The organism is Cellulomonas marina (genome assembly GCF_900111925.1).
Taxonomy (GTDB): Bacteria; Actinomycetota; Actinomycetes; order Actinomycetales; family Cellulomonadaceae; genus Cellulomonas; species Cellulomonas marina.
Genome location: NZ_FOKA01000002.1, coordinates 170,216 through 285,558 on the forward strand (window position 1 = coordinate 170,216; position 115,343 = coordinate 285,558).

Genomic DNA, 115,343 nt, shown 5'->3' on the forward strand with positions numbered 1-115,343 from the left:
GGTCACCGCCGCCCGCGCGGACGCGACGTGCGACGACTTCGCCGATTTGCTCGCGCACCTCGCGCAGGTGCACCCGTCCCGGTACGGCGCCCTGCTGGACGGCGTCGGGCTCGTCGGGCTGACCGGGGTCGCGCCGGTGGAGCGGCAGGACGTGGCGCTGCGCCTCGTCGTGCTCGTCGATCGGCTCTACGACCGCGACGTCCCCGTGGTCCTGGCCGGCCGGGGGACGTCCGAGCTGTTCAGCGCGGAGATGCTGCGCGGCGGCTACCGCAAGAAGTACTACCGGGCGCTGTCCCGCCTCGGCGCCCTCGCCGGCGACGGCGCGGCGCTCGTCGCCGGCCCGGGCCCGACGCCCTGACGCCTCAGGGGTTGAGGTAGCTCACGTGCCCGTCCTTCACGGACCCGGGCCCGGGCTCCGGCTCCACCTCGACGGGCGTGTCCTGGTGCAGGTTCGGCTCCCGCTCCGGCGGGTCGGCGAGGCCGTCCGTCGCGGACGCGTGCTGCGGCGGGCGGGAGTCGCTGGTGTCCTCGCTCACGGGGACCTCCTCGGGTCTCGGGTCGGACCGGACCACGCCGTGCGGCCCGCCCCCACGCTAGGACGCCCCCGCCGAGGCCGCACCGTGGCAGGTGCAGGCCTGACGAGGGCGTCCTCAGGAGTCCGCGCTTCCGCGCTCAGGCGAGCACGGCCACGGACGACGGGCCCAGGCGCACGGTGCCGTCCTCGGCCACGGACGCCTGGCCGAACGACGCCTGCACCGACAGCGAGCCGGTGCCGGCGAGCGGCACGTCGACCGCCGCGTCCCCCAGGTTCACGGCCACCCGGGCGATGCCGCGGTGCAGCACCAGCCAGCCCCGGAAGGGCCCGCCGGCCGCGTCCTGGGCGCCCTCGTCGTCGCCGCCCCAGCGCAGGTCGGTCGCCGACCTGTCGCCGGAGCCGAGGTCGTCGACCTCGCGGCGCAGCTGCGTGAGCCGGCGGTACCAGGCGAGCAGCGCCGCGTGCGCGGGCTCCGTCGTCTCGTCCCAGGTCAGCTTGCTCGCCTCGAGCGTCGACGGGTCCTGCGGGTCCGGCACCTCGACGTCACCGCCGTAGATCTCCGCCCAGCCGTGCTCGCCGAACTCCGAGCGCCGGCCCTTGCGGATGGCCTCCGCCAGCTCAGGTTCCGGGTGGTCCGTGAAGAACTGGAACCGGCCGCGGGTGCCCCACTCCTCGCCCTGGAAGAGCATCGGCGTGAAGGGGGAGAGCAGGACGAGGGCCGCCTCGGCGGCCAGCTGCCCGTCCGTGAGCCGCTCGGCGGGGCGGTCGCCGATCGCGCGGTTGCCGACCTGGTCGTGGTCGGAGGCGAACACGACGAACCGGTGGCCGTCCACCTCGGCCGGGACCGGCGCACCCCAGACCTCGCCGCGGAACGTCGACATCTCGCCGTCGTGCACGAAGACGCCGGTCATGGCCTTGCGCAGCGTCGCCGGCGCCCCGAAGTCGACGTAGTACCCGTGCCGCTCGCCCGTGAACAGGGCGTGCAGCGCGTGGTGCACGTCGTCGGCCCACTGCGCCGTCATGCCCCAGCCGCCCTCCGCGGTCGGGGTGACGCTCACCGGGTCGTTGAGGTCGACCTCGGCGATGAGCGACAGCGGCCGCCGCAGCTCCGCCCCCAGCGCGGCGGTCTCGTCGGACAGCTCCGCCAGCACGTGCCGGTCCGAGGTGTCGACGAGCGCGTGCACCGCGTCGAGGCGCAGCGCGTCGACGTGGAAGTCCCGGAACCAGCGGCCCGCGCTGTCCAGGATCCAGCGGCGCACCTCCTCGGAGCCCTCGGTGTCGAGGTTGATCGCCGCGCCCCACGGGGTGTGGTGCGCGTCGGTGAAGTACGGCCCGAACTCGCCCAGGTAGTTGCCCGACGGGCCCAGGTGGTTGTGCACCACGTCCAGGCAGACGGCCAGACCGGCGCCGTGCGCGGCGTCGACGAAGGCCTGCAGCCCGGCCGGGCCGCCGTACGCCTCGTGCACCGCGTACAGGGAGACCCCGTCGTAGCCCCACCCGTGCGCGCCGTTGAAGGCCGCGACGGGCATGAGCTCGACGACGTCGACGCCCAGGTCGACGAGGTGCTCCAGCCGCTCGGCCGCCGCGGCGAAGGTGCCCTGCGGCGTGAACGTGCCCACGTGCAGCTCGTAGACGACGCGTCCGCGCACGTCCCGGCCGAGCCACGCCCCGTCGTCCCACACGTGGCGCGAGGGGTCGAAGACGCGGCTGGGGCCGTGCACGCCCTCCGGCTGCCACGCCGAGCGCGGGTCCGGGCGGGGGTCGCCGCCGTCGAGCGAGAACGCGTAGTCCGTGCCGTGCGGCAGCGGGCCGTCGGCCTCCCACCAGCCGCCGTCGCGGGCGTGCATGGGCCCCGCGGGGTGACCGGGGCCGGCCGGCAGCACGAGGTCCACCCGCTGCGCCGCCGGCGCCCAGACGCGGGGCACGAACCCCGCCGTGTGCGGCGTCACCGTGGTCACGAGGCCTCCCGGACGAGCAGGGCCACCGGCAGCCGGTCCAGCAGCGGGGCGACGGGGACGACACCGCCGGTGACGGGCCGACCGGTGAGCACGTCCACCCAGTCCCCCTCCGGCAGCGCCACGGTGTGCTCGCCCCAGCCGCCGAGGCGGTCGACGGCGTGGGCGAGCCGCGTGGCCACGACGGCGACGCGCGGCTGCCCGTCGACCGTCCGGGCGTAGGTCAGCGTGTTGCCCGACGAGTGGGCCAGCGGCACGAAGCCCGCCCCGGGGCCGGTGAAGGCCTCGGACAGGTCGCGTCGCAGGCGCAGCGCCCGGCACGTGACGAGCAGCTTCTCGTCGGCGAGGTCCTTCGGACCGGCGCCCTCGTCGAGCCGCTCGAGGCGTGCGGCCAGCGCGTCGACGTCCACGGCGCGACGGTTGTCCGGGTCGACGAGCGCGATCGTCGGGACCTCCGTGCCCTGGTAGACGTCGGCGACGCCCGGCAGCGTGAGCTGCACGAGCTTGACCCCGAGCGTCGCGGCGCGCACGGCCGTGGCCGTCCGGGCGACCCACGCGTCCATCAGCTCGACGACGGCCGGGTCGACGACCGCGCGCTCGGCGAGCGAGAGCACCGCACCCTCGTAGGCCTCGTCCGGCGCGGTCCACGTCGTGCGGCTCTTGGCCTCGCGGATCGCCTTCGTCAGGTAGTCCGTCAGCCGGTCGGTGGCCAGCGGCCCCTCGGGCGTCCACGTGCCCGCCAGCGTCTGCCACAGCAGGTACTCCGTGCGGCCGTCGACGAGCGCCGACCGGTAGGAGGCCGTGGCGGTGCGCAGGTGCTCGACGAGCACCCACCACTCGGCGGGCAGCTCGGACAGGACGCCCATGCGCGAGCGCGTGTCCTCGCTGCGCTTCGTGTCGTGCGTCGACAGGGTCGTCATCGCCAGCGGGTGCAGCGCCTGCGCGGTCGACGCCCAGGACAGCAGCTCCGTCGGCGTGAACGCGAACCGCTCGGGCTCGCCCCCCACCTCGCAGAGCGCGACGAGGTGCGTCCAGCGGTAGAACGCCGTGTCCTCCACGCCCTTGGCCGTGACGGCGCCGCAGGTCTGCTGGAACCGCACGATGAGCTCGTCGCGGCGGGCGTCGCGCGTGCGGCCCGCGGACCCGACCTCGCGGCCCAGCAGCAGGTCGACGACGACGTCCATCGTCGCCTCGCGGTCGGCGGACAGCCGGCGCCGCGCGATGGCCGCCGCGGTCTCCATGACCTCGACCGACTCGCGGTGCGGCGTCTCGCCCGGGACCACGTAGGCGCGGTACCGGTCGAAGGCCACGAGCAGCTCGACGAGGCAGTCCTCCAGCGCGCGCCACGTGTGGTCGCGCAACCGGAGGTCGTCGGCGCAGATCGCGGCGGCCAGGGAGGTGAGGCGGTGCACCTCGGCGAACAGCGAGCCGTCGATGATCTCCCGCTTGGCCTCCTCCACCAGCGCGGGCAGCGCGTCGGAGGTGTCGCCGGTGATCCGGTGCAGCTGCGAGCCCAGGGGGGCTGCGCCGCCCGGGTCCACGAAGGTCTGCTGGATGCGCCACAGCGCGTCGTAGCCCGTGGTGCCGACGGTCTCCCAGTCGGCGGGCAGCTCCTCCTCGCCCGCCAGGATCTTCTCCACCGACACCCAGGCGCCGCCGCTGGCCTCCCGCAGCCGCGCGAGGTACCCCGTGGGGTCCGCGAGGCCGTCCGGGTGGTCGATGCGCAGGCCGTCGAGCGTCCCGTCCTCGAGGAGGTCCAGGACGAGGCGGTGGGTGGCGTCGAAGACGTCGGGGTCCTCGACCCGGATGGCGACGAGCGTGCCGACGTCGAAGAACCGCCGGTAGTTGAGCTCCTCGTCCGCCACCTTCCAGTACGCGAGCCGGTAGTGCTGGGACTCGAGCAGCTGCGCGAGGGGCAGCGCCTCCGTCCCGGCCCGGACCGGGAAGACGTGGTCGTGGTAGCGCAGCACGGGCTGCTCGCCCTCGCCGGGGACGTCCTCCGTGCCGAGCACGAGCTCACCGCGGGCCAGCACGGCGCCGATCCGGTCGCCCAGCACGGGCATGAGGACCGCCCCGTCACCGGCGGACCAGTCCACGTCGAACCAGTGCGAGAACGGCGACTCCGAGCCGTGCCGCAGCACGGACCAGAGCTGGCGGTTGTGCCACGCGGGGGTGGGCACGGCCATGTGGTTCGGGACGATGTCGAGGATCATCGACAGCCCGGCGCCGTGGGCGGCCTCGGACAGCCGGCGCAGCCCGTCGGCGCCGCCGAGCACGGGCGAGACCTCGTCGTGGTCGACGACGTCGTACCCGTGCGTCGAGCCCGGGGCCGCGGTGAGGATCGGCGAGAGGTACAGGTGCGTCACGCCGAGCGTGGCGTAGTACCCGACGCGGGCCGCGACGTCGTCGAACGTCAGGTCCGCGCCGAGCTGCAGGCGGTACGTGGAGACCGGCACCGGGCGGCCCGGCGCCACGAGGCGCCGGGCCGGGGTGGAGCGCTCGTCGCTCACGCCTGGGCGGCCTTCTTGCGGCGGCTGCGCGCGGGCTTGGTCGCCTGTGCCGCCTCCGTGGCCTGCTCGGCCACGGCCCCGATGCCTGACGCGGACGGCAGCTGGACCGTCGGCGGACGGGTCATGAGCACGAGCGAGCGACCCGTGAGCGACACGGTGTTGCCGGCGTCGACGCCCTGGCCCTGCTCGAGGTTGCTGTCCGTGTCCTCCAGGACGGTCCACCGCTCGCCGTACTCCGCGGGGGGGAGCGTGAACTCGACCTCGTCGGGGTTGGCGTTGAACAGCAGCAGGAAGCTGTCGTCCGTGATCTCCTGGCCGCGCCCGTCGGGCTCGGCGATCGCCTCCCCGTTGAGGAACACGGTCACCGACCGCGCGAGACCCTCGCTCCAGTCCTCGTCGGACATGTGCTCGCCGCTCGGCTTGAGCCAGGCGATGTCCTTCAGCTCGGACTCGCCCCCGTGCTCGGGCGCACCCGCGAAGAACCGGCGGCGGCGCAGCACGGGGTGCTTGCGCCGCAGCGCGACGATCCGCTGCGTGAACTCCAGCAGGTCGGTGTTGCCCGCGTCGAGGTCCCAGTCGACCCAGGAGATCTTGTCGTCCTGGCAGTAGACGTTGTTGTTCCCGTTCTGCGTGCGGCCGAGCTCGTCGCCGTGGGCGATCATCGGCACGCCCTGGGAGAGCAGCAGCGTGGCCAGGAAGTTCTTCCGCTGGCGGCCGCGCAGCGCGAGGATCCCGGGGTCGTCCGTCGGGCCCTCGGCGCCGCAGTTCCAGGAGCGGTTGTGGCTCTCGCCGTCGTTGTTGTCCTCGCCGTTGGCCTCGTTGTGCTTCTCGTTGTAGGAGACGAGGTCGTTCAGCGTGAAGCCGTCGTGCGCGATGACGAAGTTGACGCTCGCGATCGGCCGGCGGCCCGTGTGCTCGTACAGGTCGGACGAGCCCGACAGGCGCGAGGCGAACTCCCCGAGCGTCGAGGGCTCGCCGCGCCAGAAGTCGCGCATGGAGTCGCGGTACTTGCCGTTCCACTCCGACCACAGGGGCGGGAACCCGCCGACCTGGTAGCCGCCGTCGCCGAGGTCCCACGGCTCAGCGATGAGCTTCACCTGCGAGATCGCGGGGTCCTGCTGGACGATGTCGAAGAACGCCGACAGGCGGTCGACCTCGTGGAACTGGCGGGCCAGCGTCGCGGCCAGGTCGAAGCGGAACCCGTCCACGTGCATGTCGTTCACCCAGTACCGCAGCGAGTCCATGATGAGCTGCAGGACGTGCGGGGACCGCATGAGCAGCGAGTTGCCCGTGCCGGTCGTGTCGAAGTAGTGCGAGCGGTCCTCGTCGACGAGGCGGTAGTAGCTCGCGTTGTCGATGCCGCGCATGCTCAGCGTCGGGCCCATGTGGTTGCCCTCGGCGGTGTGGTTGTAGACGACGTCGAGGATGACCTCGATGTCCGCCTCGTGCAGGGCCTTGACCATGCTCTTGAACTCCTGCACCTGCTGGCCCTCGTGCCCGTAGGCGGCGTAGGCGTTGTGCGGCGCGAAGAACCCGATGGTGTTGTAGCCCCAGTAGTTCGACAGACCCTTCTCCTGCAGGTGGGGGTCGTTGACGAACTGGTGCACGGGCATGAGCTCGATGGCGGTGACGCCGAGGTTGCTCAGGTGCTCGATGATCGCGGGGTGCGCGAGGCCGGCGTACGTGCCGCGCAGCTCCTCCGGCACGGCGGGGTGCAGCTTCGTCAGGCCCTTGACGTGCGCCTCGTAGATGACCGACTCGTGGTACTCGTGCTGCGGCGGGCGGTCGTGGCCCCAGTCGAAGTAGGGGTTCACGACGACGGACATCATCGTGTGGCCGGCCGAGTCGTCGGTGTTGCGCTCCTCAGGGTTCCCGAACTGGTACGAGTACAGCGACGGGTCTCCGTCGATCTGGCCGCTGACCGCCTTGGCGTAGGGGTCGAGCAGGAGCTTCGTCGGGTCGCAGCGGTGCCCCTGCGCCGGGTCGTACGGGCCGTGGACGCGGAAGCCGTAGCGCTGACCGGGCTGCACGGAGGGCAGGAACCCGTGCCAGACGAAGCCGTCGACCTCCCGCAGGTCGACGCGCTCCTCGGTGCCGTCCGCGTGCAGGAGGCACAGCTCCACGCGCTCGGCGACGCTGGAGAAGAGGGCGAAGTTGGTGCCGCTGCCGTCGAAGGTGGCACCCAGCGGGTAGGGACGTCCGGGCCAGATCTGCATGCGGACACCTTGCCAGCGCGGGACCCAACCGGCGCGGGGAGCAGGGCACCACCGGCGGTGATGCACGACTCACCGGCGGACGACGTCCGTGCAAGCGCTTACCGAGGTCAGGCGGATGAGAACGGAGCCGCGCCCGGGCGACGGCTCCGCCCGTCAGTCGAGCGTGCGGGCGCAGGCGCGGCGGACGACCTCGTCGTCGCCCGCGCCCTCGGCGCGCCACCGGTGCTGCTCGGCGCTGCCCGTGCCGCGCGCCAGCAGGTCGGCCAGCCCGTCCTCGACGACCGCGAGGTCACCCGTCGCGCGCAGCGCAGGCCGCACGTGGTCCAGCAGACGCTCGAGGACCTCGGCCGCGGGTCGGGGGACCCCGCGCACGGGGCAGACGAGGTCGCCGGTCAGGCCGGCGTGGGCGGACTGCCAGGCGGCGGCCCGCAGGACCTCGGTCCGCACGGGCGGCGCGGCGGCCCGCCCGTCGTCGGCCACGGCGGTGTCCGCGAGGCCGCGGACCAGCGCCCCGAGCAGCGCGGCGTCCCGCGCGTCGAGGCAGACGTCGGCGACGCGCACCTCGACGGTGGGGTAGCGCGCCGAGAGCCGCGCGTCGAAGTAGAGCATCCCGGGGTCGAGGATCGTCCGGGTGGCGAGCAGCGCCTCGGTCACCTCGCGGTAGCCGGCGGCGTCGCCGAAGGCGCCCGTCGGGCCGGCGGTCGGCCAGCGGCCCCACACCTGCGAGCGGAACGAGGCGTACCCGGTGTCGCGGCCGCCGAACCACGGGCTGTTCGCGGACAACGCCAGCAGCACCGCGTTCCAGGGTCGCAGGTGGTCCAGGACGCGCACGCCCTCCTCGTCGTCGGCCACCCGCACGTGCACGTGGCAGCCGCACGTGAGCTGGTCCGCGGCGGTCTGCCCGAAGCGCGCCTCGATCTCCAGCGAGCGCGGCTCGGGCACGACGGTGGCGTGCACCTCCTGCGGCGCCGTGCCGAGGGCGACGACGTGGGCGCCCGCGCGCTGCGCGGCCGTCTCCGCCCGCAGCCGCCCCGCCCGGAGCTGCTCCAGCAGCTCACCGACCTCGGCGCACGGCGGCGTGGAGGTCTCGATCTGCTCCTGGGTGAACTCCTTCTCCAGGTCCCCGCCCGGGCCGGGGGAGTGCTCGGCACGCCCCTGCTCGGCCTCCCGGGCGTGCTCGAGGGCCAGGACCGCGCCGGCGACCGCCGTCGGTCGCCCGCCCGGCGTCACCAGCAGGTACTCCTCCTCGACGCCCATGGTCCGCACGCGGGGCAGTCTGCCGCCGGGGACGCCCTGGGCGCGAGCGGTGCGCGGTGCCCGCGCCCCGGCCGACCGGGTCAGCCGAGCGCGACGAGCTGCGTGACGTCGTCGTCGGGCAGGACGTCGACGACGGTGGTGACCGCGAGCTCCCCGAGGAGGGCCACCCCGTGGTGGACGGAGAGGAAGGCCGTGTCGGAGGCGTCGCGGCCGGTCGCGATCCGCACGAGGGTGCTCCGCGGCGCCAGCGTGGTGGCGTCGACGACGTGCCAGGCGCCGTCCACGAAGGCCTCGGCGACGGCGTGGAAGTCCATGGGGTCGAGCCCCGGCGCGTAGACGGCGACCAGCCGCGCCGGCACGTCGAGGGCGCGCAGCAGCGCGACGACGAGGTGCGCGTAGTCGCGGCACACGCCCTGGCGGGCCAGCAGCGTGCGCACCGCGCCGTCCGTCGGCAGGCTCGCGCCGGGGACGTACGCGAGCTGCGTCCCGACCCAGGAGCTCACCGCCGCCAGGAGGTCGGCGCCCGACAGCCCGCCGAAGTGCGCGCGGGCGGTCGGGCCCAGCGTGTCCGACTCGCAGTAGCGGCTGGGGCGCAGGTAGCGCAGGAGGTCCGCCCGCTCGACCGGGGCCGGCTCGGCGCGCCCCGTCACGCGGGCGGTGTAGTCGAGGCGCAGCTGCCCGACGGGCGCGTCCAGGACGTGCCACCGCGTGCCGTGCTCGACGACGAGCTCCTGCGGCTCGACGGGGTGCCCGTCCACGGTCAGGTCCCACGTCTCGTCGACCGTCAGCCCGGCACCGCGCGCGACGGCCAGCTCGAGGACGAGCGTGGCGGGCCGCTGCACGTCGAGGGTCAGGTGGGCGGTCACGTCGCGCTGCATGCGACCAGTCTCGTCGTCGCGGGCTGGGGCGGCCGGGCGGCGGGGTGTGACGTGCGTCAGAGCACGCGGGCCAGGAAGTCGCGCGTGCGCTGCTCGGTCGGGTCGACGAGCACCCGTTCCGGCGACCCGTGCTCGACGACGACGCCGTCGGCCATGAAGACCGCCTGGTCGGCGACCTCCCGGGCGAACCCCGTCTCGTGGGTGACGACGACCATCGTCATGCCGCTGGCCGCGAGGTCGCGCATGACGCCCAGCACCTCGCCGACGAGCTCGGGGTCCAGGGCGGACGTCGGCTCGTCGAACAGCATGAGCTCGGGGTCCATCGCCAGGGCGCGCGCGATCGCGACGCGCTGCTGCTGGCCCCCGGAGAGCTGGGCGGGGTAGTGGTCGGTGCGGTCGGACAGGCCGACGCGGCCCAGCAGCTCCAGCGCCCGCTCGCGCGCCTGCGCCTTCGGCCTGCCGAGCACCTGCACCTGCGCCTCGACGACGTTGCCCGCCGCGGTCATGTGCGGGAACAGGTTGAAGCGCTGGAAGACCATGCCGATGCGCGAGCGCTGCCGGGCGACGACCTTCGGGTGCAGCCGGAACAGGGTCGGCGTCCCGCGCCGCACGCCCTCGCGGTAGCCCATGAGCTCGCCGTCGACGCGGATGGCGCCGGCCTGGATCTCCTCGAGCTGGTTGATGCAGCGCAGCGCGGTGGACTTGCCCGAGCCCGACGGGCCGAGCACGACCGTGACCGTGCCGCGCGGCACCTCGAGGTCGATGCCGCGCAGCACGTGGGCGTGCCCGTACCACTTGTGCACGCCGGTCATGCGCACCATGGGCACGTCCGTGCCGGTGCCCGTACCCGTGGCCGTGCCCACGCCGGTCCCCGTGCTCACACGCCACCTCCGGCCGGGCGGCCCATGTCGTCGTTCGGCCCGGGCTCCGGCGTGGTGCCCGCGGCGTTGATGGCGCCCTGCCGCCCCCGTGCCGGGCGGTGGCTGTCGAACCCGCGGCCGTAGTACCGCTCGATCCGGGACTGCCCGACCATGAGCACGCTCGTGATCGCGAGGTACCAGATCGCGGCCACCAGCAGCAGCGGCACGGGCTGGAACGTGCGGTTGGCGATGGCGTTGGTCGCGAAGTTCAGGTCGAGGGTGAACGGCACGGCCAGGACCAGCGAGGTCGTCTTCAGCATGGAGATCGTCTCGTTGCCCGTGGGCGGCACGATGACGCGCATGGCCTGCGGCAGGACGATCCGGCGCAGGATCCGGCCCTCCTTCATGCCCAGGGCGCGCGCGGCCTCCGACTGGCCCGGGTCGACGCTCTGGAGGCCCGCGCGCACGATCTCCGCGAGGTACGCGGCCTCGTTGAGGGCCAGGCCGAGCAGCGCCGCCCGGGAGGCCGTCACCAGGTCCTGCGTGTCGAAGGAGACGAAGGACGGGCCGAACGGCACCCCGAGCGAGATCTGCCGGTACAGCACCGACAGCAGCCCCCAGAACACGAGCTGGGTGTAGATGGGGGTGCCGCGGAAGACCCAGATGTACGTCCAGGACACCCCGCGCATCACGGGGTTCTCCGAGCGGCGCATGATGGCGAGCAGCACCGCCAGCACCACGGCGATCGCCATCGACCCGACCGTCAGCCACAGGGTCCACCCGACGCCGCGCAGGACGTTGGGGTGGAACAGGTACTCGGCGACCGTCGGCCAGGCGAAGGCCGGGTTGGTCACCAGGCCGTGGACCACCATGGCGGCGAGCACCGCCACGACGGCCGCGGACACCCACCGGCCCGGGCGCCGGACCGGTACCGCGCGGATGCGCTCCGGCTCGGCCGACGCCCCGGCCGACGCCCCGGCCGACGCCCTGCCGGGCGCCCCGGGGGCGCCGGCGGGTGCCCGCGCGCCGTCGACCGCCATCGTCAGTCGACCGCGGGGTTCAGCTCGGCCGTCTCGACCGCGCCCGCGTCGTTGCCCCACGCGGCGAGGATCTCGCCGTAGGTGCCGTCGTCGATGAGCGACTGCAGCGCCGCCTGCACGGCCTCGGTCAGCTCCGCGTCGTCCTTGGCGACGACGACGCCCTGCGGGGCGGAGGCGAACACGTCGCCGAGCTGCTCGAGCTGGCCGCCGGTCTGCTCCACGGCGTAGGCGATGATCGGGGAGTCGGCCCACATGACGTCCGCACGGCCGCCGACCAGGGCCGTCGTCACGTCGCTCTGCGCCTCGAACCGCAGCGGCTCGACGGGGTTCCCGGCCGCCTCGCACTCGGGGATGAGGGTCGCCTCCATCTCCTCGTCCTCGACGGTGCCCGTCTGCACGCCGACGACGAGCCCGCACAGGTTATCCGGGTCCACCCCGTCGGGGTTGCCCGCCGGCACGGCGTACGCCTCGCCCGCCTCGAAGTAGCTGATCATGTTGACCTGCTCGAGGCGCTCGGCGGTGATGGTGAACGACGACATGCCCACGTCGTAGCGCGAGCCGATCGCCGGGATGATGCCGGTGAAGTCGGCGGGCTGGACGTCCGCCTCGAGGCCGAGCCGGGCGGCGACGGCGGTGATGAGGTCCACGTCGTAGCCGACGACCGTCGTGCCGTCCTCGTCGATGTACTCGGCCGGCGCGTAGGAGGCGTCCGTGCCGACGACGAGCGTGCCGGCCTCGGCGACGTCCGCGGGCAGCAGGGCCGCCAGCTCCTCGTCGGCCTCCACGCCCGAGACGTCGAGGCCCGTCGACGAGCCCGCGCCGGCGCCCGTGCCGGAGCCGGCGCTCCCGGACGCGGCCGGCTCGGCGGCCTCCTCACCGCTGCACCCGGCCAGGAGCAGCGAGGCCGCGAGGGCGGAGGCGAGGACGAGGGGAGCGGAGCGCACAGGTTCCTCCAGGGTCCGGCGGGGCACCGGGCGGTGGGGCCGGACCCGCGGCGGACCGGGGCCCGACGCGGTCGGGTCAGGGGCGTCGCCGGGCCCGGCCGACGCCGGAGGGGCACGCTAACGACCGGATGTTACGCGGGGGTGTCCCGGCCCGGGTGCGCGTCCCGTGGGCGCGGACGAGAGTGGTGTCACGCCGCCCGGTGCGGGCGCGCGCCCCACCCCGGAGGACCCATGCCGCCCATGAACCCCCTCGACCCGCGCGACGACGGGCAGCACCACGCCGACGGCCCGGCTGACGACCGCCCGGCGGAGGGCACGGCGGAGGGCACGGGGGAGGGCACGCCCGCCGGCGCCGAGGACGCGCGCGACGACGAGCGCCCCCTCGTCCGGCTCGCGGCCGCCCCCGGTCCCCGCGGCGTCGCGGTGGTCACGGGCGGCTCCGCCGGTCTCGGCCGTGCCATCGTGCGCCGCCTGGCCGACGAGGGGTGGGACGTGGCGGTCCTCGCCCGCGGCCGGGCAGGCCTGGCGGGTGCGGTGGAGGACGTGGCGGCCCGTGGCCGGCGCGCGCTGGCCGTGCCCACCGACGTGGCGGACCACGCCGCCGTGGACCGCGCCGCCGACGAGGTCGAGACCGTGCTCGGGCCCATCGGGCTGTGGGTCAACAACGCGATGACGGGCGTCTTCGGCACGTTCCTCGAGGTGGAGCCCGAGGACTACGAGCGCGCCACCGCGGTGACCTACCTCGGCTTCGTCAACGGCACGCGGGCCGCGCTGCGGCGGATGGTGCCGCGCGACGAGGGCGTCGTCGTGCAGGTCGGCAGCTCCTTGGCGTACCGGGGCATCCCCGCCCAGTCGGCCTACTGCGGCGCCAAGCACGCGATGGTCGGCATGACGGAGTCCGTCGTCGCGGAGCTGCTGGGCCAGGGCAGCCGGGTGCGCGTGTGCATGGTGCACATGCCGGCGCTCAACACCCCGCAGTTCTCGTGGCTGAAGAACCTGCTGCCGCAGCACGCCCAGCCCGTGCCGCCGATCTACCAGCCCGAGGTCGGGGCGGCCGCCGTGGCGCACGTCGCCCGGCACCCGCGCCGCTCCACCTGGGTCGGGGTGAGCACGGTCGGCACGATCCTCGGCAACCGCGTGGCCGCGCCGCTGCTCGACCGGTACCTCGCGCGGACCGGCATCTCGGGCCAGCAGGTCGACCTCCCGCCCACGGACCTCGGCCCGAACCTGTACGAGCCCGTGGGCGGTGACCTCGGCGCGCACGGGGAGTTCGACGACCGTGCCGCCACCAGCAGCCCCCAGCTGTGGGCCACGCAGCACCGGGGCGTGCTCGCAGGAGCCGGTGCCGCTGTCGCCGGGGCGGGTGCGCTCGCGCTCGCGCTCGCACGGCGGTGACGTCGCGCGGACGTCCGCCGGGGGGAGGCCTCACAGGGCCGCCCCCCGTCCTGTGCGGACCACGTGACTCGCCCGTCACCTGCGGCGTCGTCCGCCCGAAACACGGACTCCCTACCCTGGCGCCGTCCCGGGCCGCGATAGTGGTCCCGTCGGACCGGGCCGAGGAGGGGGAGGTCGCATGACGACGTTGCTCGGGCTGGAGCTCGCCGGCCGTCGCGTGCTCGTGGTGGGCGGCGGCCCCGTCGCCGCGCGCCGGGCCGAGGCGCTGCTCGCCGACGGCGCCGAGGTCCTCGTCGTCGCCCCGGAGCTGTGCGAGGCGCTGGCGCAGGTCGTGCGTGCCGGCCGCGTGACCTGGCGCGCCGAACGGGTGCGGCCGGAGCACCTCGACGACGCGTGGCTGGTGCACACCGCGACGGGCGTGCCCGCGGTCGACGAGGCGGTCGTCGCCTGGGCCGCCGAGCGCCGCACGTTCTGCGTCGACGCCGGGGGCGGCGACCGGCCGGCCGCCGGCACGGCCCGCACGCCCGCCACGGCACGCCGCGACGGCCTGCTCGTCGGCGTCGTCTCCACGGGCGGCGCCGACCCGCGGCGCTCCGTGGCCGTCCGCGACGCGCTGCTCGGGCACCTCGACACGGGCGCGGTGGACCTGCGCCGCCGCCGCGGCCCGCGCCCCGGGCAGGGCCGCGTCGTCCTCGTCGGCGGCGGGCCGGGGGATCCCGGCCTGCTGACCCGGGCCGGCCGTCGCGCGCTGGCGGAGGCGGACGTCGTCGTCACCGACCGGCTGGGCCCGGTCGCCGTGCTCGACGAGCTGCCGCCGGGCGTGGAGGTCGTCGACGTCGGCAAGCGGCCGGGGCACCACCCGGTGCCGCAGGCGGAGATCGGCCGGCTGCTCGTCGACCGCGCGCTCGCGGGCCACGTCGTCGTGCGGCTCAAGGGCGGCGACCCGTTCGTGTTCGGCCGCGGTGGCGAGGAAGTCGTGGCCTGCCGCGAGGCGGGCGTCCCGGTCGAGGTCGTCGCCGGTGTCAGCAGCGCGCTGGCCGCGCCGACCGCGGCGGGCATCCCGCTGACCCACCGGGGCACGGTCGGCGCGTTCCTGGTGATGAACGGCCACGACGGGTGGTCGGAGGCCGCGCTGACCGGGCTGCGCGAGGAGACGTGCACCGTCGTCGTGCTCATGGGCGTCGCGGTGCTGCCCGAGCTCGTGGCGGGGGCCCTGGCCGTGGGCGTGGCGCCGGACCTGCCCGTCGCCGTCGTCGAGAACGCCACCCTGCCGGGGCAGCGGGTGACGCGCTCGCGGCTCGACGCGGTCGTGGCGGCGGCGCAGGACGGGCGCGTGCACGCGCCGGCCGTCCTCGTCCTCGGGCGGGTCGCCGCGGACGGGCTCCTCGACGGGACCGTCGCCGCAGCCGGCGTCACGATCGCCTCGTGAGCGCCGTGACCACCGGGACCGCGAGCACGGATTCGGTCGCCCCGGCCCAGGGCGGCCCGGACCGCGTCGCCGACGACCCCGCGACGACGGCGGCCGACCGTGCGGCCATCGACCAGACCCTGGCGGGCTGCGTCGTGCTCGTCACGGCCGACCGCCGGGCGGGGGAGCTCGCGGCGGCGCTCGCCCGGCGTGGCGCGACGATCCGGCACGCGCCGGCGCTCGGGATGGTTCCCCACATCGACGACGCGGCCCTCGTCGCCGCGACGCGGGACCTCGTCGCCGACCCGCCGGACACCGTGGTCGTCACCACGGGCATCGGGTTCCGCGGGTGGGTCGAGGCCGCGGACGCCGTCGGCCTGGCCGAGGGGCTCGTCGCCACCCTGCGCGGGGCGCGGATCATCGCGCGCGGCCCGAAGGCGCGGGGCGCCATCCAGGCCGCCGGGCTCACCGCCGACTGGGTGGCCGAGTCCGAGACGAGCGCCGAGATCGCGGAGGTCCTGCTCGACGAGGGCGTGGCCGGCCGCGACATCGCCGTCCAGCACCACGGCGCCGGCGACGACGGGCTCGACGCCGCCTTCAGCGCGGCCGGCGCCCGGGTGCGGTCGCTCGTCGTGTACCGCTGGGGTCCGCCGCCGGACCCCGCGGTGGTCGCCACCTCGGTCCGCGCCACCGCGGCGGGGGAGATCGACGCGGTCGTCTTCACCTCCGCCCCGGCCACCGCGGCCTGGCTCGCGGCCGCCGACGCCGCGGGCGTCACGGACGGGATCCTGCGGCGCTCGGCCGAGGGGGGCCTCGTGCTGGCGGCGGTCGGGCCCGTGACGGCCAGGCCGCTGCTCGAGCACGGGGCGCAGCCCCTCGTGCCGGACCGCGGCCGGCTCGGCTCGCTCGTGCGCGCCGTCGTCACCCACTACGGCGGGCTGGAGGCGCTGCGGACCGTCGCCGGACCGCTGCACGTGCACCGCAACGCCGCCGTCCTCGACGGGCACGTGCTGCCCCTGACCCCCTCGGGCCTGGAGGTGCTGCGGCTGCTGGCCCGCGCCCGCGGACGCGTCGTCGCCCGGGAGGAGCTGCTGGCGGTGCTGCCCGGCGCCTCGACGGACGGCCACGCCCTCGACGTGGCCGTCGCCCGGCTGCGCGAGGCGACCGGGAGCCGCACCCTGATCCGCACGGTGGTCAAGCGCGGCTACCGGCTCGAGCTCGAGGAGACCCCGTGACGTCCCGCACCACCCCCGCCCCGCCCGTGCTCGTCGGGTGCTCGCACGGCACCGACGACGCGGAGGGGCGGCGCGCCATCGCCTCCGTCCTCGACGCGGTCCGCGTGGCGCGGCCGTACCTCGACGTGCGGGAGGCGTTCGTCGACGTGCAGACGCCCGAGGTCGCCGACGTGGTGACGGGTGCCCTGGCGGACGCCGACCGCGCTGTGGTGGTCCCGCTGCTGCTGTCCGTCGGGTTCCACACGGGCGTCGACATCGCGGGGGCCGTCGACCGGCCCGGCGCCGCGGCGGCGGCCCCGCTGGGGCCCGACGAGCGCCTCGTCGACGTGCTCGTCGACCGGCTGACCGGCGCCGGGCTCGGGCCCGACGACGCGGTCGTGCTCGCGGCGGCCGGCTCGAGCGTGCCGGCCGCGGCAGCGGCGGTGCAGGAGGTGCGGGCCGCGCTGGCCCGGCGGCTGGGGCGGGAGGTCGCCGTCGGCTACGGCGCCGGGGCCGAGCCGCGCGTCCCGGACGCCGTCGCGGCGGCGCGGGCCGACCTGGCGCCCGGCGGGCGGGTCGTCATCGCGTCCTACCTGCTGGCGCCCGGCTTCTTCCACGACCGCCTGCTGGCGGCCGGAGCCGACGTCGTCAGCGACCCGCTGGCACCGGACCCCCGTCTGGCGGCGGTCGTGCTCGACCGCTTCGACGCGGCGGCGACGGGTCTCGTCGGGCAGGTCGAGGCGAGCACGGCGGCGGCGGCAGCGGCGGCCGACCGGCGCCGGACCGGCCGGCGGCGACGGGCGCGCCGCGCGCTGGTCCCGCTCGTCGCCGGAGTGGCGGCCACGGCGGCGCTCGTCGGGATGGGGCGTCGCACGGAGGGCTGATCCGAACAGGGGCCGTCCGGGGGCAGATCCTGGGCCGATCGGGGGACCTCCGTCCCTCAAGAGAGGGCCTCCGGTGGCCGACGGTGAGGGCATGAGCACCACAGCCACCCCCGCCCTCGGCCGGACACTCGCTCGCGCGCTGGAGCAGACCCGCACCCGCGGTGACGCCGACGAGGAGCTCCCGCCCTTCTGGGACTGACCGCCCCACCGGCGCCGGCACCGGCACCAACACGGGCTGCCGGCGCCGCCGTCAGAAGCGGAACGGGATGGGGATGCCGCCGCAGCAGCACACGCCGCGCACGTCACCCGCCTGCAGCAGCCGGAAGGCCTGGGCGCACGCCGCGAACCGCACGACCGTCGGGACGACCGACCGGACGACGCCGCGACGGCGCACGTAGCCCTCGACGGCGCCCGAGCAGGAGTCCCCGCCGTGCGCGAGCCGGTGGGCGCAGGCCCCGTGCTTGCGCGGGGACAGGTGCCGGCGGTAGGCCTCGATGCCCCGGACGGTCAGGCGGGCGGCAGGTGTCATCCTCCGACGGTACGGGTCCCACCGCCCGGCGCCAGCGGGGGCGACGCCCGGCGCGGGGCGGGTGACCGCCCTAGCATCGCCGCGTGCTCGCAGCCCTCCTCCTCGCCGCCGCCTGCCCGACCGTCCCGGGACCCGGCGCGTGAGGCGGCTCGGTCCCGCGGACGGCACCCCGGAGGTCGTGGCCGTCCGGACGCTGAAGATGGGCGACCTGCTCGTCGCGGTGCCCGCCGTGCACGCCCTGCGACGGGCCTTCCCGGGGCACCGCCTCGTCCTGGCGGTGCCGGGGTGGTTGGAGGAGCTCGTCGACCTCGTCGGCGGCGTTGACGCGCTGCTGCCGGCGCGCGGGCTGGACGGGCCGCTCGACCTGCCGCCGGGGCGCGCGGACGTCGCCGTGAACCTGCACGGCGACGGCCCCGACAGCCGCGGCGTCGTGGCGGCCCTGGGCGCGCGCCGCACGCTCGGCCACCGGGGTCCGGGCACGGAGGACGGACCACCGTGGCGGCACGGCATCCACGAGCGGGAGCGCTGGGCGCGGCTGCTGCGGGGGCACGGCATCGACGCCGACGCCGCCGACCTGGGGCTGCTGCCCCCGACGGTCCCGTCGCCGCGGCCCGGGGCGACGGTCGTCCACGTGGGGGCGTTCCACGGTGCGCGGCAGTGGCCGGTCGAACGCTTCGCGGCGGTCGTGCGGGCGCTGCGCGCGCGGGGCGACGAGGTCGTGCTCACCGGCAGCGCCGCCGAGGCGCCCCGGGCCGGTGCGGTGGCCTCGGCCGCGGGGCTCGACGAGCGGCACGTCCTCGCGGGGGCTCTCGGGCTCGGCGCGCTCGCCGCCCTCGTGCACGACGCCGCCCTCGTCGTGACCGCCGACACCGGCGTGGCCCACCTGGCGTCGGCGTACGGCGTGCCGTCGGTCGTGCTGTTCGGTCCCGCCCCGCCGGAGGAGTGGGGGCCGCCCGCGGACGGGCCGCACGTCGTGCTGACGGACGCCCGGGTGCGCCGGGGGGAGACGTTCGCCGACGACCCGGATCCCGCGCTGCTGGCCGTCGGGGTCGAGGACGTCCTCGCCGCGGCCGACGCGCTGCGGGGCGTCCCGGCCCGTCGGCGCTACCCGGTCCTGCCCGCGGGGGTCGCGTGAGCGCCGGTCCCCTGCGGCTGCTGCTCCTCGCCGACACCCACGTCCCGCGCCGCGCCCGTGACCTGCCGGCGCAGGTCTGGGCTGCGGTCGACGCCGCCGACGTGGTCGTGCACGCGGGCGACTGGGTGGACGTCGCGCTGCTCGACGCGCTCGAGGAGCGGACGGCCGCCGGCGGCGCGCGCCTCGTCGGGGTGTGGGGCAACAACGACGGCCCGGCGCTGCGCGCGCGGCTGCCGGAGGTGGCCCGGGTCGACCTGGACGGGCTGGCGCTGGCCGTCGTGCACGAGACGGGTCCCGCCGCGGGCCGCGAGGCGCGCTGCGCGGCGGCGTACGAGGGCGCGGACGTGCTCGTCTTCGGCCACTCCCACATCCCGTGGGACTCGACGGCCGCGACGGGCCTGCGCCTGCTCAACCCCGGCTCGCCGACCGACCGCCGCCGGCAGCCCACCTGCACCTACGTCACGGCGTCGGTGACGGGCGGGCGCCTGGCCGACGTCGCGCTGCACCACCTCCCGCCGCGGGCGCACTGACGGGCGGTCGTCGCCCGGCGCGGGGGGTCAGCGCCGGGCCGTCACGAGCGCCAGTCCCCCGAGGGCGAGGACCGCGCCGAGCGCGGCCGCCGTGCTCGGCGGGCGGTCGCCGAGCAGCGCCGCGAGCACCGCGAGGGCCTGCGCCCCGACCTGCACGACGAGCAGCCGGCGCACGAGGCGCGCCAGGAGGAGCCGGTCCACCACCGCGCGCGCCGGGACCGCGGCGGCCGTGCGCAGCGCGACGAGCGCGACCGGCACGAGCAGGACCAGCGCGTGCAGGCGCGGCCCCTGCACGGGTCCGGCGAGCAGCACGCCGACCAGGACGCCGCCGAGCGCCACGCCGACGAGCAGCGCCGAGGGCCGCACCGCCACCGCGGCGCCGAGCAGCAGCCCGACCGCGAGGAGGCGCCCGCCGCCCGCGGGCACGAGCGCGACCGCCAGCGCGAGGGCGAGGCCGCCGGCGGCACGCAGGAGCCAGGCCGGCACGAGCCCCGGCACCTCGACCCGGACGGCGTCGTCCCGGCCCGCGCGTGCGTCCCGTCCCACGGTGGCGTGGCGGCCCGCCGCGCCGTCCCCGCTCACCACTTCATCCCCGAGCCGCCCGGCGCGGTCGCGGGGCTCACGCCCGCGCCCGGCCGCCCCGTCGCGCCGGGGCGGGGCCGCAGCCGCGTGAGCGCCGCCAGCCGCGCCGCGCGCGCACCCGCCGCGTCGGCAGCAGGACCGTCGACGGACCAGGCCACGAGCTCGACGCCCGTGCGGACGAGGGCGGCCAGGCGGTCCTCGCGCTCGAGCAGCACGAGGCGCAGCGCGGTGCGCACCGCGGTGCTCCGGGCGCGCGGGACGGGCAGCACGTCGACGGCCACGACGCGGTGCCCCGCGCGCCGCCAGCCGTGCGCGAGCCGGGCGGCCTCGTCGTCGAGGAACGTGGACAGGACGACGACGAGCGCGCCGGCGGGCACGTGCGGTGCGCGGCGCCGCGGGGCCGGACGGTCCTGGGGGGCCGCCGCGGCGAGCCGGCGGACGAGCCGCTGCAGGTGCCGGCGCCCGCCCCCGGCGGGCACGGGCCGGCCGTGCCGGCCCAGGTCCTCGAGCGCGACGCGGTCGCCCTGCTCGAGGTACCGGCGGGCGAGGGCCGCCCCGGCTGCGCGGGCGACGTCCAGGGAGGTGCGCACGTCGTCGGGCACCGGGAGGACGCCGGACCACGTCGCCGGGTCGGGGCCCACCTCGTCGCGCGAGTCCAGGACGAGGACGACCGAGGCCTCGGCCGTGGCCAGGCTGCGCCGCACGTGCAGCTCGTGCACGACGCCGCCCGTGGCCGCGCTGCGGCGGACGGTCGTGCGCCAGTCCACGCGCCGCAGCCGCTCGCCGGGCTGCCAGCGCGCGACGTCGAGGGGGTCGGTGCCGTGACCGGGGCGACGGTCGTCGTGCGGGCCCGTCGCGCCGCGCAGGCGCCACGGGAGGGGGGCGGCGGGCAGCAGCGCGACGGCGGGCAGGACGAGGACCGGCAGCGGCTGGCCCGCCACGGGCCCGGAGGCCACCGCACCCTCCGTCCCGAGGGCGAGGGCGTCGGCGGCGAGCAGGGGGTGCAGGCCCGTCCGGGCGGTACGGGCCCGGACGGGCACCTCCGTCCGCGCCGCGTCGAGGAGCAGGTGCCGTTCGCCCGGCCCCCGCAGCCGGACGTGCACCGCGTCGGTGCCCGCCGGGACGGCGAGCGCGAGGCGGGCGGGCACCTCCGCGCCCGCCGTCCCCTCGTGCCCCGCGGTGACCTGCGCACCGGGCGGGAGCGACGGTCGTCGGACGAGCAGCCCCCACGCGCCGTGCGCGAGCGGCGGGACGGCGAGCACGGCGAGCACGGCGAGGTCCGGGCGGCCGGCGAGCACGGCGACGAGCGCGGCGCCGACGCCGAGCGCGCTCGAGGTGCGGGCCCAGGTGGTCGAGCCCCAGGCCCCGGGCGACCCCCCGCGCGCCCCGGTCGCCGTGCTCACGTGGCGGCGCTCACGAGGCGGCGCGTGCGGACGGCGGCGTGGGGGTGGCGGCCAGGGCCGCGCGCACCACGACCTCGGGTGCCAGGCCCGAGGCCCAGGCCCCGGGAGCGAGCGTGAGGCGGTGCGCCAGCACGGGCACGGCCACGGCCTTGACGTCCTCCGGCAGCGTCACCGCGCGCCCGTCGAGGACGGCCCGCGCCCGGGCGACGAGGAGCAGCGCCTGGCACCCGCGCGGGGAGGCACCCACCTCCACGGCCTCGTGCCGCCGGGTCGCCGCCGCGAGGTCGACGCAGTAGCCCAGCACGTCGTCGTCGACGTCGACCGCCTCCACCCCCGCCTGCATCGCCAGGACCTGCGCCGGCGTCGTCACCGCCGCGACGTCCGCGCGCTCCTGCCGCCGGGCGGTCCGGCGGCGGAGCACCTCGACCTCGCCGTCGCGCTCCGGGTACCCCACCGCGAGCCGGACGAGGAAACGGTCGAGCTGCGCCTCCGGCAGCGGGTAGGTGCCCTCGTACTCGACGGGGTTGGCGGTCGCGACGACGTGGAAGGGCGCCGGCAGCGGGTACGACGTGCCCTCGACGGACACCTGCCGCTCCGCCATCGCCTCGAGGAGCGCCGACTGCGTGCGGGGCGCGGTGCGGTTGATCTCGTCGGCGAGCAGCAGACCGGTGAAGACCGGCCCGGGCCGGAACTCGAACCGCGTCTGCGCCGGGTCGTAGACCGAGGAGCCGGTGATGTCGGCCGGGAGGAGGTCCGGCGTGCACTGCAGGCGGGTGAAGCGCAGGCCCAGGGCGCCGGCGAGCGACCGGGCCGCCAGCGTCTTGCCGAGTCCGGGGACGTCCTCGAAGAGCACGTGCCCGCCGGCCAGCACGGCGGCGAGCGCCAGCCCGAGCGCGTCGTCCATGCCCACCGCGACCGTGCGCACGGCGTCGAGCACCCGCGCCCCGAGGCGGGCGACCTCGGCCACGGGCAGCGGCTCGGCCGGCGGGCTGGGGGTGGACGGCTCGGTCACGCGGTGCCTCCTCGGGCGACGGGCGGTGCGGTGGACGAGGCGGTGGACTTGGCGGTCGTCGGCCCACCGGGAGGGGCGCCCGCCGGGCGCAGCCGCTCGAGCGCGTCCAGCGCGGCGACGGCGGCGCCTGTGCGGGGAGGCGCAGCCGTGCCCAGGGTCGCGGCGACGGCCGGCCCGAGGGCGGCGACGACCGAAGCCGCGTCGTCCGGGTCCACGCCGACGGCCCGCAGCCGCACGTGTGCGGCGGCCTGCAGCCGGCGGTGGAACCCGAGGCCGACGTCGCCCCCGCGCGTGGTGAGGACCCACACGAGGTCGCCGACGTCCGTGCGCGCGCCGGGGACCGGCGGCGGCTCGGGCCGGGGCAGGACGGGGTCCGGGGGCGGGTCGGCCCGCACGACGAGGGCCGTCGCGACGAGGACCGCCAGGGCGAGCAGGCCGACGGTCGCCGTCCTGAGGCCGGCGGCCCACGTCAGGCCGGCCACCACGGCGGCGAGCAGCACGCCGCCCGCCGCGCGGTCCCGGCGCCACGGACGCCTCACGCCCGCACGCGCCAGTCGCGGGCGAGAGTCACCAGGCACGCACGGGCGAGGGCGACCTCGTCGGCGTCGAGGCGCGCCGCCGGACCGACGCCGTAGCGGGCCCGCTGGTAGAGCCGGAGCAGCGTGCGGACGGCGTCGGGCTCGGCGTCGGTGGCGGCGAGCACGGCGGCCGTGAGCTCGCTCGACGTCCAGGTCACCGCACGCGGGACGCCGCTCTCGGCGGCGGCCCTCTCGACCGCCAACCAGGCGGCGACGACGTCGTCGCCACCCGCGCCGGGCGCGTCCAGGCGAGCCAGCGCCGCGGTCGCGGCTCGGTGCAGGGCCGGCAGGTCGGGCACGAGCGTGTCGCCGCCGGCCCCGGCGTCCCCCGGCGCGAGGTCGCCGTCGGCGGCCGTACCGGTCTGCCCGCGCTCGCGGGCCTGCCGGCGGACGACGCGCACCACCCAGCGGGCCACGAGGACCGCGAGCACCGCGAGCGCGAGGACGGCCGCGACACGCAGGGCACCCGACGGGGCGTCGCCGGCGGTGGGTGCGCCGCTCTCGGCGCCGGGGACGGCGACCGGGGTGGGCAGCGGTGCGGGTGGGGGAGCGATCGGCGCGAACGCGTCGAGGCGCGCCGGGCCGGTGGTCCAGTCCGCGCCGGCCGCGGCCCCGACCACGACGAGGACCCCGGCGGCCACCAGCGTCAGCGCGACCACGGCGGCGCGGCGGGCCTCGCGGCGGTCGGGCGGCACGTCCCGACCGTACCCGCCGGTCAGCCCGTCGGACCGAACCGCTCCACGCGCACGGCGCCCTCGTCGACGCCGAGCTCCACCAGCAGCCGGCTCGCGGCGCCCGCGAACCCCGCCGACCCGCACACGAAGGCCGGCCCCGGCCCGACGAGGGTCCGCAGGTCGTCGGCGCCGAGCCGCCCGGCGGCCCGGCCTGCGGCGTCCTCCCGCGACAGGGCGACGAGCGCCCCGGCGGCGAGCAGCTCGTCGGCGTAGGGCAGGAGCGTCCGGGTGCGCGCGGCGACCGCCAGCCGGAGTCGCTCGCGCACCCCGAGGTCCTGCGCGTGCCGCAGCATCGCGACGAGCGGGACGACGCCGCTGCCGCCCCCGACAGCCAGGGCCGGGCCCGACCCGTCCCAGACGAACCAGCCGCCGACGGGCCCGCGCACCTCGAGGGTGTCGCCCGCCCGCACCTCGTCGGCCAGGAACCCGGACACCTCCCCGTCGGGGAGCCGGTCCACCCACAGCTCCACCGCCGGGTCGGACGGCGCGGAGGCCACGGAGTAGGACCGCTGGGCGCGGTAGCCGTCGTCGGCGGTGAGGCGCACGACGTAGTGCTGGCCGGGCACGTGGTCCACGCGGTCCGGCACGTCCAGGCGCAGGCGCACCGCCGCGGGGTGCGGGTGGTCGGCGCTCAGCACGCGCGCGTGCCGCCACCCGCCGACGGGACCCGTGGACGGGCCCGCGGCGGGCGCGAACAGCGCGTCAGTCACCCTGGTACCGCTGCTCGGTCCAGGGGTCGCCCCGGTCGTGGTAGCCGTTGCGCTCCCAGAAGCCCTGCACGTCGTGGTCGAGGAGCGTCAGGCGGGTCACCCACTTCGCGCTCTTCCAGAAGTACAGGTGGGGCACGAGCAGCCGCACCGGGCCGCCGTGGTCCGGCGTGAGGGGCCGGCCCTCGTGGCTCCACGCGACCCAGGCCTTGCCGCCGGTGACGTCGGCCAGAGGCAGGTTCGTCGTGTACCCCGTCGTCGAGGTGGCCAGGACGAAGGCCGCCTCCGGCCGGACGCCCGCGGCCTCGAGGAGCAGGTCCACCGAGACGCCCTCGAACGAGGTGCCCAGCATCGACCACGTCGTCACGCAGTGGATGTCGCCCTCGTAGCGGGACTGGGGGAGGGCGTGCATCTCGTCCCAGGTCCAGGTGCTCGGCCGCTCGACGAGGCCGTCGACCGACATCGTCCACGTCTCGGGCCGGAGGTTCGGGGTGACCTCGGCGGTGAGCACCGGCCAGTCCCGCCCGGTGTCGTACTGGCCCGGGGGCAGCCGCGGGTCCGTCTCGCGCCGCCGCCCGGTGAAGCCCCGTGTCGCCATGCCGGGCACCCTAGCGCCGGGCGCGCCCCGCGGTCCCGTCCTGCGCGCGCTGCTGCCGCACGTGCGCCAGGAGCAGCGCCACCACCGGGACGACGAGCCCCGGTGCGGCCCACGCGACCTCCCCGGTGAGGACGAGCGCGGCATCGGCGGCGGTGCCGCCCGTGAGCGCGCCGAGGGTGAGCACGGGCGCGACGCGTGCCCGGGCCCCGGTGAGGGGCGCGGCGACGCCCGTCGCGCCCGTCGTCACGTCCGTCGTCACGCCCGGCCCATCGGCGGCGGTCAGGGCCCGCCGAGCGGTCGGCGTCCGGGCGACCCGGTCGGCTCAGTCGGTCGGGCCCACGACGTCACGCAGCTGGGGGACGCTGAGCGGGGAGGTGCTGGCCCCGGCGCGCAGCGCGGTGGCCAGCGTCCCGGGGCTCGAGCGCAGCTCCGCCAGCGCGGCGCGCACGTCGGGGTCCCCGAGCAGGACGTCCGCCAGCAGCCACAGGCCCGTGCCCGTCCCGGTGTCGGCGCCGGCCGCCTCGGCCAGCTCGGTGAGGGGACGCATCGCCAGGGCGGCGGGCTCGTCGAGCAGGAGCGCCGCGACGCGGGCCGTCGCGGGGGCGCCGGGGGCGGTGGCCGCCTCGCGCAGCACCGCACGGGCGGTCTCGGCCTCGGGCTCCTCGCGCCCGCGCAGGTGCGCGGCCAGGACGAGGACGAGGTCCTTGCCCTGGTCCCCGGTGCGACCGCCGGCCAGCCCGGCGACGGCGGCGCGGACGAGGTCCGGCAGCGCCGCTGCGGGGGGCCGGGCACCGAGCACGACGAGGTGCGCCGGCCCCGGCGTGCCGTCGGCGAGGGCGCGCAGCGCCAGGTCCCACCAGCCCGGGCGCGTGGAGGGGTGGTCGTGGCAGGCGCGCGCGGCCACCGCCGCCGGGACGTCGTGCACGGGCGTGCCGAGCTCGACCGGCGTGAGGACGCCGTGCAGCACGTCGGGGTCCAGCCGGCCGTCCAGCGCGTCGACGACGGCGGCGAGGACGGGGGTCCCGCCCGCCACCTGCTCCCGCGCGCCGCGCACGATGCCGGGCACGTCTGCGACGTCGGCGAGCTCCAGCGCAGCGGTGAGCTGCTGCAGGGTGTAGTCGGCGGTGCTGGTGCGCGCGGCGTCGACCGTGAGCGCGACCTGGATGCGCTCGCGCAGCCGCCGGGCGGTGCCGGGGTCGCGCGCCTCACCGGCCAGGTCGCGCGTCATCTGGGCGTGCTGGGGGCGCAGCGTCGGCGCGTCGAGCAGCGAGACGGCGGTCGCGCCGACGAGGAGCGCGTCGCGGTGCTCCGTGTTCATGACCCACCGCACCAGCGGTGCGGGCACGGGGTCGGCGTGCTTGAGCAGGTAGGTCAGCGCGCCGGGGTCCGCCCGCTCGAGCAGGGCGGCCGCGAGGGACGAGCGCCGCGAGCGGACCAGCGCGGCGTGGACGGGCAGGGCGCGGTCGTAGGGCACCGCCGTGATGTCGACGGCGTCGACGACCTCGCGCACGCGGGCCGGGTCCGCGGCGGCGTGCACCTGCCACACGGCGGTGGCGACCGCCCCCGGGAGGTGCTCGCCCAGCGCGGACCAGGTCTCCGTGTCCGTGTCCGGGTCGGCGAGCAGCAGGGCGACGAGCGGGTGGTTGTCCACCGGCCCAGTGTGCCGGAGGGTGTGCCGGAGGGCGTGCCGACCGGGCGCGTCGGGCGCGGCCCGGCACGTCGGCGTACCGTCGCGACGTGCCCTGGCGCCGGTGGACCGGCGCCGCGCTCGGCACGGTCCAGAGGTGGGCGGACCCCGGGAGGAGACCCACCATGGCCGGACCCGACCCGCACGTCGGCACGCAGAGCAGCACGACCAGCAGCATGCCCAGCAGCACGCACGTCCACCCGCACGTGCCCGTCCCCGACGTCCCGCCCCCGGCGGGCACGTCGATCGGCGAGCAGTCCCTCGCCGCGCTCGGCGGTCGGCTCAGCGTGCTCGCGCGGCAGCGTGCGGACCACGAGCACCTCGACGCGCTGCTCGCGGAGCTCGACGCGACCGACGGCCGGGCGCAGGAGGACGTGCTGCGGCGGCTGTACCGCCTCGTCTTCCCGCACGCCTTCGCCGAGGAGTCGGTGCTGTGGCCCGTCGTGCGGCGGGCGCTGCCCGACGGGGACGCGATCACCCTCGACGTGGAGCGGGAGCACCAGGAGGTCAACGAGCTGGTGACCCGCCTGGAGTCCCTCCCGCCGGGGCACCCGGAGCGCCCCGCCGTCCTGGGCCGGCTCGCCGCGGTGCTGCGCGAGGACGTGCGCGACGAGGAGGACGTCCTGTTCCCGCGGCTGCAGTCCGTCACCGACCGGCGCGAGCTGCGCCGGCTGGGCCTGCTGTGGGAGGTCGTCCGCCGCGTCGCGCCGACCCGGGCGCACCCCCTGGTGGCGCGGCGCCCGCCCGGCAACGTCCTGGCCGCCCTGCCCCTGGCCCTCGTCGACCGGGCGCGCGACGTGGTCGACCTGCTGGTCCAGCGCGGACCGCGGGCCTGGGCGCCCGTGCTCGGCACGGCGGGAGCCGGTCTGGCGCGGCTCGGGCACCTCGTCGAGCACCTGCCGCCCCTGCGCCGCGGGGAGGACCCCTCGACGCACCGGGGCTGACCGCTGGTCGTGACACAGGCCTGACGAGCCCGTAGTGTCCGGTGGTGACACGAGTCACCACCGGCCGGTACCCGGCCGAGCCGTCCTCGATGGAGAGGGTCGCCCCGCATGCCGCTCACCACCCCACCGCCCCGCCGACGCCTGCCGCGCGTCCTGGTCGCCGCCGGCGCCGTCGCCGTGCTCGGGCTGCCCGCGCTGACCACGCCGGTCGCGGCGGCCCCCGCCCGTCCCGCACCCGTCGACCTCGGCGCGCGCGTGGTGGTCCTCGACCCCTCGATGCCCGTGCAGCAGATCGAGGACACGGTCAACACGATCGCCGCCCAGCAGGTCGACGCCGAGATGGGCACGGCCCGCTGGAGCGTGCTGCTGCGCCCCGGCACCTACGGCTCGGCCGCCGACCCGCTGCAGCTGCGCGTCGGCTACTACACGGAGGTCGCCGGCCTCGGCGCCTCGCCGGGCGACGTCGTCGTCCACGGCAAGATCGAGAGCTACAACCGCTGCCTCGGCGACGGCGGGACGACGAACTGCATCGCCCTCAACACGTTCTGGCGCACGCTGTCGAACCTCACGCTGCGGATCGACGGCGGCGGCCAGGACGGGTGCCGGCAGAGCGCGAACTTCTGGGCCGTCTCGCAGGCGGTGTCGGTCCGGCGGCTGGACGTGCAGGGCTCCGTGCCGTTCTCGCTCATGGACTACTGCACCGCCGGCCCGCAGTACGCGTCGGGCGGCTTCATCGCCGACTCCCGCTTCGGGGCCGTGGTCAACGGGTCGCAGCAGCAGTGGCTCACGCGCGACAGCGTCGTGGGGTCCTGGTCGAACGGCGTGTGGAACCAGGTGTTCTCGGGCGTCGAGGGCGCGCCCTCCGACGAGGACTTCCCGACGCCGCCCTACACCACCCTCGACACGACGCCCGTGAGCCGGGAGAAGCCGTACCTGTTCGTCGACGGCCCCGGCCGCTACGCCGTGCGCGTCCCGGCGGCGCAGACCGCCAGCCGTGGCGTCACGTGGGCCGACGGCACCACGCCGGGCCGGACGGTGCCGCTGACGGACTTCTTCGTCGCGCGGCCCGGCGACACGGTCCAGCGCATCAACGCGGCGCTCGCCTCCGGCAAGCACCTGCTGCTGACGCCGGGCGTCTACGACGTCGACCGGTCGATCCGCGTGACCCGTCCCGGCACGGTGGTGCTGGGGATGGGGCACGCCACGCTCACCGCCGTCGGCGGGTCGGTGCCGCTGACGGTGTCCGACGTGCCGGGCATCGTGGTCGCCGGCGTGACCGTCGACGCGGGCACGGTCGAGTCGCCCGTCCTGCTGCAGGTCGGCGCGACGCACCCCGGGGTCGGCCACGGCCGGTTCTCCGACGCGGACCGCGCCGCCGACCCGATCACGCTGTCCGACGTCTACTTCCGCGTCGGCGGCCCGCACGTCGGGCGCACGGACACGGCGCTGCGCATCGACGCGGACCACGTCCTCGTCGACCACACGTGGGTGTGGCGTGCCGACCACGGGGTCGAGGGCTTCACCGCCGGCGTGAACGGCGACACCGACCGCTGGCGCACCAACACCGGCCGCACCGGCGTCGTGGTCACGGGCGACGACGTCACGGCGACGGGGCTGTTCGTCGAGCACTTCCAGCAGCGCAACCTCGTGTGGGAGGGAGAGCGCGGGCAGGTGGTGCTCTTCCAGAACGAGCTGCCCTACGACCCGCCGACGCAGGCGGACTGGCAGCAGCCCGACGGCACGCTCGGCTGGCCCGGGTACACCGTCGCGCCGGACGTCACGCAGCACCGGCTGTGGGGCGGCGGGGTGTACGTGTTCAACCAGAACGACCCGTCGATCGTCACGGAGGACGGGTTCTCCGTGCCGGACGCGCCGGGGGTCGTGCTCGAGCACGTCATGACGGTCCACCTCGGCGCCGGCACGGTCGAGCACGTCGTCAACGGCGTGGGCGCGCGCTCCGACGCCGGCACCACCGGGGTCCCGAGCTACGTGGTGCGGTACCCGGCCCCGTGAGGCGCGGCGCGCCGGCGGCCCCTGCCGCCGGCGCGCCGACCACGTCCGCCTCGCCCGCCCGGCTCGCCCTGCCCGGCCCGGCCCGCCCGGCCCGACCCGGCTAGCTCGACCCCCGCACGACGAGGCGCACCGACGTGGGCGGGTGCGGCGGCACGGCGCGCCCGTCGAGCGTCGCGAGCGTGACGGCGGCCAGGTGGTCCGCCTCCACCTCGATCTCCTGCTGGACCGTGCTCAGCGGCGGCACGGCCAGGCGCGCGGCGGGCTCGTCGTCGACGCCCACGACGGCCACGTCCTCCGGCACCCGGGCGCCGACGGCGCGCAGCCCGGCCAGGACCGCGAGGGCGACCTCGTCGTTGTAGGCGAGCACGCCGTCGACCCCCGCCGCCGCCCAGACCCGGCACACCTCCGCGGCGGCGTCGGGGTCGGGCGGGACCTCCGCGACGAGCGGGTGGGCCGCGCCGGCCGCCGCGCACGCCGCGCGCACGCCCGCCAGGCGCTGCGCGGCGAACCCGGCCAGGCGCTCGTCGGCGGGTGCCGCGTACGCCAGCCGGCTGCGCCCGCGTCCCAGCAGGTGCTCGGCCTGCAGCCGCCCGATGCCCTCCTGCGCGCCGGCGTAGGCGGCGGGGTCCGGGGCGGGGTCGCGGCCGTCCCGCCCGACGAGCGCGCCGACCGGGGTGATGCCCGCCCGACGCATGGCGTCGAGCTCGGCCGGGTCAAAAGGCGCCAGCCCCACGACCGCCCGCGGCGACACGTGCCGCCACAGGTCCGCGAGCGGCCGACGCCCCCGCCCGTGGTGCACGAGCACGGACAGCCCGCGCTCGGCGAGGTCGGTGGTGAGGCGGTCGAGGAGCGCGTCGACGACCGGCCCGATCGGCCAGTGCGGCAGCACGACGACGACGAGGTCGCTGCGGCCGCGGCGCAGGGTCCGGGCGGCCGCCGAGGGGGCGTAGCCGAGGCGCTCGGCCGCCTCGAGGACGCGGGCGCGGGTCGCGGCGGAGATGGTCGTGCCGGGCGTGCCGTTGAGGACGTAGCTGACGGTCGTGCGGGAGACCCCGCTCGCGCGCGCGACGTCCGCGCTCGTCACCACCGCCACCGCGCCCCGCCTCCCGTCGTGCGTCGTCCGTCCCTCACGGGGGCGGACGTGCACCCGCCCGCTCCCGTCCTGTGGCGCCGAGGGTAGTGCGGGCGCCCGGGGCGGCGGCGTCCGTCCCGGCCGTGGTGCCCGGTCGTCGTGCCAGGCCCTCGGGCCGTCAGCGCTGGTCGTCAGCGCGGGTCGTCCTCGTCGCCCTCGCCGTCGTCGAGCCACCCGGCCTCGAGCGTCGGCAGCACCGCCCGCGTCTCCTCCACCAGCCGCGCCAGCAGCGCCGCCGCCGTCGTCGAGCGCAGGAGCGCGAGGGTGTCGAGCGCGCCGAGCGGCGCGATGCCCGCGAGCTGCCACATCCGGGCGGCGGGGTCGTCGGCGAGCGCCACGTCCGCGGGCCACGGCAGCTCCACGAACTCCGCGGCCCGCACGAGCGTCTCGCGCACCACCCGCTCGGCCTCCGCCAGCGCGGCGGGGTCCTCGGGCACGAGCGCCGGCAGCATGCGGACCTCCGCGCGCGGGTAGGGGTCGTCGTCGAGCCAGCGCACCACCTCGAACCGCTCGGTGCCGCGGGCGACGAGGACGACGAGGCCCTCGCCGACCTCCACCTGCACGATCCTCGCCACCGTGCCGGTGCCGAACCGGACGTCCCCGCCGCCGACCTCCGAGCCGCGCTCGATGAGCACGACGCCGAACTCGCGCTCGTCGGCACCGAGCACGTCCGACAGGAGGGCGACGTAGCGCGGCTCGAAGACCCGCAGCGGCAGCGGCATCCCCGGCAGCAGGACGGAGCCGAGCGGGAAGACGGGGAGCACGCGGGTGGGCTCGTCGGGCACGACCCGATCCTGCCCGGTCCTCGCACGCGTGTCCTCGGACGCGTGTCGCCGGGCGCGTGTCCCCGGTGCGCGGGCGGGGACGGCTGCGCTTGGATGGGGCATGGCCAGCACCCGGACGCCGGCGGTCGAGCTCGAGGTCGGCGGGCGCACGGTCCGTCTGTCCAGCCCGGACCGCGTGATGTTCCCCGCGACGGGCGCGACGAAGCTCGACCTCGCGCGGTACTACCTCGCGGTGGGCGACGGCATCGTCGCCGCGCTGCGGGAGCGCCCCTGCATGCTGCACGGCTTCCCGGACGGGTTGGCGGGGGAGAAGGTCCACCAGAAGCGCCTCCCCGCCGGCGCGCCGCCGTGGATGGAGACGGTCGAGGTCTTCTTCCCGCGGTACCGCCGCACCGCCGACGAGCTGTGCGTCACCGAGCTCGCGCACGTGCTGTGGGCCGTGCAGATGTCGACGGTGGAGTTCCACCCCTGGAACAGCCGCCGCGCGGACACCGAGAGCCCGGACGAGTGGCGGATCGACCTCGACCCCATGCCGGACTGCCCCTTCGACCGCGTGCAGCGGGTGGCGGGGGTCGTCCACGAGGTGCTCGACGACCTCGGGGCGGTCGGTTGGCCCAAGACGTCGGGCGGCAACGGGCTGCACGTCTACGTGCGCGTCCGCCCCGATCACGGGTTCGCCGACGTGCGCCGGGCGGCCCTCGCCTTCGCGCGCGAGGTCGAGCGGCGGGCGCCCGACGACGTGACGACGACGTGGTGGCGCAAGGACCGCGACCCGGCGCTCGTGTTCGTCGACTACAACCAGAACGCGCGCGACCACACGATCGCCTCCGCGTACTCCGTGCGCGGCACGCCCACCGCGACGGTGTCCACGCCCCTGCGGTGGGACGAGGTCGACGACGTCGACCCCCGGGACTGCACCATCGCGACCGTCCCTGCGCGCTACGCCGCCCTCGGCGACCTGCACGCCGGCAGGGACGACGCCGTCTTCGACCTCGCGCCCCTGCTCGCGTGGGCCGAGCGCGACGAGGCGGCCGGGGCGCCGGAGCCGCCGGCACCGGACGTCGCCTGAGCCGGCGCCTGAGCCGGTGCCGCCGCCGTCAGAGCGCGGTCAGCACGTCCAGCGCGGCGGCCAGCCCGTCCTCCTGCCGGACGAGCCGTCCGACCTCCGCGGCCGCCTCGCGTCGGCCGAGCGCATCGGCGACCGCGGGCAGGAGCGTCGCCGCCGACAGCCGACGCAGCGGCACGGGCGCCGCGGCGATACCGCGCCGGTGCAGCCGCGCCGCCCAGAAGGGCTGGTCCGCCGTGACGGGCACGACCACCGAGGGCACGCCGGCCCGGGCGACGGCGTGCGTGGTGCCCGCCCCGCCGTGGTGGACGACGAGCGCGGCCCCCGGCAGCACGCTCCCGAAGGGCGCGGCCGGCACCGCCAGCACGTCGGGCCCGCGGAGGTCGTCGGGCAGCGCGAGGCCGCCCCACCCGGTGAGCAGCAGCGTGCGCAGCCCGTGGGCGCGGGCGGCGGTGATGACGCCGCGCGCCCGGTGCTCGGCACGGTCGCGGGCACGGTCGCGGGCACGGTCGCGGGCGCGCTGCTCGCCCCTCCGCCCGGCGGCGCCCGCCGCCATGGAGCCGAACGACGCGACGAGGTGCCGCCCGCCCGCGACGAAGGCCGCCACCGCCGGGTCGACGTCGGCGGGCGTGTCGTCGTGCCAGTGCCCCGTGAGGTGGACGCGCGCCGGCCAGTCCCGCGGCCGCGGCACGAGCTGCGGGCTGACGGCCATGAGCGTCGCCCGGGACGGCGTGCGCCGGGCCGGTCGGCTACCCGTCGGGAGCTGCGCCGCCGCTCGCGCCACCTCGGCGTCGAAGACCCGGGCCGCAGCACGCGGCACCGCGTAGGTCGCCCGGTTCCAGCGTCCGAGCTCGCGGGTCGCGGTCGGGCCCCCGGCGGCGGGCAGCTCGGCCGACGGCGTCGCGACCGGCGCGAGCTCCACCAGCACGCGCGGGACGCCCAGCGCGTCGGCCGCCAGGGGCGCGGTGAGCACGAGGGCGTGATGCACGACGACGTCGGGCGCGAACGCCACCGTCTCGCGTACGGCGGCGGACAGCATCCCCGCCATCGCCGGCCGCACCTCGTCGCGCAGGTGCCGGGCGAGCGCCCACGGCGTGGCACCGGGCGCGGGCAGCACCCGCCGCGCGTCGAGGTCGAAGCGCACGACGTCCAGCCCGTCCGGCACGTCGGCACCGGTGGGCACCGCGAGCCGCACCTCGTGCGCGCGTGAGGCCACGTACCGAGCGAGGGCGACGAACGGCTCCACGTCGCCGCGCGTCCCGGCTGTCAGCAGCATCATGCGCACGCGCCCAGTGTGCGCTGAGGGGACCGGGTCCCCGTGCGCTGGCGGCGCGCTCCGCGCCGCGGCTATGTTCGCCGTGCCCGCGGGGCCCCGACGGGTCGCTCACCTGCGGCGGGGGTCCGGCGGACCCCGTGACGACGACGATCTCGAGGAGCCACGGCATGCGACCGCGTCGTACGTGCCCCGTTCCCTCGTGCGGCGGGCACGGCGATCGCTGAGCGGGCCGGGCGCACCGCGGGCGCCACCGCCCGCGGGCCCGGGGCGGTCGTGGCCCGGCTGGTGCACATCTCGCGGCCGGTCCTCTGGATCAACACGATCGGCAGCGGCGTCGTCGGGATGTGGCTGACAGGCACGTTCCTGGACCTGCGGGCCGTGCCGGTGCTGCTGTGGCTCGCCCTGCCGTTCAACCTGCTCATCTACGGCGTCAACGACGTGTACGACCAGGAGACGGACGCGGCCAACCCGCGCAAGGGGTCGCTGGAGGGCGCGCGGATCGAGCCCTCGGAGGTGCGGCTCATCGCCTGGGGCGTGGCCGCGACGAACCTGCCGTTCCTCGCCTGGTTCGTGCTCGCGCTGCCCTGGCAGGCCACCGCGGTCGCCCTGCTCTACGCCGGCGTCTTCGTCTACTACTCCGCCGAGCCGCTGCGCTTCAAGGCCCGGCCGTTCCTCGACTCCCTCAGCAACGCGGCGTACGCCCTGCCGCTGGTCCTCGTCCCGGCGGCGCTCGACGAGACGCCCGTCTGGCCCGCGGCGCTCGGCCTCATGGCCTGGAGCGTGGCGAAGCACCCGTTCGACGCCGTGCAGGACATCGTCGAGGACCGTGAGGCCGGCATCACGACGACCGCGGTGCGCCTCGGCCCCCGCGGCACCGCGCTGTGGAGCGGCGCGTGGTGGACGCTGTCGTCGGTCCTGTTCGCCCTCGTCAGCGTGCCCGTGGCGGTGGTGAACCTCCTCATCGCCGGCACCCTCGTCGTGCGGCTGCTGCGGGACCCCACGCCCGCGACGGGGCACCGCCTGTACCCGGCGTCGGTGGCGTTCCCCTACGTCGCGGGGGCGTTCGCCGGCGTGCTGCTCACCGTCGCGATCTTCCTCGGGCGCTGGCCGTGAGCCGCGTCGTCGTCCTCGGCGGCGGGCTGGGCGGGCTCGCCGCCGCCGCCCTGCTGGGCCGGGCCGGCCACCGGGTCACGCTGCTCGAGGCCTCCGACGCGCTGGGCGGCAAGAGCCGCCGCCTCCAGCTGGGCGGCGCCCGCGTCGACACCGGCCCGTCGCTGGTGACGTTCCCCGCGGTGTGGGACGAGCTGCTGCGCCGGCTCGACGACGGCCACGGGTCCGCCGAGCGCGTCGGCGGGCTGGACCTCGTCCGCATGCCGGAGGTCGGCCGGTACCACCACCGGGGCGACGTGACGGACCTGCCCGTCGCACCCGACCACCCCTGGTACCCCGCGTGGCGCCGGTTCAGCGACCTGCACTCCCCGCTGGCCGATGACGTGTCGGCGCTCCTGCTCGCCGACCCGCTCGACCGGGCGTCGCTGCCGGCCCTGCGGCGCCTGCTCGACGTGTACGGCCGGCGCCTGACGACGGCCGCCTACCTCGACGGCCTGCCGTGGCTGCCCGCCGGGCTCCGCGACGTCCTCGCCATCCACACGCTCAACGCCGGCGTCTCCCCGGCCCGCACGCCCGCCCTCTACGCGAGCATGCCCGCGATCATGGCCGCGACGGGGGTCTGGGTGCCCCGCGGCGGGGTGCACGAGGTGGTGCTGGCGCTCGCGCGCCTGGCCGAGGCCGCCGGCGTGGAGGTCCGCCTGGGCGAGCCCGTCACCCGCGTCGAGCGCGGGCTGGTCACCACGGTGACGGCGCGGCACCGGGCCGACCTCGTCGTCAGCGGCCTCGACGCCGACCGGCTGGCGACGCTCACGGCCGGGGGGCCGCCGCTCGCCGTCCTCCGGCGCCCGCGGCGACGCCGTCGCCCGCTCTCGTGCTCCGCGGTCGCCGTCTACGGCGCGCTCCGCGAGGAGCTGCCGGCCGGGCTGCCCGCGCACAGCGTCGTCCTGCCCACGCGGCCGGAGGCGCTGTACCGCAGCCTCGAGGCGGGCGACGAGCCGGCCGACACCATGGTGTTCGTCAACCACTACCGCGCCGGCCAGGTGTACCCGAACCGGCGCAGCACCCTCGGCGTCCTGCTGACCGCGCCGGCCGACGGGGGCCGGTACACGATCGAGCACCCCTTCGTGCGCCGCGAGGTGGACCGGGTGTCCGCCGCCCTGGGGCTGTCGACCCCCCTCACCGACCACCTCGAGGACGCCGTCGTCCTCGACCCGCAGCACTACGGCGCCGCCGGCGAGCCCCACGGCGCGCTGTACGGCGCCGCGCGCCCGCCGTGGCAGAGCGGACCGTTCCACCGCCCCGCCTACCGCGACCCCCTGCGCCCCTGGCTCTGGCGCGTCGGCGCCTCGGTGCACCCGGGCGGCGGCATCCCGGCCGTCCTCGGCGGCGCGATGATCGCGGTCCGACGCCTGCTCCGCTCGGCCCCCGCCTGAGCCGCCCTCCCACGTCGGCAGCCCGTGCCCTCGACACGTCCCCCGTCACCCGGCACGCTGGGGACCGCACCGCGACAGCGGCCGCCTCCTGCAGACCGACGAGAGGCCTCACCATGACGAGCACGGAAGCAGCCACGATCGTGTCGGGGGTGCCGTACGGCATCACCGTCGTCGGAGGACGGGCGCCCACCGCGCTGACCGACTTCGTCGGCCCCGTGAGCATCGAGGTGAGGGGTGCGACGGGGAGCCACGAGGTGCACGGCACCGGGGTCGCCCACGACGGCGGCGTGGTCCGGCTCTACCAGAAGGACCACGCCGGCACCGGCAAGGACGTCCGGGTCTGGAGCATCTCGTCCGGTGCCGACGGCTTCGTCGCCGTCGGCTGAGACGGGGAGGGACGTCACGTCCCGTTCCCGCAGCGACCGGCACGACGACGCAGGCCCGACCGGAGCGATCCGGTCGGGCCTGCGTCGTCGTGCGGGTGGTGGGCGATACTGGGATCGAACCAGTGACCTCTTCCGTGTCAGGGAAGCGCGCTACCGCTGCGCCAATCGCCCGGGGGTGGTCCTCGTCGTGCTGCGAGGTGGAGACGGGATTCGAACCCGTGTAAACGGCTTTGCAGGCCGGTGCCTCGCCTCTCGGCCACTCCACCCTGAGACCGCAGTCCACAGCGACCCGCAGGGGTCGATGGGGAGAGCCTCCGAGCGGACGACGGGATTCGAACCCGCGACCCTCACCTTGGCAAGGTGATGCTCTACCACTGAGCCACGTCCGCACAGCACGTCCGCCGGTCTTCACCGGCTTGCCGTGTGCGGGGATGACTCTAACCGCATCGCGGGGTGGAGTCCAAACCCGCTCCGGGGCGGCCGCCGGCGCCGCCGGGCCACCTGCTCGGTACGGTCGGCGCATGGCCCACGCCCGCGTCGTCCCTGGTGCCGGCCCCGTCGCGGGCGCGCGGGCCGGCCGGCCGGGGGAGGGGGAGGCGTCCTTCGGCGGCCTCGTCGCCCGGCGTGTCGTGGAGCACGTCGACGTGACGGCGCGTCCCGAGGACCTGGTGACCCCGGGGGTCTGGGCTCTCGTCGGGACGTTCGAGGGCGCGGTGCACGCGTGGCGGTTCGACGAGGTCGTCGAGCGGTCGCCGGCCTCCGGCCCGTCGGCGGCCGCGCCGGGCGTGCGCCTGCCCTGGCGCGGTCCCGGGCCGGACGCGTGGACCTCCTCGCTCGACGAGACCGCGTACCGCCACGCCGTCGAGCGGGTGCGCCACCACGTCCGCACGGGCCGGGTCTACCAGGCCAACCTCTGCCGGGTCCTGCGGGCGCCCCTGCCGGCGCCATACGAGGGCACCGCACCGGACGCCGCCGCCCTCGCGGGCGTGCTGGCCGCCGGCAACCCCGCCCCCTACGCCGGGTGGGTGCACGTCCCGCGGGCGGCGTGCGGCCCGGACGACCCCGGCGCCTGGGTCGTGACCGCGTCGCCGGAGCTGTTCCTGCGCGTCGAGGGCGACGGCGTCACCTCCGCGCCCATCAAGGGCACGGCCGCGACCGCCGCCGGCCTGAGCGACAAGGACCGCGCCGAGAACGTCATGATCACCGACCTCGTCCGCAACGACCTGCAGCGGGTCTGCCGACCAGGGACGGTCGCGGTCGACGGCCTCCTGCGCGTCGAGCAGCACCCGGGCCTGGTGCACCTCGTGTCGACGGTGACGGGCCGGCTCGACCCGGCGCTCACGGCCGCCGGCCGCCTCTGGGGACCGCTGCTGGCGGCGGCCTACCCCCCGGGCTCGGTCTCCGGCGCACCCAAGCGCAGCGCGCTGGACGTCATCGCCGAGCTCGAACCCGTGCCGCGCGGCCCGTACTGCGGCGCGGTGGGCTGGGTGCGGGTGGGGGAGGACGGCGCGGTCCGCGCCGAGCTCGCCGTGGGCATCCGGACGTTCTGGTGGACGCCCGACGACGGCGGCACCCTCCGCTTCGGCACGGGCGCGGGCATCACCTGGGGGAGCGACCCGGCCGCCGAGTGGGCCGAGACCGAGCTCAAGGCGGCCCGGCTGGTCGCGCTGGCCTCCGGTGCCAGGATGGCCCTGTGAGCGTCGTCGTGTGGTCCGCCGGCCGGCTCGTCGACCCGGCGGCGCCGCTGCTCACGCCCGTCGACCACGGAGTGACGGTGGGCGACGGCGTGTTCGAGACGTGCGCGGTGCGCCACGGGCAGGTCTTCGCGCTCACGCGGCACCTGCGGCGGCTCGCGCTCTCGGCGGCGGGCCTCGGCCTGCCCGTGCCCGACGAGGCGGAGGTGCGGGCCGGCGCGGCCGCCGTCCTCGCGGCGGCGCCCGACGCCGGGCGGCTGCGCATCACCGTGACGGCCGGACCCTCGCCGCTGGGGCCGGCGCGTGCCCCCGACGACGAGATCGCGCCGACGCTGCTCGTCGCCGCCGCCCCTGCCGGGCACGGCGGGGCCACGACCGCCCGCGCGGTGACCGTCCCGTGGGTGCGCAACGAGCGCAGCTCCATCGCCGGCCTGAAGACCACGTCCTACGCGGAGCAGGTGGCGATCCTGCGGCACGCGCGGGCCGAGGGCGCCGACGAGGCGCTCGTCGCCAACACGGTGGGCGACCTGTGCGAGGGCGCGGCGTCGAACGTCTTCGTCGCGCGGGGCGGGGAGGTCCTCACGCCGCCGCTGAGCAGCGGGTGCCTCGCGGGCGTCACGCGCGACCTCGTGCTCGAGTGGTCGGCGGACGCGGGGCTGCCGGTGCGGGCGGCGGCGCCGGGGGAGCTGCGGTACGACGCGGTGGTCCACGAGGTGCTGACGGGGACGGCGGCGCTGGCGCTGTCGGGGTCGGTCCGCGGCCTGACGCCGGTCGTGGAGCTCGACGGCACGCCCGTCGAGCCCGGGGACGCCTTCGAGGCCGTGCGCGCGCTGTACGTGCGCCGGTCGGCGGAGGACCTGGACCCGTAGGCGGCGTCGTGCTGCCGCGCCCGGGGACGCCCGGGCGGGCGGGCGGGAGCGGCCGGGGCGCGTCCGTCAGGCGGTGAGCAGCGCCGCGATGAGGGCGGAGATCTCCGACTCCATGCGCTCGCCCTCGCGGCCGAGCGGGACGAGCCGCTCCGTGGCGTCGAGGAACCGCAGGATGGGCTCCGTGGGGGCGGCCAGGAGGGCGCTGCCCTCGACGCCGCTGAGCGAGACGAGCGTGAACTCCGGGTCCTCGTCGCGCCAGACCTGGACGTCGCCGTTGCCGGCGGGGGCCTCGGCGGAGGCGTGGACGCCCTGCGCGAGCAGCTCGCGGCCCAGGAGCCACGTCGACATGGAGGCGGCGCCGGTGAAGACGGCGCGGACGGTGTACGGGTCGGAGGCGCGGAACGACAGCTCCGTCGCCACCGGCACCACGCTCGCGTCGGACCCGATGAGCTGCATCGCGACCACCTCGACGACGTCGAACGCGGGGTTCGTCATCGCGGTCCTCCTGTCTCGCACGGGCTCTGGAGTGCCCATCATGGCAGCCGGGGGGTCCCGGCGTCCGTGTGACCTGCCCCCGTTCACCCGGTAGGACCTGTCGAGGACCTGTCGGGGTGGTCTGCGCCACCGGGGGGTGACGCCCGCGTGACGCGGAGGGGCGGACGGGCGGTGTGGCCGCCCGTCGCACCCATCGGGTGGGCCGGGACGGGACTGAGGTGTCCCGGGCGGTGCGCCGGGTGTCGTCGGGCGGTGCGGGCGGGGGGTGGGCCGGGCGTCGGCGGGCGGCTTAGGAGTTCGCCCGGATGTCGGCTAGAGTTCCGGACCGACGCACCCCGCGGGGGCGTCCCGGGTCCCGGGTCCGGGCGATTGGCTCAGTGGTAGAGCGCCTCGTTCACACCGAGGAGGTCACTGGTTCGAACCCAGTATCGCCCACCGCACCGGCGCAGGGCCGGCACCGTCACGGTGCCGGCCCTCCGTCGTTCTCCGGCGCGTGACCGGGTGCGCGGCCGGGCGCACACGGGTGTGTGCGTGTGCCGACCGGGTGAGGCCCCGCCGGTAGCATCGGGGCCGGTCCGCCGCCCGGGTGGACCCGCGCAGAGGAGGCAGCACCGGTGCCCGAGCCCATCACCCTCACCGTCGACGGCACGGCCACCACGGTGGAGCCGGGGACGACGGGCACCGACCTGTTCGGGTCGCGCAAGGACGTCGTCGTCGTCCGCGTCGACGGGGAGCTGCGCGACCTGCACCGCGAGCTGCCGGCGGGTGCCGTCGTCGAGGCCGTCACCATCGGGTCCCCCGAAGGTCTCGAGGTGCTACGCCACTCCGCCGCGCACGTGCTCGCCCAGGCCGTGCAGGAGGTGAACCCGGCGGCGCGCCTCGGCATCGGCCCGCCCATCACCGACGGCTTCTACTACGACTTCGACGTCGAGACCCCCTTCACGGCGGAGGACCTGCGCGCCCTGGAGAAGGTCATGGCGCGCATCGTCAAGGAGGGCCAGACCTTCCGCCGCGTCGACGTCACGGAGGACGAGGCGCGCGCGCTGGAGAAGGAGGAGCCCTACAAGCTCGAGCTCATCGGCCTCAAGGGCGCGGCGGGCGACGAGGACGGCGCGTCGGTGGAGGTCGGCCTCGGCGGGCTGACCGTCTACCAGAACGTCCGCGGGGCCGGCCGCGAGAGCGAGCAGGTCGTCTGGCAGGACCTGTGCCGCGGGCCGCACGTGCCCAGCACCCGGGTCCTGGGCAACGGCTTCCAGCTCACCCGCTCGGCCGCGGCGTACTGGCGGGGCAGCGAGAAGAACCCGCAGCTCCAGCGCGTCTACGGCACCGCCTGGCCGACGAAGGACGAGCTCAAGGCCCACCTCGACCGGCTGGCCGAGGCCGAGCGCCGCGACCACCGCCGGCTGGGCACCGAGCTCGACCTGTTCTCCTTCCCCGACGAGATCGGCTCCGGCCTCGCGGTCTTCCACCCGCGCGGCGGGATCGTGCGCATGGAGATGGAGGAGTACTCCCGGCGCCGGCACGTCCAGGCGGGCTACTCCTTCGTCAACACCCCGCACATCACGAAGGAGCACCTGTTCCAGGTGTCGGGGCACCTCGACTGGTACGCCGAGGGCATGTACCCGCCCATGCAGCTCGACGAGGAGCGCGACGCCGACGGCACCGTGCGCAAGCAGGGGCAGAACTACTACCTCAAGCCCATGAACTGCCCCATGCACAACCTCGTCTTCGCCGCGCGGGGGCGCTCGTACCGCGAGCTGCCGCTGCGGCTGTTCGAGTTCGGGACGGTGTACCGGTACGAGAAGTCGGGCGTCGTGCACGGCATGACCCGCGCGCGCGGCTTCACCCAGGACGACGCGCACATCTACTGCACCCGCGAGCAGATGGCCGGTGAGCTCACGAGCCTGCTGACCTTCGTCCTCGACCTGCTCAAGGACTACGGCCTCGAGGACTTCTACCTCGAGCTGTCCACCCGCAACCCCGAGAAGTCGGTGGGGTCCGACGAGGCGTGGGAGGAGGCGACGGAGACGCTGCGCTCCGTCGCGGAGGCGTCGGGCCTGCAGCTCGTGCCGGACCCCGGCGGCGCCGCGTTCTACGGCCCGAAGATCTCCGTGCAGGCCAAGGACGCCATCGGCCGGACCTGGCAGATGTCGACGATCCAGCTCGACTTCAACCTGCCCGAGCGGTTCGAGCTCGAGTACACCGCCCCCGACGGCACCCGGCAGCGGCCCGTCATGATCCACCGCGCGCTGTTCGGCTCCATCGAGCGGTTCTTCGCCGTGCTGACCGAGCACTACGCCGGCGCGTTCCCCGCCTGGCTCGCGCCGGTCCAGGTGCTGGCCATCCCCGTCGCGGAGCCCTTCGAGGGCTACCTCGCGGAGCTCGTCGAGCGCCTGCGCGCCGAGGGGATCCGCGCCGAGGTCGACCGCTCGGACGACCGGTTCGGCAAGAAGATCCGCAACGCCGCCAAGGAGAAGGTGCCGTTCGTGCTCATCGCCGGCGGCGAGGACGTCGAGGCCGGCGCCGTGTCGTTCCGCTTCCGGGACGGGCGCCAGGAGAACGGCGTGCCCGTCGACGAGGCGGTCGCGCGCGTGCTGGCCGCCGTGCGGGACCGGGTCCAGGTCTGACGTGACGGGGACGGGCGCGCAGGGGGCGGCGGACGGAGAGACGGACGGACGGGCGGGCGGACAGGTGGACGGGGACGGCGGCGACGTCGTCGTCGAGCGGCCGGAGGACCGGCCCGGCGTGCCCGACGGGTTCGGCCGGCTCTGGGTGCCGCACCGGATGGCCTACATCGGCGGGGAGGGCAAGCCCGAGGACGACGCCGCCGGCTCCGGCTGCCCGTTCTGCCGGGTGCAGAGCCTGCCCGACGAGGAGGGGCTCGTCGTCGCGCGGGGCGAGGTCGCGTTCGTCGTCCTCAACCTCTACCCGTACAACAGCGGTCACCTGCTCGTCTGCCCCGACCGGCATGTCGCCGACTACACCGACCTGACGCCGGAGGAGATCGACGAGGTGGCCCGGCTGACCCAGACGGCGATGCGAGTCGTGCGCGCGGTGTCGCACCCGGCCGGCTTCAACCTCGGCATGAACCAGGGCGACGTCGCGGGCGCCGGCATCGCCGCACACCTGCACCAGCACGTCGTGCCGCGCTGGGCCGGGGACGCGAACTTCCTGCCCATCGTCGGCCGCAGCCGCGCCCTGCCCGAGCTGCTCGCCGACACCCGCGACCGGCTCGCCGCCGCCTGGCCCCGGGGCTGACCGCCGTGCTCGACCGTCTGCGCGGCCTCATGACCGCGCTGTTCACGCCGCTGGCCCGCACGCTGCTCCGCGCGGGCGTGTCGCCGGACGCCGTCACCGTGACCGGCACGCTGGTCGTCGTCGTCACCGCGCTCGTCGCGTTCCCCACCGGCCATCTCCTGCTCGGGGCCGTCGTCATCGGCGTCTTCGTCCTCACCGACTCCCTCGACGGGGTGATGGCGCGCCTGCAGGGCCGCTCCGGACCCTGGGGGGCGTTCCTCGACTCGACGCTCGACCGGTTCGGCGACGGCGCCATCTTCGCCGGGCTGCTGCTGTGGGCCCTGGGCCGCGACGACGACGCCACCGCCGTGGCGGCCCTCGCGTGCCTCGTGCTCGGCTCGGTCGTGCCCTACGCGCGGGCGCGCGCCGAGGGCCTGGGCATGACGGCGGCCGTCGGCATCGCCGAGCGGGCGGACCGGCTCCTGGTGACGCTGCTGGCCACGGCCCTGGTCGGGCTCGGGCTGCCGCACGCGGTGCTGACGGTCGTGCTCGCCCTGCTCGCGGTGGCCTCGGCCGTGACCGTCGGCCAGCGCATGGCGACCGTGCGCCGGCAGGCCGTCGGGACGGCGGGGCGGCGGTGAGCCGGCCGCGGCTGCCCGTCGGTCGCGCGTTCGCGCTCGCGTGGCGGTGGGCGGGCCGCGTGCCGGGACCGGTGCTGCGCGGGGTGTGCGCGCTCGTCGCCGACGTCACCTGGCTGCGCCACGGCGCCGGGGTGCGGCGGCTGGAGGCCAACCTCGCGCGGGTGCGGCCCGACCTGGACGGGCCCGCGGTCCGGCGGCTGAGCCGGCGCGGCATGCGGTCCTACCTGCGCTACTACGGGGAGGCCTTCGCGGTCGCCGCCTGGCCGGCCGACGTCCTCGCCGCGCGCGTCCGCGCGGAGGGGCGCGAGCACCTCCAGCGCCACCTCGACGCCGGCCGGTCCCCGGTCCTGGCGCTGGGGCACATGGGCAACTGGGACCTCGCGGGCGCGTGGGCCACGACGCACCTGGCGCCGGTGACGACCGTCGCGGAGCGGCTGGAGCCCGAGGAGGTCTTCACCGAGTTCCTGCGCTTCCGCGAGGGCCTCGGCATGCAGATCCTGCCGCTGACGGGCGGGGAGGACGTCTTCCGCGGGCTGGTGCGGGCGGTGCGGTCACCGGGCCGGGTGGTGCCGCTCCTCGCCGACCGGGACCTCACCGCGCGGGGCGTCGAGGTGCGGCTCGCCGGCCGGCCCGCCCGGGTCGCGGCCGGCCCGGCCGCGCTGGCGCTCGGCACGGGCGCGCCCCTGCACGCGGTGGTGCTGCACTACGAGCGGCTGCACGGCGCGCGCCGCCGCGCCGCCCGGTCGCCGTGGGGTCTCGTCGTCCGGTTCTCCCCGGAGCTGCCGGTGCCGACCGGGATGCCCCGCGCGGCCGCCGTCGCCGTGCTCACGCAGACCTGGGTCGACGTGCTCGAGGCGGGCGTGCGGGAGCACCCCGAGGACTGGCACATGCTGCAGCGGGTCTTCGTCGAGGACCTCGACCCCGCGCGCGACGCGGCGGTCCGCGCGACGACGGTACCGACGCCGGCGCCGACGACGGCGGTCGGGCCGTGAGCGTCGCGGACCGGGCGCCGGTGCGGCCGTTGCGCGTCGGGATCGTCTGCCCGTACTCCTTCGACGTGCCCGGGGGGGTCCAGTTCCACGTCCGCGACCTGGCGGAGGCCCTGCTCGCGCGCGGCCACGAGGTGTCGGTGCTGGCGCCCGCCGACGAGGACACCCCCGTCCCGCCCTGGATGGTGGCGGCCGGGCGCGCGGTCCCGGTCCGGTACAACGGGTCGGTCGCGCGCCTCACGTTCGGCCCCGTGACCGCGGCCCGCGTCCGCCGATGGGTGGGGTCGGGGGAGTTCGACGTGCTGCACCTGCACGAGCCCGTGACCCCGAGCCTGTCGCTGCTGGCGCTGTGGATCGCGGACGGGCCCGTCGTGGCGACGTTCCACACCGCGCTGCAGCGGTCCCGGTCGCTGCAGATGGCCTACCCGCTCGTGCGCCAGTCGCTGGAGAAGATCTCGGCCCGCGTCGCCGTGTCCGAGGACGCGCGGCGCACCCTCGTCGAGCACCTGGGCGGCGACGCGGTCGTCATCCCCAACGGCGTCTGGACGGGCACCTTCGCCGCCGCGCGGCCCGACCCGCGCTGGACCGGCACGCCCGAGCGGCCCACGGTGGCGTTCCTCGGCCGGCTCGACGAGCCCCGCAAGGGCCTGGGCGTGCTCCTCGCGGCGGTGCCGCGCGTGCTCGCGGCGCACCCCGGCGCGCGGTTCCTCGTCGCCGGCCGGGGGGAGACGGACGCCGACGACGTCCGGGAGCTGCTCGGCGACGCGGCGGCTGCGGTCGAGCTGCTCGGCGGCGTCAGCGACGAGGAGAAGGCGGCCCTCCTGTCCTCCGTCGACGTGTACTGCGCGCCGCAGACGGGCGGGGAGAGCTTCGGCATCGTCCTCGTCGAGGCGATGGCCGCGGGGGCGACGGTCGTCGCCAGCGACCTCGGCGCCTTCTCGCGCGTGCTCGACGACGGTGCCGCCGGGGTCCTGTTCCGCACGGGCGACGCCGACGACCTCGGGGCGACGCTCGTGCGGGTGCTCGGGGACCCGGCGCTGCGGGACCGCGTCCGCGAGGCCGCGGACCGGACGGTGCCGCGCTACGACTGGTCCGTGGTGACCGACCGGGTCCTGGCGGTGTACGAGATGATCGTCGAGGGCCGGGACGCACCCGTGGGGGAGGACCCGGCCTCACTGCGGGGGGCGCGCCTGCGCCGGCTCACCCGCACCTGGGGCGAGGAGCGCGTGCGGCTGCGGGGTGACGCGTGACGACGGACGTGGGCGTGATCGTCCTCGGGGTGGGCGCCCTGCTGGTGTGGGTCGTGTGGGTCGCCGCGTCGCGGCTCGACCGGCTCCACCGCAAGGTCGGCGCCTCGCGCGCGGTGCTGGACACCCAGCTCGTCCGGCGCGCCACGGCCGCCGCCGAGCTGGCGACGTCCGGGCTGCTCGACCCGGTGAGCTCGGTGCTCGTCGGCGAGGCGGCGCTGGCGGCGCTGGCCTGCGGCGGGACCGACGCCGAGACGGAGGTCGTGCTACCGGAGGAGCTGCGTGCGCTGCTGGTCGAGGCCGGTACCCCGCCGCCGGCCGGTCCCCGGCCGCTGCGGCCGACGAGCGGCGCGCCGCGCCTCCCGCTGCGCGAGGAGCGCGCCCGGGAGCGCGCCCGCGCCGAGAGCGAGCTGACGAACACGCTGCGCACCGTGCTCGACGAGCCCGAGGAGGTCGCCGCGCTGCGGGCGGAGCCCGGCGGGGACGAGCTGCTCGACGACCTCGCGGCCGCCTGGTACCGGGTGCAGCTCGCGCGGCGGTTCCACAACGAGGCCGTCGCGCAGACGCAGCGGCTGCGGCGCGGCGTGCTCGTGCGGGCGCTGCGCCTGGCCGGGCACGCGCCGATGCCCCGGACGCTGGAGCTCGACGACTCCTGGCCGGCGGCCTTCGCCGACCCGTCGCCGGCGGCGCGCTGACGCCGGACGACCGCGCGCGGGGGACCTGAGACGTCGCCCCGGCGCCCGCGGGGCCGGGCCTACCATGGGCGCATCCACCACCGCCGCGCCGGCGACCCCGGCCTGGACCAGCGAGGCATGCCGTGACCGAGAACGCCCAGCCCACCGTCCCCGCCGCCGAGTCCTCGGCCCGTGCCGTCGGCACCGCGCGGGTCAAGCGGGGCATGGCGGAGATGCTCAAAGGCGGCGTCATCATGGACGTCGTCACCGCCGAGCAGGCCCGGATCGCCGAGGACGCCGGTGCCGTGGCGGTCATGGCGCTCGAGCGCGTGCCGGCCGACATCCGCGCGCAGGGCGGCGTCGCCCGCATGAGCGACCCGGACCTCATCGACTCGATCATCGCCGAGGTCTCCATCCCCGTGATGGCCAAGGCGCGCATCGGCCACTTCGTCGAGGCGCAGGTGCTGCAGTCGCTCGGCGTGGACTACATCGACGAGTCCGAGGTCCTGACGCCGGCGGACTACGCGCACCACATCGACAAGTGGGCGTTCACGGCGCCCTTCGTCTGCGGCGCGACGAACCTCGGCGAGGCGCTGCGGCGCATCACCGAGGGCGCGGCCATGATCCGCTCGAAGGGTGAGGCGGGCACCGGCGACGTCTCCAACGCCACGACGCACATGCGCACGATCCGCGCGGAGATCCGCCGCCTGACCTCGCTCCCGGAGGACGAGCTGTTCGTCGCCGCCAAGGAGCTGCAGGCGCCGTACGAGCTCGTCAAGGAGGTGGCCGAGGCCGGCAAGCTCCCCGTCGTGCTCTTCACCGCCGGCGGCATCGCCACCCCCGCCGACGCCGCGATGATGATGCAGCTCGGCGCCGAGGGCGTCTTCGTCGGCTCGGGCATCTTCAAGTCCGGCAACCCGGCCCAGCGCGCCGCCGCGATCGTCAAGGCCACGACCTTCCACGACGACCCCGACGTCATCGCCAAGGTCTCGCGCGGGCTCGGCGAGGCGATGGTCGGCATCAACGTCGAGGACGTCCCGGAGCCCCACCGCCTGGCCGAGCGCGGCTGGTGAGCGACGCGCCCTCCGGCGCGCGCAGCCACCTCGAGGGCGGCGGCCCGGTGCACGGCCCCGGCAGCCACTGGCAGCCGGGGCCGGACGGCGTCCTGCGGCGGCGCGCCGCGCGCGTGATCCTCGTCGACGCCCAGGACCGGGTCCTGCTCCTGCGCGGGCACGACGTCGACCAGCCCGAGCGGTCGTGGTGGTTCACCGTCGGCGGCGGGCTGGACCCCGACGAGAGCAGCCGGGCCGCGGCCGTGCGGGAGGTCCGGGAGGAGACGGGCCTCGTCGTCGACGACGCCGACCTCGTCGGGCCGGTGCTCACGCGGTCGGCCGTGTTCGACTTCGCCGCCGCCCACCTGTGGCAGGACGAGGAGTTCTTCCTCGCCCGCGTCGACGAGGCCGCCGCGCTCAGCCGCGAGGGCTGGACCGCGATGGAGCTCGACGTCATCGACGAGGTGCGGTGGTGGAACCTCGACGACCTCGCGCGGGTCGAGATCGAGGTGTTCCCGGCGGACCTCGTCGCGCTCGTGCGGCCGCTGCTGGCGGGCTGGGACGGGGTGACACGGCACCTGGGTCTCGTCGAGGAGTAGGGCCCGCCGTCGCGGCCGGGTGTGACGGCCTGGTGTGACGTACGGGTGTGACGTCGTCGTCGTACCGGGTGGTAACGCCGACCGGCGGCGCGGCGCTAGGGTCCGGTCGTGCCCACGACGTCCCGCGCCGCCGCCACCGTCCCGCGCTCGGGGATCCGCCTGCTCATGGAGCTCGCGCTGCGCGACCCCGGCGCGATCCACCTCGAGATCGGCGAGCCGGACCTGCGCACGCCGGCGCACGTCGTCGAGGCGGCCGCGGCCGCGGCGCGGGCCGGGCACACCGGCTACACCTCGTCCGTCGGCACCGACGCGGTGCGGGCGGTGCTCGCCGACGTCGTGACGCGGTCCACGGGACGGAGCACGTCCGCCGACGAGGTCGTCGTCACGCACGGCGCCATGAACGGGCTCGCGCTGGCGTTCGCGGCGCTGCTCAGCCCGGGCGAGACGCTGCTCCTGCCCGACCCCGAGTTCCCGAACTGGCGCATGGCCGCCGTCGCGGCGGGACTTGACGTCGCCACCTACCCGTGCCTGCCCGAGCACGGGTTCGTGCCGCGGCCCGAGGACGTCGAGGCGGCCCTCACGCCGACGACCCGCGCGATCCTGCTGAACTCGCCGAACAACCCGACCGGGGCGGTCTACCCGCGCGAGGTCGTCGAGGCGTTCGTCGACCTCGCCCGTCGGCACGACCTGTGGCTGCTGTCCGACGAGTGCTACGACGCGATCACGTTCGACGCGGAGCACGTCAGCCCGCTGTCCCTCGACACGGACGGCCGCGTGGTGGTGTTCCGGACGATGTCGAAGACCTACGCGATGACCGGCTGGCGGCTGGGCTACGCGGTCGTGCCCGACGGCCGCGCGCTCGACCTCATGGGTCACCTCGCGGAGGCCACCGTCGCGTGCCCGTCGAGCGTCTCCCAGCAGGCCGCGGTCGCCGCGGTGACGGGCCCGCAGGACGCGGTGGCCGACGCCGTGGCGTCCTACCGCTCCCGGCGTGACGCCGCCGTGGACCTGCTGACGCGGCGCGGGATCGCGTGCGTGCGTCCCGACGGCGCGTTCTACCTCATGGTCGACGTGGGTGTCGCCGACACGGACGCGTTCGCGCTGCGGCTCCTGCGCGAGCGGCACGTCGCGGTGGCGCCGGGCGCGACCTTCGGGTCCGCGGCCGCCGGCATGGTCAGGGTGAGCCTGGCCGCCGCCCCGGCCGACCTCCTGGAGGGGCTCGGGCGGCTCGCCGACCAGGTCGACGCGGACCGGGCGGCGGGGGTGGCGCGGGTCGCTCCCGTCGCAGACGCGGCCGGGGGACGGGTCGGCGTCGGCGCTCCCGTCACCGCTCCCGTCGGCTGAGCCGGCGGCTGACCGCGCCGGTCACGTCACCGTCGCGCGCCGGGACCAGCGCTCGTCGAGGTGCTCGCCGGCGGCGAGCACGGCCGCCAGCTCCCGCGCCGCGACCAGCATCTCCGCGTGGGTGAGGTAGGGCGCGGCCACGCCGAGCCGGACGACGTCCGGCTCGCGGAAGTCGCCGACGACCCCGCGCGCGACGAGGGCCTGGACGACCCCGTAGGCGTCCGGGTGCCGTACGCCGACCTGCGAGCCGCGGCGGTCGTCGTCGTCGGGGGACACGAACGCCGCGCCCGGGACCAGTGCCGCCACGCAGCGGCGCAGGAAGCGCGTGAGGGACAGCGACCGGGCGCGGACCGCCTCCACCGGGACGCCGTCGAACGCGCGCAGCGCCGCCTCGAGCGCCAGCAGCGACAGGACGGGCGGCGTGCCGATGCGCAGCCGGGCGGCACCGTCGGCCGGTTCGTGGTCCGGCGCCATGGCGAACGGGCGGGCGTGCGAGTGCCAGCCCGGGACGACGTTGCGGACGTGCGGCAGATGGCGGGCGGCGGCGTAGACGTACGCCGGGGCCCCGGGCCCGCCGTTGAGGTACTTGTAGCCGCACCCCACGGCCAGGTCGACCCCGTGGTCGTCGAGGTCGACCGGCACGGCCCCCGCCGAGTGGCACAGGTCCCACAGCGCGAGGGCGCCGGCGTCGTGGGCGGCGCGGGTCAGCCCCGGCAGGTCCCACAGCCGGCCCGTGCGGTAGTCGACGTGCGAGAGGGACACCACCGCGACGCGACGGCCCGTGGCGGCCAGGTCGGCCAGGGTGCGCGGGACCTCGTCGGGGTCGGCGAGGACCACGTCCCACCCGACCTGGTCCGCGACCCCGCGCGTGACGTACAGGTCCGTGGGGAACGAGCCCGGGTCGGTGACGACGACGTCCGCCCCGGGCCGCAGCGCCGCGGCGGCGTGCAGCGCCTGGTGCAGCCGGACGGTCGTGGAGTCGCCGGCGACGACCTGCCCGGGTGCGGCGCCGACGAGGCGCCCGATCGCGTCGCCGACGCGCGTCGGGGCCTCCCACCAGCCGTGCGTGTTCCACGAGGCGACGAGGTCGCGGCCCCACTGCACGCGCACGGCGTCCGTCACCGCCTCGGCGACGCCGACCGGCAGCGCCCCCAGCGAGTTGCCGTCGAGGTAGACGACGTCCTCGGGCAGGTCGAACCGGCGACGCAGGTCGGTGGCCGCATGGGCGAGGTCCAGCGCGACGGCCTCCGCGGCGAGGGTGTCGCCCGTGCCGCTACCCGTGTGAAGGACGTCCGGACCGGGGGGAGCGGTGCTCATGGCCGTCGACCCTACGGGGCGGTGCGCTGCCCTCAGGCCTCGGCGAGGCGCGCCGGGAACCCGCCGGTCGCGACGGGTCCCCAGCGCGTGGGCGTCACGCGGAGGAGGACCTTGCCCTGCGCGACCATGGCCCGGCGGTACTCGTCCCAGTCGGGGTGCTCGCCGGCGATGACGCGGAAGTAGTCGACGAGGGGCTCGAGCGCCTCGGGCAGGTCGAGCACCTCGGCCTCCCCGTCGACCTGCACCCACGCGCCGCCGAAGTCGTCGGAGAGCACCAGCAGGCTCACCTGCGGGTCGCGGCGCGCGTTGTGCACCTTGGCCCGCTCGGGATACGTGGACACGACGAACCGGCCCTGCTCGTCCACGCCGGCCGTGACGGGCGACGCCTGCGGCGACCCGTCGCGCCGGCGGGTCATGAGGACGACGTGGTGCCTGCCGCGGGCGAAGTCGAGGAGGCCCTCGCGGTCGACGGTGGTGGAGGTCGCGATCGTGCGTGCCATGGCGAGGAGGCTACGTCGGCGGCACCATCGCGGCACGGACCGGCCGGGCCTGGGCCGGGGGGGGCGGCGGCGGGGACGAGGACGAGGACGAGGAGGCGCGGTGCCGGAGGGGGACAGCGTGCACCGGCTGGCCCGGCGGCTGGACCGCGCGCTGCGCGGTCAGCCCGTCGTGCGCTCGGACCTGCGGGTGCCGCAGCTGGCGACGACGGTGCTCGCGGGGACGACCGTCCTCGAGCACGCCACGCACGGCAAGCACCTGCTCACCCGGTTCGACGACGGCCGCACGCTGCACAGCCACCTGCACATGGACGGGGAGTGGACCGTGACGGCGCCGGGGAAGCGGCTGCCGACGCGGGTCGCGCACGAGGTCCGCCTCGTGCTCGTGCTCGGCACCGGCGCCACCGCGTGGGGGCTGCGCCTGCACGACCTGCGTGTCGTGCCGACCGCGCGTGAGCGCGACCTCGTCGGGCACCTCGGGCCGGACCCGCTGCGCGACGACTGGGACGCGGAGGAGGCCGTTCGGCGCCTGGGTGCCGACCCCGCGCGTCCCCTCGCGGCCGCCCTGCTCGACCAGCGGCTCGTCGCCGGGCTCGGGAACCTGTGGGCGAACGAGCTCGCCTTCCTCATCGGGGCGAGCCCGTGGACGCCCGTCGGCGAGGTCGACCTGCCGGCGCTCGTCGACCGCGCCGCCCGAGCCCTGCGCCGGTCGGCCACCGTGCCCGGCGCGTACCAGGTCACGGTGCCGCCCGTGCTGCCAGGCCGTCCGCGGCGCGGCGAGGAGCACTGGGTCGCGGGGCGCGCCGGCCGGTCCTGCCTGCGCTGCGGCACGACCGTCCGCGTCGTGGCCGAGCGTCCCGGCGACCCCGAGCGCCGGCGGACCTGGTGGTGCCCGACGTGCCAGCCGGGACCGGGCCCCGAGCCGGGCCGCTGAGGTCAGGGCGCGCCGGCCCGCGTGCGTGCGGCCCCTCCCACCGCCGCCACGACCGCGGCCGCCAGGTCCTCGGGCCGGGAGAGCTGCGGCCAGTGGCCCGTCGGCAGCTCGACCACCTCGACGTCGCGCACGCGACCCAGCTCGGCGACGTACGGGTGCCCCTCCGCGACGAGGGCGCGCAGCACGGGCTCGGGCATCGTGCAGCTGATGACGGTGACGGGGACGTCGTACCGTCGCTCGTCGTGCAGCCGTTGCGGGCCGGCCGCCACGAGCGGCGGCACCGTGAGGGCCGCGCCCTCCAGCCGCTCGCGGAGCTCGGGCGTCAGGCCCTCGAGCTCCTCGGGGCCGAACGCGTCCCACCCGGGGAACGGCACCACGCCGTCCACCACGGGCAGCTCCGCGTTGACGACGTCCCCGTCGCCGATCGGCCCGCTGTCGACGTAGACCACTCGCGCGACGCGGTCCGGGCGGGCGTCCGCGACGGCGTGGGCCACCGCGCCGCCGCCGCTGTGCCCGACGACCACCACGGGTCCGGGCAGCGTGTCGACGAGTGCGACCACGTCGGCGGCCTGGTCGGCCAGGGTGGTGGCCGCCACCTCGGCCGCCGGTCGGCCGGTGCCCAGCGGTGTGACGGGGTGGGGCGTGTGACCGGCGGCGGCCAGCGCCGCGGTGACGGGCGCCCACGAGGACGCCTCCAACCAGAACCCGGGGATCAGCACGACGTCCATGCGGCGACCGTAGGACGAGGCACCGACACGCGACAGGCACCCGTCCGGGAACCCGTGGACGGATCCGCCCAGAGACCCGTCCAGCGACCGCTCAGACGCGGCGGATCCGGATCGGGCCGCGGGCCGTCGACGGGTGGACCACCGCACCACCCTGCGTGATCTCGACCTCGCCGGCGGCGACGAGCCGCCGGGCCGCCTGCCGTGCCGGCTCCATGAGGTCGCGCCAGTCGTCGCCGCCGACGCGCCGGGCCGCCTCCGACGGGCAGATGGTCGCCCCGCGGGCACGCGCCGCGAGCAGGGCGCGCACCGCGTCCTCGAGCGCCGCGTCCTGCCGCGTCAGCCCGTGCGAGCGGCAGGCCGCGGAGCAGTAGCGGACCTGGTCCCAGTCGCGCTCCCACTTCTTGCGCCACGTGATCGTGCGGCCGCAGACGGCGCAGGGCCGCGTCGGCAGATCCGCGCGTGCCGGAGTCCGTGCCGGCGTCCGTGCCGCCTTCGTCGCGTGCGCCACGCCCACCTCCACCGACCCGCCCGAACATAGGATGACCCGGTGCCCCAGGACCCCTCCAGCGTCGCACCGACCGCCTCAGCACGCCCGCGGATCGGGGTGCTGGCGCTGCAGGGCGACGTGCGCGAGCACCTGCACGCCCTCGAGGCGGTGGGCGCGCAGGGCGTGCCCGTGCGCCGCGAGCGGGAGCTGGCGTCCGTCGACGGCCTCGTCCTGCCGGGCGGGGAGTCGACGACGATGGACAAGCTCCTGCGCGCCTTCGACCTCGCCGAGCCCGTGCGGGCCCGCATCGCCGACGGCATGCCGGCCTACGGGTCCTGCGCGGGGATGATCCTGCTCGCGGACCGTGTGCTGGGCGGGATCGAGGGGCAGCGCACCCTCGGCGGCATGGACGTCACGGTCCGCCGCAACGCCTTCGGCCGGCAGGTGGACTCCTTCGAGACGGACCTGACGATCGAGGGCATCGACGACTCCCACGACGACCCGCTGCACGCCGTGTTCATCCGTGCGCCCTGGGTCGAGGAGGTCGGGCCGTCGGCCCAGGTCCTCGGCCGCGTCGAGGGCGGGCCGGCCGCCGGTAGGATCGTCGCGGTACGCCAGGGCCCCCTGCTCGTCACCTCGTTCCACCCGGAGGTCACGGGCGACACGCGGGTGCACCGGCTGTTCGTCCAGATCGTCGGCGAGAGCCGCTGAAGGGGTAGCGAGTCATGTCCGGTCACTCCAAGTGGGCCACGACCAAGCACAAGAAGGCCGTGGTCGACGCCAAGCGCGCGAAGTCGTTCGCCAAGCTCATCAAGAACATCGAGGTCGCGGCCCGCACGGGCGGCGGTGACCTGTCGGGCAACCCCACGCTCGTCGACGCGGTGCAGAAGGCGAAGAAGTCCTCCGTTCCGAACGACAACATCGACCGCGCCATCAAGCGCGGGTCCGGCCAGGAGGCCGGCGGCGCGGACTACCAGGGCATCACGTACGAGGGGTACGGCCCCGGCGGCATCGCGGTCCTCGTCGAGTGCCTCACCGACAACCGCAACCGCGCCGCCTCCGACGTGCGCGTCGCCTTCACCCGCAACGGCGGCCAGATGGCCGACCCGGGCTCGGTGGCGTACCTCTTCTCCCGCAAGGGCGTCGTCGTCGTGCCCAAGGAGGGCACGGACGAGGACGCCGTGATGGAGGCGGTCCTCGACGCGGGCGGCGAGGAGGTCAACGACCTCGGCGACTCCTTCGAGGTGCTGACGGAGGCCACGGACCTCGTCCCGGTGCGCACCGCGCTGCAGGAGGCCGGCATCGAGTACGACTCCGCCGACGTCGTCTTCCACCCGGCCACGCAGATCGAGGTCGACGCCGAGGGCGCGCGGAAGATCCTGCGGCTCATCGACGCGCTCGAGGACTCCGACGACGTGCAGAACGTCTACGCCAACTTCGACGCCTCCGACGAGGTGCTGGCGGAGCTCGACGAGGACGACTGACCCCAGCACGCGCCCGGTCGACGACCTGACCGCTCCCGCGGCGGGCCGCGGCGCGCCCCACGTCCCCACGGCGCCCGTGCTGCGAGCATGGGCGCCGTGCGCGTCCTCGGAGTCGACCCCGGCCTCACCCGGTGCGGGCTCGGCGTCGTCGACGGGCTCCCCGGCCGCCGGCTCGCGGTGGTCGCGGTCGGCGTCGCGACGTCCCCGCCGGACGCGGACATCGACCAGCGGCTGCTGCGGATCGAGCGGTCCGTCGAGGAGTGGCTCGAGGAGCACGCGCCCGACACCGTCGCCATCGAGCGCGTGTTCGCCAACCACCAGGTGTCGACGGTGATGGGCACCGCGCAGGTAGCCGGCCTGGCCATGGTCGCGGCCGCCCGGCGGCGCATCCCCGTCGCGCTGCACACCCCCAGCGAGGTCAAGGCCGCGGTCACGGGCAACGGGCGCGCGGACAAGGCGCAGGTGCAGACGATGGTGACCCGCCTCCTGCGGCTCGACGAACGACCCCGCCCGGCCGACGCCGCGGACGCGCTGGCCCTCGCGATCTGCCACCTCTGGCGTCCCGCGGGCGCGGTCGGTGCGCCGCAGCGGCCCCCGTCGTCGCTCACCGCGGCGCAGCGCGCCTGGGCGGCCGCCGAGCAGGCGGCCCGCCGACGCGCCTGAACCACCGCGCGGCGGTGGTCCGGGGCCTCGTCGCCCGCGGGCGCCGCCCAGCACGGTGCTTCCGCGCCGTCCCCAGCACCGCGTGGCGTTCGTACGCGTGTTCGTCGTCCTGTGGCACGCTGTGCGCCGGTGGCGCGGTGCGGCGCCGGCCGGACGAGGGGTCGACAGAGGGGCGGGACGGCGTGATCGCGTCGGTGCACGGGACGGTGCTGGCGGTGCGGCTGGACGCCGCGGTCGTCGAGGTGGGGGGCGTCGGCATGCTCGTGCAGGCGACGCCCGCGACGCTCGCTGGCCTGCGTGTGGGGTCCACGGCACGGCTGCACACGTCGCTCGTCGTGCGGGAGGACTCACTGACGCTGTTCGGGTTCGCCGAGGCGGACGAGCGCGAGGTCTTCGAGGTCGTGCAGACCGTCTCCGGGGTCGGGCCGCGCCTGGCCCTGGCGATGCTGGCCGTGCACACGCCGGAGGGGCTGCGGCGCGCGGTGGCGGACGAGGACCTCACGGCCCTCATGCGGGTACCGGGCATCGGACGCAAGGGCGCGCAGCGCATCGTCCTCGAGCTGGCGGACCGCCTGGGCGCGCCGACGGGGGCGACCACGGGCGTGCCCGCCCCGCCGGCGGGTCCTGACGGGCGCGACCAGGTGGTCGAGGCGCTCGTCGGGCTGGGCTGGAACGCGAAGGCCGCCGGCGACGCGGTCGCCGCCGTGCTCGAGGGCAGCGAGGGCCCGGTGGCCCCGGAGGAGGTGGCCGGGCTCCTGCGGGGTGCGCTGCGGCTGCTCGGCGGCCAGCGTGGCTGACGGGCGCGGGCTGGCGGACGACGGGCCCGGCGCGCTCGAGGACGGTCTCCCGCGCGGTCTGCTCGACGACGCGCCCGCGGCGCCCTCGCTCGTGCGACCGGGCGCGGACGACCTCGAGCGCGCCGCCGAGGCGGCGCTGCGGCCGCGGCGGCTGGACGAGTTCGTGGGGCAGCGGGTCGTGCGCGACCAGCTCTCCCTCGTGCTGCAGGCAGCGCGGCAGCGGGACCGCGCGCCGGACCACGTGCTGCTGTCGGGCCCGCCCGGCCTGGGCAAGACGACGCTGGCGATGATCATCGCGGCCGAGCTCGGCACGTCGCTGCGCATCACGAGCGGGCCGGCCATCCAGCACGCCGGCGACCTGGCGGCGGTCCTGTCCTCCCTCGAGGAGGGCGAGGTGCTGTTCCTCGACGAGATCCACCGCCTCGCGCGGCCGGCCGAGGAGCTGCTCTACGTCGCCATGGAGGACTTCCGCGTGGACGTGGTCGTCGGGAAGGGCGCGGGCGCCAGCGCGATCCCGCTGGCCCTGCCGCCCTTCACGGTCGTCGGTGCCACGACGCGCGCGGGCCTGCTGCCGGCGCCCCTGCGGGACCGCTTCGGCTTCACGGGCCACCTCGACTTCTACGACGCCGGCGAGCTCGAGCAGGTCCTCACGCGGTCGGCAGGCCTGCTGGGGGTGGTCCTGGCACCCGAGGCCGCGGCGGAGATCGCCGGCCGCAGCCGGGGCACGCCCCGCATCGCCAACCGGCTGCTGCGGCGCGTGCGCGACTGGGCCGAGGTGCGCGGGGACGGCTCGCTGGACCTCGCGGCGGCGCGCGCGGCGCTGGCGGTCTTCGAGGTCGACGAGCGCGGGCTGGACCGGCTGGACCGCTCGGTGCTGGAGGCGCTGTGCCTGCGGTTCGGCGGGGGGCCGGTCGGGCTCACGACGCTGGCCGTCGCGGTGGGGGAGGAGCCGGAGACGGTGGAGACCGTCGCCGAGCCGTTCCTCGTCCGGGAGGGCCTCGTCGGCCGCACCCCGCGGGGCCGGGTGGCTCTCGCCCCGGCCTGGACGCACCTCGGCCTGCCGGTCCCGCCGTCGGCGGGCGGCGACACGCTCTTCGGCTGAGCATCCGGTGCCCGCGCACCCCTCGACGTGGCGGTGACGGGCGTGCGTCGTCGTCGTCGGGGGAACCGGGCGCGGCGCCGGGTCGTTGGGAGCGCGGGTCCGCAGCGCCTAGACTGCGGGCCGACCACGTCGACCCTGATCGGAGCACCACCTCGTGGAACTGATCCTCCTGGCCGTCCTCATGGGCGGTGTGCTGTGGTTCATGAGCCGCGGCACCCGCAAGCAGCAGAAGGAGGCGGCGAACTTCCGGTCCAACCTGGCGCCGGGCGACGAGGTCATGACCGGGTCGGGCTTCTTCGGCACGGTCGTCGCCGTCGAGGACGACGTCATCACGCTCGAGTCCACGCCCGGCCAGGAGTCGCGCTGGCTGCGCGCCGCGATCGCCAAGCGCGTCGACCCGCCGGTCGCCACGGACGACGCCGACGAGTACGAGGACGAGTACGACGACGACGAGTACGACGACGCGTACGACGACGCCGACGCGACGGACCCGGTGCTCGACGGCCCGACGGGGGACCGCCGCACCGGCGGAGCCACCGCGGCCACGCCGCCCCCGCCCCCGGGCACGGTCGGTGGCACGGTCGGGGGCACGCTCGGCGGCACCGCCGGCACCACGCCCACCGGGGGCGACGACACCCGCCGCTGATCGACCCGGGCGCCCCTCGGGGCGCCCGCCGGTCGGCACCGCTCACGTGGCTGCCGCGCCGGACCGAGAGAGAGACAGACCACCGTCCGGCCGACCACCGGCCGGAACCCTCCGGTGTCCACCGGAGCCCTCCCGCCGCCTCGTGCGGCGGCGCACGAGAGAAGAACTCCGTTGGCCCCTCCCCGTCGTCGGCGCCGCCCGGCCCGCACCCTCGTCACCCTCGCGGTGCTGGTCGTGGCCCTGCTCGGCACCGTCCTGGCCGGTTCCCGCTGGTCGGACGCCACGCTCACGCCGCAGCTCGCGCTCGATCTCGAGGGCGGTACGCAGATCATCCTGCAGCCGGTCACCACCGACGGATCGGAGGTGACCTCGGAGGACATCCAGCAGGCCATCGGCGTCATCCGGCAGCGCGTCGACGCGTCCGGCGTGGCGGAGGCGGAGATCACCAGCCAGGGCAGCAACAACATCGTCGTGGCCCTCCCGGGGCGTCCCGACGACGCGACGCTCGACCTGGTGAAGACCTCCGCGCAGATGCAGTTCCGGCCGGTCCTCACCTACGGCGCCCCGACGCCGGTGACGGCGACGGAGACCCCTGCGGCGACGCCGACGCCCGGGTCGTCCGTGGACGCCGGCGACGGCACGGCCGAGGGGACCGACCCGGCGGCGACCGAGGGTGCCGCGACCGAGGGTGCCGCGCCGGAGGGTGCCGCGACGGAGGGTGCCGCGACGGAAGGTGCGGGCGCGCCCGTCGTCGAGACGACGCAGGCCGCCGAGGGCACGACGCTGTCCTCCGAGGCCGTCGCCACGGCGACCGAGCCCGCGCCGGACCCGGCGGCGACCGACCCCGCGACCGACCCCGCGACCGACCCTGCCGCTTCCGACCCCGCGGTCGACCCGTCGGCGGCGGCCACCCCGCCCGCGACGGACGCCGGCCCGACCTCGCCCAGCGACGCCGCCTTCTACCTGACCCCCGAGGTCCAGGCCGCCTACGAGGCGCTCGACTGCACGCTGCCTGAGAACCTCACGGGCGGCGTCAACGGCGCCGCCGACGCCGCGGTCGTCACCTGTGCCCAGGACGGCACGGTGAAGTACGTGCTCGGCCCCGTCGAGGTCGAGGGCACGGAGATCGACTCCGCCAGCTCGGGCCTGCGCACGACCAGCACCGGCGCGACGACGAACGAGTGGGTCGTCACCCTCGACTTCACGGGTCAGGGGACGCGGGAGTTCGCGGCGACGACGGAGCGCCTCGTCTCGCTGACCCCGCCGCAGAACCAGTTCGCCATCGTGCTCGACGGCCTCGTCGTGCAGGCGCCCTCGATCAACGAGCCCATCCCCAACGGGCAGGCCGAGATCTCCGGCGGTTTCACCCGCGAGAGCGCGGCGACGCTGGCCAACCAGCTCAACTTCGGCGCCCTGCCGCTGACCTTCGAGGTGCAGAGCCAGGAGCAGATCTCGGCCACGCTCGGTTCCGAGCAGCTGCAGCGCGGCCTGCTCGCCGGTCTCATCGGCCTCGTGCTCGTCGTCGTGTACTCCCTCGTGCAGTACCGGGCGCTGGGCCTGCTGACGGTCGGGTCCCTCGTCGTCGCCTCGGTCCTCACCTACGGGGTCATCACCCTGCTGTCGTGGACGCAGGGCTACCGCCTGTCGCTCCCGGGCGTCGCCGGTCTCATCGTGGCGATCGGCATCACGGCCGACTCCTTCATCGTCTACTTCGAGCGCATCCGCGACGAGCTGCGCGAGGGCCGCACCCTCGAGGCCGCCGTGGACCGCGCGTGGGACCGCGCCAAGCGCACGATCCTCGCCTCCGACGCGGTGAACTTCCTCGCCGCCGTCGTGCTCTACCTGCTCGCGGTGGGCGGCGTCCGCGGCTTCGCCTTCACGCTCGGCCTCACGACGCTCATCGACCTGCTCGTCGTGTTCGTCTTCACGCACCCGGCGCTCGTGCTCATGAGCCGGCTGCGCTTCTTCTCCTCGGGGCACCCGCTGTCGGGGCTGGACCCGCGGCGCCTCGGAGCCCCCGGGCCGCGCTACGCGGGCCGCGGGCGGGTGGTCCGCCCCGCCGTCGGCGTGCCGGACGACGCCTCCTCCCTGGGCGACGAGCGCGCCCCCGTCGCGGCGGGCGCCCGCCGCGGCGGCGCCACCGCGGTGAGCGCGGAGGGCCTGACGATCGCGCAGCGTCGCGCCGCGCAGCGGGCCGCGCAGCAGGCGGCGACCGACGACGACGGCCCGTCGACGAGCACGTCGACGACGAGCACGGCAGCGTCCAGCACCTCGGCGCCGGGCACCTCGACGGGGACGGCGGCGCAGGACGCGGCGACGCAGGACACGGGCCTGACCGGCCGCGACGAGCAGGGGAGCACCCGCTGATGGCCATCGACCTCGCCCGGTGGGGCAACGACCTGTACGCCGGCCGGCGCTCCTACGACATCGTCGGGCGGCGCAGGTACTTCTTCGGCGCGAGCCTGCTGCTGTCGGTCGTGTCGGCCGTGCTGCTCGTGGCCCCCGGCCTCAACCCCGGCATCGAGTTCCGCGGCGGCTCGGAGTTCGTGGTCACCGGGCCCGCCTCGCTGGAGCAGCAGACGGCGATCGACGCGGTGCAGGGGATCTCCCCCGAGGAGTCCCCGCGGGTAACGACGATCGGCGGCGACTCCCTCCGGGTGCAGACCGCCCGCCTGTCGGACACCGAGGTCGCGGAGGTGCGCGACGCCCTGGCGGAGGCCTACGACGTCACGGCGGACGACGTCACCAGCTCCTTCATCGGTCCGACCTGGGGCCAGGACGTGTCCCAGCGCGCGATCATCGGCATCGTCGTGTTCCTCGCGCTCGTGTCGCTGGTCATGACGGCGTACTTCCGCAACTGGCGGATGGCGGTCGCGGCGCTCGTCGCGCTGTTCCACGACCTGCTCATCACCGTCGGGATCTACGCGGCGGTCGGCTGGGAGGTCACGCCGGCCACGGTCATCGGGTTCCTCACGATCCTCGGGTACTCCATCTACGACACCGTCGTCGTCTTCGACAAGGTGCGCGAGAACACCGCGGACACGCTCGACCAGTCCCGGTACACCTACGGGGAGAAGGCGAACCTCGCGGTGAACCAGACCCTCGTGCGCTCCATCAACACGTCGGTGGTCGCGCTGCTGCCGGTGGCGGCGATCCTCTTCGTCGGCGCGTTCATCCTCGGCGCCGGGACGCTCCGCGACATCGCGCTCGCGCTCTTCGTCGGCATGCTCGTCGGCACGTACTCGTCGATCTTCCTCGCCACGCCGCTGGAGGTGGCTCTGCGGGAACGGGAGCCGCAGCAGCAGCGTCAGCGCGAGCGCGTGCTGGCGGCGCGTGCCGCCGCGTCGGGTGCACGCCCCGAGGGTGCGACGGTCCCGACCACGTCCGCGGACCCGTCCGCGTCCGCGACCGACGGGTCCGACGCGCTGCCCGTGGGTCGCAGCGCGCGTCCGGTGGCGCCGACCGTGGGGGCCCTGCGTCCCGGTCAGCACCGGGGGACCACGGCCCAGCCTCGCCGCAAGGGCCGCCGGTGACGGCGGACCCGGCTCTCGTCGCCCGCGTCGAGGCGCTCGTCCGCCTCGTCCCGGACTTCCCGCAGCCGGGGGTGCTGTTCCGCGACATCACGCCGCTGCTGGCCGACGCCGCGACCTTCGCCGACGTCGTGGCCGCGATGGCGGCGGCGGCCGGCGAGGTCGACCTCGTCGCCGGCATGGAGGCGCGCGGCTTCCTGCTCGCCGCACCGCTCGCGACGGCCCTCGGCGCGGGGCTCGTCCCGGTGCGCAAGGCCGGCAAGCTGCCGGGGCCCTCGCTCGCCGAGACCTACGACCTCGAGTACGGGACGGCGACCCTGGAGGTGCACCCCGACACGGTGCCCGCCGGCGCCCGGGTCCTCGTGGTCGACGACGTCCTCGCCACCGGGGGGACGGCCGCGGCGACCGTCCGGCTGCTCGAGCGCGCCGGTGCCGACGTCGTGGGTCTCAGCGTGCTCGTCGAGCTGACGGCCCTGGGCGGACGCGCCCGGCTGGGCGGGCACCGGGTGGACGCCCTGCTGACGCCCGCCTGACCGGGCGGTCGTAGACTCACGCGTACGGGCGGCGCCGCGCCGGCCCGGGCGCCGACGGCGTGGACCCCGCGCGGCACGAGCGGTCGCGGACGAGGGGAGGGACGCCGGTGGTCGAGGACCTGCGCACGACCGGGACGGTCGCGGGCGCCGCGGCGGGGTCGTCGTCGGGCTCGTCGTCCGGCTCGTCGTCCGGGGCGGCGGGCGGCGACGGTGCCGGCGTGCCCTCGCGCGTCCGGTCCCGCCTCGGCCGCCTGACCGCCCGCGGCGCGACGTACCCCGCGCTCGAGCCGGTCCTGCAGGCCGTGCGCACCAACCACCCGAAGGCGGACCTGTCCGTCGTCGAGCGTGCCTACGTCGTCGCCGAGCGGGCGCACCGCGGCCAGCTGCGCAAGAGCGGCGACCCCTACATCACGCACCCCGTCGCCGTGGCGACGATCCTGGCCGAGCTCGGGATGACGCCCTCGACCCTGGCCGCCGCCCTCCTGCACGACACGGTCGAGGACACGGAGTACTCGCTCGACCAGCTCCGCCGGGAGTTCGGCCCCGAGGTCGCCATGCTCGTCGACGGGGTGACCAAGCTCGACAAGGTCACCTACGGCGACGCGGCGCAGGCCGAGACCGTGCGCAAGATGGTCGTCGCGATGTCGCGCGACATCCGCGTGCTCGTCATCAAGCTCGCCGACCGCCTGCACAACGCCCGCACGTGGAAGTTCGTCGCCTCGTCCTCGGCGGAGCGCAAGGCGCGCGAGACGCTCGAGATCTACGCGCCCCTCGCGCACCGCCTCGGGATGAACACCATCAAGTGGGAGCTCGAGGACCTGTCCTTCGCCACGCTCTACCCCAAGGTGTACGACGAGATCGTGCACCTCGTCGCCGAGCGGGCGCCCGCGCGCGAGGAGTACCTCGGGACCGTCCGCGAGCAGGTGTCCGCGGACCTGCGCGCCGCGAAGATCCGGGCGACGGTCACGGGCCGGCCCAAGCACTACTACTCGATCTACCAGAAGATGATCGTCCGGGGGCGCGACTTCACGGACATCTACGACCTCGTCGGCGTGCGCGTCCTGGTGGACACGCTGCGCGACTGCTACGCGGCGCTCGGTGCGCTGCACGCACGGTGGAACCCGGTCCCCGGCCGGTTCAAGGACTACATCGCGATGCCCAAGTTCAACCTGTACCAGTCGTTGCACACGACCGTCATCGGGCCCGAGGGCAAGCCCGTCGAGATCCAGATCCGCACGCACGACATGCACCGCCGCGCGGAGTACGGCGTGGCCGCGCACTGGAAGTACAAGGAGAACGCCAAGAGCGGCCAGGACGAGCCGGCCGGCAACGACATGACGTGGCTGCGTCAGCTCGTCGACTGGCAGAAGGAGACGGCCGACCCCACGGAGTTCCTCGACTCCCTGCGGTTCGAGATCGCCGGCTCCGAGGTCTACGTCTTCACGCCCAAGGGCGACGTCATGGCGCTGCCCTCGGGGTCGACCCCCGTGGACTTCGCCTACGCGGTGCACACCCAGGTGGGCCACCGGACGATGGGCGCCCGCGTCAACGGTCGCCTCGTGCCGCTGGACTCGGCGCTGGAGAACGGCGACGTCGTCGAGGTCTTCACGTCCAAGTCCGAGACGGCCGGCCCGTCCCGTGACTGGCTGGGCTTCGTCAAGAGCCCCCGGGCGCGCAACAAGATCCGTCAGTGGTTCTCCAAGGAGCGCCGCGAGGAGGCCATCGAGCTCGGCAAGGACGGCATCGCCAAGGCGATGCGCAAGCAGAACCTGCCGATCCAGCGGCTCCTGTCGCACGAGTCGCTCGTCGCGCTCGCCGCCGAGATGCGCTACCCCGACGTGGCGGCCCTCTACGCCGCCATCGGCGAGGGCCAGGTCTCCGCGGTCAGCGTCGTGCAGCGCCTCGTGCACTCCCTCGGCGGGGAGACGGCGAACGAGGAGGACCTCGCCGAGGCGACGCGGCCCGGGACGCAGACGCGGCGGGTGCGCACCGGCGACCCGGGGGTCGTCGTCAAGGGCGTCGGGGACGTCTGGGTCAAGCTGGCCAAGTGCTGCACGCCCGTCCCGGGCGACGACATCGTCGGGTTCGTCACGCGCGGCGCCGGCGTCAGCGTGCACCGGTCGGACTGCGTGAACGTGAACGCGCTGCGGTCCGAGCCGGAGCGGCTGGTGGACGTGGCGTGGAGCCAGCACGGGTCGGGGGTGTTCCTCGTCCAGATCCAGGTCGAGGCCCTGGACCGTGCGCGCCTGCTGTCCGACGTCACCCGCGTCCTGTCGGACCACCACGTCAACATCCTGTCGGCGTCGGTCTCGACGTCGCGCGAGCGGCTGGCGCTGTCCCGCTTCGTCTTCGAGATGGCCGAGCCCTCCCACCTGGCCTCCGTGCTCGCCGCGGTCCGCAAGGTCGAGGGCGTCTTCGACGTCTACCGCATCACGGGGTCCCGCGCCGCCGAGGAGCCCGCCATCCGCGCCTGACGACCGGTCGCGGGTCACCGGTCGGCACCGTCCGCCAGGTGGGCGGCGAGGACGGCGCGCGCCTGGCGGACGCCGCGGCCGCCGGGCCGGTCGCCGAGCCGCGCGAGGACCGCGCCGAGGTCGACGCCCGCGCGGGCGAGCGCGCTGAGCAGCCGGTGCACCGCCGGTGCGGTGCACGTGCGCGCCACGTCGAGCGCCGTGCGGGCCGGGGTCGTCACGGGCACGCCGGCCACCGTCACGACGTCCTCGGGCCGCAGCTCCGCCTCGTGCCCGACCACCCCCGCCCGCGCCCGCGGCCGCGCGGTGCCGGTCGGCACGAGCACCTCGAGCGGCACCGCCGCCGGACCGCCGGCGTGCACCCATGCCGCAGATGCGCGCCCCACCACGCCGCGCGGCGGCACGAGGTGCGCCACGGCCCGGGCCCGCACCACCGGCAGGTGCGCCACGGCGGGCGCCGCCGTCACCTCGTCCCGGACGACGACGAGGGCCCCGGAGCGCACGAGCGTGGCGAGCGCCGCCCGTCCGCCCACGTGCTCGGGGCCCACGAGCCCCGGCAGGCCGCGCCGCGCGTCCGCCCACGACAGGGCGCCGTCGCGACGAGCGCAGGACGCGGGGGCGGCGGGACCGGTCGGGCGGCCGGGCGAGGAGGGCACGACGGCAGCCTGCCGTCCCACCGGGCCGACGACGGCGACGGCCCCCGTGCCTGTGGACACGGGGGCCGTCGCAGTGGCCGGGGACGGGTCGTCAGCCCCGGGCGTCCCGGGCCGCGCGCTCGACCTGCTCGAGCCAGGACCGGCGCGCGTCCAGTGCCGCCTGCGCCTCGCGGACCTTGCGCGCGTCGCCCTTGGCCTGCGCCGCCGCGAGCTCGTCCTCGAGGCCGGCGATGGCGGCCTCGAGCTGCGCCGCCGCCCCCTCCGCGCGGGCGCGCGTCTCGGGGTTCGTCCGGCGCCACTGCGACTGCTCCGCCTCGCGCACCGCCGTCTCGACGGCCCGCAGCCGCCCCTCGACGCGCTGGAGGTCGCCGCGGGGCACCTTGCCGGCCGCCTCCCAGCGCTCCTGGACCGACCGCAGCGCCGACTTCGCGGCGTTGAGGTCGCGCACCGGGACGAGCGCCTCGGCCTCGACGAGCAGCGCCTCCTTGACCTGCAGGTTGCCGCGGAACTCCTCGTCGGTCTGCGCGTTCTGCGCGTCCCGGGCGGCGAAGAACGCGTCCTGGGCGGCGCGGAAGCGGGCCCACAGCGCGTCGTCGTCGGAGCGGCTGGCGCGGCCGGCCGCCTTCCAGCGGGTCATGAGGTCGCGGTACGCGGCGGCCGTGGCGCCCCAGTCCGTGCTCGAGCTCAGGCGCTCGGCCTCGGCGACCAGGCCCTCCTTCGCCGTCTTCGCCGACGTGTTGCGCTGCTCGAGCTCGGCGAAGAAGTGGCGCCGCTCGCGGTCGAACGCCGTGCGGGCGTGGGAGAACCGCTTCCAGAGCTGCTCCTCCGTCGCGCGGTCCAGCCGGGCGCCCCCGCGCTGGCTCTCCTTCCAGCGGTCGAGGAGCTGGCGCAGCTGCTCGCCAGCCGGACGCCACTGCATGCGCGAGGGGTCGGTGGCGGCGATCTTCTCGGCCGCCTCGACGATGGCCGTGCGGGCCTCCAGCGCCGCGGCGCGGGCGGCGGCGCGCTCGGCCTCGACGGTGGCGCGCCGCGCGGAGGCCAGCTCACGCAGCGGGGCGAGCCGGGCCCGCAGGGCGTCGAGGTCACCCACGGCCGACGGCTCGGCGAGGTCCTCGGTGATGCCCGCGAGCTGGGCGTCGATCTCCTTGACCGGCAGGTCCGTGCCCGCGATCCGCGCCTCGACGAGGGTCAGCTTGGCGACGAGGTCCAGGTAGCGGCGGACGTAGAGCGCGAGCGCGTCCTCGGCCGACCCCTCGAACTGCCCCACGGCCCGCTCGCCCTCGCCCTCGCGGACGTACACGGTGCCGTCGGCGTCGACGCGGCCGAACGCGGCCGCCTCGATCGCCAGCTGCGGGTCAACCGGCGGAGCGACCGGCGCGGCCGCCGCGGCGGGCGCCGGGCGCGGGGCCCCCGGACGCGGCGGACGGGGCCGCACGCCGCCGGGCGTCGGCCGCGGGCCGGGCGCGGGGCGCCGTGGGGCCGGTGCGGGGGCACCGGCGGCGGGCGCCTCCGACGTCCCCTCGTCGACGGTCCCGGCGGCCTCGGGCTCGGCGGCGTCGAGCGCGGTCCCCGCGTCGAGCGCCGTCCCGCCGTCGGTCGCGGTCTCGCCCTCGGTCGCGGTCTCGGTCCCGGCGTCGGGCGCGGTCCCGCCCGCAGGAGCGGTCTCGACCTCGGTGGCGGCTGCCGCCTCCGCCGCGGACCCCGCGTCGGGCGCCGGCGCGTCCTCGGCGGCGTCGAGGGTCGCGCTGCCCTCGTCCGTCCCCGTGCTGGCCGGTGCCGTCACCGCGTCCTCGGACCCCGTGGTGGTGCCGGCCTCGACGACGTCGGGCGCCACGCCGTCCGTGACGTCCTCGACGACCTCCTCGGTGGCGTCCCCGGTGGCGTCCCCGGTGGCGTCCCCGGTGACGTCCCCGGTCGCGTCGACCGTCACGTCGCTCGAGGCCGCCTCCGGGGCCGTGCCGTCCGCCGCGTCGTCGCGGCCCGTGGGTGCGGGGGCAGGGGTCTCGGTCACTGGGTCTCCACCTTCTGGATGATGACGTCGGACACCGGGGACTCGGTCCCCTCCGTGGTGCCCGCGTCGGCGATGGCCTGCACGACGTCCAGACCGGACGTGATGCGGCCGAACACGGTGTAACCACCCGCCGCGTCGGACGGGATCTGCGAGTCCTCGTACACGAGGAAGAACTGGCTGCCCATGGACGCGGCGTCGCCACCGACGCGGGCCATGGCGATGGTGCCGGCCGGGTAGACGTCATCGGCGGGGGCGTTCTCGATCGGGCCCCACGAGTAGCCCGGGCCGCCCGAGCCGGTGGCGGTGGGGTCCCCGCACTGCAGGACGTGGATGCCCGACGTCACGAGGCGGTGGCACCGCGTCCCGTCGAAGAAGCCCTGCTGCGCGAGCGTGACGAAGTTGGCGACGGCCTGGGGCGCCTCGGCCCCGTACAGCTCGACGTCGACGGTGCCCTGCGTCAGCGCGATCGAGCCCGTCCAGGTGCGGTTCTCGGCGAGCGCCGGGTCGGGGACGGCGGCGGACGACGTGGCGCCGGGGTCGGCCGGCGCGCTGGCGGCGGGGTCGGTCGGGACGGTGCCCGGGTCCGCGGTCGTCGCGTCCTCGCGGTTGAGCACGAGGACGGTGGCGACCAGCGCGGCGAGCACGAGGACGCCGACGCCCCCGAGGGCGATGCCCTGCTGCAGCCGCCGACGGCGGGCCTGGGCCGCCGACCGGCGGCGCTGCCACTCCTCGTACCGGCGGCGCTCGTACGCCCGCTCACGCTCCCTGGACACGCACCCTCTCCTCGCGTCGGCGTGCGTCAGCGTCCCGGGGGCCCGGGCCACCCGCACGGGCGAACCGGCGACAGTCTAGGCAGAGGGCGGGGGCCGCACCCCTCCGGGTAGCGTGCGGCGCGTGCCGGGTCTGCGCCTCCTCGAGCTCGTCGCCCCCGTGCTCGGCGCCCGCTGCGTGCTGCTCGTCGCCGAGGACGGGAGCTGCGTCGCGGTGGACGTCGGCGCGGGCGTCGCGGACCGGGTCGCGCGGGTCGTCGCGGACCGGGGCTGGACGCCGCAGGCGGTGCTGGCCACCCACGGGCACGTCGACCACACCTGGGGCGCGGGTGAGCTGTCCCGCACCTGGGACGTGCCCGTCGTCCTGCACGCCGCCGACGCCTACCGGCTCGACGACCCCTTCGGCACCCTGGGCGTCCTCGGGCACGCGGCGCACGCCGCCGACGGCCCGCTCGCCGGCGCCCTGCGCGCCGCGGGCGTCGACCCCGCCGACTACCGCCGCCCGGAGCGCGTGGAGACGTTCGGAACGGCCGGCGGCGTGAGGTCGCCGGTCACCGCGCCCGCCACCGCGCCGGACCTCGCGCTCGCCACCGCGCCGGACCTCGCGCTCGCCTTCGGCGGCGTGCACCTCGTCGCCCGCCACGCGCCGGGTCACACGCAGGGGTCGACGCTCCTGCTGCTCGACGCGCTCGTCGGGCAGGGCGACCGGGTGAACGACGGGGTCGGGGGCGACAGGAGCCCGACGACCGTCCCTGTCGCGCTCACCGGCGACGTCCTCTTCGCGGGGTCCGTGGGCCGCACGGACCTGCCGGGCGGCGACGGGGCGACGATGGCGCGCACGCTGCGCGAGGTCGTCGCGACGCTCGACCCGGCGACGCTCGTCGTGCCCGGGCACGGCCCGACGAGCACGGTGGCGGCCGAGCTCGCGACCAACCCCTACCTGACGCCCCCGCGCTGAGCCCGGCCGCGCGCCGGGAGCGGGCGGCGGACCACGGGTCGCCGGGCCGACGCCGGTCACGGGCGTCGCGGCGCGTCTGCCACGATGTCCGCCATGGCCCGCCCCACCCCTCTGTCCGGCTTCCCCGAGTGGCTCCCGCAGGACCGCGTCGTCGAGCAGCACGTCCTCGCCACCCTGCGCCGGACCTTCGAGCTGCACGGGTTCGCGGGCATCGAGACCCGCGCGGTCGAGCCGCTGGAGCAGCTCCTGCGCAAGGGGGAGACCTCGAAGGAGGTCTACGTGCTGGGCCGGCTGCAGGAGACCGAGGCGGACGCCGCCGCCTCGCGGGAGGGCCGCCTCGGCCTGCACTTCGACCTCACCGTCCCCTTCGCGCGGTACGTGCTGGAGAACGCCGGGAAGCTCGCGTTCCCGTTCCGTCGGTACCAGGTGCAGAAGGTGTGGCGCGGGGAGCGTCCCCAGGACGGCCGCTTCCGCGAGTTCGTCCAGGCGGACATCGACGTCGTCGGCGCCGGGTCGCTGCCGTACCACTACGAGGTGGAGCTGCCGCTGGTCATCGCGGCGGCGTTCGCGGCGCTCGCCGAGGTCGGGGTGCCCCCTGTGCGGATCCTCGTCAACAACCGCAAGGTCGCCGAGGGCTTCTACCGCGGGCTGGGCCTGGACGACGTCGAGGCCGTCCTGCGCAGCATCGACAAGCTGGACAAGATCGGCCCCGACGCGGTGGCCGCGCTGCTCGTCGCGGAGGCGGGGGCCGACGAGGTGCAGGCGCGCGCGTGCCTGGAGCTCGCGGCGGTGCACGGCTCCGACGCGGGCGTGGTCGACGAGGTGCGCGCGCTGGCGGCCCGGCACGGCGTCGTCTCGGAGCTGCTCGACGAGGGCCTCGCAGAGCTGGGCGCGCTCGTCACCGCCGCGGCCCGGCGCGCACCCGGCGTCGTGGTGGCGGACCTCAAGATCGCGCGCGGGCTCGACTACTACACCGGGTCGGTCTACGAGACGGTGCTCGTCGGCCACGAGGCGCTGGGGTCCGTGTGCTCGGGCGGCCGCTACGACACCCTCGCCTCCGACGGGGCGACGACCTATCCCGGCGTCGGGCTGTCGGTCGGCGTCTCGCGGCTGGTGAGCCGACTGCTGTCGGCCGGGCTGGTGCGCGCGACGCGCGGGGTGCCGACGGCCGTGCTCGTCGCGGTGGCGGAGGAGGAGCAGCGGGAGCGCTCCGAGACCGTGGCGGGCGCGCTGCGCGCCCGCGGCATCCCGGTCGAGGTGGCCCCGAGCGCCGCGAAGTTCGGCAAGCAGATCCGGCACGCCGACCGGAGGGGCATCCCCTTCGTCTGGTTCCCGGGCACCGGGGGCGCCGCCGACGAGGTCAAGGACATCCGCTCGGGGGAGCAGGTCCCCGCGGACGCCGCCGTGTGGTCGCCGCCGGCGGAGGACCTGCACCCGCGCGTGGTGCCGGCCGGTCCGGCGCCTGACGTCAGTTGAGGACGGCGATGCCCGCGTTGAGGGTCGTGGCGTAGGCGACCCACGCCAGGTACGGCACGAGCAGCCAGGCGGCCGGCGTGCTGTGCCGACGGAACGCGGCGATGGTCGCGGCGATGAGCACGGCCAGCGCCACGATGATCGCCAGCGCGACCCACGGCAGACGGCCGTTGAAGAACACGGGCGTCCACGCGGCGTTGAGGGCGAGCTGCGCGCCGTAGAGCGTCCACGCGCCCTTCGCGTCCGCGAAGCCCGACCGCCGCCACACGAGCCACGCCGCCACGGCCATCGAGACGTACAGGAAGGACCACACCGGCCCGAAGACCTCGTTCGGCGGGTTCCAGGCCACCTTCTGGGCGTCGGCGTACCAGCCGTCGACGGCACCCTGCGTCGAGACGCCGCCGAGGCCCCCGACGAGGAGGTTGAGGGCGATCAGGCCGCCGAGCACGCCCCACGACCCCGGGCCGGACCGCGCCTCGCCCGATCGGCTCCTCGCAGGACGGGCGGCGCGGGCACGGGCGGCGAGGGGGACGGCGCGGGCTGGACCGTCGGCGGTGGTGTGCATGCACCGACCGTGGCCCGGGGCGTGCCCGTCGGCAACCGGGGCTAGCCTCGCGCGCGTGGACGCATCCGAGGGTCGCCGGCGGTTCGCCGGGCACATCGCCGGGATGGGCAGCACATCGGGCGTGCGCGTCGTCGTCGGCCGCTGGCTGCGCACGCCGCTGGGGTCCTTCGCCGACGCGATGGTCGAGGACGCCGCCGGGCGGCGGACCCTCGTCGTGCCGCGGGACGACGTGCGCGAGGTCATCGCGGGCGTCTACGGGTTCGACGAGGTCGTCCGCACGCCCGTGCGCGTCCGGACGGACCCGGTCCGCCGCACGTGGACCCTCGACGCCGGACCCCTGCAGCTCGCGCTGACCGTGGGGGAGAGGACCGCGCTGGGCACGCTGCTGCGCCTCGTCCCGCCGGCCGTCGCGGCCTCGACGGCGTTCGCGACGGCGGTCGACCCCGTCGCCCGGCGTGTGCTGCCCGGGGTGCGGACGCGCGGCGTGTCCGGCGGGCGCACCGAGTGGTACGGCGCCCTCGACCAGCACGCCCTCGTCGCGCTCGACGGGTCCTGGGAGGGCGTCCCTCTCGGGCGGCTCGCGGACGTCGACCCGCCCGTGCGGTTCGGCTTCTCGTCCACGCCGCGCCGGCCGAGCGTCACGCGCGTCGTCACGACGATCGGCCCGCCGCACCGCTGACCGGCGCGCCCGGGCCGCACCGCCACGCCGATACGATCGACGCCGACGCGTCCCTGCGAGGACGTGCCAGCCCCCCGCACCGACCGAAGGACCTCCCGTGCTGCGCACCCACACCGCCGGCTCCCTGCGCGCCGAGCACATCGGCACCACCGTGACCCTCACCGGGTGGGTGGACCGCCGGCGCGACCACGGGGGCGTGGCCTTCGTCGACCTGCGGGACGCCTCCGGCATCGCGCAGGTCGTGATCCGCGACGAGGCCGTCGCCCACGGGCTGCGCGCGGAGTACGTCCTGCAGGTCACGGGCGAGGTCGGCCGCCGCCCCGCGGGCAACGAGAACCCGCACCTGGCCACGGGCGAGGTCGAGGTGACGGCGACCGAGGTCGTCGTGCTCAACGAGTCGGCCTCGCTCCCGTTCCAGGTGTCGACCGCGCTCGACGAGCCCGTCGGCGAGGAGGCGCGCCTGCGCCACCGCTACCTCGACCTGCGCCGGCCCGCCCCGGCGCGCGCCCTGCGCCTGCGCGCGAAGGCCAACGCCGCCGCCCGCGCGGTGCTGGACGCGCAGGACTTCGTCGAGGTCGAGACGCCGACCCTCACCCGGTCCACGCCGGAGGGCGCCCGCGACTTCGTCGTGCCCGCCCGCCTCGCGCCGGGCTCCTGGTACGCCCTGCCGCAGTCGCCGCAGCTGTTCAAGCAGCTGCTCATGGTGGCCGGCATGGAGCGCTACTACCAGATCGCGCGCTGCTACCGCGACGAGGACTTCCGCGCCGACCGCCAGCCCGAGTTCACGCAGCTCGACGTGGAGATGAGCTTCGTCGACCAGGACGACGTCATCGCGCTCGGCGAGCAGGTGCTCGTCGCGCTGTGGAAGCTCATCGACGTCGAGATCCCGACGCCCATCGCCCGCATGACCTACGCCGACGCGATGGCGCGGTACGGCAGCGACAAGCCCGACCTGCGCTTCGGCCTCGAGCTGACGGACCTCACGTCCTACTTCGCGGGCACGCCCTTCCGCGTCTTCCAGGCGCCCTACGTCGGCGCGGTCGTGCAGCCCGGCGGCGCCGCGACCCCGCGCCGCGGCTTCGACGCGTGGCAGGAGTGGGCCAAGCAGCGCGGGGCCAAGGGCCTGGCGTACGTGACGATCGCCGAGGACGGCACGCTGGCCGGTCCCGTCGCCAAGAACATCACCGAGGAGGAGCGGGCCGGGCTCGCGGCCGCCGTCGGCGCCTCGCCCGGGGACGCGGTGTTCTTCGCCGCCGGGTCGGCGTCCTCGGCCCGGGCGCTGCTCGGCGCCGCGCGCCTCGAGATCGGGCGGCGCGGCGGGCTGCTCGACGAGAGCGCGTGGTCCTTCGTGTGGGTCGTCGACGCGCCGCTGTTCAAGCCCACGGGCGAGGACGACGACGTCGCGGTCGGCGCCGGTGCGTGGACCGCGGTCCACCACGCCTTCACCTCCCCGACCCCGGAGTGGGTCGACCGCTTCGAGGAGTCGCCGGGCGAGGCCCTGGCGTACGCCTACGACATCGTCTGCAACGGCAACGAGATCGGCGGCGGGTCCATCCGTATCCACCGCCGAGACGTCCAGACCCGCGTCTTCGAGGTCATGGGCATCGGCCCGGAGGAGGCGCAGGAGAAGTTCGGCTTCCTGCTCGACGCGTTCGCCTTCGGCGCCCCGCCGCACGGCGGCATCGCCTTCGGCTGGGACCGCATCGTCGCGCTGCTGGCGGGCTCGGAGTCGATCCGCGACGTCATCGCCTTCCCCAAGTCCGGCGGCGGCTACGACCCGCTGACCGGCGCGCCGGCGCCCATCACGGCCCAGCAGCGCAAGGAGGCGGGGGTCGACGCGCGTCCGCCGGCGCCGGGCGGCGGCCGGGCGGGCAGCACGGACGGCAGCACGGACGACAGCACCGACGGCGGGGCGGCGGGCGGCGCCCCGGCGGCGTGAGCGTGCGGTCCGGGACGGGGCCGGACCTGCTCGACGAGGTGCCGGCCGCCTGGCGGGCCGACCCGATGCTCGTGCAGCGCCGCCAGGAGTGGCTCGGCAGCCGGGTGACGGGTGACGGCGCCGCGGTGGTGGTGACGTCGCCGGCGCCGCACCGCGTGACGGCGCTGGGCGACCCGGCGGCGGTGGCGGTGCTGGCGCCCGCGGCCCTGGCGGACCTCGCGCCGGGCTCGGTCGCCGTGCTGACGGTCCCGCGCGGGACGGAGCTGCCGGCGGCCGCGCTCGAGCGGGCGGGCGTGGGCCCGTCGTCGACCTGGGACTGGATGCTCACCGACGGTCCGGCGCCCGCACCGCCCGCGCACGTCGCCGTCCGTCCCCTCGACCCGGCCGCCGACGCCGACGCCGTCCGCGCGTGCCTGCAGGAGGCGAACCCGCGCAGCACGGCCGACCCGCTGGCGCCCGGCACGGCTGGCTGGTGGGGCGTCGAGGGGCCCGAGGGCACGCTCGACGCCGTGGTCGGCGCCGAGCGCCGCCCCGGGCCCGGGGCCCGCGAGACGTGGCACCTGCACGGGCTCGGCGTGCGGCCGCACCGGCGCCGGGGCGGCCTGGGCAGCGCGCTCACGGCGGCCGCCACGCGCGACGCCCTCGCCGCGGGCGCCGCGTTCGTCTCGCTGGGCCTGTACGCCGACAACGACGCCGCCCGGCGCGTCTACGAGCGGCTCGGCTTCCGCACGCACGCGCGCTTCGCGAGCCTGCGGCCGGTGCCCGCTCCGGGCTGCGCCTGACGGGCCTCTCGTCGCCCGTCCACCGCCATCAGTCCCGCAGCCCCAGCCGGGCGTGCAGGCGCTGCAGCGGGCGCGGCGCCCACCAGTTCCACCGGTCGAGCAGCGTCATCGTGGCCGGCACCAGCAGCAGCCGCACCACCGTGGCGTCGACGAGCACGGCGACGGCCAGGGCGAACCCCACCTGCTTGATGACGACGAGCTGCCCCGCGACGAACCCCGCGAAGACGACGACGATGATGGCGGCGGCCGACGTGATGATCCGCCCGGAGCGCTGCAGGCCGCGCCGGACGGCCTCGTCGGTGGGCACGCCCTCGTCGTGCAGCTCCGCGACGCGCGAGAGCAGGAAGACCTCGTAGTCCATCGCCAGCCCGAAGGCGAACGCGATGACCAGCGCCAGCACGTAGGTCTCGACGCCGCCCGTCGGGGTGAAGCCGAGCAGGTCGGCCCCGTGCCCCTCGCCGAAGACCCAGACGAGGACGCCGAGCGACGCCGCGATCGACAGCGCGTTGGTCAGCAGCGCCTTGACCGGGATGACGACGGACCCGGTCATGAGGAACAGCAGCACGAGCGTGGCCAGCGCGACGACGAGCGCGGCCGCCCCCGCCCGCTCGGCCAGCGCCGCCGTGAAGTCCACCTGCGCCGCGGCCTGCCCGAGCGTCCACGTCTCGAAGGGCGCCTCGACGGCGCGCACCTCGCGCACCACCTCGACGGCAGCCGGCCCGCCCGGGTCCGCCGCCTCCGGCCGCACGCCGACGAGCACGAGCGAGCCCGAGGGGACGGGCGGGTCGACGGAGGCGACCCCGGGCAGGTCGGCCAGCCCCTCGGCCCACGGCTGCGCCTCCTCCAGCGTGGCCCGGGCGACGACGGTCACGGCGGGGGAGCTCGACCCCGGGTACTCCTCCGCCAGCGTCTCGACGAAGGTGCGCTGCGTGCTCGACGCGGGCAGCAGCTCGGTGCCGGAGATGCGCAGCTGCAGGCCGAGCACGGGCAGGGCGAGCACGACGAGCAGCGCGAGCGACCCCAGCAGGACGAGCAGGGGCCGGCGCTGCACCCGCCGGGCCAGCGCGGAGAAGCCGCCCTCGTCGCGCTGCACGTCCGAGGCGCGCGCGAGCACGGCACGCAGCACCGGCACGCGCGTGAGCGGCCCGGGCCGCGCCAGCCGCCGCCCCGACAGCGCGAGCAGCGCCGGGACCAGCGTGAGCGCCGTGGCCACGGCGACGAGCACCACGGCGACGCCCGCGACGCCGATGGCGCGCAGGATCGTCGGACGGAACAGCAGCAGGCCGCTGATCGCGATCGCGACGGTCAGCGCCGAGAACGCGACCGTGCGACCCGCCGTGGCCATCGTCCGCTCGACCGCCGCGGCGACGAGCGCGTCGTGCCGCCGCCGGCGTGCCGCGCCCGCGGACGCGCCGTCGAGCCGCCGGTGCAGCTCCTCGCGGTACCGCGACACGACGAGCAGCCCGTAGTCGATGGACAGCCCGAGGCCCATGACGGTCACGACGTTGACGACGGAGGCGTCGACGTCGAGCACGTAGGAGAAGGCGAGCAGCGTCCCGAGCCCGCCCGCGATGGCCGCCAGCGCGCCCGCCATGGGCATCGCCGCGGCCAGGAACCCCCCGAAGACGAGGACCATGACGACGAGCGCGACCGGCAGCGCGACGGCCTCGCCCGTGCGCAGGTCCTCCTCGACCTGGTCCGTGATGTCCTCCACCACGAGGCTCGGCCCGCCCACGAGGCCCGTCGCCCCCGGGGCGGCGTCCCCGAGCTGCGCGGGCACCGCCGCGAGCCGGTCGGCGACCGTGTCGAGGGCCGCCTCGCGCCGGTCGTCGGTCAGGCCGGGCTCGAGCTCGACGACGACGAGGAACCCGTCGCCCGCCTGCGACAGCAGGGGTGCGGCCGCCGGGTCCGCCGCCCCGCCGGGCAGCACGAACGGGTCGATGACGCCCGCGACGCCGGGCACCGCCACGAGGCCCTCGCGCACGGGCGCGAGCGCGGCCGCCAGGCCCGGGGCGGCGGGGTCGACGTCCTGCACGACGAGCGTGAGGGAGGCGGCGTCCGGGGACGACGCCGCGAGGACCTCCTCACCCGCCGTGCTCTCGCTGCCCGGCACGCCGGGCGAACCCGTGGAGAGCCGGTCGAAGAGCGTCTCGCCGTGGACGCCGCCGACGGCGAGGGCCGCGGCCAGCGCGGTCAGCACCACCCAGACGACGACCGTCGTGCGCGGGTGGTGGGCGACGGCGCGGCCGAGGCGGGCGAACACGGCGGTCATGCTGCCACGGGGCTGCGCGGCGGGCGCCGGGACGTCGGCGCCGGCTGTCCCGGCGGGGATGTCGGCGGCCCTGCGTAGGCTCGCCCGCGTGGACCTCTTCGACGCGCTGGCGACGAGCGCCGTGGGCGTGCCCGCGCCCTCGGCGGCCGCGCCCCTCGCGGTCCGCATGCGTCCCCGCACGCTCGACGAGGTGGCCGGCCAGGACCACCTGCTCGTCCCCGGCTCGCCGTTGCGCCGGCTCGTGGAGCCCGCGGCGCCGGGCCGGGCGCAGCCCTCGTCGGTGGTGCTGTGGGGTCCGCCGGGCACGGGCAAGACGACGCTGGCCTACCTCGTCGCCGCGACGTCGGGCCGTCGCTTCGTCGAGCTGTCGGCCGTCACCGCGGGCGTCAAGGACGTGCGCGGCGTGGTCGAGGACGCCCGGCGCCGCCTGACCGCGGACGGGTCCGAGACCGTGCTGTTCGTCGACGAGGTGCACCGCTTCACCAAGAGCCAGCAGGACGCGCTGCTGCCCAGCGTCGAGAACCGGTGGGTGACCCTCGTGGCCGCCACGACGGAGAACCCGTCGTTCTCCGTCAACGCCCCGCTGCTGTCGCGGTCGCTGCTGCTGACCCTGCGCCCCCTCGACGACGAGCAGGTCCGTCGGCTCGTGCGCCGGGCCGTGGCCGACGAGCGCGGGCTGGGCGGGGCCGTGGCGCTCACGGACGAGGCGGAGGCCCAGCTGCTGCGCATGGCGGGCGGCGACGCGCGCAAGGCCCTCACGGTGCTGGAGGCCGCCGCCGGCGCGGTCCTGGCCGACGCGCCGGCGCCGGTGACGGTGGCCGACGACGGCCGGGGCGCCGACCGGACCGGCGACGCGCCGCGGCCGGTCGAGGTGGACCTGGCCGCGGTGGAGCGCGCCGTGGACGTGGCCGCCGTGCGCTACGACCGCGACGGCGACCAGCACTACGACGTCATCAGCGCCTTCATCAAGTCGATGCGCGGCTCGGACGTCGACGCCGCGCTGCACTACCTGGCGCGCATGGTCGCCGCGGGGGAGGACCCCCGGTTCATCGCCCGGCGCATCGTCATCGCGGCCTCGGAGGAGGTGGCCATGGCCGACCCGAGCGCCCTGCAGACGGCTGTCGCCGCCGCCCAGGCGGTCCAGCTCATCGGCATGCCGGAGGGGGCCATCGTGCTGGCCCAGGCCGTCGTCCACGTCGCGACCGCGCCCAAGTCGAACGCCTCCTACCAGGGGCTGAACCGCGCGCTGGCGGACGTGCGCGCGGGACGGATCGGACCCGTGCCGCCGCACCTGCGCGACGCCCACTACGCCGGGGCCCGCGCGCTGGGCCACGGGCAGGGCTACGTCTACGCCCACGACGAGCCGCACGCCGTCGCCCGGCAGACCTACCTGCCCGAGGTGCTCGACGGCGCGCGGTACTACGAGCCGAGCGACCGGGGGTACGAGCGGCAGGTGTCCGACCGCCTCGCGCGCATCCGGCAGATCCTGGCGGGGGGCACCCCGGGCACCGTGTAGTCCCAGGCACCGTGTAGTCTTGACCGGTTCGTGCGGCGGGTCCTGCCCGCCCACGGCCCCTGGGGTCTCAGCCCGCGCACGGTCCCACCTCCCGCCCTCCGCTCCACGTCGGACGGGGACGGGTGTGCGCGCACGGTCGGCCCCACGCCCGCGTCCCTCGGACGGCCGCGGGTGTGACGTCCCACGACAGGAAGAGCAGCACACCCATGAGCAGCGTCACCCGCTCGCGCCGCCAGGTCCGCCTGAGCCGCGCCCTCGGCCTGGCCCTCACGCCGAAGGCCGTCAAGCACTTCGAGAAGCGCCCCTACCCGCCCGGCGAGCACGGCCGCGCGCGTCGTCGCACCGAGTCCGACTACGCCGTCCGGCTGCGCGAGAAGCAGCGCCTGCGCGCGCAGTACGCGCTGCGGGAGAAGCAGCTCGCCCGTGCGTACGAGGCCGCCCGCAAGGCCCCGGGCCTGACCGGTGAGGCGCTCGTCGAGGACCTCGAGACGCGTCTGGACGCCCTGGTGCTGCGCGCCGGGTTCGCCCGCACGATCCTCCAGGCCCGCCAGGTCGTCGTCCACCGCCACGTGCTCGTCGACGGCAAGATCGTCGACCGCCCGTCCTTCCGCGTGACGGAGGGCCAGACCCTCCAGATCAAGCCGAAGAGCCAGACGACGACGCCGTTCCAGGTCGCCGCCGCCGGCGCGCACCGCGACGTGCTGCCGACGCTCCCCGGCTACCTCGACGTCCAGCTCGAGAAGCTCACCGCCACGCTGGTGCGCCGCCCGAAGCGCGCCGAGGTCCCCGTGACCTGCGAGGTCCAGCTCGTCGTCGAGTACTACGCCCGCTGACGCGAGCCGTCCCGGCACCTCCGACGCCCCGTCCGCGCGCTGCGCGGGCGGGGCGTCGTCGTGCGTCCGCCGCCCGGCCGCCGGGTAGGGTCGGTCCGTCGCAGCCTGAGCACCACCACCAGCACCACCAGGAGGAGCACGTCATGTCGGTCGGGGACATCGCAGGCCTGCTGGCGGCGATCGCGTTCGTCGTGCTCGTCGCCATGCTCGGCATGGTCCTCACGAAGGTCGGCCGCGTCGTCGACGGGCTGCGCGACTCCCTGCGCGAGGTGACCGACCACGCCCTGCCCGTCATCGACGAGGCCGCGGGCGTCATCGCGTCGACCAACGCCCAGCTCGGCAAGGTCGACACCGTCACGACGTCGGCGGCCCAGGTCTCGGAGAACGTCTCGGCGCTCACCGCGCTCGTCGCGGCGACGGTCGGCACGCCGCTCATCAAGGTCGCCTCCTTCTCGTACGCCGCACGGCGCGCGCTGGCCACGCTGCTCGAGCGCGCAGGTGGCCCTGCCGCCGGTGGGCCCGCCGCCGCGCCGCGACCGGCCGCCGGTGGTGCCACCGCGGCCACTGCGGGGACGCGGTCGTGATCCGCGGCCTGCTGTGGGCCGGGGCCGGCGCCGTGGCGACCGTCGTGGTCGCGCGCCGCGCCCGCGCTGCCGTCGACGCCCACGTCCCGCCGGCCGCGCGCGACGTGCTGCGCGACGTCAGCCGCTGGTCCGCGGCCCTCGAGCTGGCTCGCGAGGACTTCGCGGTCGCCCTCGCCGAGCGCGAGGAGGAGCTCAAGGCCCGGCTCCTCGGCGACACGGACGTCGACGCCCTGCGCCGGCAGCGCCGCGACCGGCAGGCCGTCGGCGCCGGGGCGCCCGGGCGGCGCGGTCGCGCCGGCTGGTCCGACGCCCCGACCGACGACCCCGACGACGACGACCGGTACCCCTTCTTCTGACCGTCCCGCGTCGACCGGCCACCGCCACGACGACGCCGCGACGACGCCCCGCCGTCACGCCGACGGCTGATGACGCCCCGCCACGCCCGACCCCTGACGACGAGGACCCCCATGCGCACCGCCGACGTCCGCCAGCGCTGGCTCGACTACTTCGCGAGCAAGGAGCACGCCGTCGTGCCCTCCGTGCCGCTCATCTCGCCCGACCCGTCGATCCTCTTCACGATCGCCGGGATGGTGCCGTTCATCCCCTACATCCTCGGCACCCAGCAGGCACCCTGGCCGCGGGCCGCGAGCGTGCAGAAGTGCATCCGCACGAACGACATCGAGAACGTCGGCCGCACGACCCGGCACGGCACGTTCTTCCAGATGAACGGCAACTTCTCCTTCGGCGACTACTTCAAGCAGGGCGCTGTCGAGCTCGCGTGGGAGCTCATCACGACACCGGTCGAGCGCGGCGGCTACGGTCTCGACGGCGACCGCATCTGGGTGACGACGTGGGACCAGGACGCCGAGGCGTGGGACGCCCTCGCGAGCGTCGGGGTCGACCCGAAGCACGTCGTGCGGCTACCGCGCGAGCAGATCTTCTGGGACACCGGCCAGCCCGGCCCCGCCGGCCCCTGCGCGGAGTTCCACTACGACCGCGGCCCCGAGTACGGGCCCGAGGCGGTGGGCGGCACCGTCGACCCGGGCGGCGACCGCTACCTCGAGTTCTGGAACCTCGTCTTCGACCAGTACGTCCGCGGCGAGGGGACCGGCAAGGACTACCCGCTCCTGGGGGAGCTCGACCAGAAGGCGATCGACACCGGCGCCGGGCTCGAGCGGCTGGCGTTCCTGCTGCAGGGCAAGCAGAACATCTACGAGATCGACGAGGTCTTCCCCGTCATCGAGCGGGTGCAGGAGATCACGGGCCGTCGCTACGGCGCCGACGAGGAGCAGGACGTGCGCATGCGCGTCGTGGCCGACCACGTGCGCTCGAGCCTCATGCTCGTCGGCGACGGCGTGCGCCCGTCGAACGAGGGCCGCGGGTACGTGCTGCGCCGCCTGCTGCGCCGCACGGTCCGCTCCATGCGCCTCCTCGGCGTCGACGAGGCGGTGCTGCCCTCGCTGCTGCCCGTCAGCCGGGACGCGATGAGCCCGTCCTACCCCGAGGTGGCGACGGACTTCGACCGGATCTCCGGCGTCGTCTACGGGGAGGAGGACGCCTTCCTGCGCACGCTGACCTCCGGCACGACGATCCTCGAGGGCGCCGTGCGGAAGGCCCAGGAGGCGCCGGCGGCGACCGGTCCGCTGCTGTCGGGCGAGCAGGCCTTCGCGCTGCACGACACGTACGGCTTCCCGATCGACCTCACGCTGGAGATGGCCTCCGAGCACGGCGTCGCGGTCGACGAGACCGCGTTCCGCACGCTCATGGCGGAGCAGCGGTCCCGGGCGCGCGCGGACGCGCTCGCCAAGAAGACCGGCCACGCGGACACCTCCGCCTACCGCGACCTGCACGGCGAGCTGTCCGCGGCGGCGGGGGCGGACGGCGCGCCCGTGCGCTTCGTCGGGTACACCGACGCGACCGCGAGCTCCACGGTCGTGGGCCTGCTCGTCGACGGCGTCCCGGCGCCGACCGCGACGGCCCCCGCCGACGTGGAGGTCGTGCTCGACGTGACGCCGTTCTACGCGGAGTCCGGCGGCCAGCTCGCCGACCAGGGCACCATCGCGCTCGAGGGTGGCGCCCTCGTCGAGGTCGACGACGTGCAGGCGCCGATCAAGGGCCTGTCCGTGCACCGCGGGCGGCTGGTCGACGGCACGCTGACGCTCGGCGAGCGCGGTGTGGCCCAGATCGACACGGCCCGCCGCGGCGCGATCGCGCGCGCGCACACGGCCACGCACATGGTCCACAAGGCGCTGCGCGAGGCGCTGGGCGACCAGGCGACGCAGGCGGGGTCCGAGAACGCGCCCAGCCGCGTCCGCTTCGACTTCCGCTCGGGCGCAGCCGTGCCGGCCGGGGCGCTGGCGGAGATCGAGGAGCGGGTCAACAGCCGGCTCCAGGACGACCTCGAGGTCACCGACGCCGTCATGCCGATCGACGAGGCGCGCGCGCTCGGCGCGATGGCGCTCTTCGGCGAGAAGTACGGCAACCGGGTCCGCGTCGTGTCCGTGGGCGGGGACTGGTCGCGCGAGCTCTGCGCGGGCACGCACGTCGGCCGCTCGGGCGAGATCGGGCTGGTGACGCTGCTCGGCGAGTCCTCGATCGGGTCGGGCGTGCGTCGCGTCGACGCGCTCGTCGGGGCGGGTGCCTACGGCTACCAGGCGAAGGAGCGGGCGCTCGTCGGGCAGCTCTCGGGCCTGCTCGGCGCGCGGCCGGACGACCTGGCCGACCGGGTCTCGTCCCTCGTCACGCGGCTGAAGGACGCGGAGAAGGAGCTCGCGGCGCTGCGCCAGGCGCAGGTGCTGGCCCAGGCCGGCGCCCTGGCGGCGGGGGCGGTCGAGGTCGGGGGCCTGCGCGTCGTCACGCACGACGCGGGCGAGGTCTCCGGTGCCGACGACCTGCGCACCCTCGCGCTCGACGTGCGCTCGCGCCTCGGCGAGGCGGCGGGGACGGTCGTGGCCGTGGGCGGCGCCGCGAAGGGCCGGCCCGTGGTCGTCGTGGCGACGAACGCGGCCGCCCGGGCGGCCGGCGCGCGTGCCGGCGCGCTGGTGAAGGTCGCGTCGGGCGTGCTCGGCGGCGGCGGTGGCGGCAAGGACGACGTGGCGCAGGGCGGTGGCCAGGACACCTCGGCGCTGCCCGGCGCGCTGGTCGCCGTCGTCGACGCCGTGTCGGCGGGAGCCCGCTCCTGACGCCGACGCCCGCCGGGCCGGGGGAGGGCCTGCCCCGCGCCGCCCGGCTGGCCGTCGACGTCGGCACCGTCCGCGTCGGCCTGGCCGCGTCCGACCCCGACGGCATCGTCGCGACCCCGGTCGCGACGCTGCCGCGGGACGAGCGGGGCGCGGCCGACGTCGCCGCGGTCGTGGCCGAGGTGCGCGAGCGGGGTGCAGAGGTCGTGTACGTCGGGCTGCCGCGCCACCTGAACGGGTCGGAGGGTTCGTCGTCCGGCATGGCGCGCGCGTACGCTGAGGTGTTGGCGAGCGCCGTGGCCCCCGTGGCGGTGCGTCTCGTCGACGAGCGCATGAGCACCGTCTCGGCGCACCGGGCCCTGCGCGAGGCCGGCCGACCGGGCCGGCGGCAGCGGCAGGTGGTCGACCAGGCCGCCGCCGTGGTCATCCTCACGGGGGCCCTCGACACGGAACGTGCGACGGGACGGCGCGCCGGGCAGGCGGTCCGGCCGCGGCAGGGCAGCATCAGGACCGGCAGCACCGGGACGGGGAGCAGCAGCACCAGCACAGCCAGCACGAGCAGGCAGGGGGACGGGCCCGGGGCCCGGAGCAGCGCGGACGACCGGGAGACGCACGGTGGACGACGGCACGCAGGGCACGACGGTACGCAGTGACCCCAGGGACGGCTTCTTCGAGGCGGAGGAGCCGCTCGGGGAGCGGCGCAGCCGTGCCCGCGCGCGGGCGCAGGAGGCGCAGCGGCGCCGGCGTCGGCGGCGCTCGCTCGTGGTGGTCCTCGTCGTGCTGCTGCTCGTCGGCGGTGGCGCCTACGGCGTCTGGACGGTGCTGTCCGACGTCCGCGACGGCGGCTCGACGACCGCGGCGGTCGAGGACTACCCGGGTCCCGGCCGTCCGTCGGCGCAGGTGACGATCCCGGAGGGCGCCACCGGTGCGGACATGGGCCAGGTGCTGGCCGACGCCGGCGTGGTCGCCACGTCCCGCGCCTTCTCCACGGCGTACGCGGCGAACCCCGACGCGCAGGGCATCCAGCCCGGCACGTACAACCTCCTGCTCGAGATGCGGGCGACCGACGCCGTCGTCGCCCTGCTCAACCCGGCCAGCCGAGCGACGACACGGGTGACCGTGCCGGAGGGGCTCACGGTGCAGCAGGTGCTCACGCGGGTCTCCGAGATCACGACGATCCCGCTGGCCGACCTGCAGGCCGCCGCCGCCGACCCCGCCGCGATCGGTCTGCCGGCGGAGGCGGGCGGCGCCGTGGAGGGCTGGCTCTTCCCCGCGACCTACGAGGTGGCGCCGGACGCGACCGCCGCCGGGGTCCTCACGCAGATGGTCGGCAAGACGGTCTCGGTGCTCGACGGCCTCGGCGTCGCGGCGACCGACCGGCAGCGGGTCCTCACGATGGCCTCCGTCGCCGAGAAGGAGGTCAGCGACGTCGACGACTACGGCCGGGTGGCCCGGGTCATCCAGAACCGGCTCGACCGCGGTTGGCCGCTGGGCATGGACACCATCAACGCCTACGGCCTGGGCAAGTCGGCGATGGACCTCACGACCGCCGACTTCGAGAGCGATGACCCGTACAACTCCCGCCGGGTGCTCGGGCTGCCGCCGACCCCGATCTCCAACCCCGGCCAGGCCGCGATCGAGGCCGCGATCACGCCCGCCGAGGGCCCGTGGCTGTTCTTCATCACGGTGGACCTGGACACGGGCGAGACGATCTTCACCGACAGCAACGACGAGTTCCTGGCCGGCAAGGCGCAGTACCAGCAGTGGCTCGCCGAGAACAGCTGACGACGCCCGCATGACCGCACCAGGCTTGACCAGCCCCCGCCGGGCCGCGGTCGTCGGCCACCCCGTCGCGCACTCCCTGTCTCCGCTGCTCCACGGCACCGCCTACGCGGCGCTGGGGCTCGACGGCTGGCGCTACGACCGGCTCGACGTGCTGCCCGAGGACCTGCCGGCCCTCCTGGCCTCGCTCGACGACGGCTGGGCGGGCCTGTCCGTGACGATGCCCCACAAGCACGCGCTCCTCGACCTCGTCGACCACGTCGACCCGCTCGCGCGCGTGGTGGGCGCGGCCAACACGGTGCTGCTGCAGCCGGGTCGGACGCGCCCGCAGCTCGTCGCCCTCAACACCGACGTGCACGGGCTCGTGACGGCGCTGGCCGAGGGCCTCGGGACGGCCGACCGGGCCGACGGCCGTCGCGGCGTCGTGCTCGGCGGTGGCGCCACGGCGGCGTCCGCCCTGGCCGGGCTGGCGCAGCTCGGCGTCACGGAGGCGGACGTCGTCGTGCGCTCGCCCGGGCGCGCCGGAGCCCTGCTCCGGGCGGCCGAGCGGATGGGGCTGCACCCCCACCTGCGGGCCTGGAGCACGGCGACCGACCTGCTCCCGGCGGCGGACGTCGTCGTCTCGACGCTGCCCGCGCACGGCGCCGACGAGCTGGCCCAGGCCCTGGCGGCCGCCGCGGTCCCGTGCCGGGGGGTGCTGCTCGACTGCGCGTACGACCCGCGGCCGACGGCGCTCGGCACGGCCTGGAGCGCCGTGGGCGGCACCGCCGTGGGCGGGGAGCGCATGCTGCTGCACCAGGCGGTGGAGCAGGTACGGCTCATGACGGGCCGCCCGGCCCCGCTCGCGGTGATGGACGACGCCCTGACGCGTCACCTGGTCGGCACCGGCGCCTGATCTCGGCACCTCCGGCGGCACCGGTCCCTCAGGGACCGGGCCGTGCTGCCGATCGGCCGGACGGGTGGTCCGGAGCGGGCCGCGGGAGCGGCGAGGAGCGGACGTGAAGCAGCTCGGGGAGATCCTTCTCGAGGAAGGCCTCATCACCGAGGAGCAGCTGCTGCGTGCGCTCGACGAGCAGCTCGTGCGCGGCACGTCGCTCGGGCGCTCGCTCGTCGCGCAGGGTGTGCTGTCCGAGGGCGGGCTGACGCGGGCGCTGGCGCTGCAGGTCGGCATGACGTTCGTCGACCTCGACGGCTACCCGGTCGACCGCACGGCGGTGACCCTCGTGCCGGCCGCGCTGTGCCGGCGCTACACCGTGCTGCCGGTGGCGCTCGACGGGCTCTCGCTCGTGCTCGCCACCGCCGACCCCGGCAACGTCCTGGCCGTCGACGACGTCCGCGCGGTGTCCGGCCGTCCCGTCGTCACCGTCGTCGCCACCCACGACGACCTCGTCCGGGCGATCGACCGGTTCTGCCGCGCCGACGACGAGATCGAGGACCTCTCGTCGGCGTTCGAGGAGAGCCAGCGCGACCCGCAGGCCGACCTGTCGACGCTCGGGGACATGGTCGACGACGACGCGCCGATCGTCCGCTACGTCAACCTCCTCGTCACGCAGGCGATCACCGACCGCGCCTCCGACATCCACATCGAGCCGACCGAGCACGACCTGCGGGTGCGGTACCGCATCGACGGGGTGCTGCACGAGACGCAGCGCTCGCCGAAGTCGATCCAGGGCGGCGTCGTCTCGCGCGTGAAGATCATGGCCGACATCGACATCGCCGAGAAGCGCCGCCCCCAGGACGGGCGCATGTCGGTCACGCACCAGGGCCGGACCATCGACCTGCGCGTGGCGACGCTGCCCACCGTCTGGGGCGAGAAGATCGTCCTGCGGATCCTCGACAACTCCACGGCGAGCCTGGACCTGCGCGAGCTGTCCTTCCTCGACGACAACCTGCGGACCTACCGCTCGGCGTACACGAAGCCGTACGGGATGATCCTCGTCACCGGGCCGACCGGGTCCGGCAAGTCGACCACCCTCTACGCCACGCTCAACGCGGTCTCGCGGCCCGAGGTCAACGTCATCACCGTCGAGGACCCCGTGGAGTACCGGCTGCCGGGCATCAGCCAGGTGCAGGTGAACCCCAAGGCCGGCCTGACCTTCGCCGGTGCCCTGCGGTCCATCCTGCGGTCCGACCCGGACATCGTCCTGCTCGGCGAGATCCGCGACCACGAGACCGCGCAGATCGCGGTGGAGGCGGCGCTCACCGGCCACATGGTGCTCTCCACGCTGCACACGAACGACGCGCCGTCCGCCGTCGTCCGGCTCACGGAGATGGGCATCGAGCCCTTCCTCGTCGGGTCGGCGCTCGACGCCGTCGTCGCGCAGCGGCTCGCCCGGCGCCTCTGCGAGCGGTGCAAGGTGCCCTACGAGCCGACCGAGGCCGAGCTCGACGGCGCGCGCTTCCCGTGGTTGCCGGGCGAGCCGGTGCCGCTGCTGCACCGACCCGTCGGCTGCCCTGCGTGCTCCCGCACCGGGTACCGCGGGCGCATCGCGCTGCACGAGGTGATGACCGTCTCCGAGCGGATCGAGCTGCTGGCGGTGGCCCGCGCCTCGTCGGCGGAGATCACCGCCGCGGCGATGGCGGAGGGCATGCGGCCGCTGCGCGAGGACGGCTGGGAGAAGGTCGTGCGGGGGCTGACCTCGCTCGAGGAGATCCTGCGCGTCGTCGCCTGAGGCGTCCTCGGTGGGCCGGACGGTGACATCCCGACGGTGACACCCCGACGGCTCAGGAGCGCCCGCGCCGGGCCGATGGGCCGGGGGACGCGTGCCGGGCCGCCGGTCGCGCACCGCCGCGGTGCGGCACCAGGCCAGGAGGAGATGCCGTGAGCGACCACCGCGACGACGCCCCGTTCGCGACCTGGAGCCCGCTGCCGGACCGGCCCCCGGCGGCCGCGACCTCGTCCGCCGTGCCCGCCCTCGCCCCGGCACCCGTGCCGACCGTGCCGGCCCTCGTGCCCACCCTCTCCCCGACGCCCGCGGGCGTCCCCGGCGGGCGTGTCGCGCTCGGGCAGGGGAGCGCCGAGGACGACGTGCCCGTCGAGGCCGTCCTGCGCGAGACGGTCCGCCGGGGGGGCTCCGACCTGCACCTCACGGCCGGCGCACCGCCGATGATCCGCCTGTCGGGGGACCTGCAGCCCCTGGAGGGCTACGGGCCGCTGCGGCCGGAGGGCCTGCGGCGGAGCCTCTTCGGCCTGCTGACCCAGCGGCAGCGCGAGACGTTCGAGGCCGACCTCGAGCTCGACCTGTCCCACCAGGTGCGCGACCTGGCCCGGTTCCGGCTCAACCTCTTCCAGCAGCGCGAGTCCGTCGGGGCGGTGTTCCGGCTCATCCCCTTCGAGGTGACGCCGCTCGAGGCGCTGGGCGTGCCGGCCGTCGTCGGCACCTTCGCCGGCCTGCCGCGCGGGCTCGTGCTCGTCACCGGGCCCACCGGCTCGGGCAAGTCCACGACGCTGGCCGCGGTCGTCGACCTGGCCAACCGCACGCGCGAGGACCACATCATGACGGTGGAGGACCCCATCGAGTTCCTCCACCGGCACAAGCGCTGCCTGGTCAACCAGCGCGAGGTCGGCACGGACACCCACTCCTTCGCCGCGGCGCTCAAGCACGTGCTGCGCCAGGACCCCGACATCATCCTCGTCGGCGAGCTGCGCGACCTCGAGACGATCCAGGTGGCGCTGACCGCCGCCGAGACCGGCCACCTCGTGCTCGCGACCCTCCACACCCAGGACGCCGCGCAGACGGTCGACCGCATCGTCGACGTGTTCCCGACGGCCCAGCAGGCGCAGGTGCGCACGCAGCTCGCCGGCGCCCTCCAGGGCGTGGTCAGCCAGACGCTGTGCCGCCGCGCCGACCACCCGGGCCGCGCCGTGGCGACCGAGGTCATGGTCGCCACCCCCGCCATCCGCAACCTCATCCGCGAGGGCAAGACCCACCAGATCTACTCCGCGCTCCAGGCCGGCGCGCAGCAGGGGATGCACACCATGGACCAGCACCTCGCCCAGCTCGTCCGGGCGGGCACCATCACGTACGAGACGGGCCTGGCCGCGTGCCACCACGTCGAGGACTACGGGCGCCTGACCGGCCGCACCTCCGCGCCGCTGGTCGGCGCCTGATGGCCGCGCCGGCGGGTGGGACCCGCACCTTCGCCTACACCGTCCGCGACGCCCGCGGGAAGCTCGTCAAGGGCCGGGTCGACGCCCCGAACCAGGTGGTCGTCGCGACCCGGCTGCGGGAGATGGGCCTCGCGGCGGTCTCCGTCGAGGAGGTCCGCACCGGCGGCCTGCACGCGGAGCTCCACCTGCCGGGGCTCGGGGACCGCATCCGGCTGAAGGACGTCGCGGTGCTGTCGCGGCAGCTCGCCACCATGATCAGCGCCGGCCTGTCGCTCCTGCGCGCCCTCAGCATCCTCGCCGAGCAGACCGAGTCCCGGCCGCTGGCCAAGGTCGTCGCGCAGGTGCGGGCCGACGTCGAGGCGGGGGTGGCGCTGTCGACGGCGCTCGGCCGCCGCCCGGCGGTCTTCCCGCCGCTCATGGTCAACATGGTGCGGGCGGGGGAGGTCGGCGGGTTCCTCGACCGGTCCCTGCAGTCCGTCGCCGCGACCTTCGAGCGAGACCTGACGCTGCGCGCCAAGGTCCGCTCGGCGATGACGTACCCGGCCGTGGTGCTCGCGATCGCCGTGCTCGCCGTCGTCGGCATGCTGCTGTTCATCGTCCCCGTGTTCGCGGGGATCTTCTCCTCCCTCGGCGGGGAGCTGCCGGTCGTCACGCAGGCGCTGGTCGGGCTGTCCGGGGTCGTGAAGGTGGGAGCCGCCCCGGGTGCCGTCGTCGCCGGTCTGGGGGCGGCCTGGTACCACCGGCACCGCCACGACCGCGCCGTGCGGGACCGGGTGGAGCCCCTCGTCCTGCGGGTGCCGGTGTTCGGGCTGCTCACGCGCAAGATCGCGATCGCGCGGTTCTGCCGCAACCTCGGCGTCATGCTCGCCAGCGGCGTGCCGCTGCTGCAGGCGCTGGAGATCGTGGGGGAGACGAGCGGCAACGTCGTCGTCGAGCGTGCCGCCCGCGCCGTGCAGGACTCCGTCCGCAGCGGGCGCACGCTCGCCGGGCCGCTGTCGCAGCACCGGGTGTTCCCGCCGATGGTCGTCCAGATGATCGCGGTCGGCGAGGACACCGGTGCCCTCGACACGATGCTGGAGAAGGTCGCCGACTTCTACGACGCGGAGGTCGAGACGACGACGGAACAGCTCACGAGCCTCATCGAGCCGATCATGATCGTCGTCATGGGCGGCCTCATCGGCGGCATGATCGTCGCCCTCTACATGCCCATCTTCGGCGTCTTCGACCTCGTCGGCTGAGCGTCGCCGGCGCGCGGCCGCGGTGGCGGCTGGACGGCGGGTGAACGCGTCCGCTTCCGGGCGGAATGCCTCAGGTCCGTCGCCCCCGCGCCGATGGGGACGGTGGGCGCGCGCACAGCCGTCGCCCACCGACCCAGGCCAGGCACGCTCAAGAATCGAGGACGGGCATGATCGCTCGCGTTCGCAGGTCTCTGGACGAGAAGGACAAGGGCTTCACGCTCATCGAGCTCCTCGTCGTCGTCATCATCATCGGCATCCTCTCGGCCATCGCCATCCCGGTGTTCATGAACCAGCGCAAGAAGGCCGTCGACGCCGCGATCAAGGGCGACCTCAAGAACGTCGCCACCGTGATCGAGAGCTACTACACCGACAACGGCAAGTACCCGACCGCCCTCAACGTCAGCGGCACCACCGTCACGCTGACGGACGGCGCGGCCACGGGCGCCATCACCGACACCGCCCGGATCAGCCAGGGCAACGGCCTGAACTCCTACGCCGTGTCGACGACGACGGGCGGCTTCTGCTTCCGCGTCACCAACGCCTCCAGCACCGAGCCGACGAACGGCTTCTTCTACGCCAGCTCGGCCGGCGGCGTCATGGCCAAGGGCACCTCCGCCTGCCCGGCCTGATGCGCCCGGCCTGATCGGTCGCACCACCCGCGCGGCACGGGCTCCGGACCACACCGGGGCCCGTGCCGCGTCCGGCACACCCGACGACACCACCAGCGAGAGGCAGGTGCCCGTGCGCGACGACCCCGCCCCGGCACCCGTGCCGGGAGCGCCCCGCAGCACGCGCGACGAGGGCTTCAGCCTCGTCGAGGTCGTCGTCGCCCTCGCCCTCCTCGCCGTCGTCGCGACGGCGGCGCTGCAGCTCTTCGTCAACGGCACCCGCACGGCCCGCCACCAGGCGCAGGGGCTGACGGCGGTCACCGTCGCCAACGACGGCATGGAGGCCGCCCTCGCGGTGGCCCCGCTCGAGGTGTCGGGCGTCTCGGGCCTCGTCCGGGGCCGGACGCAGGCGGCGGTCACCGCGGCGGTCACCGCGGCCCAGTCGCTCGGGGTCGAGGGGCTCGGCGCGGGCTACCCCGTGTGGGACCCGGCCGCCACGGCGTCCTCCGTGCCGGCCGTCCCCGTGTCCCGCACGACGGTCGTCGAGGGCCTGACCTACACCGTGCGCACGCTCGTCGCCGCGTGCTACCGGCCGACCGCGGTGGCGTCCGCCGCCTGCGGCGCCGTCGCCGGGCAGACCGCCGACCCCGTGACGCAGCCCGCGGGCACCACGCGGCTGCTGCGCGTCACGGTCGTCGTGAGCTGGGACCCGGTCGGCGGGACGTGCACCGCGAGCGCGCCCTGCCGCTACCAGACCTCGTCCCTCGTCGACGGCCACGCCGACCTGCCGTGGAACGACATCACGCGGCCCATCGCCGTCGACGACCAGGCCGCGGCCGACCTCGGCACGTCGGTCGTGCTGGACGTGCTGGGCAACGACCTCATCGGACCCGTGAGCAACAACCCCGTGACGTCGCTGATGATGGCCGCCGGCAGCGGGACCGTGGCGCTGCAGGCCGACGGGAAGGTCAAGTACACCGCGCCGACGAACGCCGCCGGTGTCATGACCTTCACCTACGTCCTGCGGGACCAGGCCGGCCGGCTGTCGAACACCGGCACGGGCCGGGTGTCGGTGCGTCCGCGGGCCGTGGCCGACTCTGCCTCGACCGTGCAGGCGACCGCCGTGACGATCCCGGTGACGGCCAACGACGTCGCGACGCCCGCCTCCGTGCAGGTGGTCTCCGGCCCGACGGGCGGGACCGCGACGGTCCAGGGGACGTCGGTCGTGCTCACGCCGCCCGGGACCACCGGCACCGTGACGTTCCAGTACACGGTGACCGACACGGCGGGGCTCGTCTCCGCCCCCGCCACCGTCACCGTCGCCGTGACCGCGTACCCCGAGCCGCTGGTGCAGGACCTGACGATCGACGCGCCAGCCGGCTCGCCCGCCGCGGACCTGGCCCTGGTGACGCGCACGGGCAACCCTGCGGGTTACCTGTTCGAGGTCCTGTCGATGACCGTGCCGACCGGGCAGCTGACCGTCGGCGGCGCCCCGGCGACCTCCGGCGCGATCGGCACGGCGGTCGGCTTCACGCCGTCGACGACCGCGGTGGGTACCTCGACCTTCACCTACCGCGTGAGGACGCCCGACGGCGTCCGCGTGTCGCAGACCAGGACGGTGACGCTCCGCGTGCTGCCCGCGCCCGCGCCGGACACGTTCACGGTGCCGGTCGGGTCCACGTCCCTGCTGGGCGTCGGGACCAACGACGTCCCGAACGCCTACGACACCGTGGTGACGCTCGCCGGCGCGTCGGCACCGTCGTGCGGCACCTTCGCCACGACGCAGCCGAACCCTTCGGCCGGTCGGATCGCCTTCACGGCGCCTGCCACGGCCACGACCTGCACCTTCACCTACACGACGAAGGGTGCGGGGACCACCGGTGCGCTCGTCTCCCCGCCGGTCACCGTCACCGTCCAGGTGGGCTCGTGACGGCGGGGCCGGGCGCCCGCCGGCGGGCACGGGCGGCCCGGGACCGCGGGAGGAGACCCGACGCCGGGCTGACCCTCGTCGAGGCGGTCGTCGCCATGGCGGTGTTCGCGATCGTCCTCGCCGTGGCGATGTCGGCCACCGTGTCGATGACCCGCGAGACCGTGCGGACGGAGGTGCTCGGGACCGCGCAGGACACCGCCCGGGTCGCCTTCCAGCGGCTCGACCACCAGGTGCGCTACGCGGAGGCGCTCAACCTGCCCGGCCCAGGGACGGGCGGTGCGGTCTACGTCGAGCTGCGCGTCAGCGCTGCCGCGTCGGTCACCGGGCAGGCCCAGTGCTCCCAGTGGCGCTACGACCCGGCGGCCGGCACGCTCGCCCGCCGCACCTGGACCGACACGACGAACCCGGTGGTCCCCGGCTGGCACGTCGTCGCGACGAAGGTGCTGCGACCCGCCGGAGCGTCCGCCACCTACCCGTTCACCGTCCGTCTCGCGTCCGGCGCCCTCGTGCACCAGGTGCTCGACGTCGCGCTGACCGTCGGCGACCCCCGCGTCGGCGTCGAGGTCGCGACCGCCTCGTCGTTCGTCGCCCGCAACAGCTCCCCGACGTCGCTGTCGAACACCGACGCCAACGGCGACGGGAGCAGCGACCTCGCCGTCTGCCTCTCGGCCGTCGGGCGGCCATGACCGCCCCCACGTCCGCCTCCACGCCCGCCACCACTGCCGTCTCCGCTGCCGCCACCACGAGCCCGTCCCAGGAGGACCCGCGCATGCCCCGCCCCCCGCGCCCGCGCCGCACCGGCGTCCTGCGCCCGGTCGCCCGTGCGCTGGCGCTCCGCCGGGAGGCCCTCGTCGGACGGGGCGCGCCGCCGGACGCCGGCGTGGCGATGCTCAGCGCCCTGCTCGTCATCCTCCTCATGACGGCCCTCAGCGTCGTCGTCATGGGCGTCGTCCTGCAGGCCGCGCTGCCGGGCCAGTACCAGCGCAAGTCCACACGCAGCGTGTTCGCCGCGGAGGCCGGGATCGAGGCGGCCGTGAGCCGCATCCGGTCCGCCGGGAGCGCGGCGGACTTCACGGGGACCGTGTACGGCGACCTCGCGCAGCTGCCGTGCTCCGTGCAGGGGACGGTGGCCGCCGCCGTGCCCGGGACGTCGGCGGGGGCCGGTGCCGCCGGCGCAGCGGGCCTCGGGTACACCGCCTCGATCGCGTACTACAAGGACGACCCGGCGGGCCGGGACGCGGCGTGGCTGGCGGCGAACGCCATGCCGTGCGCCGCGGGCGGCGGGGTCGCGACCCAGCCGCGCTACGCGCGCATCGCCTCCGCGGGCGTCGTCCCGGGCGGGCCCCTGCTCGAGGCGGGGGAGGGCGACCGCACGATCGTCTCGGTCTACCGCTTCCGCACGACGAACACGAACGTGGCCGGTGGCCGCATCTGGACGCTCGGCCACAGCTACTGCCTGCGCGCGACGTCGGACACCGCCGGCTCGGCGGTGACGTACGCCGCGGCGGACACCTGCGGCGCCGACGACGTCCGCGAGCTGTGGATCTGGGACAGCACGTACGGCATCAAGCTCGCCGTCACCACGTCGCCGGGCCAGACGCCGCTGTGCGTCACCGGGCCGCCGACCGCCTCGTCGCCCACCGTCGACGCCCTGCTGCAGCCGTGCCGCAGCGACGCCGGACGGTGGAACCAGCTCTGGAGCTGGCAGGGCGGCGCGCGGTGGCAGGGGGAGAACCAGGCCATCACGAACTACTCGGCGTACTGCCTGTCCGCCGGCACGACGTCGACGACGATCGCGGACCTGCGCGACCGGCGCCTGAGCATCGGCACGTCGTGCGCCTCGAACGCCGAGTGGGGCTCGTTCGACCCCGACCCCGCCGTCGGCCCCGGTGCCGCGAGCGTCAGCACCCGCCAGGTGGTCAGCTACCTCGAGTTCGGGCGCTGCTTCGACGTCACCAACGAGCAGGTCGGCTTCGCGTACATGATCGTCTACCCGTGCAAGCAGGACCCCAGCGGCGGCAGCCTGCTCAAGTGGAACCACAAGTGGTACTACGAGGAGCCCGTCGCGCCCGCGGTGTCGCGCACGCAGCAGATCTCCGTCCTGCGGGACAACAGCACGGCCCAGCGCTACTGCCTGCAGACCCCGGCGCCGGGCTCCGGCTCGTCGTACCCGACCCTCACGTCCGCCTGCAGCGCCACGGCCGCCGACCAGCAGTGGACCCGCTTCGCCGACACCGGCGACTACCGGACCAGCTGGACCTTCGTCGACCATCTCGGCCGCTGCATCGACCTGGGAGAGCGCGGCGCGACGAGCTGGTCGCGACTCGTCGTCACCTCGTGCACGGGCGGCCCCGGCCAGAAGTGGAACGCCCTGCCGGAGCAGATCAGCGCCACCCTCGGCAACTACCTCGAGCCGGCCGGGTGATCGCGTGAGCGCACTGGTGCCCGCCGCCGACCCGTCCGTCCCGCAGGCCGTCCTCGTCCCGGCCGTCGCGCTGCTGGGGCTGCTCGTCGGGTCCTTCCTCAACGTCGTCGTCTGGCGGGTGCCACGCGGCCTGTCGGTCGTGCGGCCGCCCAGCGCGTGCCCCGGGTGCGGTGCGCCCGTGCGCCCGCGCGACAACGTGCCGGTCGTGTCGTGGCTGCTCCTGCGCGGCCGGTGCCGGGACTGCCGACGGCCCGTCTCCGTGCGGTACCCGCTCGTCGAGGCGGGGACGGCGGTGGCGTTCGGGGCCGTCGCGGCCTGGGTCGGCGCGTCCTGGGCGCTGCCCGCGCTCCTGCACCTCGCGGCGGTGAGCATCGTCCTCGCGCTGGTCGACCTCGACCTGCACCGCCTGCCCGATGCGATCGTCGGGCCGGCGTCCGTCGTCGGCGTCGTGCTCGTCGCCCTGGCGTGCCTCGCCCCCGGCGGGCAGGGCGACCTCGCCCCGCTCGTGCGGGGCCTCGTGGGCGCCGCGGTGCTCCTCGGCCTCTACCTCGTCATCTGGCTCGTCGCGCCCGGTGGCATGGGGCTCGGCGACGTCAAGCTCGCGGGCGTGCTGGGCCTGCACCTCGCGTGGGCCGGCTGGGGCGCGCTCGTCGTCGGGGGGTTCGCGGCGTTCGTGCTGGGCGGTGCCTTCGGGGCGCTGCTGCTGCTGTCGCGCCGCGCGGACCGCCGCACGGGCATCCCGTTCGGGCCGTGGATGCTCGCGGGCGCCTGGGTCGGCCTCGTCGCCGGGCCGTCGCTGTGGTCGGGGTACCTCGGCCTGCTCTGAGTCCTCACACCCGCCGCCGGACCGCCGATGGTCCGGACGGCGGCGCCCCGCCCGCACGCAGGCGCGGGCCGCCGAACCCTCCCCGGACGGACGGAAGGACCACCGTGGCCAGCAGGCACGTCATCGGCCTCGACATCGGCACCACCGCCGTGCGCGCGGCCGAGGTCGCGCCCGCGGGGTCCTCGCGACGTCCGCGACCCACGCTCGTCCGCTACGGCGAGCACCGGCTGCCGGCGGGCGCCGTGCGCGAGGGCGAGGTCGTCGACGCCCTCGTCGTCTCGCAGGCGCTGCGCGAGCTGTGGTCCCGCACGGGCTTCAGCCACAAGGACGTCGTCATCGGCGTCGGCAACCAGCGCGTCGTCGTGCGCGAGCTCGACCTGCCGTGGCTGCCGCTCGCCCAGCTCAAGGCGTCCCTGCCGCTCCAGGTGCAGGAGCTGCTGCCCGTCGGGGCGGCCGACGCGATCCTCGACTTCCACCCCACCGACGAGACGGAGGGGGAGACCGGCCGGACGGTGCACGGGATGCTCGTGGCCGCCCAGCGCGACACCGTCTCCGCCAACCTGCGCGCCGTCGAGGACGCGGGGCTCCGGCCGACGATGGTCGACCTCAACGCGTTCGCGCTCCTGCGGGCCCTGGCGCGCGGCGAGCACGCCGAGCGCACCGTCGCCCTCGTGGACGTCGGTGCGCGGCTGACGAACGTCGTCGTCGCGACCGGCGGACGTCCCCGCCTCGTCCGCGTCATCCCCTCCGGCGGCCAGCACGTCACCGATGCGGTGGCGGCGGCGCTCGAGGTGCCGCCGGCCGAGGCCGAGGTCGCCAAGCGTCGCCTCGGCACGGGCGCCGGGGCGGTCCCCGGGGCGGTGCCGCCCGAGCTGGCCGCCGCCGCCGAGGCGGTCGACCGCACGTGCCGGGCCCTCGTCGAGTCCGTGCGCAACACGCTCGTCTACTACGCCGGCCAGCACACCGGCGCACGCGTCGAGCTCGTCGTGCTCACCGGCGGCGGGGTGCACCTGGCCGGTCTCGGGCAGCTCCTGTCGAGCACGACGCGGCTGCCCGCGGTGCTCGGCGACGCGCTCGCGGGGTACGACCTCGGCCGTGCGGTGGACCGGACGGCCCTCGACGGCGCCGGCTCGCTCGTCGCCCTGCCCGTCGGGCTGGCGTCGGGGGTGGCGGCATGACGACGACCCCGACGAGCCCGACGGCCTCCGCCCAGGCCGGGGTCCCGCTCGCCCCGGCGCCCTCGGGGGCCGGTCGCCCCGGCGCGCGGTTCGGGGGGCTCGGCGTGCGACGGGGCACCGCGGCCGCCACCGTGCTCGGCGGTCCCGTCCAGGTGGACCTCCTGCCCGCCGACATCCGTGCCGGGCGTGCCCTCGCCGTCGTCAAGCGCCGGCTGCTGGGCGGCGTCGCGTGCGTCGTCGTGCTCGTCGCCGCGGGGTACGCGGGCGCGATCACGACGCAGGCGCGCGCCGACGCCGAGCTCACCGAGGTGGCCGCGCAGGCCGCGGAGCTCACCCGGCAGGCCGAGGGCTACGCGCAGGTGCCGCAGGTGCTCGGCGAGGTCGCGCAGGTCGAGCAGGCCCGTGCCGCCGCGACCTCGACGGAGGTGCTCTGGCAGCCCTACGTCGACGCGATCGCCGCCGTGCTCCCGGCGGGCACCAGCATCGCCACCCTCACCGCGAGCGGGCCCGACCCCCTGGGCCTGACCCCGCCCGCCGCCGCGACCCCGCTGCAGGCCGCCGGGATCGGCAGCATCGCGCTCTCGCTGGAGTCGCGCACCGTCCCGGCCGTCGCGGACCTGCAGGACGCCCTCGACGCCCTGCCGGGTCTCGACGGCGTCTGGTTCTCCGGCGTGACCCGGACGAGCACCGACGCCGCCGGCGACCACTACACCGTCACCGTGACGGCCCAGCTGACGGGCGACGCGCTCGCCGGCCGGTACGCCGGGCAGCAGGAGGGCTGACATGACCACGTCCCGCACGTCCTCGTGGGTGCTCGGCACCGCGCTGCTGGTGGCCGCGCTCCTCGCCGCGTCGTGGCTGCTGCTCGTCGGGCCCGTCCTGACGTCGGCCGCCGAGGTGCGCACCCAGGCGCAGGACGCCCGGGCCGCCAACGACGTGCAGCGCGCCCGCATCGCCCAGCTCGGGGAGCAGTTCGCGCGGCTGGGGGAGTACCAGGGGCAGCTCGCGGCCCTGCGCGCGCAGGTGCCCGACGACGCCGGCCTCGCCGACTACCTGCGCCAGGTCGACGACCTCGCCTCCGCCGCGGGCGTCACCCTCACCTCGGCCGGTCCCGGCACGCCCGTCCTCGTGGGCACGGGCGCCGCCGCCGGGACGACGACGAGCGCCCCCGCAGCCGCGACGGCCACGACCGACGGCACGGCCTCCACGACGACGGGCGCGGCGACCGCCACGACGACGACCACGGCGACCACGGCGACCACGACCGCGACCACGACCGCGACCGCGACCGCGACGACGACGGCGGCGGCCGTCACGGCGCCGCCCGGGACGGTCGCGGTCCCGCTGACCCTGAGCGTCATCGGGGCCTACGCCGACGCCCTCGCCTTCGTCGACGACCTCCAGCGCGACGAGCGCCGGCTCACCGTCGTCAGCTCGGTGACGGCCACCGCGGTGACCGACGCACCCGCCGCCGGCGGCCGCCCGGCCACCACGGTCGGCGACGTCGAGCTCACCCTCGGGGCCACCGTCTGGGCGCTGCCCGCGACGACGGGCACGGGGACCTCACCGGCCCCGGCGTCCGGTGCCGCGTCGTCCACCGACGCCCTCCCGCCGGCGGTGCCGGGCAAGAACCCGCTCGTCCCGCTCGGCTGAGACGCGCCACCGGCACCACCCCGTCCGCAGCCCGGGCTCGTGGGACGACCGTGCCGGACCGCGTGGGAGGATCGGCCCCATGCTGCGCTGGTTGACCTCCGGGGAGTCGCACGGACCGGCCCTCGTCGGGCTGATCGAGGGCGTCCCCGCCGGGGTGGCGCTGCGGACCGACGACGTCCGCGCCGCCCTCGCCCGCCGCCGCCTCGGCTACGGCCGGGGCGCGCGGATGTCCTTCGAGCAGGACGAGGTCCGCATCCTGGCCGGGCTGCGGCACGGCCTCACGCAGGGTGGCCCCCTGGCGGTGGAGATCGGCAACACCGAGTGGCCCAAGTGGGTCGACGTCATGGCCGCGGACCCGGTGGACGACCCCGCGCTGCTGCAGCGGGCGCGCAACGCGCCGCTGACGCGTCCGCGCCCCGGTCACGCCGACCTCGTCGGCATGCGCAAGTACGGGTTCGACGACGCGCGCCCCGTCCTCGAGCGGGCGTCCGCCCGCGAGACGGCGACCCGCGTGGCCCTCGGCACCGTGGCGGCGGCGCTCCTCGAGCAGGCCGCCGGCGTCCGCCTCGTGTCGCACGTCGTGGCGATCGGCCCGGTCGCCGTGCCGGAGGACGCCCCGCTCCCGCTGCCCGACGACGTCGCCCGGCTCGACGCCGACCCCGTGCGCTGCGCGGACCCGGCCACGTCGGCCGCGATGGTCGCCGAGATCGACGACTGCCACAAGGCGGGGGACACCCTCGGTGGTGTGGTCGAGGTGCTCGCCTACGGCGTGCCCTCCGGGCTGGGGTCCTACGTGCAGGGCGACCGCCGGTTGGACGCCCGGCTCGCGGCGGCGCTCATGGGCATCCAGGCCATCAAGGGCGTGGAGGTCGGCGACGGCTTCCGCACGGCTGCCCGCCGCGGCTCGGCCGCCCACGACGAGATCGAGCCCGGCCCCGACGGCCGCATCCGCCGCACGAGCAACCGCGCCGGCGGCGTCGAGGGCGGGATGTCCAACGGCGAGGTCCTGCGGGTACGGGCCGCTATGAAGCCGATCTCGACCGTGCCGCGGGCGCTGCGGACCATCGACACCGCCACGGGCGAGGTCGCGGCGGCGCAGCACCAGCGCTCGGACGTGTGCGCCGTCCCGCCCGCCGCGGTCGTGGCCGAGGCCATGGTGGCCCTGGTCCTGGCCGACGCCCTGCTGGAGAAGACCGGCGGGGACTCGGTGCCGGAGGTCCGGCGCAACCTCGAGGCCTACCTCGAGGCCGTGCCCGCCACCCTGCGCTGAGCGGTGCCGCAGCCGCCGGCACGGGTGCGGTCGGGGCTGCTGCTCGCCCTGCTGCCCGTGGCCTGCGGGCTGCTCGCCTCGCTCACCGCGGCCCGGTCGGGGGCCCAGGACCAGCCGGAGTTCGTCGCCGCGGGGCTGCGGCTGCTCGCTGACGGGCGCTGGGACGTCTACGACGACCCCTGGTATCAGATCGGTCCGCTGCACCTGCTGCTGGTCGGTCTCGTCGCCCGCGTCGCGGGTGCCGTCGGCGCCGACCCCGTCGTGGTGTCGGTCGGGGCCGCGTGGGCGGCGCTGACCGTCCTGGCGGTCCTCGTCGCGCGGCTGCTGGTGCACCGGGCGTCGCCCGTGTCGCGCGCGGGTGCCGCCGGGGTCGCCGCCGGCGGGGTGGTCGTCGCCGTGGTCGCCACCGCGCGACCCGTGACCCTCGCGCACCCGGAGGAGCTCGCGATCGCCCTCCTGTGGTGCCTGTCCGCCGCCGCCGCCCGTGACCGCCGGGTGGTCGCGGCGGCCGTGCTCGTCGTGGTCGCGGCCGCGCTGAAGCCGACCGGGGCGCTGGGCGCGGCGGTCCTCCTGCAGCTGCCCGCCCGGACCCTCCTCGTCGCGGGCGTCGCGACCGCGGCCGGCAGTTTCGCCACCTACGCGCCCTTCGTCCTGCTGGGCACCTTCCGCATGCTGCACCAGGAGTGGGCGGTGACGCCGTGGACGCTCCCGTGGCTCCTGGACCCGGCCGCCACGCACGCGGGCTGGGTCGTCCGGCTGGCGCAGGCGGGGGCGGTGGTGGTCGCCGTGGGCGTGACGGCCGTCGTCCTGCGTCCGCCGCCGGCAGCCCTGGTCGCGGTGCTCGTCGCGGTCCGGCTGCTCCTCGACCCGGTCTACCTCGTCTACTACGCGGCACCCCTGCTGCTCGTCGTCGTGCTCGCGGCGCACGAGCGCCCCACCCCCAGGCTCGGCCGCCACCGCCTGCTCGTCGCGGTGCCGTTGGTGCTGGTCGTCCTCGCCCACGCCGCGGCCGAGCCGCGCACGGTCCTCCGGTACGCCGTCGTGCTGACGGTCCTCGCCGCGGTGGTCGCGGTGTGGCGACCCCGCCGCCGGGCCGGGCAGGTGCCGGCGACACCCCAGGCCTCCGTCGACCGGGAGGCGCGCCCCGAGCGGACGCTCACCCCGTCCGGCACGGGGCAGGCGCCTCCCGGCTGACCGTCGGTCTAGAGGGCGATGGCACGGCCCGGCGCCGGCGCGCCCTCCGCGACCTCGGCGTACGCCGCGACGAGCAGGGTCGGGTCGGGCCCCTCGAGGCGGGTCGGCTTGCCGACGTCCTCGAGCACGACGAAGCGCAGCAGGTCGCCCCGTGTCTTCTTGTCGCGCCGCATGGCGGCGACCAGCTGCTCCCAGCGGTCGCCCCGGTACGTCGTCGGCAGCCCGACGGCGCGGAGCACGCGACGGTGGCGCTCGACGACCGCCTCGTCGAGCCGGCCGGCCAGCCGCGCGAGCTCGGCGACGAACACCATCCCGACGGAGACGGCCGCCCCGTGCCGCCACTGGTAGCGCTCCACGTGCTCCACGGCGTGCCCGAACGTGTGCCCGTAGTTGAGGATCTCGCGCAGCCCCGCCTCCCGGAGGTCCTCCCCGACGACGCGCGCCTTCACGCGGACGGCGCGCTCGACGAGCTCGGCCAGCACCGGGGACGCCGCGGCCCGCTCCGGGTCGGTGATCTCCGCCGCGTGCTGCTCGACGAGGTCGAGGATGACCGGGTCGGCGATGAAGCCGCACTTGATGACCTCGGCGAGCCCGGCCACGAGGTCGTTGCGGGGCAGGCTCGCCAGGGCGGCGAGGTCGGCCAGCACCCCGGCGGGCGGGTGGAAGGCGCCGACGAGGTTCTTGCCCTCCGTCGTGTTGATCCCCGTCTTGCCGCCGACGGCCGCGTCGACCATGCCGAGCAGCGTCGTCGGCACCTGGACCACGCGGATGCCACGCAGCCACGTCGCGGCCACGAAGCCCGCCAGGTCCGTCGTCGCCCCGCCGCCGAGCCCGACGACGACGTCGGAGCGGGTGACGTCCGCCTGGCCGAGCACGCCCCAGAGGAAGGCCGCGACCTGCGCGGTCTTCTGCGCCTCCGCGTCCGGCACCTCCGCCAGGAGCACCGTGCGGCCCGTCCGGGCGAGGTCGTCGCGCACCGCCTCTGCCGTCGTGGCCATCGCGGTCGGGTGCACGACGAGGACCGTGCGCGCGTCGGGCCCCACGAGCCCGTCGAGTGCACCGAGGAGGTGCCGCCCGATGACGACGTCGTAGGGCGCCTGCCCGGCGACGGTCACGCGCACGGGTGCGTCGCCCGCGCCGGGCTCGGTGGCGGGCTCGGTAGCGGGCTCGGTGGCGGGCTCGGTGGCGGGGACCTGCTCGGTCATGGGGAGTCCTCCGGGGTGCTGACGGTGGCCGTGCCGTCGGCAGGTCTGTCGTGGGGCTGGTCGTGCGGTCGGTCGTGGAACTGGTCGTGGGGGACGCCGTCGGGGACGGTGTGGGGGCCGTCGCTCTGGACGGCCTGCTCGACGAGGGCGGCGACCTCCGCGGGCGTACGGCCGTCGGTGACGACCCGGTGGGTCGCGAGGGCGGTGTAGACGGGACGACGGCTCTCCGCGATCTCCGTCCACCGCGCCCGCGCGTCACCGGCAAGCAGGGGCCGCGTCGTGTCGCCGAGCACCCGGTCGGCGACGGCGTCCGCGCCGACGTCGAGGAACACGACGGCACCACCCGCACCGGCGTACCGCTCGAGCGCCGCCCGGCTGCGCGGGTGCAGCACGGCTCCGCCGCCGAGGGCCAGGACGCCGGCGTGCTCCGCGAGCGCCCGCCCGACCGCGGCGTGCTCGAGCGCGCGGAACGCCTCCTCGCCGCTCTCGGCGAAGACCTCCGCCACCGTCCTGCCGGCCGCCACCTCGACGTCCCGGTCGCTGTCGCGCAGCGTGACGCCCCAGCGCCGGGCCAGCTCCGTCCCGACCGACGTCTTGCCCGAGCCCATGGGACCGCACAGCACGACGAGCGGACCCGCAGGCCGCGCACGCCCTCCCGTGCCCGGCTCGGTGCCCGGCTCGGTGCCCGGATCGGTGCCCGGATCGGTGCCCGGTCCGGCCGTCGGACGGGTCGTCGGACCGGTCACCGGGCACGCCCCGGCGCGTGGTCGGCCCCGGCCACGACGCCCTCGTCGTCCGCGCCGTGCACGACCGCCAGCGCCGCCCGCAGCGGCGCCACCGCGACCTGGCCCGGGGCCGACGCGCGTCCCACCCGGCCGAACGTCGCGCACGACCCGAACACCCCGCCGCCGAGCCGCGTCAGGACCCCGAGCGGACCCATCGCCATGGTCACCAGGGGCCGGTCCGTGCGCAGCGACGCCGCCCGCGTCGCCCCGAGCAGCGCGAGCACGTCCTCCGGGGCCTGCGGCATCACGGCGATCTTGAGGACGTCCGCACCGGTGGCGCCCAGCGCGAGGAGGCGCTCGGTGAGCACGTCCTGCGGCGGCGTCGACCGCACCTCGTGCCGGGAGGCGACCACGGGGACGCCGGCGTGCCGCGCGGCGGCGACCACGCGCGCGACCGCGTCCGCCCCCCGTGCGCCCTCGACGTCCACCGCGTCGGCGAGACCCTCCGCCACCGCCGCCTCCAGCGCGGCGGCCCAGGTCGTGTCGTCCGGGTCGGCCGCACCGCCCTCGGCCGCGGTCCGCACGGTCACGAGCAGCGGGAGACCCTCCAGGGCGGCGACGAGCGCGCGCCCGGCCGCCACCACCTCCCGCGGCGCCAGCCCCGCCCGGAGGTGGTCCACGCGCCACTCGACGAGGTCGGGGTGCGCGCCCCGGGCGGCCCGCGCCTCCTCGACCAGCCCGGCGGTGTCGGCGGCCGTGAGCGGGACGACGACCTTCGGCCGCCCCGCACCGAGCTCGACCGTGCCCACCCGCACGACGCGGACGCGGGGGGCGTCGGACTCGCCCGATGACGTGACCGACGGTGTGACCGACGATGTGCCCGACGGCGTGAGGGGCGGCGCGGCGGACGGCGCGCCCGTGGGCGTCGCGGGGGACGGGACCGTGCTCACAGCACCCCATCCTGGGGCCCGGCCGCCGAGGGGGGCGTCGTCGCCCACCTGGCGAGCGCCGCGAGCACGGCCTCCGCGACGACCTCCGGGTCCTCGGCGGAGGCGTCGACCCCGAGGTCCGCCACGTCGGCCAGGACCGCGGTGCGCTCGGCGTGCAGCGCCCGCCAGCGGGCCCGCGTCGCCCCGAGCGCGACCGCGCCCGGCGCGTTGAGGCCTGCGCGCCGCGCGGAGGCCGCCGCGTCCAGCTCGAGGTGCACGACGACCGGCGCCCCGGCTCCCGTGGCGACGAGCTCCGCCCGCGTCGCGGGGTGCAGGACGGCGCCCGACCCGAGCGCGACGACCGCGTCGAGCGCCAGCGCCGGGGCGACGACCGTCCGCTCGCGCGACCGCAGCACCTCCTCGCCGTCCTCGACGAGCTGCTCGGTCACGGACCTGCCCGTCGCGGCGACGAGGGCCTCGTCCGTGTCCACCAGCGTCCGCCCGACCCGCGTCGCCACCGCGCGCGCGACGGCCGCGACGGGCACGCCCGGCGGGCCGACGAGGACGAGCGGGGGGCGGTTCACGGCGCGATCGTCGCACGGGGCACCGACACGGCCGTACCGGGGAGCACCCGCTCGCAACGGGCCGGACAGGTCCGCAGGCTTGTGCTGACGCGTACAAGGCTGCAGCATGGGGCCGTGCTCGTCCTCACGATCGACCAGAAGGGCAGCCGCCGCACGGGCGACCGCGTGGAGGAGCTCCTGGCGCGGCTGGCCGACGTCCCCGCCGTGCGTCCGTTCGAGCGCACGGTGGGCGACGAGGTGCAGGCCGTCGTCGCGGACGCGTCGACGGCCGTCCGCACCGCCCTCGACGTGCTGCGCGGGGGCGGCTGGAGCGTGGGGATCGGCGCCGGGGGCGTGGAGGTCCTGGCGAGCTCGTCGAGGGCCTCGTCGGGCCGCGCCTTCGTGCACGCCCGTGACGCGGTGACGGCGGCCAAGGGCCGCCAGCGGCCGGTCGCCCTGGCCGTGCGGGGCGACGACCCGACCGCGGCCGAGGACGCCGAGGCCGTGCTCGTCCTGCTCGGGGCCCTGCGGGCCCGGCGCAGCGACGCCGGCTGGCAGGCCGTCGACGCCCTCCTCACCGACGGGCCGGGGCAGGACCGCGTCGCGCGACGGCTGGGCGTCACGCAGCAGGCCGTCAGCCAGCGCCTGCGCGCCGCGCTGTGGGCGGAGGAGCAGGCCGCGCTGCCGACGGCCGCCCGGCTCCTCGAGCGCGCGCAGGGCGGTACGGGCCACCAGGACGAGGGCCCCGGGGACGCCGCGGGCCGCGGTTGACAGCCGGCCCGGTGCCGACGACCGTCGGCGCGTGACCCCCGCCCTGCCGTCGGCCGCGCCCCTCGCCGTCACCCTCGTCGTGGTCGGGGCGCTCGTCCTGTCCGTCGTCGGCGGCTGGCTCTTCACCGTCGGGATGCTGCGAGCGGCGTCCCGCACGGGCCTGCGGTCGCCGCGCACGGGCCCGCAGGCGCTGCCCGAGGACCCCGAGGAGCGCGCGCGCCGCATCGAGGCGCAGGCCGCGGACGCCCCCGACGGACCGCGCGCGAGGACCGTGCTGCGCGGCGGCACCTGGATCGGCGTGCTGGAGCGGCTGGCCGTCACCGGCTCGCTCCTGCTCGGCCAGCCCGAGGGCGTCGCGGTCGTCGTCGCCGTCAAGGGCCTGGGCCGCTACCCGGAGCTGCAGCAGAACCCCGTGGCGTCCGAGCGGTTCGTCATCGGCACGCTGGCCTCGCTCGTCTGGTCCGCCGCCGTCGGCATCGGCGTGCGGGCGCTGCTCGTCGGCTGAGGCACGGCGTCGGCGGAGGCACCGCTACGATGGTCGGCGGTCTGCCGCGCCGCGGGCCCGCCGACCGGCTCTCACCGGTCCCGACCGTGCCCGCGGGCCCGGCCCGCGCGCGGCACCGGACGACCGCCGGTCGGAGGCGGGCACCGGGATGGCACCGAGGCGACGAGACGACGGAGAGCGACGACTGTGGCGACGACGAACGACCTGAAGAACGGCACCGTGCTGAAGATCGACGGCCAGCTCTGGACCGTCGTGGAGTTCCAGCACGTGAAGCCCGGCAAGGGCGGTGCGTTCGTGCGCACCAAGCTCAAGAACGTCCTGTCCGGCAAGGTCGTGGACCGTACGTTCAACGCCGGCCTGAAGGTCGAGACGGCCAACGTCGACAAGCGCGACATGCAGTACCTGTACAAGGACGGCACGGACTACGTCTTCATGGACACCGTGACGTACGACCAGCTGCCGGTCGCCGAGGCCACGGTGGGCGACGCCGCGAACTTCCTGCTCGAGAACCAGAGCGTCATGGTCGCCACCAACGAGGGCGTCCCGCTCTACGTGGAGCTGCCGCCGTCGGTCGTCCTCGAGATCACCTACACGGAGCCGGGCCTGCAGGGCGACCGCTCCACCGGCGGCACCAAGCCCGCCACCCTCGAGACGGGCTACGAGATCCAGGTGCCCCTGTTCCTCGAGGCCAGCACGAAGGTCAAGGTGGACACCCGTGACGGGAGCTACCTCGGCCGCGTGAACGACTGACGTGGCGGCCCGCAGCAAGGCGCGGCGCCGGGCGCTGGACATCCTCTTCGAGGCGGACCAGCGCGGCGTCGCGCCCGCGGACCTGCTCGCGCAGCGCATCGTCGACCCGGGCCGCGAGACGGCGGTCCCGCAGTACGCGGTGGACCTCGTCGAGGGCGTCGTCGCGCACCGCGAGCGCATCGACGAGCTGCTCGCGACCTACGCGCACGGCTGGACGATCGACCGCATGCCCTCGGTGGACCGGGCGGCGCTGCGCCTCGGCGCGTGGGAGATCCTCTGGAACGACGACGTGCCGGACGCCGTCGCGATGGACGAGGCGGTCGCGCTCGTGGCCGCGCTGTCCACGGACGAGTCGCCGTCCTTCGTCAACGGGCTGCTCGCGCGCCTGTCGGAGCTGAAGCCGACGCTGCTGCCCTGACGTGGGCGGCCCACCGGCGGCGGTGGGGCTCCGGCAGCTCGACCACGGCCCGCGCCCGCGGCTCGGGGGACGGGCGGCCGAGCAGGTAGCCCTGCACGTGGTCCACGCCGAGCCCCGCGAGGGCCGCGAGCTGGTCCGGCGTCTCGACGCCCTCGGCGACGACCGCGAGGTCGTGCGCACGCGCCAGCTCGACGACCGCCGCCAGCACCGCCCGCCCGCGCCCCGTGCCCAGCGCCTGCACGAAGCTCCGGTCGATCTTGAGCTCGTCGACGGGCAGGTCGACGAGCCGTGCGAGCGAGCTGAAGCCCGTCCCGAAGTCGTCGAGGGAGATGCGCGCGCCCCGGGCGCGCAGGGCCACCAGCGCCGGCAGCACCTCCTCGGTGACGAGGAGCGCGCCCTCGGTGATCTCCAGCGTGAGCGCCGACCACGGGCGTGCGCCCCAGGACTGCTCCACCGTCGCGACGAAGCCCGGGTCGGTCAGCTGCTGCGGCGCGACGTTGACGGAGACCGCCAGGCCGTGCCGGTCGTGCACGAGCGCCGCCTGGCGCAGCATGTCCGCCCCGATGGGCACGATGAGGCCCGACTCCTCGGCCAGGGGCAGCCACGCCGCGGGCGACAGGACCTCGTCGCCGCGCTCCCAGCGCGCCAGCGCCTCCACCCCGGCCACGGCCAGCGTCCGCACGTCGACGATGGGCTGCAGGTGGGCGACGAACCGCTGGTCCGCGACCCCGGCGAGCATCGCCGCGCGCCGCCGGTGCTCCCCGGCGCGCCGCTCCTCCATCGCCGCGTCGAAGGCGAGCCAGCCGGCGCCGGTGGCACGGGCCTCCTCCAGCGCCGCCTCCGCGCGCTGCAGCAGGGGGACCGGCCGCCGCTCGCCCGCCGACCGCGACGCCAGCCCGGCCGACAGCCGCACCGCCACCCCCGTGCCGCCGGGCAGCTCCCCGGCGACCCGCTCGGCGAGGTCCGCGAGGCTCCCGGCCGCGTCGACCCCGTGGTCGCGCCGGGTGTCGTGCGCGGTGTCGTGCGCGATGTCTTGCCCGGCCTCGCGCCCGGCCTCGCGCCCGGCCTCGTGCCCGGCCTCGTGCCCGGCCTCGTCGCCCCCGGGGAGCACCACGAACTGGTCGGCACCCAGCCGGGCGACGAACGCGCCGCCCGCCGCGCGCCGGAGGTGCCCCGCCACGTCGCGCAGCACGGCGTCGCCCGTCGCGTGGCCGTGCACGTCGTTGACCGCCCGGAACGTGTCCACGTCGACCAGCAGCAGCGCGTCGTCGGTGGCGGGGTCGAGCCGCGCGTCCAGCGCCATGCGGTTCGCGAGGCCCGTCAGCGGGTCGGTGCGGACGGTGCGGTCGAGACGCTCGCGCAGCCACGCCCGCTCGACGAGCGCGTCGACGACGAGACCCACCTCCTGCACGAACGCCGCCCCCCGCACGTCCAGCGGCGGCGCGCCCGGTGCGACGGCGACGTGCGCCTCGGCGCGGTCCTCCGCCGGCCGGTGCAGCCGCACCTCGACGTCGTCCCTCCAGAGCGCGGCGCGCACCAGGTCCGTGGCCCGCTCGACGACGGCGTCCGCGTCCGCGTCCTGGACCTGGAGCAGCGCGGCGCGCGCCGCCTCGTGCCCGGCCGTGCGCTCCACCTCGTCCCCCGCCTGCCGGGCCCGTCGCCGCGCGAGCACGCGGGGCAGCAGGGCGGGGAGCACGCCGAGCAGCACGCCGGCGGCGACGAGGCCGAGCGCGGCGCTCCAGCCCTGGTCGACGGCGAGGGTGTGCACGTCCCCCCGATCGGCAGCCGCGCCGCCGGGATGACCGGTCCGGACGCGTGCCCGTGGCGTGGACGCCTGCCGCCGGGCCCGGGACGGACGGGTAGGGTCGGCCCGACACCTGCCCGGTCCTTCAAGACCGTCCCGTGAGGCGGACAAGGAGATGCGGATGCGTGCTGGACCTGCTGTGCCCCCGGACCTGCCCCCGGACCTGCCCCCCGATGTGCCGCTCGACCACCCCGACGACGAGTCCGGCGTCCCCGGACCCGCCGCCGTCGAGGTCCTCGGCGCCGCCGACGTCGGTCGCGCGCTGACCCGGATCGCCCACGAGATCCTCGAGCGCAACCGGGGCGCCGCCGACCTCGTCCTGCTGGGGATCCCCACCCGGGGGCTCCCGCTGGCGCGCCGGCTCGCCGAGCGCATCGCCGCGGTCGAGCCGGGCACCGATCCCGCCGCGCTCGTCGGGTCGCTGGACGTGACGATGCACCGCGACGACCTGGCCCAGCACCCGACCCGGCCGATCGGGTCGACGGAGCTGCCGCCGGGCGGCGTCGACGGCCGCGTGGTGGTGCTCGTCGACGACGTGCTCTTCTCCGGCCGGACCATCCGGGCCGCGCTGGACGCGCTGAGCGACCTGGGCCGGCCGCGCGCCGTGCAGCTGGCGGCCCTCGTCGACCGGGGTCACCGGGAGCTGCCGATCCGCGCGGACTACGTGGGCAAGAACCTCCCGACGGCCGCCTCCGAGCGGGTGCGCGTCCTGCTGGCGGGCACCGACGGCCGCGACGCCGTCCTCATCGAGGGAGGTGCCCGGTGAGGCACCTGCTCTCCGCCGCGGACCTCACGCGCGACGAGGCGGTGCGCGTCCTCGACACCGCCGCACAGATGGCCGCCACCCAGGCGCGCGAGATCAAAAAGCTGCCCACGCTGCGCGGGCGCACGGTCGTCAACCTCTTCTTCGAGGACTCGACGCGGACGCGGCTGTCGTTCGAGACGGCGGCCAAGCGGCTGTCGGCAGACGTCATCACCTTCTCCGCCAAGGGGTCGAGCGTCTCCAAGGGCGAGTCGCTGAAGGACACCGCCCTCACCCTGCAGGCCATGGGAGCCGACGCCGTCGTCATCCGGCACGCCGCGTCCGGCGCCCCGCACACGCTCGCCTCGGCCGGCTGGACGAGCGGCGCCGTGGTCAACGCCGGCGACGGGATGCACCAGCACCCGACGCAGGCGCTGCTGGACGCGTACACGCTGCGGCGGCACCTCGTCGGCGACGGCGGGCGCGCCGACGCGACCGGGCGGGACCTGGCCGGGTGCCGCGTCGTCCTCGTCGGGGACGTGCTGCACAGCCGGGTCGCGCGCTCGAACGTGCAGCTCCTGCACACGCTGGGCGCCGAGGTGACCCTCGTCGCGCCCCCGACGCTCGTGCCGGTCGGGGTCGGCGCGTGGCCCGCCCGCGTGGGCTACCACCTCGACGAGGTCCTCGCGGACGTGCAGCCCGACGCGGTGATGATGCTGCGCGTGCAGCGGGAGCGGATGTCGTCCGCCGGCGGCGGGTTCTTCCCCAGCCCCCTGGAGTACAGCCGGCGGTACGGCCTCGACGCCCGGCGCCTGGCGGCCCTGCCGGACCACGCGGTCGTCCTGCACCCCGGCCCGATGAACCGGGGGCTGGAGATCACGGCCGACGCGGCCGACTCCCCGCGCGCGGTGATCGTCGAGCAGGTGGCCAACGGCGTCGCGGTCCGCATGGCGGTGCTGTACCTGCTGCTGGCGGGCACGACGACGGGCACGACGACGGGCACGACGACGGGCACGACGACGGGCACGACGACGGGTACGACGACGGCCACCGGCACGGGCGGGGCCGCCGCGGGCGCCCCCGCCGGCGTGTCGGTGGCGGGCGAGAGGGTGGACGCATGAGCACGAGGTACCTGCTGCGGGGCGTGTCGCCGCTGGGCGGGGCCGTCACCGACGTCCTCCTGGCCGACGGCGTCGTCGCCCAGGTCGGCGACCTCGAGGCTGCGGCGGCCGACGAGGGGACCGTCGTCGTGGACGGCACCGGCACGGACGGCGTGCCGATGGTGCTGCTCCCGGGCCTCGTCGACCTGCACACGCACCTGCGCGAGCCGGGCCGCGAGGACACGGAGACCGTCGCCAGCGGCACCCGGGCCGCGGCGCTCGGCGGCTTCACGGCGGTCCACGCGATGGCCAACACGACCCCGGTGCAGGACACGGCCGGCGTGGTCGAGCAGGTGTGGCGGCTCGGCCGCGACGCGCGCTGGTGCGACGTGCACCCCGTGGGCGCCGTGACGGTCGGGCTGGCGGGGGAGCGGCTGGCGGAGCTGGGCGCGATGGCGGACAGCGCCGCGCGCGTGCGCGTCTTCTCCGACGACGGCCGCTGCGTCGACGACCCCGTCGTCATGCGGCGCGCCCTGGAGTACGTCAAGGCGTTCGACGGGGTCGTCGCGCAGCACGCGCAGGAGCCGCGCCTCACGGAGGGCGCGCAGATGCACGAGGGGGTCGTCTCGGCGGAGCTGGGGCTGACCGGGTGGCCCGCGGTCGCGGAGGAGGCCGTCGTCGCGCGGGACGTGCTGCTCGCCGAGCACGTCGGCTCCCGGCTGCACGTGTGCCACCTGTCCACCGCCGGCTCGGTGGAGATCGTGCGCTGGGCCAAGTCGCGCGGCATCGACGTCACCGCCGAGGTGACGCCGCACCACCTGCTCCTCACCGACGAGAACGCGCGCGGCTACGACCCGGTCTTCAAGGTCAACCCGCCCCTGCGCACGCAGGCCGACGTCGACGCCGTGCGCGCCGGGCTGGCCGACGGGACGATCGACGTCGTCGCCACCGACCACGCCCCGCACGCCCGCGAGGACAAGGACTGCGAGTGGGCCGCGGCGCTGCCCGGCATGACGGGGCTGGAGACCGTGCTGTCCGTCGTGCAGGAGACGATGGTGGACACCGGCCGGCTGACGTGGGCGGACGTGGCCCGGGTGCTGTCGGAGGCCCCGGCGCGCATCGGCCGGGTGCCCGACCAGGGCCGTCCGGTCGCGGTCGGGGAGCCGGCGAACCTCGTGCTCGTCGACCCCGCGGCGCGGCGCGTGGTCGTCGCCGCCGAGCAGGTCACCGCCAGCGCGAACACGCCGCTGGCGGGCCGCACGCTGCCGGGGCGGGTCGTCGCGACCTTCCTGCGGGGGCAGCCGACGGTCCTCGACGGGGCCCCCGTCGCCGCCACGGCGGACGGGCACCGCGCGTGACGCGGGCCGTCGTCGCGGTCGCGCTGCTGCTGCTCGCGCTGCTCGCGCTCCGGATGATGCGTGCCGGGTGGAAGGCGCGGGCCGCCCGCACCGCCGCGCTCGGCATCGACCCCGTGGCCCCGCCGGCGGACCTCGGCGCGGTCCGGGTCCCGCCGGTGCCGGCCGTCTACGTCTCCACGACCCGGGCCGAGGAGTGGCTCGAGCGCGTCGTGGCGCACGGCCTCGGCGTGCGCAGCCCCGCCGAGGTGTCCGTGCACGACGCGGGCGTCCTCGTCGAGCGCCGGGGCGCCCCGGACCTCTTCCTGCCGCGCGGCCGCCTCACCGCCGTCGGGGCCGGGCCCGCGATCGCCGGCAAGGCGGTCGGCGGCGACGGGCTGCTCCTGCTCGACTGGCGGGGCGACGACACCGGCGTGGCGCCCCTGCTGCGGTCCGGCCTGCGGCTGCGACGACGGGCCGACCAGTCCACGGTCGTCGCCGCGGTCGAGGCGCTGCTGGCGCCCTCGACGGCGGACCCGGCCACCTCGACCGCCGCCCCGCCGGCACCACCCACCGACCCCACCCGCGCGGCCCCGCCCGCGCCGGACGACCACCGGGAGGACCCCCGATGACCGACGCGCTGCTCGTCCTCGAGGACGGCCGCACCTTCCGCGGCGACGCCTACGGCGCCACCGGCGCGACCGTGGGGGAGATCGTCTTCAACACCGGCATGACGGGCTACCAGGAGACGCTGACCGACCCCTCGTACCACCGGCAGATCGTCGTCATGACGGCGCCGCACGTCGGCAACACGGGCGTGAACGACGAGGACCCCGAGTCGGGCCGCATCTGGGTGGCCGGGTACGTCGTGCGCGACCCCACCCGCCGCCCCTCGAGCTGGCGCTCGCGCCGCACGCTGGACGCGGAGCTGGCGGGCCAGGGCGTCGTCGGGATCAGCGGCATCGACACCCGCGCGCTCACCCGGCACCTGCGCGAGCGCGGGGTCATGCGCGCGGGCGTGTTCTCCGGCGAGGCACTCGTCGCGCCCGACGGCGGGCGGGTCGAGGCGAGCGAGCTGCTGGCCCGGGTGCTGGCCGCGCCGGCGATGGCCGGGGCCGACCTCGCGGCGGAGGTCAGCACGCAGGGCGCGTACGTGGTGGAACCCCTGGGCGCGGACGGCGGACCGGCCGACGAGCCCGTCGCGACCGTGGCGGCCCTCGACCTGGGCATCAAGTCGATGACCCCGCACCGCCTGGCCGAGCGGGGCGTCCGGGTGCACGTGCTGCCGGCGACCTCCTCCCTCGAGGACGTCCTCGCGGTCGCGCCCGACGGCGTCTTCTTCTCCAACGGCCCGGGGGACCCGAGCGCCGCGGTGCACGAGGTCGAGGTCCTGCGCGGGGTCCTCGACCGCCGCATCCCGTTCTTCGGCATCTGCTACGGCAACCAGCTCTTCGGGCGCGCGCTCGGCTTCGGCACCTACAAGCTGGGCTACGGGCACCGCGGCGTGAACCAGCCCGTCATGGACCGCACCACCGGCAAGGTGGAGATCACCGCGCACAACCACGGCTTCGCGGTCGACGCGCCCCTCGACGCCGAGACCCTCGCCCCGCACGGCGACGGGCGCTACGGGCGGGTCCGCGTCAGCCACGTCGACCTCAACGACGACGTCGTCGAGGGGCTCGAGGCGCTCGACCTGCCGGCCTTCTCGGTGCAGTACCACCCGGAGGCGGCGGCGGGCCCGCACGACGCGGCCTACCTGTTCGACCGCTTCGTCGACCTCATGGCGCGCGCCCGCGCCGGTGGAGGCCCGACCGGCGACGAGGTCGCCCACCACCCCCGCCCCGACGCCCCCACCGCCGACACGAAGGGTGACGCCTGATGCCGCGGCGCACTGACATCTCCAGCGTCCTGGTCATCGGGTCCGGCCCGATCGTCATCGGCCAGGCCGCCGAGTTCGACTACTCCGGCACGCAGGCCTGCCGCGTGCTGAAGGAGGAGGGCCTGCGGGTCGTCCTGGTCAACTCGAACCCGGCCACGATCATGACCGACCCGGAGTTCGCCGACGCCACCTACGTCGAGCCCATCACCACCGAGACGCTCACCGCGATCATCGCCAAGGAGCGCCCGGACGCGCTCCTGCCGACGCTCGGCGGGCAGACCGCGCTCAACGCCGCGATCGCGCTCGACGCCGCGGGCGTCCTCGAGCAGTACGGCGTCGAGCTCATCGGCGCCAACATCCCCGCGATCCAGAAGGGCGAGGACCGCGAGCAGTTCAAGCAGGTCGTCGCGGTGTGCGGCGGCGAGAGCGCGCGCTCCGCGATCGCGCACCGGATCGAGGAGGCGCTGGCCGCCGTCGAGGACCTCGGCTACCCCGTGGTCGTGCGCCCGTCCTTCACCATGGGCGGCCTCGGCTCCGGCATCGCCTACGACGAGACCGACCTGCGCCGCATCGTCGGGCAGGGCCTGCACTACTCGCCGACCACCGAGGTGCTCCTGGAGGAGTCCATCCTCGGCTGGAAGGAGTACGAGCTCGAGCTCATGCGCGACCGGAACGACAACGTCGTGGTCGTGTGCTCGATCGAGAACGTCGACCCCGTCGGCGTGCACACGGGCGACTCCGTGACGGTCGCACCGGCCCTGACCCTCACCGACCGCGAGTACCAGCGCATGCGCGACATCGGCATCGCGGTCATCCGCGAGGTCGGGGTGGACACGGGCGGCTGCAACATCCAGTTCGCGGTCGACCCGGCCACGGGCCGGATCATCGTCATCGAGATGAACCCGCGCGTGTCGCGCTCGTCGGCCCTCGCCTCGAAGGCGACCGGCTTCCCGATCGCCAAGATCGCCGCGCGCCTGGCGGTGGGCTACACGCTCGACGAGATCCCCAACGACATCACGGGCTCCACGCCGGCGTCGTTCGAGCCGACGCTGGACTACGTCGTCGTCAAGGTGCCGCGGTTCGCCTTCGAGAAGTTCCCGGCGGCCGACGACACGCTGACCACCACGATGAAGTCCGTCGGTGAGGCCATGGCCCTCGGCCGCAACTTCACCGAGGCGCTCGGCAAGGCGATGCGGTCCATCGACCGCAAGGGCGCGACGTTCCACTGGGCGGGCCGCCCGGTCTCCGGGGACGAGCTGTCGGCGCTGGTGGAGTCCATCGCGGTCCCCACCGAGCACCGCCTCCTCGACGTGCAGCAGGTGCTGCGTGCCGGGGTCGACGTGGAGACCGTCCACGAGCGGACCGGGATCGACCCCTGGTTCCTCGACCAGGTCGCGCTCGTCAACGAGGTCGCCGCGGC

At 76.3% G+C, this 115,343-nt stretch carries 108 protein-coding genes and 4 tRNA genes (2 of these 112 running past the window's edge); 72 read left to right on the plus strand and 40 right to left on the minus strand.

Annotation, left to right across the window (positions count from 1 at the left end):
• On the plus strand, positions 1–358 hold the final stretch of the coding sequence (gene zapE / locus BM048_RS03300; protein ID WP_090030970.1) for a cell division protein ZapE. The gene continues 620 nt to the left of window position 1, outside the view; the window shows 358 of its 978 coding nt (coding positions 621–978); its start codon lies off the left edge, out of view; its stop codon occupies positions 356–358.
• A 4-nt stretch (positions 359–362) separates the two neighbouring features.
• On the opposite strand, the gene BM048_RS18035 is transcribed toward zapE, so the two are convergent.
• From BM048_RS18035 to BM048_RS03340, 9 genes are all read right to left on the minus strand, one after another.
• Positions 363–536, minus strand: coding sequence for a hypothetical protein (locus BM048_RS18035; RefSeq protein WP_175499236.1), 174 nt, complete (start codon positions 534–536; stop codon positions 363–365).
• Positions 537–672: 136 nt separating this feature from the next.
• Positions 673–2,493 (minus strand): malto-oligosyltrehalose trehalohydrolase, encoded by a 1,821-nt coding sequence (treZ, locus tag BM048_RS03305; protein WP_239078950.1) that lies wholly within the window; start codon positions 2,491–2,493, stop codon positions 673–675.
• Positions 2,490–5,000 (minus strand): malto-oligosyltrehalose synthase, encoded by a 2,511-nt coding sequence (gene treY, locus BM048_RS03310; protein WP_090030800.1) that lies wholly within the window; start codon positions 4,998–5,000, stop codon positions 2,490–2,492. Before treY ends, treZ begins: the two co-directional genes overlap by 4 nt.
• Positions 4,997–7,216 carry a glycogen debranching protein GlgX gene (gene glgX, locus BM048_RS03315; RefSeq protein WP_090030801.1) on the minus strand — a complete coding sequence of 740 codons (2,220 nt, stop codon included), beginning with the start codon at positions 7,214–7,216 and terminating at the stop codon, positions 4,997–4,999. The genes treY and glgX overlap by 4 nt, the downstream gene beginning before the upstream one ends.
• A gap of 153 nt (positions 7,217–7,369) precedes the next feature.
• Positions 7,370–8,473 (minus strand): carboxylate-amine ligase, encoded by a 1,104-nt coding sequence (locus BM048_RS03320; RefSeq protein WP_090030803.1) that lies wholly within the window; start codon positions 8,471–8,473, stop codon positions 7,370–7,372.
• 80 nt (positions 8,474–8,553) lie between these two features.
• Positions 8,554–9,351, minus strand: coding sequence for a transglutaminase-like domain-containing protein (locus BM048_RS03325; protein WP_090030805.1), 798 nt, complete (start codon positions 9,349–9,351; stop codon positions 8,554–8,556).
• 56 nt (positions 9,352–9,407) lie between these two features.
• Entirely contained in the window at positions 9,408–10,172 is a 765-nt protein-coding gene (locus tag BM048_RS03330) for an amino acid ABC transporter ATP-binding protein (protein ID WP_090030972.1), read from the minus strand.
• A 56-nt stretch (positions 10,173–10,228) separates the two neighbouring features.
• Positions 10,229–11,251 (minus strand): amino acid ABC transporter permease, encoded by a 1,023-nt coding sequence (locus BM048_RS03335; protein ID WP_090030807.1) that lies wholly within the window; start codon positions 11,249–11,251, stop codon positions 10,229–10,231.
• A gap of 2 nt (positions 11,252–11,253) precedes the next feature.
• Positions 11,254–12,195: an ABC transporter substrate-binding protein gene (locus BM048_RS03340; RefSeq protein ID WP_090030809.1), complete on the minus strand. Its 942-nt coding sequence runs from the start codon at positions 12,193–12,195 to the stop codon at positions 11,254–11,256.
• Positions 12,196–12,435: 240 nt separating this feature from the next.
• Here BM048_RS03340 and BM048_RS03345 point away from each other — a divergent pair, with 240 nt between their 5' ends.
• The 4 genes from BM048_RS03345 to BM048_RS03360 all read left to right on the plus strand — a co-directional run bounded on the left by BM048_RS03345 (position 12,436) and on the right by BM048_RS03360 (position 17,096).
• Positions 12,436–13,590 (plus strand): SDR family oxidoreductase, encoded by a 1,155-nt coding sequence (locus tag BM048_RS03345; protein ID WP_090030811.1) that lies wholly within the window; start codon positions 12,436–12,438, stop codon positions 13,588–13,590.
• A 178-nt stretch (positions 13,591–13,768) separates the two neighbouring features.
• A complete protein-coding gene (gene cobA, locus BM048_RS03350; RefSeq protein WP_090030813.1) occupies positions 13,769–15,019 on the plus strand; it encodes a uroporphyrinogen-III C-methyltransferase in 1,251 nt (416 codons plus the stop codon).
• A gap of 119 nt (positions 15,020–15,138) precedes the next feature.
• Positions 15,139–16,233, plus strand: coding sequence for a uroporphyrinogen-III synthase (locus BM048_RS03355; RefSeq protein WP_090030973.1), 1,095 nt, complete (start codon positions 15,139–15,141; stop codon positions 16,231–16,233).
• Positions 16,230–17,096: a sirohydrochlorin chelatase gene (locus tag BM048_RS03360; protein WP_239078952.1), complete on the plus strand. Its 867-nt coding sequence runs from the start codon at positions 16,230–16,232 to the stop codon at positions 17,094–17,096. The genes BM048_RS03355 and BM048_RS03360 overlap by 4 nt, the downstream gene beginning before the upstream one ends.
• A gap of 250 nt (positions 17,097–17,346) precedes the next feature.
• Here BM048_RS03360 and yidD read toward each other — a convergent pair whose 3' ends face one another.
• The gene (gene yidD / locus BM048_RS03365) at positions 17,347–17,625 is read right to left on the minus strand and encodes a membrane protein insertion efficiency factor YidD (protein WP_090030816.1); all 279 of its coding nucleotides are present in this window, start codon (positions 17,623–17,625) and stop codon (positions 17,347–17,349) included.
• Positions 17,626–17,764: 139 nt separating this feature from the next.
• Between yidD and BM048_RS03370 the strand changes: the two genes are divergently transcribed.
• Positions 17,765–18,760 carry a glycosyltransferase family 9 protein gene (locus BM048_RS03370; RefSeq protein WP_373308458.1) on the plus strand — a complete coding sequence of 332 codons (996 nt, stop codon included), beginning with the start codon at positions 17,765–17,767 and terminating at the stop codon, positions 18,758–18,760.
• Complete coding sequence (locus tag BM048_RS03375; RefSeq protein ID WP_239078953.1) at positions 18,757–19,290, plus strand: metallophosphoesterase family protein; 534 nt, start codon at positions 18,757–18,759, stop codon at positions 19,288–19,290. The genes BM048_RS03370 and BM048_RS03375 overlap by 4 nt, the downstream gene beginning before the upstream one ends.
• Before the next feature lie 27 nt (positions 19,291–19,317).
• On the opposite strand, the gene BM048_RS03380 is transcribed toward BM048_RS03375, so the two are convergent.
• The 9 genes from BM048_RS03380 to BM048_RS03420 form a co-directional block, all read right to left on the minus strand.
• Complete coding sequence (locus tag BM048_RS03380) at positions 19,318–19,872, minus strand: hypothetical protein (protein ID WP_090030818.1); 555 nt, start codon at positions 19,870–19,872, stop codon at positions 19,318–19,320.
• Positions 19,869–21,275 carry a DUF58 domain-containing protein gene (locus BM048_RS03385; RefSeq protein ID WP_090030820.1) on the minus strand — a complete coding sequence of 469 codons (1,407 nt, stop codon included), beginning with the start codon at positions 21,273–21,275 and terminating at the stop codon, positions 19,869–19,871. Before BM048_RS03385 ends, BM048_RS03380 begins: the two co-directional genes overlap by 4 nt.
• A 10-nt stretch (positions 21,276–21,285) precedes the next feature.
• Positions 21,286–22,287, minus strand: coding sequence for an AAA family ATPase (locus BM048_RS03390; protein ID WP_239078954.1), 1,002 nt, complete (start codon positions 22,285–22,287; stop codon positions 21,286–21,288).
• On the minus strand, positions 22,284–22,826 hold the full coding sequence (locus BM048_RS03395; protein ID WP_090030822.1) for a hypothetical protein: 543 nt from the start codon (positions 22,824–22,826) through the stop codon (positions 22,284–22,286). The genes BM048_RS03390 and BM048_RS03395 overlap by 4 nt, the downstream gene beginning before the upstream one ends.
• A complete protein-coding gene (locus tag BM048_RS03400; RefSeq protein ID WP_090030823.1) occupies positions 22,823–23,560 on the minus strand; it encodes a DUF4129 domain-containing protein in 738 nt (245 codons plus the stop codon). The genes BM048_RS03395 and BM048_RS03400 overlap by 4 nt, the downstream gene beginning before the upstream one ends.
• A 20-nt stretch (positions 23,561–23,580) precedes the next feature.
• Entirely contained in the window at positions 23,581–24,309 is a 729-nt protein-coding gene (locus tag BM048_RS03405) for an FAD-binding oxidoreductase (protein ID WP_203708946.1), read from the minus strand.
• On the minus strand, positions 24,302–24,904 hold the full coding sequence (locus tag BM048_RS03410) for a sulfite oxidase-like oxidoreductase (RefSeq protein WP_175499238.1): 603 nt from the start codon (positions 24,902–24,904) through the stop codon (positions 24,302–24,304). The genes BM048_RS03405 and BM048_RS03410 overlap by 8 nt, the downstream gene beginning before the upstream one ends.
• A 10-nt stretch (positions 24,905–24,914) precedes the next feature.
• Positions 24,915–25,163, minus strand: a complete 249-nt coding sequence (locus BM048_RS03415; protein ID WP_090030827.1) for a hypothetical protein — start codon at positions 25,161–25,163, stop codon at positions 24,915–24,917.
• Positions 25,164–25,226: 63 nt separating this feature from the next.
• Entirely contained in the window at positions 25,227–26,555 is a 1,329-nt protein-coding gene (locus tag BM048_RS03420) for a hypothetical protein (RefSeq protein ID WP_090030829.1), read from the minus strand.
• A gap of 161 nt (positions 26,556–26,716) precedes the next feature.
• Here BM048_RS03420 and BM048_RS03425 point away from each other — a divergent pair, with 161 nt between their 5' ends.
• Both BM048_RS03425 and BM048_RS03430 read left to right on the plus strand, forming a co-directional pair.
• Entirely contained in the window at positions 26,717–27,535 is an 819-nt protein-coding gene (locus BM048_RS03425) for a hemerythrin domain-containing protein (RefSeq protein WP_203708947.1), read from the plus strand.
• A gap of 108 nt (positions 27,536–27,643) precedes the next feature.
• Positions 27,644–29,548, plus strand: coding sequence for an adenylyl cyclase (locus tag BM048_RS03430; RefSeq protein WP_090030831.1), 1,905 nt, complete (start codon positions 27,644–27,646; stop codon positions 29,546–29,548).
• Positions 29,549–29,648: 100 nt separating this feature from the next.
• Here BM048_RS03430 and BM048_RS03435 read toward each other — a convergent pair whose 3' ends face one another.
• Both BM048_RS03435 and BM048_RS03440 read right to left on the minus strand, forming a co-directional pair.
• The gene (locus BM048_RS03435; RefSeq protein ID WP_090030832.1) at positions 29,649–30,641 is read right to left on the minus strand and encodes a LacI family DNA-binding transcriptional regulator; all 993 of its coding nucleotides are present in this window, start codon (positions 30,639–30,641) and stop codon (positions 29,649–29,651) included.
• A gap of 170 nt (positions 30,642–30,811) precedes the next feature.
• Positions 30,812–31,465, minus strand: coding sequence for an LON peptidase substrate-binding domain-containing protein (locus BM048_RS03440; protein ID WP_239079034.1), 654 nt, complete (start codon positions 31,463–31,465; stop codon positions 30,812–30,814).
• Between the two features lie 100 nt (positions 31,466–31,565).
• On the opposite strand from BM048_RS03440, the gene ligD reads away from it, so the two are divergent.
• On the plus strand, positions 31,566–32,534 hold the full coding sequence (gene ligD, locus BM048_RS03445; RefSeq protein ID WP_090030836.1) for a non-homologous end-joining DNA ligase: 969 nt from the start codon (positions 31,566–31,568) through the stop codon (positions 32,532–32,534).
• 28 nt (positions 32,535–32,562) lie between these two features.
• Here ligD and BM048_RS03450 read toward each other — a convergent pair whose 3' ends face one another.
• Positions 32,563–33,810: a glycosyltransferase gene (locus tag BM048_RS03450; RefSeq protein WP_239079038.1), complete on the minus strand. Its 1,248-nt coding sequence runs from the start codon at positions 33,808–33,810 to the stop codon at positions 32,563–32,565.
• Between the two features lie 279 nt (positions 33,811–34,089).
• Here BM048_RS03450 and BM048_RS03455 point away from each other — a divergent pair, with 279 nt between their 5' ends.
• The 3 genes from BM048_RS03455 (at position 34,090) to BM048_RS03465 (ending at position 36,736) form a co-directional block, all read left to right on the plus strand.
• Positions 34,090–34,920, plus strand: a complete 831-nt coding sequence (locus tag BM048_RS03455) for a UbiA family prenyltransferase (RefSeq protein ID WP_373308467.1) — start codon at positions 34,090–34,092, stop codon at positions 34,918–34,920.
• Positions 34,917–36,350, plus strand: coding sequence for a phytoene desaturase family protein (locus BM048_RS03460; protein WP_090030841.1), 1,434 nt, complete (start codon positions 34,917–34,919; stop codon positions 36,348–36,350). Before BM048_RS03455 ends, BM048_RS03460 begins: the two co-directional genes overlap by 4 nt.
• A gap of 113 nt (positions 36,351–36,463) precedes the next feature.
• A complete protein-coding gene (locus tag BM048_RS03465; protein WP_090030843.1) occupies positions 36,464–36,736 on the plus strand; it encodes a hypothetical protein in 273 nt (90 codons plus the stop codon).
• Positions 36,737–36,832: 96 nt separating this feature from the next.
• Here BM048_RS03465 and BM048_RS03470 read toward each other — a convergent pair.
• From BM048_RS03470 to BM048_RS03480, 3 genes are all read right to left on the minus strand, one after another.
• Positions 36,833–36,907, minus strand: a tRNA-Val gene (locus BM048_RS03470).
• Between the two features lie 24 nt (positions 36,908–36,931).
• Positions 36,932–37,002: transfer RNA gene (locus tag BM048_RS03475), tRNA-Cys, on the minus strand.
• Positions 37,003–37,053: 51 nt separating this feature from the next.
• Positions 37,054–37,125, minus strand: a tRNA-Gly gene (locus tag BM048_RS03480).
• Between the two features lie 132 nt (positions 37,126–37,257).
• On the opposite strand from BM048_RS03480, the gene BM048_RS03485 reads away from it, so the two are divergent.
• Together BM048_RS03485 and BM048_RS03490 are read left to right on the plus strand one after the other, a co-directional pair.
• Positions 37,258–38,433, plus strand: coding sequence for a chorismate-binding protein (locus BM048_RS03485; RefSeq protein WP_090030845.1), 1,176 nt, complete (start codon positions 37,258–37,260; stop codon positions 38,431–38,433).
• Entirely contained in the window at positions 38,430–39,299 is an 870-nt protein-coding gene (locus BM048_RS03490) for an aminotransferase class IV (RefSeq protein ID WP_090030847.1), read from the plus strand. Before BM048_RS03485 ends, BM048_RS03490 begins: the two co-directional genes overlap by 4 nt.
• 66 nt (positions 39,300–39,365) lie before the next feature.
• Here BM048_RS03490 and BM048_RS03495 read toward each other — a convergent pair whose 3' ends face one another.
• On the minus strand, positions 39,366–39,794 hold the full coding sequence (locus BM048_RS03495) for an SsgA family sporulation/cell division regulator (RefSeq protein WP_090030850.1): 429 nt from the start codon (positions 39,792–39,794) through the stop codon (positions 39,366–39,368).
• A gap of 363 nt (positions 39,795–40,157) precedes the next feature.
• Here BM048_RS03495 and BM048_RS03500 point away from each other — a divergent pair.
• The 10 genes from BM048_RS03500 (at position 40,158) to BM048_RS03545 (ending at position 49,577) form a co-directional block, all read left to right on the plus strand.
• Positions 40,158–40,229 (plus strand) — tRNA-Val (locus BM048_RS03500).
• A 179-nt stretch (positions 40,230–40,408) separates the two neighbouring features.
• Entirely contained in the window at positions 40,409–42,421 is a 2,013-nt protein-coding gene (gene thrS / locus BM048_RS03505; protein ID WP_090030852.1) for a threonine--tRNA ligase, read from the plus strand.
• A gap of 64 nt (positions 42,422–42,485) precedes the next feature.
• Complete coding sequence (locus tag BM048_RS03510; protein ID WP_239079037.1) at positions 42,486–43,052, plus strand: HIT family protein; 567 nt, start codon at positions 42,486–42,488, stop codon at positions 43,050–43,052.
• A 5-nt stretch (positions 43,053–43,057) separates the two neighbouring features.
• Positions 43,058–43,672 (plus strand): phosphatidylinositol phosphate synthase, encoded by a 615-nt coding sequence (gene pgsA, locus BM048_RS03515; protein WP_090030854.1) that lies wholly within the window; start codon positions 43,058–43,060, stop codon positions 43,670–43,672.
• Positions 43,669–44,664: a phosphatidylinositol mannoside acyltransferase gene (locus tag BM048_RS03520; RefSeq protein WP_239079033.1), complete on the plus strand. Its 996-nt coding sequence runs from the start codon at positions 43,669–43,671 to the stop codon at positions 44,662–44,664. Before pgsA ends, BM048_RS03520 begins: the two co-directional genes overlap by 4 nt.
• 29 nt (positions 44,665–44,693) lie before the next feature.
• On the plus strand, positions 44,694–45,911 hold the full coding sequence (locus tag BM048_RS03525; protein WP_090030982.1) for a glycosyltransferase family 4 protein: 1,218 nt from the start codon (positions 44,694–44,696) through the stop codon (positions 45,909–45,911).
• Positions 45,908–46,603: a hypothetical protein gene (locus BM048_RS03530; RefSeq protein WP_090030856.1), complete on the plus strand. Its 696-nt coding sequence runs from the start codon at positions 45,908–45,910 to the stop codon at positions 46,601–46,603. The genes BM048_RS03525 and BM048_RS03530 overlap by 4 nt, the downstream gene beginning before the upstream one ends.
• A 122-nt stretch (positions 46,604–46,725) precedes the next feature.
• Entirely contained in the window at positions 46,726–47,655 is a 930-nt protein-coding gene (gene pdxS, locus BM048_RS03535; RefSeq protein WP_090030857.1) for a pyridoxal 5'-phosphate synthase lyase subunit PdxS, read from the plus strand.
• Entirely contained in the window at positions 47,652–48,233 is a 582-nt protein-coding gene (locus BM048_RS03540) for an NUDIX hydrolase (protein WP_308439553.1), read from the plus strand. Before pdxS ends, BM048_RS03540 begins: the two co-directional genes overlap by 4 nt.
• Before the next feature lie 108 nt (positions 48,234–48,341).
• The gene (locus tag BM048_RS03545) at positions 48,342–49,577 is read left to right on the plus strand and encodes a pyridoxal phosphate-dependent aminotransferase (protein ID WP_239079032.1); all 1,236 of its coding nucleotides are present in this window, start codon (positions 48,342–48,344) and stop codon (positions 49,575–49,577) included.
• A 21-nt stretch (positions 49,578–49,598) separates the two neighbouring features.
• Here BM048_RS03545 and BM048_RS03550 read toward each other — a convergent pair whose 3' ends face one another.
• Positions 49,599–50,894, minus strand: coding sequence for a kynureninase (locus tag BM048_RS03550; protein ID WP_090030859.1), 1,296 nt, complete (start codon positions 50,892–50,894; stop codon positions 49,599–49,601).
• Positions 50,895–50,926: 32 nt separating this feature from the next.
• Positions 50,927–51,394 (minus strand): PPOX class F420-dependent oxidoreductase, encoded by a 468-nt coding sequence (locus BM048_RS03555; protein ID WP_090030860.1) that lies wholly within the window; start codon positions 51,392–51,394, stop codon positions 50,927–50,929.
• A gap of 100 nt (positions 51,395–51,494) precedes the next feature.
• Here BM048_RS03555 and BM048_RS03560 point away from each other — a divergent pair, with 100 nt between their 5' ends.
• Positions 51,495–52,325, plus strand: a complete 831-nt coding sequence (locus BM048_RS03560) for a DNA-formamidopyrimidine glycosylase family protein (RefSeq protein ID WP_090030861.1) — start codon at positions 51,495–51,497, stop codon at positions 52,323–52,325.
• Between the two features lie 2 nt (positions 52,326–52,327).
• On the opposite strand, the gene BM048_RS03565 is transcribed toward BM048_RS03560, so the two are convergent.
• Positions 52,328–53,053, minus strand: coding sequence for an alpha/beta fold hydrolase (locus BM048_RS03565; RefSeq protein WP_090030862.1), 726 nt, complete (start codon positions 53,051–53,053; stop codon positions 52,328–52,330).
• 91 nt (positions 53,054–53,144) lie between these two features.
• A complete protein-coding gene (locus BM048_RS03570; RefSeq protein WP_373308465.1) occupies positions 53,145–53,561 on the minus strand; it encodes a DUF2256 and DUF3253 domain-containing protein in 417 nt (138 codons plus the stop codon).
• 39 nt (positions 53,562–53,600) lie between these two features.
• On the opposite strand from BM048_RS03570, the gene pdxT reads away from it, so the two are divergent.
• The 10 genes from pdxT (at position 53,601) to BM048_RS03620 (ending at position 64,769) form a co-directional block, all read left to right on the plus strand.
• Positions 53,601–54,251: a pyridoxal 5'-phosphate synthase glutaminase subunit PdxT gene (gene pdxT / locus BM048_RS03575; protein WP_090030863.1), complete on the plus strand. Its 651-nt coding sequence runs from the start codon at positions 53,601–53,603 to the stop codon at positions 54,249–54,251.
• Positions 54,252–54,265: 14 nt separating this feature from the next.
• A complete protein-coding gene (locus tag BM048_RS03580) occupies positions 54,266–55,024 on the plus strand; it encodes a YebC/PmpR family DNA-binding transcriptional regulator (RefSeq protein WP_090030864.1) in 759 nt (252 codons plus the stop codon).
• Positions 55,025–55,120: 96 nt separating this feature from the next.
• Positions 55,121–55,687, plus strand: a complete 567-nt coding sequence (gene ruvC, locus BM048_RS03585; protein ID WP_090030985.1) for a crossover junction endodeoxyribonuclease RuvC — start codon at positions 55,121–55,123, stop codon at positions 55,685–55,687.
• Positions 55,688–55,869: 182 nt separating this feature from the next.
• Positions 55,870–56,484: a Holliday junction branch migration protein RuvA gene (ruvA, locus tag BM048_RS03590; RefSeq protein ID WP_090030865.1), complete on the plus strand. Its 615-nt coding sequence runs from the start codon at positions 55,870–55,872 to the stop codon at positions 56,482–56,484.
• Between the two features lie 58 nt (positions 56,485–56,542).
• The gene (gene ruvB / locus BM048_RS03595; protein WP_090030986.1) at positions 56,543–57,586 is read left to right on the plus strand and encodes a Holliday junction branch migration DNA helicase RuvB; all 1,044 of its coding nucleotides are present in this window, start codon (positions 56,543–56,545) and stop codon (positions 57,584–57,586) included.
• 154 nt (positions 57,587–57,740) lie between these two features.
• Entirely contained in the window at positions 57,741–58,232 is a 492-nt protein-coding gene (yajC, locus tag BM048_RS18390) for a preprotein translocase subunit YajC (RefSeq protein WP_090030866.1), read from the plus strand.
• Positions 58,233–58,403: 171 nt separating this feature from the next.
• Positions 58,404–60,599: a protein translocase subunit SecD gene (gene secD, locus BM048_RS03605; RefSeq protein WP_244890633.1), complete on the plus strand. Its 2,196-nt coding sequence runs from the start codon at positions 58,404–58,406 to the stop codon at positions 60,597–60,599.
• Complete coding sequence (gene secF / locus BM048_RS03610; RefSeq protein WP_090030868.1) at positions 60,599–61,765, plus strand: protein translocase subunit SecF; 1,167 nt, start codon at positions 60,599–60,601, stop codon at positions 61,763–61,765. The genes secD and secF overlap by 1 nt, the downstream gene beginning before the upstream one ends.
• On the plus strand, positions 61,762–62,295 hold the full coding sequence (locus BM048_RS03615) for an adenine phosphoribosyltransferase (protein ID WP_090030869.1): 534 nt from the start codon (positions 61,762–61,764) through the stop codon (positions 62,293–62,295). The genes secF and BM048_RS03615 overlap by 4 nt, the downstream gene beginning before the upstream one ends.
• A gap of 107 nt (positions 62,296–62,402) precedes the next feature.
• Positions 62,403–64,769, plus strand: coding sequence for a RelA/SpoT family protein (locus tag BM048_RS03620; protein ID WP_090030870.1), 2,367 nt, complete (start codon positions 62,403–62,405; stop codon positions 64,767–64,769).
• Positions 64,770–64,783: 14 nt separating this feature from the next.
• Here BM048_RS03620 and BM048_RS03625 read toward each other — a convergent pair whose 3' ends face one another.
• The 3 genes from BM048_RS03625 to BM048_RS03635 form a co-directional block, all read right to left on the minus strand.
• Positions 64,784–65,422, minus strand: coding sequence for a type IV toxin-antitoxin system AbiEi family antitoxin (locus tag BM048_RS03625; RefSeq protein WP_139224281.1), 639 nt, complete (start codon positions 65,420–65,422; stop codon positions 64,784–64,786).
• A 91-nt stretch (positions 65,423–65,513) separates the two neighbouring features.
• Positions 65,514–67,433 (minus strand): DUF349 domain-containing protein, encoded by a 1,920-nt coding sequence (locus BM048_RS03630; RefSeq protein ID WP_090030872.1) that lies wholly within the window; start codon positions 67,431–67,433, stop codon positions 65,514–65,516.
• Complete coding sequence (locus BM048_RS03635) at positions 67,430–68,206, minus strand: peptidylprolyl isomerase (RefSeq protein WP_090030873.1); 777 nt, start codon at positions 68,204–68,206, stop codon at positions 67,430–67,432. The genes BM048_RS03630 and BM048_RS03635 overlap by 4 nt, the downstream gene beginning before the upstream one ends.
• A 121-nt stretch (positions 68,207–68,327) precedes the next feature.
• On the opposite strand from BM048_RS03635, the gene BM048_RS03640 reads away from it, so the two are divergent.
• Complete coding sequence (locus BM048_RS03640) at positions 68,328–69,161, plus strand: MBL fold metallo-hydrolase (protein WP_308439516.1); 834 nt, start codon at positions 68,328–68,330, stop codon at positions 69,159–69,161.
• A 93-nt stretch (positions 69,162–69,254) separates the two neighbouring features.
• Positions 69,255–70,637: a histidine--tRNA ligase gene (hisS, locus tag BM048_RS03645; RefSeq protein WP_090030874.1), complete on the plus strand. Its 1,383-nt coding sequence runs from the start codon at positions 69,255–69,257 to the stop codon at positions 70,635–70,637.
• On the opposite strand, the gene BM048_RS03650 is transcribed toward hisS, so the two are convergent.
• The gene (locus tag BM048_RS03650; RefSeq protein WP_090030875.1) at positions 70,630–71,199 is read right to left on the minus strand and encodes a TspO/MBR family protein; all 570 of its coding nucleotides are present in this window, start codon (positions 71,197–71,199) and stop codon (positions 70,630–70,632) included. The two genes, hisS and BM048_RS03650, sit on opposite strands and share 8 nt — an antisense overlap.
• A gap of 55 nt (positions 71,200–71,254) precedes the next feature.
• On the opposite strand from BM048_RS03650, the gene BM048_RS03655 reads away from it, so the two are divergent.
• From BM048_RS03655 to BM048_RS03665, 3 genes are all read left to right on the plus strand, one after another.
• The gene (locus BM048_RS03655; protein ID WP_239078834.1) at positions 71,255–71,878 is read left to right on the plus strand and encodes a hypothetical protein; all 624 of its coding nucleotides are present in this window, start codon (positions 71,255–71,257) and stop codon (positions 71,876–71,878) included.
• Positions 71,879–71,975: 97 nt separating this feature from the next.
• Positions 71,976–73,817 carry an aspartate--tRNA ligase gene (gene aspS / locus BM048_RS03660; RefSeq protein ID WP_090030876.1) on the plus strand — a complete coding sequence of 614 codons (1,842 nt, stop codon included), beginning with the start codon at positions 71,976–71,978 and terminating at the stop codon, positions 73,815–73,817.
• The gene (locus BM048_RS03665) at positions 73,814–74,599 is read left to right on the plus strand and encodes a GNAT family N-acetyltransferase (protein WP_090030877.1); all 786 of its coding nucleotides are present in this window, start codon (positions 73,814–73,816) and stop codon (positions 74,597–74,599) included. The genes aspS and BM048_RS03665 overlap by 4 nt, the downstream gene beginning before the upstream one ends.
• Before the next feature lie 28 nt (positions 74,600–74,627).
• Here the strand turns inward: BM048_RS03665 and BM048_RS03670 are convergent, their stop codons facing one another.
• Positions 74,628–76,871: an MMPL family transporter gene (locus BM048_RS03670; RefSeq protein WP_090030878.1), complete on the minus strand. Its 2,244-nt coding sequence runs from the start codon at positions 76,869–76,871 to the stop codon at positions 74,628–74,630.
• An 88-nt stretch (positions 76,872–76,959) separates the two neighbouring features.
• On the opposite strand from BM048_RS03670, the gene BM048_RS03675 reads away from it, so the two are divergent.
• The 21 genes from BM048_RS03675 to BM048_RS03775 all read left to right on the plus strand — a co-directional run bounded on the left by BM048_RS03675 (position 76,960) and on the right by BM048_RS03775 (position 101,198).
• Complete coding sequence (locus tag BM048_RS03675; RefSeq protein WP_090030989.1) at positions 76,960–78,387, plus strand: replication-associated recombination protein A; 1,428 nt, start codon at positions 76,960–76,962, stop codon at positions 78,385–78,387.
• 206 nt (positions 78,388–78,593) lie between these two features.
• Entirely contained in the window at positions 78,594–79,220 is a 627-nt protein-coding gene (gene rpsD, locus BM048_RS03680) for a 30S ribosomal protein S4 (RefSeq protein WP_090030879.1), read from the plus strand.
• 143 nt (positions 79,221–79,363) lie between these two features.
• A complete protein-coding gene (locus tag BM048_RS03685; protein WP_090030880.1) occupies positions 79,364–79,804 on the plus strand; it encodes a DUF948 domain-containing protein in 441 nt (146 codons plus the stop codon).
• Positions 79,801–80,160: a hypothetical protein gene (locus tag BM048_RS03690; protein WP_239078833.1), complete on the plus strand. Its 360-nt coding sequence runs from the start codon at positions 79,801–79,803 to the stop codon at positions 80,158–80,160. Before BM048_RS03685 ends, BM048_RS03690 begins: the two co-directional genes overlap by 4 nt.
• Before the next feature lie 111 nt (positions 80,161–80,271).
• Positions 80,272–82,986: an alanine--tRNA ligase gene (alaS, locus tag BM048_RS03695; protein WP_090030881.1), complete on the plus strand. Its 2,715-nt coding sequence runs from the start codon at positions 80,272–80,274 to the stop codon at positions 82,984–82,986.
• A 104-nt stretch (positions 82,987–83,090) separates the two neighbouring features.
• Positions 83,091–83,636, plus strand: a complete 546-nt coding sequence (gene ruvX / locus BM048_RS03700; protein ID WP_425319170.1) for a Holliday junction resolvase RuvX — start codon at positions 83,091–83,093, stop codon at positions 83,634–83,636.
• A complete protein-coding gene (gene mltG / locus BM048_RS03705; protein WP_090030882.1) occupies positions 83,599–84,768 on the plus strand; it encodes an endolytic transglycosylase MltG in 1,170 nt (389 codons plus the stop codon). Before ruvX ends, mltG begins: the two co-directional genes overlap by 38 nt.
• Positions 84,769–84,778: 10 nt before the next feature.
• Positions 84,779–85,660, plus strand: a complete 882-nt coding sequence (locus BM048_RS03710; protein ID WP_090030883.1) for a shikimate dehydrogenase — start codon at positions 84,779–84,781, stop codon at positions 85,658–85,660.
• A gap of 103 nt (positions 85,661–85,763) precedes the next feature.
• Complete coding sequence (locus BM048_RS03715; protein WP_090030884.1) at positions 85,764–87,437, plus strand: GspE/PulE family protein; 1,674 nt, start codon at positions 85,764–85,766, stop codon at positions 87,435–87,437.
• Between the two features lie 149 nt (positions 87,438–87,586).
• Positions 87,587–88,876 carry a type IV pilus twitching motility protein PilT gene (locus BM048_RS03720; protein ID WP_239078832.1) on the plus strand — a complete coding sequence of 430 codons (1,290 nt, stop codon included), beginning with the start codon at positions 87,587–87,589 and terminating at the stop codon, positions 88,874–88,876.
• On the plus strand, positions 88,876–90,114 hold the full coding sequence (locus BM048_RS03725; protein ID WP_090030885.1) for a type II secretion system F family protein: 1,239 nt from the start codon (positions 88,876–88,878) through the stop codon (positions 90,112–90,114). Before BM048_RS03720 ends, BM048_RS03725 begins: the two co-directional genes overlap by 1 nt.
• A gap of 167 nt (positions 90,115–90,281) precedes the next feature.
• Entirely contained in the window at positions 90,282–90,743 is a 462-nt protein-coding gene (locus tag BM048_RS03730) for a type IV pilin protein (RefSeq protein ID WP_090030886.1), read from the plus strand.
• Positions 90,744–90,855: 112 nt separating this feature from the next.
• Positions 90,856–92,652: an Ig-like domain-containing protein gene (locus BM048_RS03735; RefSeq protein WP_139224282.1), complete on the plus strand. Its 1,797-nt coding sequence runs from the start codon at positions 90,856–90,858 to the stop codon at positions 92,650–92,652.
• Positions 92,649–93,338, plus strand: coding sequence for a prepilin-type N-terminal cleavage/methylation domain-containing protein (locus tag BM048_RS03740; protein WP_175499241.1), 690 nt, complete (start codon positions 92,649–92,651; stop codon positions 93,336–93,338). The genes BM048_RS03735 and BM048_RS03740 overlap by 4 nt, the downstream gene beginning before the upstream one ends.
• 83 nt (positions 93,339–93,421) lie before the next feature.
• Positions 93,422–95,077, plus strand: a complete 1,656-nt coding sequence (locus BM048_RS03745; RefSeq protein ID WP_090030889.1) for an RICIN domain-containing protein — start codon at positions 93,422–93,424, stop codon at positions 95,075–95,077.
• A 4-nt stretch (positions 95,078–95,081) separates the two neighbouring features.
• Positions 95,082–95,903, plus strand: coding sequence for a prepilin peptidase (locus BM048_RS03750; RefSeq protein WP_308439511.1), 822 nt, complete (start codon positions 95,082–95,084; stop codon positions 95,901–95,903).
• A gap of 104 nt (positions 95,904–96,007) precedes the next feature.
• Complete coding sequence (gene pilM / locus BM048_RS03755; protein WP_090030891.1) at positions 96,008–97,081, plus strand: type IV pilus assembly protein PilM; 1,074 nt, start codon at positions 96,008–96,010, stop codon at positions 97,079–97,081.
• Positions 97,078–97,863 carry a hypothetical protein gene (locus BM048_RS03760; RefSeq protein ID WP_090030892.1) on the plus strand — a complete coding sequence of 262 codons (786 nt, stop codon included), beginning with the start codon at positions 97,078–97,080 and terminating at the stop codon, positions 97,861–97,863. Before pilM ends, BM048_RS03760 begins: the two co-directional genes overlap by 4 nt.
• A 1-nt stretch (position 97,864) precedes the next feature.
• On the plus strand, positions 97,865–98,734 hold the full coding sequence (locus BM048_RS18040; protein WP_090030893.1) for a hypothetical protein: 870 nt from the start codon (positions 97,865–97,867) through the stop codon (positions 98,732–98,734).
• A 79-nt stretch (positions 98,735–98,813) separates the two neighbouring features.
• Complete coding sequence (gene aroC, locus BM048_RS03770) at positions 98,814–100,004, plus strand: chorismate synthase (protein WP_090030894.1); 1,191 nt, start codon at positions 98,814–98,816, stop codon at positions 100,002–100,004.
• A gap of 3 nt (positions 100,005–100,007) precedes the next feature.
• Positions 100,008–101,198 carry a hypothetical protein gene (locus BM048_RS03775; RefSeq protein WP_090030895.1) on the plus strand — a complete coding sequence of 397 codons (1,191 nt, stop codon included), beginning with the start codon at positions 100,008–100,010 and terminating at the stop codon, positions 101,196–101,198.
• Between the two features lie 8 nt (positions 101,199–101,206).
• Here BM048_RS03775 and aroB read toward each other — a convergent pair whose 3' ends face one another.
• The 4 genes from aroB to BM048_RS03795 form a co-directional block, all read right to left on the minus strand.
• On the minus strand, positions 101,207–102,403 hold the full coding sequence (aroB, locus tag BM048_RS03780) for a 3-dehydroquinate synthase (RefSeq protein WP_090030896.1): 1,197 nt from the start codon (positions 102,401–102,403) through the stop codon (positions 101,207–101,209).
• On the minus strand, positions 102,400–103,026 hold the full coding sequence (locus BM048_RS03785; RefSeq protein WP_239078831.1) for a shikimate kinase: 627 nt from the start codon (positions 103,024–103,026) through the stop codon (positions 102,400–102,402). Before BM048_RS03785 ends, aroB begins: the two co-directional genes overlap by 4 nt.
• 119 nt (positions 103,027–103,145) lie before the next feature.
• Positions 103,146–104,078: a type I 3-dehydroquinate dehydratase gene (gene aroD, locus BM048_RS03790; RefSeq protein ID WP_175499243.1), complete on the minus strand. Its 933-nt coding sequence runs from the start codon at positions 104,076–104,078 to the stop codon at positions 103,146–103,148.
• A complete protein-coding gene (locus BM048_RS03795) occupies positions 104,075–104,641 on the minus strand; it encodes a shikimate kinase (RefSeq protein ID WP_175499245.1) in 567 nt (188 codons plus the stop codon). The genes aroD and BM048_RS03795 overlap by 4 nt, the downstream gene beginning before the upstream one ends.
• A 114-nt stretch (positions 104,642–104,755) precedes the next feature.
• On the opposite strand from BM048_RS03795, the gene BM048_RS03800 reads away from it, so the two are divergent.
• The 4 genes from BM048_RS03800 (at position 104,756) to nusB (ending at position 107,064) form a co-directional block, all read left to right on the plus strand.
• Positions 104,756–105,391, plus strand: a complete 636-nt coding sequence (locus BM048_RS03800; protein ID WP_090030899.1) for a hypothetical protein — start codon at positions 104,756–104,758, stop codon at positions 105,389–105,391.
• A gap of 31 nt (positions 105,392–105,422) precedes the next feature.
• Positions 105,423–105,896, plus strand: a complete 474-nt coding sequence (locus BM048_RS03805; RefSeq protein WP_239078830.1) for a hypothetical protein — start codon at positions 105,423–105,425, stop codon at positions 105,894–105,896.
• 186 nt (positions 105,897–106,082) lie between these two features.
• Positions 106,083–106,646, plus strand: coding sequence for an elongation factor P (gene efp / locus BM048_RS03810; RefSeq protein ID WP_090030900.1), 564 nt, complete (start codon positions 106,083–106,085; stop codon positions 106,644–106,646).
• A 1-nt stretch (position 106,647) separates the two neighbouring features.
• On the plus strand, positions 106,648–107,064 hold the full coding sequence (gene nusB, locus BM048_RS03815) for a transcription antitermination factor NusB (RefSeq protein ID WP_090030901.1): 417 nt from the start codon (positions 106,648–106,650) through the stop codon (positions 107,062–107,064).
• Here the strand turns inward: nusB and BM048_RS03820 are convergent.
• Positions 107,012–108,832, minus strand: a complete 1,821-nt coding sequence (locus BM048_RS03820) for a putative bifunctional diguanylate cyclase/phosphodiesterase (protein WP_090030902.1) — start codon at positions 108,830–108,832, stop codon at positions 107,012–107,014. The genes nusB and BM048_RS03820 overlap by 53 nt on opposite strands.
• A 157-nt stretch (positions 108,833–108,989) precedes the next feature.
• Between BM048_RS03820 and pyrR the strand changes: the two genes are divergently transcribed.
• The 6 genes in view from pyrR to carB are tightly spaced (each overlapping or abutting the next) and all read left to right on the plus strand, a layout consistent with a single transcriptional unit that may run on beyond the window.
• Positions 108,990–109,634: a bifunctional pyr operon transcriptional regulator/uracil phosphoribosyltransferase PyrR gene (pyrR, locus tag BM048_RS03825; protein WP_090030903.1), complete on the plus strand. Its 645-nt coding sequence runs from the start codon at positions 108,990–108,992 to the stop codon at positions 109,632–109,634.
• Positions 109,631–110,731: an aspartate carbamoyltransferase catalytic subunit gene (locus BM048_RS03830; RefSeq protein ID WP_239078829.1), complete on the plus strand. Its 1,101-nt coding sequence runs from the start codon at positions 109,631–109,633 to the stop codon at positions 110,729–110,731. The genes pyrR and BM048_RS03830 overlap by 4 nt, the downstream gene beginning before the upstream one ends.
• Entirely contained in the window at positions 110,728–112,068 is a 1,341-nt protein-coding gene (locus tag BM048_RS03835; protein ID WP_090030904.1) for a dihydroorotase, read from the plus strand. Before BM048_RS03830 ends, BM048_RS03835 begins: the two co-directional genes overlap by 4 nt.
• Positions 112,065–112,676 (plus strand): PH-like domain-containing protein, encoded by a 612-nt coding sequence (locus BM048_RS03840; RefSeq protein WP_175499247.1) that lies wholly within the window; start codon positions 112,065–112,067, stop codon positions 112,674–112,676. The genes BM048_RS03835 and BM048_RS03840 overlap by 4 nt, the downstream gene beginning before the upstream one ends.
• Positions 112,673–113,923, plus strand: a complete 1,251-nt coding sequence (carA, locus tag BM048_RS03845) for a glutamine-hydrolyzing carbamoyl-phosphate synthase small subunit (protein ID WP_090030905.1) — start codon at positions 112,673–112,675, stop codon at positions 113,921–113,923. The genes BM048_RS03840 and carA overlap by 4 nt, the downstream gene beginning before the upstream one ends.
• Positions 113,923–115,343, plus strand: partial view of a carbamoyl-phosphate synthase large subunit gene (gene carB, locus BM048_RS03850; RefSeq protein WP_090030906.1) — the start only. The gene runs 1,981 nt beyond the window's last position; the window shows 1,421 of its 3,402 coding nt (coding positions 1–1,421); the start codon lies at positions 113,923–113,925; its stop codon lies off the right edge, out of view. The genes carA and carB overlap by 1 nt, the downstream gene beginning before the upstream one ends.

Bases quoted from the DNA above. Each gene is read 5' to 3' on its own strand.
- BM048_RS03835 (WP_090030904.1), top strand. From the start codon at position 110,728: ATGAGCACGAGGTACCTGCTGCGGGGCGTGTCGCCGCTGGGCGGGGCC.
- cobA (WP_090030813.1), top strand. From the start codon at position 13,769: ATGACGACGTTGCTCGGGCTGGAGCTCGCCGGCCGTCGCGTGCTCGTG.
- BM048_RS03745 (WP_090030889.1), top strand. From the start codon at position 93,422: ATGCCCCGCCCCCCGCGCCCGCGCCGCACCGGCGTCCTGCGCCCGGTC.
- BM048_RS03730 (WP_090030886.1), top strand. From the start codon at position 90,282: ATGATCGCTCGCGTTCGCAGGTCTCTGGACGAGAAGGACAAGGGCTTC.
- BM048_RS03495 (WP_090030850.1), bottom strand. From the start codon at position 39,794: ATGACGAACCCCGCGTTCGACGTCGTCGAGGTGGTCGCGATGCAGCTC.
- BM048_RS03450 (WP_239079038.1), bottom strand. From the start codon at position 33,810: ATGATGCTGCTGACAGCCGGGACGCGCGGCGACGTGGAGCCGTTCGTC.
- BM048_RS03550 (WP_090030859.1), bottom strand. From the start codon at position 50,894: ATGAGCACCGCTCCCCCCGGTCCGGACGTCCTTCACACGGGTAGCGGC.
- carA (WP_090030905.1), top strand. From the start codon at position 112,673: ATGACCGACGCGCTGCTCGTCCTCGAGGACGGCCGCACCTTCCGCGGC.
- BM048_RS03555 (WP_090030860.1), bottom strand. From the start codon at position 51,394: ATGGCACGCACGATCGCGACCTCCACCACCGTCGACCGCGAGGGCCTC.
- BM048_RS03320 (WP_090030803.1), bottom strand. From the start codon at position 8,473: ATGGGCGTCGAGGAGGAGTACCTGCTGGTGACGCCGGGCGGGCGACCG.
- glgX (WP_090030801.1), bottom strand. From the start codon at position 7,216: ATGCAGATCTGGCCCGGACGTCCCTACCCGCTGGGTGCCACCTTCGAC.
- pyrR (WP_090030903.1), top strand. From the start codon at position 108,990: ATGCGTGCTGGACCTGCTGTGCCCCCGGACCTGCCCCCGGACCTGCCC.
- BM048_RS03725 (WP_090030885.1), top strand. From the start codon at position 88,876: ATGGCCGCGCCGGCGGGTGGGACCCGCACCTTCGCCTACACCGTCCGC.
- BM048_RS03410 (WP_175499238.1), bottom strand. From the start codon at position 24,904: ATGGCGACACGGGGCTTCACCGGGCGGCGGCGCGAGACGGACCCGCGG.
- BM048_RS03330 (WP_090030972.1), bottom strand. From the start codon at position 10,172: ATGGTGCGCATGACCGGCGTGCACAAGTGGTACGGGCACGCCCACGTG.
- hisS (WP_090030874.1), top strand. From the start codon at position 69,255: ATGGCCCGCCCCACCCCTCTGTCCGGCTTCCCCGAGTGGCTCCCGCAG.
- BM048_RS03710 (WP_090030883.1), top strand. From the start codon at position 84,779: ATGACCGCACCAGGCTTGACCAGCCCCCGCCGGGCCGCGGTCGTCGGC.
- BM048_RS03425 (WP_203708947.1), top strand. From the start codon at position 26,717: ATGGCCGGACCCGACCCGCACGTCGGCACGCAGAGCAGCACGACCAGC.
- secF (WP_090030868.1), top strand. From the start codon at position 60,599: ATGGCCATCGACCTCGCCCGGTGGGGCAACGACCTGTACGCCGGCCGG.
- BM048_RS03430 (WP_090030831.1), top strand. From the start codon at position 27,644: ATGCCGCTCACCACCCCACCGCCCCGCCGACGCCTGCCGCGCGTCCTG.
- BM048_RS03685 (WP_090030880.1), top strand. From the start codon at position 79,364: ATGTCGGTCGGGGACATCGCAGGCCTGCTGGCGGCGATCGCGTTCGTC.
- BM048_RS03580 (WP_090030864.1), top strand. From the start codon at position 54,266: ATGTCCGGTCACTCCAAGTGGGCCACGACCAAGCACAAGAAGGCCGTG.
- BM048_RS03485 (WP_090030845.1), top strand. From the start codon at position 37,258: ATGGCCCACGCCCGCGTCGTCCCTGGTGCCGGCCCCGTCGCGGGCGCG.
- aroB (WP_090030896.1), bottom strand. From the start codon at position 102,403: ATGACCGAGCAGGTCCCCGCCACCGAGCCCGCCACCGAGCCCGCTACC.
- BM048_RS03465 (WP_090030843.1), top strand. From the start codon at position 36,464: ATGACGAGCACGGAAGCAGCCACGATCGTGTCGGGGGTGCCGTACGGC.
- BM048_RS18040 (WP_090030893.1), top strand. From the start codon at position 97,865: ATGACCACGTCCCGCACGTCCTCGTGGGTGCTCGGCACCGCGCTGCTG.
- aroC (WP_090030894.1), top strand. From the start codon at position 98,814: ATGCTGCGCTGGTTGACCTCCGGGGAGTCGCACGGACCGGCCCTCGTC.
- BM048_RS03335 (WP_090030807.1), bottom strand. From the start codon at position 11,251: ATGGCGGTCGACGGCGCGCGGGCACCCGCCGGCGCCCCCGGGGCGCCC.
- ligD (WP_090030836.1), top strand. From the start codon at position 31,566: ATGGCCAGCACCCGGACGCCGGCGGTCGAGCTCGAGGTCGGCGGGCGC.
- BM048_RS03760 (WP_090030892.1), top strand. From the start codon at position 97,078: ATGACGACGACCCCGACGAGCCCGACGGCCTCCGCCCAGGCCGGGGTC.
- yidD (WP_090030816.1), bottom strand. From the start codon at position 17,625: ATGACACCTGCCGCCCGCCTGACCGTCCGGGGCATCGAGGCCTACCGC.
- BM048_RS03670 (WP_090030878.1), bottom strand. From the start codon at position 76,871: ATGACCGCCGTGTTCGCCCGCCTCGGCCGCGCCGTCGCCCACCACCCG.
- alaS (WP_090030881.1), top strand. From the start codon at position 80,272: ATGCGCACCGCCGACGTCCGCCAGCGCTGGCTCGACTACTTCGCGAGC.
- BM048_RS03325 (WP_090030805.1), bottom strand. From the start codon at position 9,351: ATGCAGCGCGACGTGACCGCCCACCTGACCCTCGACGTGCAGCGGCCC.
- rpsD (WP_090030879.1), top strand. From the start codon at position 78,594: ATGAGCAGCGTCACCCGCTCGCGCCGCCAGGTCCGCCTGAGCCGCGCC.
- BM048_RS03650 (WP_090030875.1), bottom strand. From the start codon at position 71,199: ATGCACACCACCGCCGACGGTCCAGCCCGCGCCGTCCCCCTCGCCGCC.
- BM048_RS03565 (WP_090030862.1), bottom strand. From the start codon at position 53,053: ATGGACGTCGTGCTGATCCCCGGGTTCTGGTTGGAGGCGTCCTCGTGG.
- BM048_RS03345 (WP_090030811.1), top strand. From the start codon at position 12,436: ATGAACCCCCTCGACCCGCGCGACGACGGGCAGCACCACGCCGACGGC.